Raw genomic sequence first — 89,171 nt, 5'->3', positions numbered from 1 at the left:
GCTGTGTAAAGTGGGATAACGTGGTCGCCAACTTCAACGCTTGTTACGCCTTCGCCAACCATTTCAACGATACCGCCACCTTCGTGACCAAGGATAGAAGGGAAAATACCTTCTGGATCGTCACCTGAAAGAGTGAATGCGTCAGTGTGACAAACGCCAGTAGCAACGATACGAACAAGTACTTCACCAGCCTTTGGCAGTTCAACGTCAACCGTTTCACGTTTTAGTGGCTCGCCCGCTTTCCAAGCAACCATTGCTTTGGATTGGATATGAGTTTGACCAGGTTTGATTTCGATAGTCATTGGATGCTTCCTTTATATGTCAGTACAGCGGATAACTTTGCAATTAAGTTCAACCCGTTAAGCGTAGTTGAGCTTATTTGTTTCCGCTCTCTCGTTTTGTTGGAGCTAGTATAGGTGTGGTTATAGATTTTGATAATCCCCTTAAATAGAAAATTATTATTACATATATGTAATAATTGGTGGAATCTGAAGGGGTAGCGAAAGGAAAGGTGTTGCTAAGAGAATCTATCGAGACTTTAAACAGTAACTAAGTAGAAGGGACATTTATTGGAAATAAATAGAGCATAAGCTTGCCGCCTCTTTTCTAGTTGTAGGCTTGAACATGCTTTTTTCTCTCCCACCTCCTGTGATGCTATCACTCGCCATTGTGCTCGAAGTTGTCGCCACTTCTCTATTGCCTAAAACGCAGCAGTTTACTTCTCTACCCGCCACTGCCGCAGTATTAATTGGTTACGGTTGTGCTTTCTATCTATTGTCTCTAACGGTGCAAACCATGTCTTTGGGCGTAGCGTATGCTATTTGGTGTGGGGCAGGGATCGTGCTAGTCGCAGCACTGTCTTGGCTGGTCTACGGACAAAAGCTCGACATCTACGCAGTCATCGGCATTGCTTTAATTCTGGCCGGTGTGGTGATCATCAACCTGTTTTCGAGTTCGGTGAGTCATTAGGGGCTAACTCGCTTTTGTCCAACTTCGTGCCAGCCTTTTCGTCTGGCACGCTTATACCCCGAAATCCGCCAGTTTAAAAACTCTACAGAATTCAGAGGCATGCGTTTGCTCTAATAAAAGTTATCCATTCTTAATAGCATTTCAATCTGTGCATCCCTGTCATGTGATACAAGGTGAAAGTATTAAGGTTTTATCTTGTGTGATATTGTCTATTATCTCTTTCAATCAACATGTTATGCATTGTATGTCTTTTGCTGTTTCTATCTCATCTGTTTGTTTAGTCTTGGTAGGTTTGCTCTTCGGTTTTAATATCCAAGTGAGTGACTCTTTAAACTTATTTTTGTCTAGTGCAGGTGGATTTTTGTCTGGATTAGGTGCAGCTATCGCTGCGTTTTTCTCATATAAAGCATCATGCCAATGGAAACATCAGTTTAATCATTCCGTTTTATATGAAAATTTAAATGAATTAGAATTACTGCTGCTTGAATTTACAACGTCTATAACAGCAGCCTCAAATGACGATAACTTAAAAGTACAAACCGCATATCAAGCACCAACCGTTTTAGCAGGTGCTGTGAGTCAAAAGTATCAAGTAGTTTACTCAAAAATTGAGGAGCTGATCCCTTCTGAAACCCAGAAAGCTTTTGCCGAACTAGATTTAAACCGTCTTAAAGAATCATTAACACAACCATTTATTGATTATGCTATTAAGAAGAACGCTCTTGAGCGATACATAGAAGAAAATGCAAATGATCTAGTCGTTTGTGCGGTTGATGCAATTCTTAATGAAGAAGTTGATAAAAAGATGAATGAAGCAAATCTGCATCACTCAAAAATTCAGACTATTTGTTCAAGTGCTATAAGTAATCTAAGAGAGGTTCGTCAGTCATTATGATCGGTTACACACTTTACTAAACAATTCGTGAATACATCTAGTTATTCACGAGTTGCTAAAATTAACTAACAAGATTTTGTCCACCGACGTTTTAGATCTTCCTAAACCTTATTAAATGTGACTGCCAAACTTCATGTTGACCAAAAACACTGAGAGGAGGTCATCATGAGAAAGTTATCTTCTGGAAAATGCAGTGGCATCAAAAGGCCATTTAAGCTTGAAGAGGTCTGGCGGATCAGAACTAGGCTGGAGATTGAAAACGATCTGATGCAGATCGCACTACTGAACCTAGCTATAGATAGCAAGTTAAGAGCGAGTGATTTGCTGAAGCTACACGTTTACGATGTTTCTTCGCAAGGCATTATTTATGGAAGGGTTCAGTGCATCCAGCAAAAAACGGGTACCGATGTCCACTATGAGATTACTCCGAGAACACAGCAAAGTATTAGCTGATGGATTTTTGCAGCATCCCTAGAGGCAAGCAGTTTTCTATTCCCGAGTAGCCGACGCTCTGGGAAACCTATCAGTTACTCATTCTATCGTTCAATCATAAGGAACTGGGCTGCAAAACTGGGATTGAATGCTGACTATTACGGAACTCATTCCATGCGCCGTACCAAAGCCACTTTAATCTATGCTAGAACGAAAAACATCAGGGCCATACAGCTCTTACTTGGACATTCGAAGCTAGATAACACAATTCGATACCTTGGTGTTGAGCTAGAAGACGCTCTGAGGCTATCTGAGAAAACAGATTGCTGACAGACAGGAGTTGCTACAGGCTTTTCTTCTGAAAAGCCTGTGCCCCAATATTAGTTTCAGCCAGAACATATACTTTCTTAGCCAGCCTAAATTCTGCTAATGTCAGATGAAATACGTGAAAAAGAACTAGACTTAAAGTCAATATCGACTTTACCGGACTAAAAGCGCTATGAGTATAGATTTTCTTACAAGAAAGAAGTATTTAACGAGTCATGACTTCTATCGAGATCTCATCGATTTTTTTGTACAAGAAGCTAAGAGCGATATCGGATATTTCCACTTCTATTCTCATACTAACGAAGAAGTCGCATTGAATGTTTGGTCAACCTCTGTCTTGGAACATTGCCATTGCAGCTACGTAAGCCACTATCCACTGTCATCTGCAGGAATATGGGCAGATAGTATAAGAACTAAAAAGCCCGTAATACACAACCACTATGATGCAAACTATTCCATAGGCGACTCTTTACCGAAAGACCACATAAAACTAACTCATCACTTCAGTCTTCCCGTAATACAAAATAATGACGTAGTTGCAGTCATCGGTATAGGCAACAACAACGCACCATACAGTCACGACTTCGTAAATTATTTTTACAGGATGATTAACAGCATCTGGCCTCAGGTACAAACAAAGGTAAGTAAGATCGAATCTGGATTAGCTAACAAAAAGCTAGAATTTGATTCTTCTGCCTCCATGGCGATTATGACCAATATGTTAGGCGCAATATCCCGTGCGCTTGAGATTCGTGATGAATACACTTCCTCTCACCAGCGCAATGTCGCTCATATATGCGACCTTATAGCTGATAAACTTTCATTAGAAGACTCGGTGAAAGAGGGGCTAGTCATTGGAGCTTTGGTTCACGACATCGGGAAAATTACGATCCCGTCTCAAATCTTAAGTAAGCCTGGGAAACTCTTGCCAGCAGAGTACAAGTTACTCCAAAGTCATTCAGAAGTAGGAGCAAAGATTTTTCATGAAGTGATTTTTCCTTGGCCAATCGTCGAAATGATCGAACAGCACCATGAGAGGTTGGACGGCTCAGGCTACCCAAATGGAATCAAAAGGAATGAAATTTTACTTGAGGCTCGGATTATAGCTGTTGCAGATACCTTCGATGCTATGGCAAATGATAGACCATATAGGAAGGCTGTCGGAGCGAAGAAAGCTATCAATACCTTAGAACAAGGCCGAAATAAACTATACGACCCCTGTGTAGTAGACGCTTTCCTTACTTGCTACAAACAAGATGAAACTTTAGGAGGGTTGTATACACCTGTGAATTTACAATAAAAGTGTGGCGCAGGTGTAGTAATAATCTTTAGCCAAGCTCCAAGTTAGCTTGTCTCTAATTGTATGGTTTGCCATAAAAAAGGTAATTCGAGCATACTCAATTTAAGTAATTGCCCTAAATTATTTTTGTCCAAAAATAAGTTGCGCTAACCCTTCTCACACCCCAACACAGCCACAAGCGCATCTAAATACTGCTCGATAGTCAGGTCCGCAGAAACCGGTGGTAGCTCTACCGTAATACACGGTAGGTTTCTTTCTTGGCACCACGTGCCGAATGAGCCTGGGGTTTCGTAGTCCACGTCTTCAACGAGCGGCAGGTTGAATTGCTTACCTAGCCAAGTGGCAAGTTCCGATTGGGTTGGATCATCGACCATGGCGAGTGGTTCGTGGAAAGAGATGACGAATTTGGGCTTGCGCTGCTCAATGAGCTTGATGAGCGACTGTACTTCCGGTTCAAGTTGGTCGACTTGCCCAGTTTTTACCTTTACATCTCTGACTGGTGTGTGGGAACTCCAGCGATAGACGGTGCCGTCTTCTGTCCAGTTTTGCGTCGGGAATGCGCGGTTCAAATCGACTTGGTTAGCGTTGGCGCGTGTGCCTAACTGATTACCATCTGGGTTCATCGACAAGATCACATCGTGTCGTAAGTTGGCGGCTGGCAGGCTTCTTAGCGCACAAGATAAACCTGCGATAGACGCGGTTTCATCACCGTGTGTGCCTGCTATGATTAGGCCTCGAGATTCGCTTTCTACTTGCGCGGGGAAATAGAGCAAGGGTGCGCCTAGTACCGACTTTCCATATGGCAGCGGCTTTATTGAAAATGCAGCTCTTTCCGTTCTTGGAATTAAACTCACCTTTATCTCCTGATTGATCAAGTACTATCAAGTATTAACGATTACAAAAACTACTTAGATAAACGAAAGCATTAAAACTCGTCAACAGTCGCATTGTTAATTTTATTACTTGCTTCAAAGATAGGCTAGGAGAGCAAAAACATATGGATTTTAAGAAACACTCAACGGCGTTACTCATTTCATCTCTATTGACCCCTTTTATCTCAGTGACTGCCGTTGCTGACACATTGCCAGCGGGAACTTCTCTGGCGAAAGAACAACACTTGGTGCGCGCGAATGATGCAGAAGCGGCGACTCTTGACCCTGCAAAGGCTGAAGGCCTTCCAGAAATGCACATTCTGCGTGACCTGTTTGAAGGCTTAGTGATTCAAGATCGCGATGGCAACATTACTCCAGGTGTGGCGGAATCTTGGGAAACCGAAGACAACCAGACCTTTGTCTTCCACCTGCGTAAAGACGCGCAATGGTCGAATGGCGATCTGGTGACGGCTGATGATTTCGTGTATGCGATAAGACGAGCGGTAGACCCTAAAACGGCATCGCCAAATGTGTGGTATCTAAAGCTCACCAAAATCAACAATATTGCTGATGTGGCAGAAGGTAAGAAGCCGATTGAAGAGCTAGGCGTGTCGGCTGTTGATAAACACACGGTGAAGTTCGAACTCGATAGTAAAGTGCCTTACTTTGTGGCGATGACGGGCCACACATCCATGATGCCAGTGCATAAGTCAGCCCTAGAAAGTAGCGACAAGCCGTGGAGCGATCCTAAGCAATTTGTCGGTAATGGTGCATTCGTACTAGACGAGTGGGTGGTGAATGAGCGCATTGAATTGAAGAAGAACCCGAAATACTGGGACAGTTCAAATACGTACCTAACCGAAGTGACATATATTCCGTTTGAGAACCAGAATGCCTCGATTAACCGCTATGCAGTGGGCGAGGTCGATATTACTTCGGACGTGCCGACACATATGGCGCAGCAACTTAAAACCAAATACCAAGATGCGTTTACCGCGGTGCCTTTGCTGTGTACTTACTACTACGCATTCAATACTACGCGACCACCTTTTGATGATGCGCGAGTACGTAAAGCTGTCTCTTATTCTATGATGCGTGACGTTATCACCAATGGTGTGACTCAGGTGGGTAACTTGCCTGCTTATACCTTTGCTCATGAGTACACGGCTGGCTTTGATGCGACACAACCTGAATACAGCACGTGGACTCAGAAAGAACGCGATCAAAAAGCAAAAGAGTTACTAAAAGAAGCGGGTTACGATGCATCTAACCCATTGGATTTCAAACTGCTTTACAACACCAGTGAGTCGAACAAGTCCATAGCAGTGGCGATTGCATCAATGCTGAAAGGCAACTTAGGCGCACAAGTTGAGCTTGAAAACCAAGAGTGGAAGTCTTACTTGGTGTCTCGTCGCCAAGGTGATTTTGATGTGATGCGCGCCTCTTGGTGTGGCGATTACAACGAAGCATCGACTTTCTTGAGCTTGTTGCGTTCAGGCTCTTCGGGTAACTTTGCTCGCTATAGCAATGACAAGTACGACGCAGCAATGGACAGCGCCTTAGCTGCAACCAGCGAACAAGACCGCCAAGGTTTCTATGACCAAGCAGAGCAGTTACTGGCAGAAGACATGCCGATCGCACCAATCTACTACTACATGCAGGCCCGTCTAGTGCGACCAAGTGTCGGTGGTTTTGCTAAGAACAATGTAGAAGGGCGTATCTACTCTAAAGATCTCTACATCAAAGAGTAATTGAGCTTCTGGCACATCATTAAAAGTTTGAAATAAAGAAAAGGGACGTTGATCATAAATCTCTGATCAACGTCCCTTCGTCATTAATCTGTAACCGTAAGCGCAAAAAACTGAAACCTGCCTGAAGTATTTTTCACTTTTATTTCAATCAGGTGAAGCCATGTTACCTCCTCTACGTGCCCTTGTTGCGTTCGAAGCTGTTGCCCGCCTCGGTTCTATTGGCGCTGCTGCGCGAGAGCTTTGTGTTACCCAAGCCGCGGTGAGTCAGCAGCTTAAAAGTTTAGAAACCTTTCTTGATACCACACTGTTTGAACGCAGCTCCAAAGGCGTACAGCTGACATCGGCTGCCCAGCATTATCAACCGATTGTTGCGGGTTCATTAGCACACCTGAAATTACAGACTCAAATCCTCTTCGGGGAAAAAGAAACCGACGTGTTGAGCCTGCGCGTTAATCACACCTTTTGCCATAACTGGCTGTTACCTCGCCTGCCATCTTTTTATCAAAAATACCCTTTTATTAGGCTCGATATTCAGCTGGTGGACTGGCCATCAACCAATCCTTGTCAGAATGTCGATATCGAGCTGACCAACGGCAAGGTAGAAAGCGAAGACACTCATAGTGAGCGACTGTTTCAAGAACATTGGCAGTTGGTGTGTAGCCCAGACTTTAAAAACCAATATCAAGATGCCTTGGCTAAGCATGATTTTTCTGCTCTGCCGACCGTGCAAGTAAAAGGCTACCGAGAGAACTGGCTGCAATGGTTGAGTCACAACCAATTCGAGATGACCTTACCGAAGGTGCTACTTGAAGTGAGTAACTCTCTGCATGCATTAGAGGCGGTCAAACATGGCATTGGCGTGTTGTTGGTGCGTTCGCTAGCGGTGTCTGAGCTGTTAGAGAAAAACGATCTGGTTCTGGCGACTGAATCCTCAATGCCTGCCGAATCTGCCCACTATTTGATTACCAAACACAGACGCAGTGCCAAGGTGAATTTCTTTTGTGATTGGCTTTATCACCAGATGGAAGACGGTGAACTGGAAGAAAGATTTTCTAATGGGTAGCCATAAAAAAAATGAAGGGCGCTCTTACTAACCTGTCACACAAACCCCTTAATTTAACCGCATACAAATAAGGACGAGGTCACCATGAGTGCTTTCTCAGAACCAATGAAAAACCGCTTAAAGGTACTGCTATTTACTGCACCGTTGTTGGTGCCACTGTTTACTTTTTGGCTCGTACCATTTGGTTATTCGATTTACATCAGCTTCACTGATTGGGATTACATCTCGCCAGATTATTCGTTCATCGGTTTAGAAAATTACGAGTACATGGTTGAGGACTACGAGTTCATCCAAGCGATGCTCAACACGTTTTGGTTCTCTGTGGGTGTGGTGATTCCCACCATTATTCTTGGTCTTGTGTTTGCCATGCTGCTGCACAAAAACTTCAAAGGTAGCCAGTTTTATCGTGCAGTGATCTTCTCGCCTTGGATTACACCAACAGTCGCGGTGTCGATTGTGTGGTCTTGGGTATTTGAGACCAAATCGGGCTTGGCAAACCACTTATTGGAGTCGGCAGGGTTTAGTGCGATTCCATGGTTAGAGAACGGAAACACAGCCTTGGTTGCGGTGATTATCGTAACAGTTTGGCAAGCGATTGGTTGGACGATGCTGTTCTACATCAGTGCACTCAACAAGATTCCAGAGTCACTTTATGAGGCGTCTTTGATTGATGGTTGCAGCAGCTTAACGCGCTTTTTGAAGATAACGCTGCCGCTGATTTCACCAACCACATTCTTCTTGGTAGTGGTCAACATTATCACGGCGATGCAGGCGTTCGATCAGTTCCAGATCTTAACGCAGGGCGGGCCGGGTGGTGAGACACGTACCTTGTTGTACTTGTTCTACCAACAAGCGTTCGAACGTTACGAAATGGGACCTGCGGCCGCGACATCGTTAGTGATATTCCTGATTACTGGATTGTTGGCACTTATTAATACCTACATCGGCAAGCGCTGGGTGTACTACTAGTCGATTTTTGAAAGGACAGAATTATGACCACGCAAGTATTGGATGCCAATCAAGTATTAAATCAGAGCGCAGCGAAAGCCAAAGTTAGTCCCCAAACTAAAGCGACTAAATCAGAGGTTGTGTCAAAGAAAACCTCAGTGGATCGCCGTTCGTTCCTCGCACTAGCTAAGCATCTGTTCTTAGCAACCTGCGGAACCATGATGGTGTTCCCGTTCTTATGGATGCTGTCTGGTTCGCTTAAAAGTAACGATGAGGTCTTTGCTAACCCGCTGGACTTGATTCCAGAGCAGTTTCGCTGGGAAACCTTTGTCGAAACCTTCCACAGCGCGCCGTTTGGCTTGTACATCTTCAACAGCTTTAGCGTGGCTTTGTTCACCACCTTGTTGGTGATTGTGAATTCAGCGATGTTTGCATACGCATTAACGCAGCTGAAGTTTCGTTCAAAGACAGTGCTCTATTTCATCGTGATGGGTTGTTACATGCTGCCAGGTGCAGTGACTTACATTCCGTCTTACATCACCTTGGCAAAACTGGGTTTGTTGGATTCACACATGGGCTTGGTAGCGTCGAACGCGGCGTCGGTTTTCGGTGTGTTCTATCTGCGCCAAGTATTTATCAAGGTGCATCCGTCGCTGATTGAAGCGGCACGAATTGATGGTGCAGGTGAGCTCAAAATCTTATGGGCAATCATCTTACCGCAATGCCGAGCAGCAGTCGCAACACTGTTCCTCATCACTTTTATTACCAATTACAACAGCTACATGTGGCCAAGTCTGGTGATTACGACTCAGGATTTAAACCTGATCGCTACTGGTATTCGTCACTACTTTATTGCCGAAGGTAACTATGGGTTGAACTGGTCGCAAATCATGGCGGCGAGCACCATTGCAGTATTGCCTTTGCTAATTCTATTCGTCATTTGTCAAAAGACGATTCTTTCAGGTATCGCCGATAACGGCGTAAAAGAGTAAACGGAAATGAAACTAAAAACTCTCGCACTAGTGTGTGCTGGCGCAGCAAGCGCGTCTATGTTTTCTAGCAGTGTTCTTGCCGCAACCGAAGTTAACTTTTGGTATTCCGGTGGTACTAAGCCACAGCAAATGATGACTAAGCTCATCGAAGAGTTCAATGCGAGCCAAGATGAGTATGTGGTGAAGCCTGCATTGCAAGGTAACTACACGGAAACCTACCAGAAGCTGCAAGCTGGTTTAGCGTCGAAAACGGCACCTGAACTTGTGCTGTTAGATTCAGGTCGTGCGGAAGCGATGAACGGACGTGGTTTGAGTCGTGACCTAACGCCGTTCATGGATGAAGAGTTCAATTTTTCTGACTTCATCGGTGCGTTCAAAGATCAAGTGACGGCAGACGATGGCACCATCATCGGTCTACCTGCTTACGGTACAACTCAGGTGTTTTACTACAACAAGCAGGTGTTGGCAGATAACGGCTTTACTGAGCAAGATCTAAAGACATGGCAAGGCGTGGCTAAGGTCGCTGAGAAAGTCACACAACGTGATGAGAAAGGTAATGTGACCTTCTACGGCTGGGAGCCGATGTGGGGTCAAGACAACATGATTGACGCGGCATTTTCTAACGGCGCTAAGATCATCAGTGATGACGGTAAGAAAGTGCTGATTGACTCTCCTGAGTGGGTTGAGGTTTGGGACAGCTTCCGTAAGTGGATCCACGATGATCAAATCATGCGTATTCACTACGGCGGTCAAGGCTGGGAATACTGGTACAAAACCATTGATGACGTGATGAAAGACAACGCACTAGGCTACACCGGTTCATCGGGTGACCAAGGTGACTTGGACTTCACTAAGCTTTCGGCAACCACGCAACCAGGTTGGGGCTCAAACCCTTCTGCACCACAAGCGGGTGCGCTGGTTTACGTAATGCCAAAAGGCACGGATGACGAAGCGGCTAAAGGTGCATTTGAGTTTGTTGAGTTCTACACCAATGCCAAGAACACGGCAGCTTGGTCAATGTTCACTGGCTACATCCCAGTGCGCAACAGTGTTTCTGAAGTACCAGAGTACCAAGCGTTCACCAAAGACAACCCACAAGCTCTGATTCCATTGAAGCAAGCGAACACGGCGACCAAAGACTTCCTAGACCCTACCAACGGTAAGATCATGGATGCGCTGAAGGTAGCTGCGGACCAGATTCAAATCCAAAACGTGCCTGCTGACAAAGCGCTAAAACAAGCGGCTAAGAAAGCGCAACGTGCACTAGACCGAGCGAATCGTTCTTAATCTGCAAAGTGGATTAACACTATCTTTGCATGCATAAAGGCCCATCTACTCGGGTGGGCCTCTTTTTGACCCAGTCCTTCAATTAGGACGAATTTGGTGATGACAATGACCCAATTTCAAGGTGAGCTGCCGTTTGGCAGAGTACGTATCCCCTTTGATGTGCCAACAGGTTCTCACAGCGTAATTATTACCGGCACAACGGTGAAAAAAGGATTCTTGTACGCAGCAGCCTACGATGCCAACCAAGCATTTCGTGGCAAGGTGTTGTTTGAAAAGGCACACAAGTCACTCACTATTCAACCGGAAAACTCAGGGCTAGGCGCAATTGATGGTGTGATTCCATCGGGTGAGTGGTTCTTAGAGCTTTATAACCTGGAAGGTGAGTTTCGCACCGAGCGTGCGATGCAGTATCAAGTTGATGTGCTTTGCTCTGATGAGCCAAAGATTGACGGAATTGAGAGTGAGTTAGAACTGAACCCAACGGTGACAAGTGATCACGATATCGAGTTTGATTACAGTCATATGCTGAGTTCTGATTCTCGCTGGTATCGTGGTGACTTACACGCTCACACTCAGCTTTCTGATGGTCACAATACCTTAGCTGCGGCTAAAGACATTGTGGAATCACAAGGACTCGATTTCTTTTTCTTCACTGAGCACAACATCTGCCAACCCAAGCTTCCAGTATCAAATCAGTGCCTATTCTTACCGGCGTTAGAAGTTACGACTGATCTCGGGCATTTCAATGTGCATGGTCCGGTTAAGTCTTTGGACCTTAGAGACGTTGAACACAGCAGCCAAGCGACCATGGAAGCAGGATTGAATTTGGCAAAAAGTGGACACAGTTCCCTTGGCATTAATCATCCGATGATGAAGCCGTGGCATTGGCATTACGATCAAGTGGATCTAGGCCAAGTGTCTACGTTTGAAGTGTGTTGTGACCCTACTTGGTCAACTTCACCAAAAGCGACCGAAGAGGCGTTATTGGTTCTTAATGAAATGTGGAATTGTGGTCAGCGCATTACCGCGATTGGCGGCAGCGATTCACACCTTGAGCCCCATGAACGCAATCCAAAATCGGATGAGCCTTCTATCTATGGCGACCCATCAACATTCGTTTACAGCCATGGCTTGAGTGGTGAAGGCATCTTGTCTGGACTGCGTAATGGGCAAGTGTACCTAGAGCGCCGCTGCGGCTTGAAGTTTGATATCAACTTAGGTGATTTGCTACCGGGTAATGACTCTCAAGGACAAGCGCTTACATACCGAATTGCCGTCTCTGACGCAGAAAACCCTTACTACGCTGAGTGTGTGGTGGATGGTGAGGTTGTTGAACGAATCGCTTTGAGTGATGAGCTGCAAAGTATTCATATTGATGAAGGCTACCGTTGGTGCCGAGTCGATATTCGTCGTGGAGACCTTCCATTCTCAACAGGATCGAACAGCACTCAATCTTCATCTAACGAGCATGAATTTGAAGGCTGCATCAATGCCGTATTCGACGGCAAGCAACCAGAATTTAATCAACCCCTAGTGCGTACTTGGGGAGAACTAATGGAGCGAATGAGCCGTGATGAAGTTTAAGGCGATGTTATTTGATAAAGACGGCACATTGTTAGAGTTCCACAAGATGTGGCTCAATGTTTCTCGTGGCGCTTGTGAACGTGTGAAATCTTACAGTGACCAGCATCAGGGTAATCAAACTGTCACACCTGCTGAGTTACTCTTGGCCATCGGCGTGGAAGGTGATGTGGTTGATAACTATGGATTATTAGCCTCAAACCCAGTGGAAGATACCGCAATAGCGTGGTTCAACATGCTACAACCCAATGCTTCGCTCGCTGAGTTCACTAAGGTGACCAAAGCCGCTTTCAATGACGAAGTGGAAGAGAACCCAAGCTGGATTGAAGCACTACCGGGTGTGGCTGAAAAGCTGGGTGTGTTTAAGCAGCAAGGCATGATTTTAGGTATTGCGACCGCAGACACCAAAGACTCAACCATCTACACACTAGAGCAATCGGGTTTGAGCGAGATGTTTGATTATGTCGGTTACTCAGATGGTGATATCGAACCTAAACCAGCGCCAGCACTGCTCAATGCCTTCTGTGAGCAATGTGGCATTGAGCCACATGAAGTGATCATGTTTGGTGACACGGTTTCGGATATGGAATTTGGCCGCAATGCAGGCGCAAGCAATGTCGGTGTTCTGACGGGGACTGCACAACACAGCGAGTTAGAGCCAGTGGCGGATCTGGTTATCGCATCAGTCGCCCATTTTGAGCTCAATCAACTGCAAGAACGTGGCTAAAGCGTGTCACGACAGATTGCAAAGATAGTATTTAACCAATTGATTTAAGGACAGGTTATGGCTGAAGTCACACTGAGAGGGGTAGAAAAAACCTACCCAAATGGTTTTAAGGCTGTGCACGGTGTCGATCTGAATATTCGCGAAGGTGAGTTTATGGTGTTTGTTGGGCCGTCTGGCTGCGCAAAATCCACCACACTTCGTATGATCGCAGGCCTTGAAGATATCTCAGAAGGCGATGTCTACATTGGCGATAAGCGTGTAAACGAATTGCCACCTAAAGATCGTGGTATCTCGATGGTGTTTCAAAACTACGCGCTTTATCCGCACATGTCGGTATACGACAATATGGCTTTTGGTCTGAAGCAACAGAAGCTGCCAAAGCATGAAATCAATGAGCGAATTGAAGATGCAGCCAAGACTCTGGATATCGAACACCTGCTAAATAATAAGCCGGGTGAAATGTCGGGCGGTCAAAGGCAGCGTGTCGCGCTTGGTCGTGCGATGGTACGTAAGCCAGATGTATTTTTGTTTGACGAGCCCTTGTCTAACTTGGATGCAAAGCTGCGTGTGTCGACTCGTGTCAGCATTGCGCAGCTGCATAACAATCTTAAGCAAGAAGGGCAAAACGCCACCATGATCTACGTGACACACGATCAGGTGGAAGCCATGACTCTTGGTGATCGTATCTGTGTGTTGAATCAAGGTGAGATCATGCAGGTCGATACGCCAATGAATCTTTACCAATACCCGGCAAACAAGTTTGTCGCGGGCTTTATTGGTTCGCCAGCGATGAATGTTCTCAAGGTGAGGTTGGATGAGATTGACGGTGTGATGAACGTGGTTTCTGAAAGTGGTACTCGTTGGACGTTACCACAGGACAAGCAGGCTATTGCTCGTGAAAAATTGGGCGAGTGGGTGTGGTTCGGTGTTCGCCCTGAGCACATTCAACTGGCTAATCATGATGCGCCGTTGTCTGAGGTGAATACTCAAACGCACAGGCTTGATGTGGTCGAGTCGATGGGTAATGAGCTGTATCTCTACTTCAAATTGGGTGCTGATAAGCTGGTGGCTCGCGTGCCTTTCGATGCCGATCGTACGGCAAACAGTGGCGAAGAGACAGTGCTTCACTTCAACACTTCACAGTGTCACCTGTTTGATTTAGAGACAGAAGAAGCACTGACTGAATAAGTCTATGTGTCGAAGAGTCAAAATAAAGAAATCCCCGCTCAGATGAGTGGGGATTTTTCTTAGGAGGAGTATCAACAGGAGCTCGGGACTGTACCCGAGGCTTTTTTGTTGGAGATAGCTAAACACTCTTGAGGGTTAGAACCATTTAATGGCTCGGAATCGCAATTCTTTTTTCTAGCCAACGAACCGCTTGTGATACGACCAAAATAAGAACAAGGTACTCCAAAACCAGAAACGTATAGATCTCTAAAGGTAAATATTCGTTCACCACCAGCTCATTTGCTCGTCTTGTTAAATCACTCAAACCAATCACACTCACTAGCGAACTCATCTTGAGGATATAAACAAACTGATTGCCCAAGGGCGGCAGTATCTGACGGAATGCCTGCGGTAGGATAACGAATCGCATTTTTTGCCAATAGGTTAATCCCAAGGATTCGGCCGCTTCATGTTGGCCACGATTAATCGCTTGAATCCCCCCACGGAACACTTCTGCCATAAAGGCGCTCTCGGCAATGGTCAATGCGATTACCCCTGCCCAGAAGTGGTTCAAAGAGACATCGAGTAATGTCGGCATTCCGTAATACACCCACAATAGCAATACCAATACAGGGATAGAACGCATCACCTCTACGTAAAGTCGATTAATCCCCCTGAGTATTGGAGAACTAGAAAGCGCTGGAAAGGCGACCAATAGACCGAGAGCCATGGCAAAAAACATACTCAACAACGAAACCTGAATAGTCTCGCTAAAACCAGCCATCAAAAACTGAATATTAGTTCGTCCCTGCTCAGTCGACGGGTCGAGTACATACCATCCCCATTGATAATCTGAACATCCTGTCAGAAACAGCAGAGAAACTAGCGATAAGTGACGATAGTTCACATTTACTCCCAAAAACTCCATTTGTTATTGCTATGTTAACAACCAAATCTGTTTAATGGTTAATAATTAAGAAGAATATCTACATTCATCACTTAGAAATCAGCATTCTTTAAAGGAATAAAAAATGAAAAAAAGCTTAATCGCATTAGGAATGTGCCTGCTTGCTTTTACACAGATCGCACATGCACAAAGTCGTTTACAAGAGATACTGGATGCGGGAGTTCTCCGCGTTGGTACTACGGGGGATTGGAACCCAATGACAATGAAGGATCCTGCAACCAACAGTTACCGCGGCTTTGATATCGATGTCACGACTGAGTTGGCTAAAGACCTAGGCGTAAAAGTGGAATACGTCGCAACAGACTGGAAAACCTTGGTGAATGGCATCACGGCTAATAAATACGACGTGACTGGTAGCGCATCGCTCAACATGTCTCGTGCAAAAGTCGCTGGATACAGCCAACCCTATTTCTATCTGGCTTTTGTCCCTGTTGTGCAAAAGAAAGACATAGAGAAGTTCTCAGATTGGAGTGATTTTGACAAGGCAGAAATCAAAGTTGCCGCCACACTCGGCACAGTACAAGAAAAAATGGTGAAGGACTTCTTCCCATCGGCACAACACATCGTGATTGAAGCGCCGGCGCGTGATTTCCAAGAGCTTTTAGCTCGCCGCGCTGATGTCTCCGTGACTTCAAACGTAGAGGCTGCAACCTTAGTAGAGAAGTTTAAGCAACTCGCGATTGTTCCGGTGAAAGAGCCACGTAAACCAACTCCAATTGCGATGCTACTACCACAAGATGATCAGGTTTGGATTAACTACATTAACCACTGGGTTGAATTGAAAAAGACGCAAGGTTTCTTCAAGCAAACCGCTGAGAAGTGGGGATTGAAGAGCATGTAACGAGCTTATAGAGAAGAGAAAAATAGAGCCCTTAGGGGGTAGGGCTCTAGAGTTAGGAGCTAACTTGACGTTGGGTTATGCGACGACCAGTGTTGCAGCTTTCTTCATCGCTTCCTTAGTAGAACACTCAATCACATTCGCGTTGGCAAAGCGGTGAGCGTCTTTCACTTGAATATCGTGAGCCAAGATAACCAGCTTCGCGTTGGCGACATCTAAGTCGGTGATGCGGTTCTGAATACCGTTTTGACCTTGTGTTTCTACTTTGATTTTCAGACCTGCTGCCGCACCTGCTTTCTCTAGTGCTTTGGCTGCCATGAAGGTGTGTGCAACACCAGAAGGGCAACAAGTTACTGCTACGATGTCGTACTCGCCTTCGCCTGCTACAGGTGCTGCTTGAGCTTGTGCTGGTGCAGCTTCAACTGTGTTTTCTTCGGTTTCAACAGCGACTGGTTTCCAGAAGCCAACGATAACCGCTGTGGTTAGAGAGCCTAGTGCGATACCGACCACGTACATAGGGATGTTGCTTGATACAGGTGCAGTGATTAGGCCACCCCACGGTGCGTGAAGTAGGATGTCAGTCATGAAGCCAAACACACAACCAACGATACCACCGGCTACGATTGAAGGAAGAACGCGCATTGGGTCATTCGCTGCGAATGGGATAGCACCTTCAGAGATACCGATAGAGCCCATGATTGCTGCTGCTTTACCTGCTTCTTGTTCTTGTTTAGAGAACTTGTTTTTGAATAGGAAAGTTGCCAGTGCCATACCTAGAGGTGGTGTACAAATCGCGATGCCTACGCCGCCCATTAACCATGGTTGTGTGTCTACTTGAGTTTGAGCAAATAGGGTCGCCACTTTGTTGATAGGGCCGCCCATATCGAACGCCGTCATACCACCAAGGATTGTGCCCAGAACCATCTTAGATGCACCCGCCATTGACGCTAGGAACTCGTTCATTGAAGCCATGAACAGTTTGATTGGCTCACCGATGCCCCACAGTACGATACCTGCCGAGATTAGCGTACCAACAAGCGGGTAGATGAAGTACGCACCTAGTGCTGTCATGTTAGTAGAAAGTGGGATCTTCTTAAGTTGAAGTACCACGCCACCTGCGATGAAGCCAGCCACGATACAGCCAAGGAAGCCGCCGCCCATGTCTGCCATAATGCCAGAAGAGATCATTGCAGGTGCTAGTGCTGGTTTGTCTGCAATTGAGTAACCAATAAAGCCGCCAAGAATGATTGGGAAAAGAATAAGGCCCTTGATACCGATGTTAGAGATGTCTGCCAGCAAGCCGTCTGCTGGAACCGCACCTTTACCCGATGCCATGACCGCTAAAGCCAACAGAACACCACCGGCTACGATGAAAGGCAGCATGTGTGATGTACCGAAAAGCAGGTGACCTTTCATGGTACTAAGGAGTTTTTTAAAGTCGCTACTACTATTTTTATTATTAGAATTGCTACTGGTATTCGTAGCTTGATTTGCTAGGGTACTCATAATTGTCTACGCCTTATGAATTAATTAAAATATTAAGGATTTGATGTTCATCTTTTGCGTTATGGATATCTTGAATAAATTCATCACTGAATTTTCCAAATAGTTCTTGTAGTACATAAATATGATGGTCAGCACCGTTGTCTGGTGAGGCAATCATAAAAAATACGGTTGGGCTAATACCGTCTTCATCGCCATACTCAATGCCTTCTCGCTTTACACCAACAGCAATTGCTGGCTCTGTTACTGCCTTGCTTTTCGAGTGTGGGTAAGCGATGCCGTCCATTGAGGTGATGCTTTGAGATTCACGAATTTCAATGTCTGCCAAAAAGGCTTCTTTACTGCTGATTCGGTTATTCTCAAATAACATGCCTGCCAATTCTTCAAACAGTTCTTTTTTATTATTTGCTTGAAGGTTGTTATTAATTAAGTTGACGTTAGTTAGCTGTGTGATCATTTATTAACTCATTCACTATTGAAGTTCTTGAATTAAAATTAATGGATTAACCTGATTCGCGAAATAGCAAATAAAAGCCCTTCACTGTACATTTGTATCCAGCAAAATTAAGTGTGATTTGCATCATTCATCCAGTGTGAGATGGGTCATATTTGATGGTGTATTTCGGTGTTGAAATAACTTTCTGTAGGAACAAAAATGCCCTGCAAAAGCAGGGCATAGATAGTGTGTGATTAGTGGTGATGGAGCTAGCTGTAAGCGCGCGCTACACGTCCAACGCAGTCGAGTTTGTAGCTCTCGGCATAAGCAGGAATAAACACCGACTGGCCTTTCTCTATCACGCAGGTTTCGCCACATTGGTGAGTGAGCACCATGTACTCGTCGAGTGGCAGTAGGATCTCTGCACCTTCGGTCGTGATCTGGCGTTGATGTGAGTTTTGCACGATAGAGAACTTAAAATCCTCAACTGGAATTTGATATTCCATCACATCACCTTGCTCAATCGGGCTGAGCAATAATCTATCCGCAGGCTTTTCATTAAATCGAGTACAAGAAACCAGTTCGTTCACGTCCATGTACTTAGGCGTTAACCCGGCACGCAGCACATTATCGGAGTTCGCCATGATCTCTAAGCCTGTGCCTTTGATGTAAGCGTGAGGGGTTTCAGCGTCCAGATACATGGCTTGCCCCGGCTTTAGCGTAATCACGTTCAATAGTAGCGGAGCAAACAGGCCGACATCACCTGGGTATTGGTTTTCCAGTTCTGAAATCAATTGGAATACACGTTTATCAGAAAGCTTGGCCTTCATGATCAACATGGTCAGCGCCATGCCTTTTTGTTCACCTTCCAAAGACAATAAGCTTGCAAAAAAACAGGCTAAGCCATTGGGTGTTTGATCGCCCGCGAGATCGTTTACCATCGAATGTAACTCAGGAATGTCGAGGTAATGAAAATGCTCAAGGATCTCGCTTATCGACCTAAAGCCATTCATCGCTGTGTAGTCGGTTAGGGCATACACCAGTTCTGGCTTGTGATTAGGATCCTTGTAGTTACGATTGCCTGCGGTCATCGGAATACCTTGTTGCTCTTCAAGAGCATAGCCAGATTCCGCTTGCTGCTTGTTTGGGTGGACTTGAACAGACAGTGCCTTCTCCGCAGCTAACACCTTGAATAGGTAAGGCAGCTCGCCAAAACGACTTGCAACTTTCTCGCTTAAAAACAGGTTTAGGTTCTTAGAGATCAAGCTCGATAATGTGGTCTGCTGCCCATTGTCGTTCACCATTGAGCAACCATTCGGGTGAGCACCCATCCAGATCTCGGCTTGCGGCTCACCAGACTGGTTATCTATGCCAAACAGTTGGCTAAACGAAGAAGGGCTACCCCATGCGTAGTTTTGAATCACATTAGTCATAGGGTAGAAAAAACGTTGTACGAACGAATCGTTCGCTAAAGAAAAATCAGACATCGAAATCACCATGAAGGGAAACATGGCTTGAGCTCTACTCGGCTTAATGAAATGCGAGAGTAGAGTGGGCTCAAGCCATTGGAGTTGAAATGGCTTAAGCCGCTGCTGTTGCTAGCTTGGCTTTGCGTAGGTTTTTAAGTGCGATACAAGTAACCGCAGTTACGCCCGCACCAGACGCCATGCATACCAGTGCTAGCAGTGGGTAGTTGATTGCGCCAAGTAGAGCGACCACTGGACCACCGTGAGCAACGCTGTTGGTGATGCCAAATGAGAACGCCATTACCGCAGCAGTCATTGAGCCAAGCACGTTGGCAGGGATAACTGACATTGGATCTTGAGCCGCGAAAGGAATTGCACCTTCAGAGATACCCACTAAGCCCATCGCGCCTGCTGCTTTGCCTGCTTCAATTTCAGAAGATTCAAATAAGTCGAACTTACGGCCGATTCTGGTTGCGATAGCCATACCCAGTGGAGCGACAGGAATTGCACATGCCATTGCGCCCATGAACTGAGTTTGACCGCTGGCAATCATGCCGACTGAGAATAGGAACGCCACCTTGTTGAACGGGCCACCCATATCAAAGCCCGCCATGCCGCCCAGTACGATGCCAAGTAGAACCACGTTGCCTGTGCTCATGCTAGTTAGTAGGGCAGTAAGCGCATCCATTAGCCCCGCGATAGGTGCACCAATGACGAAGATGAACAAACCTGCGATGAATAGAGAACCAGTGATCGGAGCGATCATGATAGGCACAAGCGGTTGAACGAACTTGTGGTAGCTAAACGAAGTAATCCATTTAACGAAGTAGCCCACTAACAGACCTGCGATGATTGCGCCAATGAAGCCAGTGCCTGCGTCAGCGCCATAGAAAGAGCCGTTGTTTGCGATCCAGCCGCCAATCAAGCCAGGGGTTAGAGCAGGGCGGTCAGCAATCGCGTAAGCAATGTAGCCGGCCAAGATTGGGATCATCAGGGTGAAGGCAACCACGCCCACTTCTAGGATTTGGTTCCACATGCTGCCAGCAGGAATCGCCATACCAGACTCACTTGGTTCGCCACCAATCGCTAGCGCTAGGGCAATCAAAAGGCCGCCTGTGACCACGAATGGGATCATGTGAGATACACCATTCATCAAGTAACGGTAAAGATCTGAGCGCGCTTGTGAGGCTTTTTCGGCAACAGATTGGTTGGTCGGTGCTTGTTCTGCTTGGTAGCTCGGCGCATTGAGTGCTTGTTTGATCAAACCTTGTGCGTCTTTGATTGGCGCTTTTACGTTGGTTTTGATAACGCGTTTGCCAGCAAAACGAGCCATGTCGACCTGTTTGTCACAAGCCACCACAATTGCGTCGGCACGTTCGATCTCTTCTTGAGTCGGGCTGTTTTTAACGCCGATAGAACCGTTGGTTTCGACCTTAACATCGTAGCCAAGAGCCGCCGCACCTTTCTCTAGTGCTTCAGCTGCCAAATAAGTGTGTGCAACGCCAGCTGGGCAGCCTGTCACGCCAATGATGAAGCCTTGTTTCTCAACGTTGGTTTCAGTTTCTGAAGGCTCAGGTTTGCTAAGCAGTAGTTCTAATGCTTGTTGTTCAGATTGAGCATTCATGAAGCTTTCGATAAAGCCTTCTTCAATCAGTTTTGAAGAAAGTTCTGCCAGTACTTCGATGTGGTGATTATCGCCGCCATCAGGAGAGGCAATCATGAAGAATAGTTTTGATGGCTGGCCGTCATCGGCGCCGTACTCGATACCCTGTTGATGGACACCGATAACAACCGCGGGTTTAATCACCGCAGCGCTTTTCGCGTGTGGCAGTGCAATACCTTCTTCAAATCCGGTATTGCCTTGTTCTTCACGAGCCTTAATGTCGGCAAGAAACTGTGCTTTGTCTGAGATTCTGCCTTGTGCGTAAAGCACGTCTATCAGCTCTTTAAATACGTCTTCTTTTGAATTAGCGCTAAGCGAAAGCTTAATCAAATCTTGATTGATCAATGTCGTGATCATAATGAACCCCTACTCTGTTCTTATTTTGTTAGGGGTATTCTGGAATCTACGGCTTACCTTCTGTAGTGAAGAAAAAATGCATTTACTGGATGATTGTTGCGTTATAAATGGAGTGTGATTTTGATCGGTCGAACGGGCGTTTTTAGCCCTGTGTTGACAAGGTTTGTCGTGCATTGAAGCTTTTATTTATAAGGGCTGCAGCGTGTTTTGTTATCTGGAAAATTACGTGCCTCATTGATTTGTGCACTGGAGATTTATTTCTACGACTGGATTTTTGTAACCTAGATCTCAAATTGTGATTTTGCTCAATAGCGCTATGTTTCACTAAGGAGTATATCTATTCCTGTAGCCTTATTGCTGCCTATATGAGTTCGAATAAATGATATTTCATGACCTAATCTCGTCGGTACTAAATGAGCGAGAACCATTTCATAACATCTGGTTTGCGGGAGATTTTCACACGCCTTCAGCATTCAGTTATCAGGTGAACTTTCCGCGTTTAGAACTGGTGCTTGACGGTGAGTATATTAATGAAATGGAGAGTCATGATCGTAAGATCACCAATGTTGTTGCGAAAGCTGGGGATGCGATTTTCATCCCGCCTAACTGCTGGAACAAGCCGAACTGGGATACTGATTGTTCGGTACTGAGTATGTTGTTTGGACGTCGTCAGCTTGGTTTAAGCTTGGTGAGCAAGCGCAAAGGGGAAGAGAGCTTTTACGATATCCAAAAGCACAGTATTCAGACTCGCTCGGGTTTTGCGATTGATAACATTTTGGAGGCGCTTAGTTCACTTGCGAGGGAAAGTAACAAGCAACCTATGGATGAGTTATTACTGCAAGCGCTGCTGCAATATAGTAAGACGATGTTAGATGCGCCCGTCGAGAAATCTCACAGCCGAGTACAGGATGTGTATCAGGGCATTTGTATCTACATTCAAGAGAACTTCCACCGCCACATCACCCGTGACAGCATCGCTTCGCGTTTTAGTATTTCATCCAACCACTTGTCACGAATGTTCCGTCAACAAGGCCATATGACGCTGGCCGAGTACATCACACGCGTGCGAGTCGATCGCGCTAAGTTCATGCTTAAGAAGTACAACTTCAAGCTCAATGAAGTGTCGGTGCGTTGCGGCTTTAAAGACGTGAACTATTTCTGCCGAGTTTTCAAAAACCGCACCGGAAGAACACCGACCGAGTATCGAGGATCAATCTAGCTCTAACGAGCTGGTAACTAAATAAGACGTGAAGAGATATACATCAACAAGGCTTGCAGGTCGACACTGCTTCGGGTCTTTTGCAGACGTTCATTGACCTGATCGTGAAGCAGGTTTCTGGTTAGGTTGGTAGCCGCCACAATATGCTCACGCTGTGGTTTGGTTGGCAGAACAAGAGCAATGGCTACATGCACTTCGCCGATACGTGATGCCCAGTCAATCGGGTCGTCACTGACGATAACCGCAATCGAGAGGTCTTGGGTAGATTCAAACATCACATGCGGCAGTGCGATACCTGGTGACACACATGTAGACGAGCGTTCTTCTCGCTTAATGAATGCCAGAATTAGTTCATCTGGGTTTTCTGGATAAACAAGGTGAGCGAGCCCTTTCAAGCACTCAAATTTTGTCAGTTGAGTTTGCGCCTTGGCGTGGTGCCATTTGATGTCACAAGGTGGGCATATCTGTGGCATTCGCTGGATTAGATCGTTTGAAAACTCATGGTTCACTTGCGAACCAACCATGGCGTAATGTTCGGCAATCACGTCTTTTATGACAAAACACGCGAGCTCTGCATCAATACCTACCGCGGTTATCTGGCATAAATCCCCTCGGAGTAAACCTACTTGCAGCATCGCGACAGATTTAGAGAGATCGGCGGTTCGGTTTTGAGTGATGTTGATAATGCGGATGGTACTTTTGAACTTTTTCGCTAAGCGAGCAAGCGGCTGCGCGACATGTGAGTTCGCCGTTGGATTGTCAACAAAGAAGGTGATCTGATATTCGTTCATGAAAGGCTTAAGCCCGACAATGCTTAATAAAGACTTTATCGACACTCAACAATACTTCTTCCATAGGGATGAATACGGTTTTTGCTGCGTCGAAGCGGCTTGGTTGTTCAATGTCGATGTCAGAGACGATCAATACCTTGTCTGCGAGAGTAATATCCTGTGCAGTCAGTAAGTTTTCAATACCCATAGCGCCTTGCGTCTCAACCTTGATTGAAACGTTGAATTTAGGGGCTGTTTTATTTAATGCATCAGCTGCCATATAGGTGTGCGCAATGCCTGTAGGGCACGCAGTTACCGCTACAATTCTCATTATTATTCTCGGCTTAATGTCGTCATTTTACTACCTGGTATGGGAAAACCCAGTATAGACCGGGAGCATACCGTAGGGGCGATACGTTTATGGGTTCTGTGGATTTTATGGATTGCCGTTTTTTATTCCAAGGTGAAAGTCACACTCTGAGCTCTTGGTTACAATAATCCAGTTAATGCACCTTTCGTCCTATATGATGATCAACGACACACCGCTAATCTTTTCATCCTATTAACATCGAATTTTAATTTAGGTCGGAAGAACCTAATTTCTTCAGTCTGAAATCAGGCGAGGCAGAGTAAACCATGGATATCACTAACATTATAGAGCCCGAGATTATCTGCTTGGAACTACAAGCAGACTCTAAACAGGCGGTATTTGAAGAGCTTGTCGAACTACTCGATCGTGCTGGTAAGCTCTCGAATAAAAGTGAATTCCTTGATGATATCTGGAAGCGTGAGGCTATTGGCAATACGGGATTTGATGATGGTATTGCGATTCCACATGCGAAAAGTACTGCCGTTGCTAAACCTGCTGTTGCTGTAGGTATCAGTCGAACGGGGATTGATTATGGTGCCGATGGCGGTGAGCTGTCTGATGTGTTTTTTATGCTCGCTTCGCCAGACAACAATGACGATCACCATATCGAGGTGCTGGCTCAGATCTCGACCAAACTGATTGAAGATGACTTTGTTACAAAATTAAAGGCTGTCGAGTCGGTCGAAGAGGCTCAAGAGCTGTTTCTTGAAGCCAATTCCGACTCTTTCGATAGCTATGCCTCTAGCCATCATGAAGTGTACGTTGAGCCGCTCAGTCCTTGGGCGCAGTCTCTTAATCGCTTGAAAGAGCATTTGCTGTATGGCACTTCGCACATGATTCCGTTCGTAGTCGCGGGCGGTGTGCTTTTGTCTTTGTCGGTTATGATATCTGGTCATGGTGCGGTTCCTGAAAGTGGTGTGTTGGCAGATATCGCGCAGATGGGTATCGCTGGCTTAACCTTGTTTACTGCGGTTCTAGGCGGCTACATTGCGTACTCAATGGCCGACAAACCGGGTTTAGCGCCCGGTATGATTGGTTCTTGGGTTGCGGTGAACCAATACAACACTGGTTTTCTTGGGGCGATAGTGGTCGGTTTCTTTGCTGGCTTTGTGGTGAATCTACTTAAAAGGATCAAGCTGCCAGACAGCATGATCTCGCTGAGCTCTATTTTCATTTATCCGTTAGTTGGCACCTTTGTAACCTGTGGTGCTGTGATGTGGGTGATTGGTTCCCCGATAGCCCAAGTGATGCTTGAGATGAATCAAATGCTGACGGGTATGGCTGGCTCAGGAAAAATGGTACTCGGTAGTATTTTAGGCGCGATGACGGCCTTTGATATGGGCGGCCCAATCAACAAGGTCGCTACACTGTTTGCTCAAACGCAGGTGAATACTCAGCCTTGGTTGATGGGTGGCGTTGGCATTGCGATTTGTACGCCGCCACTGGGTATGGCTTTGGCGACTTTCCTTTCACCGAAGAAGTTCAAGCGAGACGAACGTGAAGCAGGCAAAGCCGCAGGTATCATGGGTATGATCGGTATCAGTGAAGGTGCGATTCCTTTTGCTGCCGCCGACCCTGCGCGAGTGCTGCCTGCTGTGGTTGCTGGTGGCATTGTCGGTAATGTGGTTGGTTTTATGTTCCATGTGGTAAACCATGCACCATGGGGCGGTTGGATTGTTCTGCCTGTGGTTGATGGCAAACTTGGCTACATTATTGGCACACTTGCGGGGGCGCTAACCACGGCATTCATCGTGATACTGCTTAAAAAGAATGTGGTAGAAGGTGACGAACTTTCTTATCAGTCTGCCGGTGGTTCGGTAACAGAAGAAGGACAAGCGGATGTGTTGGCAATTACTTCATGCCCATCAGGTGTTGCTCATACTTTCTTGGCGGCTAAGTCTTTAGAAAAGGCGGCCCATCACCTTGGAGTTCGGATAAAGGTTGAGACCCAAGGTGCCAACGGAATAGGTAATCGCATTACACAGAAAGATATTGAAAGGGCGAGGTTGGTGATCTTCGCTCACGATGTGGCGATTAAGGAAGTTGAGCGCTTTGCGAATGTGAAAATCTTAGATGTCAGCACTAAAGAAGCGATGCTCAATGCGCAGGCGTTGATCATGCGAAAGGTGTAACCCTTAAACCTTAAAGTTAATCATCTATAAAGTTAACTAGACTCAAACTAAAAAGACTCCGCTCTAGCCTTTGGCTAACAGTGGAGTCTTTTTGTATGGCTTCTAAAACAAGTTGAGCTTTTAAAAAGGATGATACTTAAATACGTCTTCAACCATAGAGTTAAGCAAATCGATGTCGTCACAGGTTTTCGCGTAGGTACGCAAGCCTGCGATCTGAACTTGAACATGTCGAGCAAGTTGAGTCGGTTCACGCTCTTTACTGATCTCACCTAGCTCTTGAGCTTCGGTAATCAGCTTAGCGAACTCACCTTCCATGATCTTAAGAGATCTCTTCGCCTCTTCTAATAATTCGGCGTGTTCGTCAGTCAACTCAGCTACCGTCTTAGCCAACATACACATGCCATTTGGCGCACTTTTTTTAGATTCAACTACTGCACGTTTTACGAAGCTTTCAAGCGCTTTGATTGGTGAGTCTGTTTCGCTGCGAAAGCGGTTTAGATTAAGAATGCCAAGTTCGGTATAGCGAGCAAGCGTCTCTTTAAACAAACCTTCTTTGCTGCCAAATGTCGCGTAGATGCTACCCGGACGCATATCAATCACGTCTTGCAGGTTACGCATAGAAGTCGCGTGAAAGCCCTTTTCCCAATATAGGTTCGTTGCTTTATCTACTACGTCTTGTCTATCGAACTTCGCGGTCTTGGCCATAACATCTACTTCATTAATCTGAACATATGTTCAATATTTTATGCTGAACGTTCGTTCTAGTAAAGGTGTGTTTTGCTCGACTTAATTGTCGTTCTTGCACCTTACTGGTGCATAAGGCGCTCTATTGAATGCAATTTATGACAAGCTTTCGCTGCTTTTACTGTGGAATATTGCTCAATGTCTGCTAAACGCTAGTCGTCGACCACTTCGACGGTTTTATGCTGTGCGCCGTAATAGGTGCCTTCATCGATAGTGTACATCAGTGTTTCTTCACACTCTGGGCAATCGAATTCTTCATTGGGTTCGATTGCTGCTTCTTCTACCCATTCCCATCCAATATGTTCTTCGCAAGCGGGACAGTCCATAAAACCTCTAATTATGCTTCTACGTTAGTTGAATTCGTAACTTTTTGAGTCCGGCATTATACATAGTTGGCGCTGAACATGTAGCGACAACTGAGGTGATAAAGGGTGTGTTTGTACCTCTTTAGGGTTATGAAAAACTGTCATTTTTCAGTCACTTGCGTCGGAAAAACGTTGTTGCACGTTTTTTGTGTTTTCTAAAGCTGCATAGCTAACAAATTTATAAATAAACCAATGAATTTTGTAAGGTTAAATGCTAGCGTTATCGATTGTCGTCCGATATGGCACGGTAATTGATAAAACTAATCAGTACAGGCACACCATTTTTGAAGTGTGTCGAATAACATGACAGATAAAGATTCGTCAGCTGCTAGGAAATAAAAATGAAATTAACCGATATGTCTTTTAAGCAAAAAATCATCGCTTTGCTTATTTTACCGATCTTAGGGTTTCTCTGGCTCAGTGTTTCTGCGATATCCAAGGGTGTAGAAACTAAGAGTGAAATGTCCTCATTAAATCAACTGACACGCCTTTCGGTAGTGTACAGTGAGTTAGTGCATGAATTACAAAAAGAGCGAGGCATGACCGCTGGCTTTATTGGATCTCAAGGAACCAAGTTTGTCAGTGAATTAGCTGCGCAGAGAACCAATGCCGACAACCGACGTAATGAAAGAAACGATTACTGGCAGTCTACCAATATCAATCTGCCACAGATCAATCGCCTGAATACAGAGATAAGCCAGAGCCTTAATCAGATCACGACGATTCGAAATCGAGTGGACTCTCAATCTATCCCACTTTCAGAGGCATTGGGTTACTACACCCAACTGAATGCCAAGCTACTAAGCGTATCGGCGTTAATTGCTGAGCTAAGTTCTGATGCCATCATCACTACAGAGACCATCGCTTACTACAACTTCTTGCAAGGCAAAGAGCGAGCGGGTATTGAGCGTGCTGTTCTAAATAACACCTTTTCTAAAAATGAATTTGGTCCGGGTATGCTGGTGAAATTCATCTCTTTGGTGACAGAGCAAAATACCTACTTTTCGAATTTTGAAGTGTTGAGCAACCCAGCGAACGTTCGTTTCTTTGAGCAACAGTTAAACGATCGCTCTGTAGCAGAAGTAGAAAAACTTCGTAGTTTGGCTGAATCTAAGATGAGTGGCTTTGATGTCGACCCTGTGTACTGGTTCTCTCAATCTACCGCTCGTATTGTTCAGCTAAAGAAAACAGAAAACCACCTTGCTGAGTCACTGATTGCGTTGACTGAGAAAAAGATGTCACAGGCGCAATCTGCGATGATGATGAGTATCGGTCTATTTGCTTTGATTACGTTGTTTGCGACTTTCGTGAGCTTTAAAGCGATCAGCGACCTGACGATGAGAGTGAAAGACTTGACAGTGATGTTGTCTAAAGTTCGTAATGACAATGATCTAACGGTTCGTGCTAAGTACGTTGGTAGCAGCGAACTTGGACAGATCTCTTCGGCACTCAACGAAACTCTAGAGAAGTTTTCAAACGTTATCGACAACCTGTCTCAATCGAGCCTTACTTTGGCTTCAGCCGCTGAAGAAACCTCACAAACTTGCCATTACAACTCGAATACGCTGGTTCAACAACAAGATCAAATCGGTTTAGTTGCGACGGCGACAGAAGAGTTATCGGCTACGGTAAATGAAGTCGCGGCAAAAACTCAGCAGACAGCCAGCTCTGCTAAAATGGTCGATGAGCAGTCACAAGAAGGTTTGAGTACAGTTCAGGATTCTTATCACTCGATTGAAAAACTGGCATCTGAAATTAATGATCTAGCGGAAAAGATCACGCACTTACATGAGAGCAGTAATAACATTAACAGTGTGATTGATGTGATTAAGTCCGTCGCTGAACAGACTAACTTGTTAGCATTGAACGCGGCAATTGAAGCGGCACGAGCGGGTGAGCAAGGTCGTGGGTTTGCGGTCGTAGCCGATGAAGTTCGTACACTGGCGCAGCGCACCCAGCAATCGACAGCTGAAATTGAAGGCTTTATCAGCTCGCTACAGTCTGATGTGCAGACGGCGTTCAATGTTATTGATAACAGCCAGAAGATGTCGTCTAAAGCGGTTGAGGATTCAAAAGAGGTTGAGCACACTTTACAAGGTATCTCAGCATCGGTAAGCGAGATATTTAGCATGACCGAACAGATCGCCACAGCAACGGAAGAGCAAGCCGTTGTGACTCAAGATATCGCGCAAAACGTGATGGCAGTAGAGCAGAAATCGACGGAGTCGACCACAGGTGCAACTCAAATTGCAGCAACAGCCAAAGAACAAGCTGAACTGGCGGCTTCATTGAAAGAGATCGCTAGTACGTTTAAGAGCTAATCTTTCAGAGTTAGAAGTTTTCCATCTTATATAAAAATGTCCTGCCTAATGCGGGACATTTTTTTAGTGGGATATTTTTGGGTAAAGCGACTAAAGCGCTTGTCCGTTAACCGACAATTTCACATCAATGTTGCCGCGAACCGCATTTGAATATGGGCAAACTTGGTGAGCGGTTTTTACCAGCGTAACAGCCTCTTCTTGAGCCAAGTCGAGCTCAATCGCTAATGAAACGGTTAAAGCAAAACCACCATTTTCATTTGGACCGATACCAACCGTTGCAGTTGTTGGCGCCGATGCAATCTTGATTTTCATTTCTTTCGCTACGTGAAGTAGAGCATTTGAGAAACACGCAGAGTAGCCCGCAGCAAACAGTTGCTCAGGGTTCGTTGCTTCACCTGAACCGCCCATTTCCTTCGGGTAGCTTAATGCAACAGAAAGCAAATTATCGTCAGTAGAAACTTGGCCGTTACGACCAGCAATTGCAGTAGCAGAAGTAGTGTAGAGTGTTGTCATTGTCTTAATCCTTAAAATGGTTGTGTAAAATTAAATTGCGCGCAACTTTATTTTGAGGTGAGCTTAATTGATAAAACTTATGTGTGCAAGTATATTGTGTGCAATTTAATTTATTGATGAGGTGATCGTGAGCGACCAAGATGAATATCTAAAGTTAGATAATCAGGTGTGCTTTGCACTTTACAGTGCTTCAAATGCAATGAGTCGAGCTTATCAACCTCTGCTGAAAGCGCTTGATCTTACTTATTTACAGTACATTGTGATGATGGTGCTTTGGGAGCAACAAGAGATAAATGTCAAAGCGTTAGGCGCTAAAACACATTTAGATTCAGGAACCTTGACTCCATTACTTAAGCGTTTAGAAGCAAAAGGTTATGTGCTTCGTAAACGTAGTGCTGAAGATGAACGAGTGCGAGTAATTACGCTAACTCCTGTAGGGACTGAACTTAAAGAGCGCGCGCAAACTGTCCCAGAAGAGATATTTTGTTTGTCTAAGATGAATGAAAACGAACTTACATCGCTCAAAGCGCAATGTGAGCAGTTACTTGACAACTTAACTCAATAAGAACGTCTCTTTAATTCTCAGTAATAACGTTCAAATACTGAAAAAGCCAGTGAGTATCTACTGTTAATAGCAGAGACTCCTGGCTTTTTGTGTTTTGATGTGAGTGTGAGGTACTTGTTTAATCTTCACTCACAAACACATACATATCACCACGGCAGCGGTTGATACTGTGCCTCTATCTAACCCATAAACCAAGACACGAAAATCAACGCGCCAAAACCGAATGTCGCCATTAGTGCGGTGTCGCCACCCGCAGCTGTGTAGCTGCCCTCGGTTTGTAGGTGAGGGAAGTCAGGTCTACGAACTTTAACTACCATTGCGAGCGGTCCCCAGATAGCTAGGAACACCAGCACCATACCTGCATAGTCGAGCATGCTGACGAATTGGCTAGCAAACAACTCAGCCAATACCAAAGGCAACACAAAGGTCAGAGCGTAAGCCATTAGCTTGTTGTTGGTTACCGCGTCTTTGTTTTGGTCATACAGCGCCATGGACACGCCGAGGAAAGAAGTCACCAATGCCAGTGCAGAGAACAGAGCAATCACTACTTTTAACCAAGCAGATTGTCCGCTAAACGCAGAGATCAGTTCTGAAATGTTGTGGAACTGGCTGATCGCGTCTGTACCAAGGTTACCGATAATCGCGAACAACCAAGTGAGGTAGCACACGAGCGGAATCACTGAACCTAACAGAATCATATTGCGGATCTGCTTTTGAGTCGCTTCACGGTTGTAGATAACCAGTGACGGGATCACCACCATAGAGGCAAAGCTGGTAAAGATAACCGCGCTGTATTGCACCACATCATTGGCTGTGTATTGGCTAGTTTGAGTGAGGTAATCAAGACGGATATTGCTAAACAGAGAAGCGATAACAATAAATAGCATCACCACCATCATGATGAATAGGCCACGGTTCAACTTATCGATATAAGACTTACCCGCTACCACAATCACACCCATAAATAGGCTGAAAACGGTATAAGCAGCAGATGCAGAGATGTTTACGCCAACATCGAGCAGTAGCTTATGGATGATGTCACCCACGCCCAAGATATAAGCGATCAGCATGCACACTAGCAGTAGGTAAAAGAGTGCATTGATAAAGTGTTTTCCTTTGCTGCCCAGAGTGAGGTAAGCAACACTGCTCATGCCACTGTTATCTTTGGTTTTGGTACACGCTTCTGCCAATAGGAGAGCTGAGTATGTGGTGCCGATAAAGATAAGTAGCATCAGCACTGAGCTGATCATGAAGCCAAATTGAGCCAACACCATGGGAATAGCGAGCATGCCAGCCCCTAATGCAGTTCCTGAAAGAATCAAAGAACTGCCGAATAATTTCATATTCAAAAAAGCAACCTCTAAGTATCCAATTAGTTTTTAGTTGGATTGTAAATATTTGTTGCCAAGCCTAACAAATTACTCAGTAAAGTTAGGGGTTAAATTCTAATTATTTTTGAATTTTTCTAAAAAATTTAAGCAGGAATTTATGGTGGGTATGAGTGGTTGATTTAAGTATTCATTCGGTGATTTTATTTATCGTTCTGATAACTTTTGTAAATTGCTCGCCGATTAATAGGCCGCGGTTTATAGCTGAAAAATCGGTGTCTTATTTTCAGCAGAATTGAGTCAAAACCTTGCTTATTGCGTGAATTCTTGGCTGTAGCCTTTTCCATATACTGACGGTTTGTCGTAAATGGAAAGATCCGTTGTCGTAGATGCCACTCGGTAGTTTGGCGTTTCGCTCTTATTATCCTCACACCAATTATGTGGGGGTGTTATGTATCGTTTTCTGTTTTGTAGTTTCGCACTTGTTCTCTTGTATCCAACGGCGATTGATTTGTATTTGGTTGGCTTGCCTCAAATCGCGGCTGATCTAAATGCCTCGGAGGCGCATCTCCATGTGGCGTTTTCTATCTATCTTGCGGGCATGGCAACTACTATGCTGTTCGCAGGTAAATTTGCCGACAAGGTAGGAAGAAAGCCTGTCGCGATTTTCGGTGCGATTGTCTTTGCTATCTCTTCAATGTTCGGTGGCATTGTGACTAGTGCGGAACCGTTTCTAGCGGTGCGCTTTTTCCAAGGTGTTGGCGCGGGTTCATGTTATGTAGTGGCATTCGCCATACTTCGAGATGTGTTAGACGATCAAAAACGCGCTAAGGTGTTGTCGATGATGAATGGCATTACCTGCATCGTGCCAGTGCTTGCACCGGTGATCGGTCACTTAATCATGACGGTATACCCTTGGCCGAGTCTGTTCACGACCATGGCAAGTATGGGGGTAGTCGTGTGTTTGTTGTCGGTGTTAGTGCTAAGAGAAACCAAGCCGAATAGCGTAGGCTCGAAAGTCACAAAAGCTTCTGTGTCTCAATCAACTTCAACCGAAACTTTTAAGGAGCACTTGTTTATCAGCCGAGTGATCATGACCAGCTTGGGCGTGACGGCGATTCTGACTTACGTGAATGTGTCTCCAATGCTGATAATGACTGAGCTTGGTTTCGACCGTGGTCAATACTCATATACCATGGCTCTCACTGCATTAGTCAGTATGCTGGTGTCTTTCTCCGCGCCGTTTGCCTTGAATGTGTTTAAACAAAAAAGCCTCATGCTGACATCTCAAACGTGCTTTGTGATTGCAGCTATCTTGTTGCTCGCATCGATTGATGGTGGGCTAGGGCATTATGTAACCCTGCTAGGCTTTGCTTTTGTGTGTGGTGGCTTCTCGTTAGGTTTTGGTGTCGCGATGAGCCAAGCATTGAGCTGTTATTCACAACGAGCAGGCGTTGCGAGCTCAATATTGGGCGTTTCTCAGGTGTGCACGTCGGCACTGTTTATCTGGTTGATGGGCGTGATTGGGCTAAGTGCATTGAATATGTTGGTATTTATACTGGCTGCTGGTGGAGTTATCAGTATTGCTCTAATACTATGGGTAGGTCCTTCCCAAGTGAAAAGTGATTATGAAGAAGCCACTAGCCCGTCTTGATCTCAACCTGTTGTTCACTCTGCAATTGCTGCTGCAAGAGCAGAGTGTCTCAAAAGCTGCCAAAAAGCTTAACGTTACGCCCTCAACGGTGAGTAAATCACTGACTAAGCTTAGAGACTGGTTTGATGATCCTCTGTTTGTAAAAACGCCAAGAGGTTTAACGCCGACACCACTTGCGCTCAGCATGGTGAAAGATCTTCAAGAGTGGCTGCAGATTGGTAGCCAAATTCTCACGACTCGTGGTGATGATGCGCCCAAAGATGTGCGATTGAATCTAGAGGCGGAATCCCCGCTGTCACTGATTATGCTCAATGAGCTGACGCAAAGCGTGTATCAACGCTATCCGAATGCGAAGATCAAAATGCGTAACTGGGATTATGACTCGATAGACTCTATTGTTCGTGGCGAATCTGATATTGGTTTTTCAGGGCGAGAAAGCCATCCGCGCTCGAAAGAGTCTCTAGACGCGCTGCCGTACTTCATCGATTTCGAGGTTTTGTTTCACGACATGCCAGTGGTGTATCTCAGAAAAGATCATCCTGCCTTACAGGAAGAGTGGAACCTTGAGGCTTTTCTCAAATACCCTCATATCAATATCGTGTGGGAAAAAAGCGAAACGTGGGCGCTGGATGAAGTGTTAACCGATCTACAACTAGACCGAAACATTGCTCTAACTCTTGCAGGCTTTGAGCAGTCTCTGTTTATGGCGGCTCAATCAAATCACTCTATGACGACGGTTGCGCCCAACTACTGCCGACGTTACGCAGAGCAACTTCACCCCAACCTAACCTGCTTACCTATTCCGTTAGACGAAGAACATGCCAATAAATTGCTAATTCCTTTCACTATGATTTGGCATAAACGCAATGCCTATAATCCGCTCGTTTTATGGCTAAAAGACACACTCAGATCGCTTTACCAGTTTGAAGGAAAACAGGTAAAAGACGTGAAAAGTGTCTAAAATTCTGTTGACCTGACTACAACTTCATAGTTTATCTTTGCTACCGAAATGAGAGGGGGAGTGCATGTATCGTATCTCTGAACTGGCCGAATTAGTTGGGCTGAGTCGTTCTACATTGTTGTATTACGGCAAGCTAGGTTTGATTGAAGCTCAGCGTCAGAGCAATGGCTATCGTCTTTATTCTGAAAAGGATCTACAACGTGTTCGCTTGTTACAGCAATTGCAAGCGGGTGGGTTGACGCTCAAAGAGTGCCAAGCCTGCTTAGATGCAAAGATCGAACGTAGTTTGTTGGAAAATAGACTCAAGCAGTTGGACGAAGAGCTACTGCAAAAACAGCGTTCACGAGATCTATTAGCAGCAATGTTAGGCGAAAGCGGATTAGAAGAGTGGCATGAGTCGATGGATAAGCTTGCGCCAGATGCACACCTCGATTGGTTAATTAAGCAGGGCTTTGATGAGAAACAGGCTCTGCGATTGAAGTGGTTATCGAAAGACATGAATGAACATGAACAATATATGGCGGATTTCGGCGTCATTTTTGAGGGACTAGAACGTTTAGGTCCCGGAACGAATGAGGACACGCTTACCGCGCTTTCCTACGTTTCGGAAGCACCGAAGCGCGTCCTTGAAATTGGTTGTGGTAAAGGCATTGCAACCGCCGTATTAACGAACGCCATGAAAAAACATCAGGCTGAAGTGCAGGTCACTGCGGTAGATAATGATCAACCGTGTTTGGATATTCTAAATCAGCAAGCACTAGAACTTGGTCTGGAAAGTAATATCAAAACGGTATGTGCAAGCATGATGGATTTACCGTTTGAAGCTAAGTCATTCGACTTAATCTGGTCAGAGGGTAGCGCTTACATCATGGGTGTCCAGAAGGCACTTAAGCAGTGGCGAAAGTTACTTGCCGATGATGGCATATTAGTCGTGAATGATTTGGTCTGGAACACCGAGAATCCTAGCGAATCAGCCGAAGTGTTCTGGCAGAAAGAGTACCCAGATATGACGACGGTTTCTGAGCGCATTAAACAGGCAAAAGCAGCGGGTTATCAAGTCCTGAATGACTTTGCGATGAGTTATGCCGGTTGGCTTGCCTACTATCAGCCCTTGCAAAAGCAAGTTGAAGCTCTGAAAGCGACGATGCCAAACTCAAAAGCGCTAGCAGATTGCGACAATGAAATTAAACAATTCTTCAATAACAGCAAACTTGTGGAAGGCTCTCAAGGCTCTGTGAAGCGTGATTTTGATTATCACTTTTTTGTGTTGAAGAAAGTACAGTAAGTGAAGAACACCATGAAATATAGACAATACGATTCAAGCGAGATCGAAACGATCACTCAGCTTTTTACTCGAACCTTTACTGATTCAGAAGGTGAAAATGAAGGTAAAACCGTGGGTAAGCTTGCCAATGACCTTTTGACGACTACAGATCCAACAGAACTACTTTGCTTTGTTGCTGAAGATGATTCTATTGAGTCTGACAGCAAGGTTGTGGGTGCGATTATCTTTACTCCGCTTTCATTTGACGATGAAACCAAGGCGTATTTACTTTCACCAGTAGCGGTGAGCACACAGGTTCAAAAGCGTGGTATCGGCCAACAACTGATTAACTTCGGCTTAGAGACTCTAAAAGAGCAGGGTGTTGACCTTGCAGTGACGTATGGTGATCCTAGTTATTATTCAAGGGTGGGCTTTGAGCAAATCACTGTTGAACAAATCCCTGCGCCATTTGAGTTGAGCTACTCTCACGGTTGGATCGCTCAATCGCTGACTGGCGGGGAAATCAAAGTGGCGAGCGAACAGTCTAGCTGTGTTGAAGCTTTGGCTCACGCTGAGTACTGGTAGTAATTCAAAAATAAAATCTTAAATGAATGAAAGCCCATCAGGTCCACTTGATGGGCTTTTTTTATTTTTAATCAAAAGGATAAGTTAACAATGACTCGACTTTGAATAGTCTATTCTTCCTTTTAATTTCCTATTCGATAGTTATATCTTGAACAACTGTTCAAAATATAACTTGAACGATCGTTCTAGTTTGGTTTATATTGTTTTCACACCAACGGAGAGCAGTCACTAAATCTCCGTAAATGACCAAATTTAGAATCAGATTTGATAGGAATAGAACGATGAGCAAATTCAAAATTCACTCAGTAGAATCAGCACCAGAACAAAGCCAACCTATTCTTGAAGGTGCGAAAAAACAGATGGGTCGAGTTCCAGGTTTATTTGGTGTGTTAGCGGAATCACCGAATACACTCAAGGCTTATACTCAGCTTCATCAAGCGTTTGGCGATTCATCTTTCGATGCAGAAGAGCTGACAGTGGTTTGGCAAACCATTAACGTTGAGCACGAATGTCACTACTGCGTCCCAGCTCATACTGGCATTGCACACTCAATGAAGGTTGACCCGGCAATTACTGAAGCACTGCGTAATCGCACCGCAATGCCAACAGAAAAGCTGCAAGCTCTACACGACTTCACACTAAGCATGGTTCGTAATCGCGGCAATGTGCCAGCAAACGAAATGGAAGCATTCTTCGCTGCGGGTTACGGCCAACAGCAAGTTTTAGAAGTGATTCTTGGCCTGTCACAGAAAGTGATCAGTAACTACGTAAACCACGTTGCTGAAACGCCAGTAGACAAAGTATTTGAGCAGTTCGCTTGGCAAGGTTAATCGCTTTTAATTAAGCCGGGAATGATAATGATGAAGGCCCCGCTCAGTTGAGCGGGGCTTTGTTATGTTCAGGGTCTAGCCTGATTGGTGGAGCAGTTAACGTGTATGTTTGGCGATCAACTTCGCCAGCGTCGCGACTCCTTCTTTCCAGTCCTTGTTCTCTTCAATGTTCGCGACAGTAAAGCGCAGGCAATGTTTGTATTGGTCGTGGGTGCCAAACACAGTGCCGGGTAAGATACCTAACTTATGCTTCAAACAATCTTGGTAGACGGCATAGCTGTCGAGTGATTCGGGGAGCGTTATCCAGTTTATAAATGCTCCCTCAGGTTTGGAAAGATGGTAGCGTCCTACAAGATGAGGGTAGCTATCTAAGGCTTGAATCAAAAGGCTTTGAAATTGCTTTTGGTTGGTTTGATAGAGTCGCTTCATCTTAGATAAATGACTGCGATATTTGCCAGTGGTGAGAAACTGGCCGACCGCTGATTGCATCAGGTTGGAGCTACCCATGTTGTCACACAGTAGGTACTTTTCGATTAAAGGTTGATAGCGACCGGAAAGCAGCCAGCCAACACGCAAGCGAGAGTCCAAAGTCTTGGATAGAGAGTTCACGTAGATCACTCGTTCTTGGTCATCCAGTTCTTTCAAGCTCGCAATCGGAGCATCAAACGCCAAACTCCCGAACACATCATCTTCAATAATCGGCAAAGATCCGGTTATCTCTAATAATGCTTTTCGGTTGGCAAGTGGCATTCTAGATCCTGTCGGGTTGGTAAAGTTTGGTGTCAGCAGCAGCGTTTTCACTTCCCATTTATCTAAGGCATTTTGTAGTGCTTGAATATCGATTCCAAGGCTCACACTGCTTGGTATTTCAAGTGCTTGTAAGCCTAGTGATTCCAATAGGAGTAAGTTACCAAAGTAGCATGGAGACTCAACTACAACGATATCGCCCGGTTTGGTTAACGCGCGAAGTGCTAAACTGATCGCTTGCTGCGCGCCGTGAGTGATCGCAATCTCTTTCGATCCTGCAGGTACGCCCAGATCGTGGGTGATCTTTAACAATTGTTTTACTAATTGTTCGTCGCCGGGCGGCAGTTGGTAATAGCCAGGAAGTTGAGTCTGCAAGCGGCTGTGGCGACCAATTTCAGCGTACAGACTACGAATGGCGGGGTTGTTAATGTTTGGGTGAGCAGAGCCTGCTTGTAACTTTAAACGCCCACTGGGGCGGGAGAGTACAGATTTAGTGACAGATAAAAGGTCAACTTTTTGCGGCTGGCTCGGTGCATCCCAACTTGTGGTGTTGGGGGCTTTAACGCGATAACCCGACTTGGGAACGGAATATACCCAGCCCGTCGCTTCCAACTCTTGATAGGCACGAATCACGGTGTTTTTGCTTACACCCAGTTGCTCGCTTAGTTGTCGGATTGAGGGTAGGCGATCGTCAGGGTGAAAGAGCCCTTTATCGATTTGAGCCTTAATATGTTGCTCGGTGGCGAGATATTTATTACCGCTGACTTCTACTTCCACACTGTTCTCCCATCTACTGACTCTCAATCTGTAACCATTTAAAGTGTTATATCTGTATCTTTATTAGTTATCTGTACCCAACTAAGGTAACAGCATTGATGAAGAGTTGACCAGAGGTTTGTAATGCTGATTAAAATGATTCCGTTTGTGTTTGTAATATTGTGGTCGTCAGGCTTTGTTGGCGCTCGGCTTGGTGTTGAATACGCTGAACCCGCGACGTTACTTTCACTTAGGATGGTAGCCAACGTAGCGCTGTTCTTGGTTTTGATTGCAATCCTTAAACGTCGTATCCCTCGTGGTCGAGCATTCTTCCATGCGTGTGTTGTTGGGATATTGATTCATGGTTTTTACCTCGGTGGTACCTATCTGGCGATTGATATGGGGATGCCTGCAGGTTTGAGCTCTTTATTGGTGGGTCTGCAACCTATTCTTACCGCGCTGATCATGGTCAGCTTCACCTCACAGCGTTTTAACTTTGCGCAATGGCTTGGTTTAGCGCTTGGCTTTGCGGGTATTAGCTTGGTGTTAATGGGTAATATTGAATGGCAATCGGATGACCAAAAAGGCTTGGCGACACTGTTATGCTTAGTGTCACTGGTAGGTATTACTTGCGGCACTTTATATCAAAAGCGTTTCTGTAAGGGCACAGACATGGTGGGCGGTGCAATGGTGCAATACTTGGCTTCTGCAGCGTTGTTCCTGCCTTTTGCGATGCGCTACGAAACCATGCAAGTGAACTGGACGGTAGAATTTACGTTAACGCTGATTTGGCTGGTGGTCGTTCTATCTTGTGTCGCAATATTGTTGTTACTTTACATGGTGGAGAATGGGGCGTCTTCAAGTGTCGCATCGGTGTTTTATCTCGTACCGCCGACAACCGCAATTCAAGCGTGGCTTATCTTCGGCGAGTCGTTCGACATCTATGGCGCAATGGGTTTTGCGTTGTCAGCCACTGCGGTTTATCTGGTGGTGAAGAAGCCCGAATTGATTAGGTTCCGAAGACAAGCAGCTTTAAACCGTTAAAAATAAAAAGAGCCTGAATATTCAGGCTCTTTCTCTGTCAATAACTTTCTAGCGACTATCGATTAGCGCTTCATCAAGCATGCGTAAGCCGTTGTAAACGGTGCTTCTTGGTATTGTTTTAGACCAGTCTCTTTGAACTTCATCATTAGAGGGTTACGCTTCAGGCTTTCTTTGATGTCTGCTGGAGAAACTACTTCAACGTTTAGTCCGTCGATCAATTGGATCGCTGCTTCTAGTTTGAAGCCGAAGCCACCGCCAGCAAATTTGCCTTTAGTTTGGCGTTGGCGAATCACTACTTTTTCTACTTGGTAATCTTCCATTAACTTTGCAAAAGAGAATTGAAAGTCTTTCATATTCTGTGTGTCGTTAGCGTCGCTGATAGAAACCTTAGAAACTCGGCAATCAGGAATGTTAAATACACCATCTGACAGAGAAAGAAGACAGATGACTGCATCGTTACCTTTGATTTCAACACCACAAATTTTCATGTTCTTACCTACTTATTTTAGAGCCCTATATTATGGTGTTATTTCTAACACTTCTCCAGTATTTGCGTGTATCCGTCGAAAATAAGTCTAAATCAGAGAATATCTTAGCGGCGAAAAGTTAACCTTTGGCTAATTTATCATCATGTAGATAGGCGGTAACGTTTGCTATGGGATGAGGCTCACAAAAGCTTAGCGGGATTTCATATGTGTGCTGTATATTGCGCGCGCATCCCTATTTGAAGTGTGGTTATTAATCCCAATGAATATCAATAATCTTTCGATTAAGAGTAAAATCGCGATCCCGCTGTTGGTGATTGTGATTGTTTTTTCTACCGTTACCGTGCTCAACGTTATCAGATCAAATGCTCAAGCTGCGATTAATAACGAGCTCAACAATGTCGTTCAACCTGTTCTAGATAACCTAGAAGATGGCTACCGCGATATCTACCAAATCATCGCTTCAGCGCAAGGCTTGTTACTTGCGAAAGATCAGGCGGCGATTGACTATCAAAAGTTCGAATTCAAAGACAACGCTTATAAAGCGGTTCCACGCTTTGAAAGTGTTGAGACTTTGTATCGAGCTGGTGTGTTAGATCCTTCTTCACGTGGTGAACTGTCTAAACTGGTTAATGCGATGAGTAAGTGGGTCGCGCTACACGAACCTATGTTTGCTGACCCTGCGAATGCACATCAATACAACATTGATTACTCGCCAGCGTTAGATGCTGAGTTTGCGATTATCCGTAAACAACTGCGTGATATCCGTACCCTGATTGAGTTGAAGCAGAAAGAGCTGCGTCAGCAAGCGGGCGACTCAATTGAATCAAGCAAGTTGATCATTGAGGTTGGAATGGCAGTCGCTGTTTTTGCCGCATTGTTTGCGATGTGGTTATCGAACCGTTTCATTGTTCAACCAATCCAGAACGTTGAGAAAGCAATGAATGAGATCGCATCAGGTGATGGTGACTTATCTCAGCGCATGAAGGTGGAAGGGAACGACGAGATTGCTCGTTTAAGCTCTGCTTTCAATAAGTTTGTTGGCAAAATCCACGTTACGGTTGAGCAAGTAATTTTCACGTCAAACGCTGTTCGATCTGAGATGGAAAATATTAAGTCGCTCACTCAAAGCGTTGCTGAATTCTCTTCAAACCAACAGCGAGAGAGTGAAGTTGTTGCGGCTGCTGTTCATGAAATGCAGGCGACTAGCGAAGTGGTGAGTGGTAATGCCCTAGATGCGGCTACCGCAAGTAACGTTGCGAATCACGAAGTGGAGTCGGCAGACACTACGCTTGGTCTAACCGTGACATCAATTGAACGTCTAGCTCAAGATATTGAGAACGCGGGTGGTGTGGTTCAGGAACTGGATACTGATGTGAAAAACATCGCCTCTATTCTTGGCGTTATCAAAGGTATTGCTGAACAAACTAATTTGTTGGCCTTAAATGCAGCGATCGAAGCGGCACGTGCTGGCGAACAAGGTCGTGGTTTTGCTGTAGTCGCGGACGAAGTACGTGCATTGGCAAGTAAAACTCAAGACAGCACTGGTGAAATCGAGGCTATGATTGAGCGTTTAGAGGTCGGGGCTAAGCATGCTGTTGGCGTGATGAGCGAGAGCAAAATCAGCGGCGAGAAAACCATTATTCAAGCAGGGACTGCAGCGTCTTCTTTGAGTGAGATTCGTAATTCAATAGGTAAGATGAATGACATGAACACGCAGATTGCGACGGCAGCTTCTCAGCAGTCTCAAGTGTCTGAAGAAGTGAACAAAAATGTTCAACGTATCGCAGAAAGTACGATGCAAATGGTTGAGATGGCGAGCAGCGCTGAAAATGCGTGTATGGCTTTGGCCGAGCAATGTGAGGCGCTTGATAGCCTAGTTTCGCAGTTCGAGGTGTAACATTTAGAGCTGAGATGAACGTGGTTTGTTCTCGTTAGCCGCAAAGAAATAGCAGAAAGCCCGAACTCCATGAGTTCGGGCTTTCTTTTTAGATACATGATCCGTTGTTGACCGTGAGCTGCTAGTGATTAGCTGTTACGACCGTCTTGGTATGTGTAACGGTAATCAACTTTTACGTTTGCTTGGTAGTGAACATCGCCGTTCATGTTGGTGATTTTCTTCACCTCCATATTCGCGTCATCAATTTTGAACGAATCGTATTTTGTTGTTTGCTGGAACTGTGGCAGTTCTCTTGAAAGCTCAAACGGTGTCTTTGTGCTTAGCTCATCCATAAGGTTCGTGCCTGCATCGTATGCTTCCGCTTCAGTAACAAAGGTATCAGACTTTAGCGTTGTTTCTTGGATCGTCGTTTTAGTGGCTGCGAACGCTGTGGTGCTGAGTACAAGAGTTGATGCAAGTATGATTAATTTTTTCATAAGAGTACCTGACTTTGTTGTGTAACCAATGATTCGAGTTTTCAACCTACCAACAGTAGATAAGAATAATGTTAGGACAAAAACGAACTTATGTAAGAAGTTAGTCCCACAGTGATTGTTAGTTGAGAGTTATACGCAAAGCATATCAAGCAAGGTGACAGAATTCGGTAACTTCAATACACTGCATGGGTATCCACAGTTCAGCACAAGGTAAAGGCATGGCCAATTGGGAAGGGGTAAGTGAGTTTGTTGCAGTCGCAGAGCGTGAGAGTTTTACTGGTGCCGCACAGAAGCTTGCTACATCGGTCGCTCAAATAAGTCGCCGAGTTGCAAATCTCGAAGAACGTCTCGCGGTGAAACTGCTCAACCGAACGACTCGCAAGGTTTCTCTTACAGAAGCCGGGCAACTCTATTATCAACAGTGTAAATTGTTGGTCGAGGGCTTAGAGATTGCGGAATTGGCGGTAACACAAATGCAATCGACACCGAAGGGGCTTCTGAAAGTAACGGCTCCTGTCACCTATGGTGAGCGCCAACTAGCACCAATACTGCACCAATTTTTAAAGCTTCACCCGCAAGTCGAGCTAGAGTTAATGCTGACCAACCAAAAGCTCGATTTGATCGACTCGGGTGTCGATGTCGCAATCCGTCTTGGTCGATTAGAAGATTCAAGTCTCGTCGCAAAAAAGCTTTCTCAACGCCAGCTCTACGTATGCGCAAGCCCTGAATATATTGAGAATTATGGTGAGCCTCATACGCTCTCCGAATTGACCAACCACCAATGTTTAGTCGGTGGCTTTGAGCACTGGCGCTTTAAAGAAAACGGTCGCCCTCGCTCCGTCCGTGTTAATGGACGTATCAAGTGCAATAGTGGTTTAGCCTTGTTAGATGCAGCGAAGCAGAGTATAGGCTTGGTGCAGTTACCTGAATACTACGTGAGTGAAGATCTTGATTCTGGTGAGTTGGTCGAAGTGCTTTCCGATTACCGAGACGATAAAGAGGGGATCTGGGCGCTCTACCCGCAGAACCGTAATCTGTCTTCAAAGGTTCGTTTGCTTGTAGACTTCCTTTCTGAGCAATTGGATTGATCCTATGATCGACATTGAGCGTCATTCTGCAAGTCAAAGTGAGTTGATACTCAGTGTGTTCGATACACTCGAACAGCATTATGGCTATTTTGATTGGTGGCAAAGGAATGATCCTTACGAGATTGTTTTAGGCGCTATTTTGGTTCAAAACACCAACTGGAAGAACGCAGAGAAAGCACTCATTAACTTAGGTGAGAAATGCAATCCAAGGTCGGTTGCTGACATCGAACTTGATGAACTTGCCCAAAAGATTCGTTCCAGTGGCTACTACAATCAGAAAGCCATCAAGTTAAAGGCTGTGACTGAATGGTTTTCGAAGTACCACTACGACATGTCTGTGGTTCGTGAGCAAGACAAGGAGCAACTGCGTAAAGAGTTACTGGAAGTGAAAGGGATTGGCGGCGAAACGGCTGATGCGATTTTGGTCTATGCGATAGGTAAGCCGTCTTTCGTTATTGATGCGTACGCGCGAAGAATCTTCACTCGCAACGGACTCGATGTGCCTAAATCGTATGAGAAGTTTCGAGCCTTGATGGAGAGCGCGATCCCCCTGGATACAAAAAGGTACGGCTACTACCATGGGTTGTTGGTTGAGCATGGGCAGCAGTTTTGTAACCCCAAGCCAAAGTGTCAACATTGCCCGCTAAACAGCATGTGTATCGAAGCTAGAACTCAGACTAAAATTTAACTCGCTTAAGGCTCAATATCTCCGATGGAATACAAAACTAACTCTTCGGGGTTGTTGCCTTCTCCAAGTGTGTGAATGTCTTCACCTTCCTCTTTGAGCTGAAGAATGCACTTCATTGCTTTGCTCTGTTCAACACCAATTATGGTTTTCATCTCTGAAGCGGATACGCCAAAGCGCGTGGCGATCAATAAACCACGAACCTTCTTCTTATCTGAATTAAACATCTTATCTGCCTACCTACGAGTCAATGACCTTACAACTCACTAAGTTTAACTGACTTTTGTAAATTGGCACTTAAAGCTGATGAAAAAGGAAGAACAAAGAACGGGGGGAAGGTTTGAGTTGAGACTGAGAAATTCGGGCTTCAGATTGGGGAACCTAAAGCCCGAATTTATTTTAGAGGATAAAGGTTAGACCGTGAAACGATCCACTAGGTGGTAGAGCTCATTCGCGCGGTTATTGAGGTTTTGGCTACCAGCACGGTTTTGATTGGCTAGTGATGCCGATTGAGAGCTTTGGTCTGATATTACGACAATACGTTGAGATATCTCTTGGCCAACAATGTTCTGTTCTTCAGTTGCTGTAGCAATCAGTGAGTTCATGTCCATGATGGTATCGATCGACTCTTGGATCTTAGCCAATGCAGCCGCTGCAGCATTAGCTTCTTCTACCGTTTGAGCACTGCGGTTTTGGCTTGAATCCATCGCTTTGACTGCAGCGTCTGAAGCGGCTTTTAGCTGTTCAATCATTTTGTGAATGTCGCCCGTACTTTCTTGAGTTCGGCTTGCCAGCTTACGAACCTCATCGGCGACTACTGCAAAACCACGACCTTGTTCACCTGCACGAGCTGCTTCAATTGCAGCATTCAGTGCCAATAAGTTAGTTTGCTCGGCAATGTCTTGAATGACTGCCAACGAAGAGGAAATGTTTTGTACATCGCCTTCTAAGCGAGATACCACGGTGTTGGCTTCAGATACTTCACTCGCTAGGCCGGCTACTGAATCAGCTGCTGCGTTTACGATCTGTTGAGCTTCTTTGGCATTGCTTTCTGCAAGCTTGGCTGAATCTGCGGCTTGGCTAGCGTTGCTTGAGATTTCTTGCGCCGTTGTTGTCATCTCAGTCATAGCGGTAGCGACTTGCTCTGTTTCTTCGCGCTGACCTGTGGCAATTTCGTCGACCTGCGCTGCACGAGAAGACATGCTGCTTGTTTCAGCCACCACTTGCTGGCCTACATCGCTTACGCTGCGAATGATGGTTTGAAGGCTAGCAACAAAAGCATTGAAGTTCTCGCTGAGCTTTGAGAATTCCGGTGCTTTGAAGGTTTCCATTCGTGCCGTTAAGTCGGCTTCACCACTTGCGAATGCACTAATTGAATGATCAAACTGTTCTAGCGGCTTCATGATGGTACGGTTCACAGCAACAGCGAACACGGCAACCACTAGGGCGATCAAGCCACAGAAAAGGGCGATCGCAGTCAATGAACTTTGAAGGGCTGCATTTGAACTCTCTTTCATCTCGGCAATGACTGCATCAATATCGTCAGTATAAAAACCAGTGCCGAGCATCAAGTCCCATTGTGGAATGAATATCGAGTAGCTGAGTTTTGGTAGTGCTTCAGATTGACCAAGTTTCGGAAAATAGTAAGTCGTGAATTCGCCAAGCTTTGAGTTCTTGATGAGGTCACGAATCAGGTAATTGCCTTTTTTGTCTTGTAGGTCGTAGTAGTTTTTGCCAATGCCATCCGTATTCTGTCCGACGACCACTCTCACACCTTTAGAGTCGTAACCAAAGATATAGCCCGATTCGCCATACTCGAGTGTTCTTAAGGTTGGCAAGGCCTCTTCTAATGTTGCACCTCTTTCTAAGAACGGGCTGATAGAAGACTGGGCCATTTGCAGATACGCTTTGAGTTCCTTTTCTTTCATCGCCATCATATTGCTACGCGTCGATTCTACTTGTTGTGCGGTTAGCTCGGTGCTCTTCATATACGTCACACTCATCATCCCGATTGCCATCAGCAGCAGTGGAATGAAAGAGAGAATATAAAGGCGGTTTTTGATGGTTAGGGTCATGTCACGCTTCCTGTGTGATTGTCTCATGCAATTTTCAACACATTATTAATGTGGTTTCAAAATGTAAATGGGCTTGTTGTTTAATTGTTACCCTAGAGTGTTTTTGTTTTATAAATATGATGGCGGTTAAATTTTTGATGTGACACCCCTTGCAACTAGGGGCTTAAAGGAGATGCGACTCATCTGTTTCGATGCTTTTGAATTCGACGTTGCTTTGTTAGAATGCGACGCTTTGTAGCACCCTGCTATGTCTATTCGTTAAGTGAGAAAGATTCATGAACAAAAGCCATGTGACTATTGGTTTAACTAACCCGAAGAGCCCGACAAACGTTGGTGCTGTTATGCGTGCGGCTGGTTGTTATCAGGTCGATGAAGTTAAATACACAGGGCAACGCTACGAAAAAGCCGCTAAATTCCACACCGATACCAAGAGTGCAACGCGCACAATCCCACTGACCGGTGTCGAGTCGTTTTTAGATAACCTTGATCCTGAAACCAAGATTGTTTGTGTGGAACTTGCGGAAGGTGCTACACCACTACCACGTTTTAAACACCCAGAAAATGCGATTTACATTTTCGGCCCAGAAGATGGTTCTATTACTCAAGACGTTGCCGATAGAGCAGATCACGTTGTGTACGTTCCAACGGTGGGTTGCATGAACTTGGCTGCAACCGTGAATGTGCTGCTTTATGATCGCCTTGCGAAGTCAGATGAAATGGACGAGAGCAACGAGCTGATTAAGAAAAGCCGTGATAATCGCAACCATTTAGTTATCAAAGAGAAGTGCTAACCTGACGCTCGTGGTTAGATATTTTTAAAACTCAATATCGCTAAAGTCGAAGATAAACAGGTTTAAAATATATTTAGCGATGGCAAATATGAAGAAGATGGCCGCAATAGATAACGCGATATAAAGTAATGTTGTCATTTGAGTTGCCTTTATATTAGTTAATGTATGTCAGTAATAAAAAACCACCTAAAAAGGTGGTTTTTTTGTTTTAAGAGGTAAGGCTATTGACGCGTCATCTGATGCAGTGTGTGCATGATAACCAATACAATGGCGACAATTGCGCAAGCCAAAAGCGTCAATGCTAGGTCGGCGAAATCGGCTGCTCTGTGTAAGCCAAAGCCAATAATCAAGTAATAAAACAGGCCTAATAGAGCTCCGGCACTGCCTAAATGGTCGTGATATTTAGTCAAAGCGCCACTGAGCAAATTAGGTAACGCAAGCCCGAATGATAACGATACAAATACCATTGGGATGAAGAACCAAACGGATTCCTGCATGATAAATACACCAATGCCCGCAACCAGTAATAGGCAAGACGCAAACGCTACAATTTTGTCATGGCTTAAATGCATGCGAATTAGCTTCATATTAATAACAGAGCCTAATACTGACCCCATCGCAAGAATAAAACCGGTATTACCAAAAAAGTTCACACTTGCCCCTAATTGCTCAAACATAAAGGGGGCAATACTGTAGTACGAGAATAGCGCTATATTAAATAGCCCAACCATTAACGTTACGTACCAGATGTGTGCATCGGTAAGCATTTTTATAGCAACAGAGATTAGGCTGTCTCTTTTTGTATTTGCAGGCTTTGTTTCTGGCAGTTTACCTAATGACCAAATCAGTAAGATAGCCACAAGTACCACCATCGCCATGAATACCCATTTATAGCCACCTACAGACGTCAACCAACTACCAGCCAACATCCCAACAACAGGGCTGATCCCAATAGAGGTACCCACAATTGAGAAGACGTGGCTGAGTTCTTTACCTTGATAACCATCACGGATAATAGTCTGTGTGCAAACAGAACCAACAGCAGCACCAAAAGCACAGCAGCCAAAGCCCGTGAGCATTAAAGTGAATGTCGGCGCTAACATGGTAAACAGAGCTGAAATGATAAAGACGACTAACCCCACTAAGGTAGAGACTCGTCTTCCTAATACATCACACATGCGCCCCCAGAATACGACTCCGAATGCAAAAGCAATGAAGAATATAGACATCGCTTGTGCCGCTTCACTACTGCTAACCCCAAAATGGTTTTTTACAGAAGTCAGAGCCGGGCTATACATGGTTTCTACTATTTGTGGAAACATCAGCAACACAACCGCTAATGGGATAGAAATTTTTCCAATAATCTTGTTCATTTTTTGTTTTCAAATACCTCTAATTAACATCGTAATGATTTAGTTATTTCCTGAACCTCTTAATCAGAGGGATAACAGAACAGGTACTATTCTAGGCATGATGTGCTAATGTCTTATAATGAGATTTGGACATAAAACATCGAAATAAGGACAAGCTGCTAAATGGCATTGATTTCAGAACAAGATGACTTTTGTGCAGACGACCATAACGGGTTAGTGGTTGGTGTTGCTGCTGAGGTTTCTAATCACGCTTCCGGCATACATTTTCATGAAAAAGACCAGTTACTGTTTTCGAAGCACGGGTGTATGACAATCACATTGGAAGATGTGAAGTATGTCTTACCCCCAATGAGGGCGGCATGGATCCCGAAAGGCGTTCAACACGATGCTCAGATGACCAACATTACTCAGTATCGCTCGCTGTACTTTGATCAATCCTTGTCAGAGCGCTTACCAAGAGGTGTGATGATTTTCGATATCACGGCGTTAATGAGAGTCTTGATAGAGCGAATGGCATTTTGGGCATTCGATAAGCCTAATAGTGAGCAAATCAATACGTTGAATTTGTTTATCGAAGAGCTGAACGACTCGCAAGAGGTGTATCTGTCTTTGCCGTTACCTCAAGATCATCGCCTCAAATCTTGGTTATCTGATATTGATAACCAAGATTTTATGGCACCGTCGTTGGCACAGTTGAGTGAGGTTGTTGGAGCGAGCGAAAAGACGATCACTCGGATCTTTAATAGAGAAACCGGAATGCCATATCAAAGTTGGCGGCAGCAGTGGCGCTTATTGGGTGCGATTGAATTGCTGTCGAGTGGCATGCGCATATCGGATGTCGCCGATAGGTTGGAGTTCTCCAGTGACAGTGCATTTATTCATTTCTTTCGTCAGAAAACAGGTATGACACCAATGAATTACATGACCAACACATCCAACGCGGAGGCTATGTAACCTTCGTTTATGTCAGCCTCTAATAGCAATGTATATGTTAGTCTAATGGCTTAATTGCGCTCGCCAATCACAAGGACATCGACTTGAACTTAAGACAACTGGAAGTCTTTTACGCCATTATGCAGACCGGAACCGTATCTGGAGCCGCACGCAGCTTACATGTGTCCCAGCCTAATGTGACACGTATTTTGGCGCACACCGAGCAGCAGTTGGGGTTTGGCTTGTTCGAGCGTGTCAAAGGGCGATTGGTGCCAACGATTGAAGCAAAAACCTTGTTACCAGAAGCGGAGAAGGTCTACCAACAATTAGGCCAATTTCGGTCTTTGACCAACAAAGTGAAGCAAGGCCATCAGCACTTACGTATTGGTGCGCCGCCGATTCTAGCGACCAAATTGCTGACTCCGGTAGTCGCCCAAATGTCTCGCGAGCAAGAGCTCTCTTTTGAGTTGTTAACTGCCAATCGCGACGAACTGTGTTCAGGGTTATTGAAGCATGAGCTTGATATTGCTATCGCATTTGGAGACGAAGCACCGCCAGCGATATTGTCAGAAACGCTATTAACCAAATCCCTTCAGGTTCTAGTTCCATCTAACACCGTAGAGCATCTACCGACAGAGTTAACCCTTGATGACTTAATCAATTATCCGTTACCAATCATCGGGCTTGATAGTCGTGACCCTTTGGGTTTGCTGCTCCATCAAAGCTTGATTGCGCTAGATGAGCATTATCATCATCCAATATCGGTACGTGGATACAGCGCTGCGGCGGAGCTGGTTAAGCACCAAGCAGGGTTTGCGATTGTTGATCCGTGGACGGCAGAACAGTATCAAAATGACGATGCAGTCTGTGTGTTGCCGCTTCAACCAGACATCCCATTTTCGGTATCGATGCTTTGCGCAGATCACACCCCTCAGTCGATTTCCGTTAAACAATTTATTGCTTCATTAAAGAGCCATGCTTAACCTATAACTTAAGGTTATAGGCTTGCCATGAATAGGCATTCGGCAGGGCTCAACTTCTTAATTAAGGTAAATCCATACAAGGACTTCTTAATTAGGAATACACATGTCTATCGCTCAACCTTACCTTCTTTTTCTTGGGGATGTTACTGACCCTCTGGCTGCAAAAACTGCTCGTGGTATTCATCAGTGGCGACCAGAAATCTGCCTTGGCCAATTACGTTTAACAGAAGAGACCGTTTCTCTCGGTTTGACGGATATGACCTTGCAACAGGCACAAGAGCAGGGAGCGAAAACGCTAGTTATTGGTACTGCCAATCCGGGGGGCGTGATCCCTGAGTCATGGCAACCAACCATACTGGCAGCTGCAGAAATGGGATTTGAGATTGCATCGGGCATGCACCAGCGCTTGAGTGAATTCTCACCGCTTGCTGACATGCAGCTGCGAGGATTGACTAAGCTTCATGATGTACGTCATTTTGATGGTGTCCTCAACGTGGGTAATGGTAAACCTCGTAAAGGTAAACGCCTACTCACTGTCGGGACTGATTGTTCGGTAGGCAAGATGTTTTCTGCACTGGCGATAGAAAAATCGCTTAAAGAAGCGGGAACATCAGCTCAGTTTAAAGCGACAGGACAGACTGGCATCTTGATTGAAGGCTGCGGGATTTCGATTGATGCTGTGGTTGCGGATTTCATTTCTGGCGCGGTTGAAGCGATTAGCCCTGAATTTACCGACCACGAGTGGGACATCATTGAAGGACAAGGTTCGTTGTTCAATCCATCTTTTGCTGGCGTGAGTTTGGGTTTGTTGCATGGCGCTCAAGCTGATGCGTTGGTTTTATGTCATGAAGTCGGGCGACCACATATTCGCAACCTTCCGCATGCCAAATTGCCAACGATAGAACAGACGATTGACGCTAATTTACAAGCTGCGCGACTGACAAGTCCAGATGTGAAGCTGGTGGGTATCTGCCTGAACACATCGGCGATTAGCATTGAAGAGGCTGAGACATTGTGCCAAGAATGGACCACACTTTATCAAGTGCCCGTGACGGATCCGGTGCGATTTGGTGTACAACACATTACTGATCATTTGCGACATTCACTTTAACGATTTCATCATTTCTACGTTTCCATTTGTTAAAGCGAACATCAACCGAGTGAAATTATGAAGATTACTGCAGAACCTATTACTATCGCGATGCAAACGCCTTTTCGCATCTCTCGAGGCAGCCGAACAGAGTGTCATGTTGTTCGCGTTTACATCGAGCATAATGGTAAACAAGCGCAAGGTGAGTGTACACCTTACCCACGTTATGGTGAGTCACCCGAGTCTGTGTTGGCGCAAATTCAACAAGCTTCTAGCTCTCTTGAAACGGCTTTTGAGCGTGGTATGACCGATCGTGAAGAATTACGAGATTATCTTCAGTCTTTATTGACTGGAGGGGCTGCGCGTAATGCTATCGATTGTGCGCTTTGGGATTATCAATCGCAGCAGAACGACCAGATCTTTCCGAATAGCTTGTTCGAGTTACCTAAGCAGATTGTTACCGCAATGACAGTTTCGATTGGCACACCAGAAGCGATGGCAACACAAGCTCGAGATTATGTGGCGAACGGTGCGAAACTTCTAAAAGTGAAGCTTGATGGTGAGCAAGTGGTAGAGCGTGTACGCGCTGTCCGAGAAGCGGCTCCAGGAGTTAAAATTGTACTGGATGCTAATGAAGCTTGGACTGGATTGAATCTCGAAGAGCTGTTCAATCAGCTGGCTGAGTTTGATATCGCGATGATAGAGCAGCCTCTGCCGCAACAGCATGATGCCTCGTTGGCACACATCAAGCATCCTATCCCACTGTGTGCTGATGAAAGCTGCCACACCACGTCGCAGCTTTCGTCGCTATTGGGCAAGTATGAAATGGTTAACATCAAGCTTGATAAAACCGGTGGTTTGACAGAAGCATTAGCCCTTGCCGAAGAAGCGCAAAGACTTGGGTTTACTCTTATGTCTGGCTGTATGCTTGGCACTTCATTGGCAATGCGTGCAGCGCTGCCAATCGCTGTGCAATCTGAAATTGTCGACCTCGACGGCCCTGTATTACTTGGTCAAGACGTGTCGCCAGCACTGACTTATCGAGATGGGATGATCATTCTTTAACTCGTTGAGTCTCGGCTATTAAATTGACGTGATATTGATGAAATCGCATAGGTGAAAGCTTATGCGATTTTTTTATATTGATAGAGTAATCACGTTTCTGTCGGTGAAGTCACCTTCTTCTCTCTCAAAACAGACAGTCTGGGGTTTATAAAATAATTGTTATGGTGTTTTATGTGAAATGTTAATGATTACTCTTGTTTTCATAGTTTCACTAAAACTATTTGAAGTGGCTTTAAGTCGGGCTAACCACCTAACTGATTGAATCATTGACCTTTACTACTGGTTTTTGATGAGAAGAAGGTGGGGCGAGTGAGTAGTCGTGTCTCAGAGGTGATAGACAACAAGGACCGTTTTGAACGTCCATTTCCGATCAAGATTCCGCGTCGTAAGTGGTTTGGCTGGAAAGGCATAGAGCTGCGTTTGGTGCTGGCGTTAGCCATGTTATCGATGACTACAATCTTCCTCTCGGTAGTCTCCAGTTTCACCTTTGATAACCTAAATCAACGCCTTGTTGAGCTAAAAGAGAGTGAAATCCCCGCTTTAGATAACGCAGCTCGCTTAAATGACATGGTGCGTGTCATTATCACAACCTCATCTCAACTCAGTGATGCGGAATCCAATTTAGAGCGTAAACAAGCGATGCTTAAAATTGAAGATGCTATTTCAGTTATGAATAGCGTTATGGTGCAATTTCCGGATTATCACTCCTATTTTAAAGATCTTATTGCTCAAGTTAACAATAGCCTCAGTCTGTTGTACCAAAGTGAGATTGAATCTGAACAGCTCAACCAAGAACTTCGAAATCTACTCGAAGGCTTTTACCCGCTATTGCAGCAAGCCAGTGATTCACTCGATAGCTTGCCTGATTCAGCCAAAGAGCAGGTTCAATTCACGCAATTAAAATCCCTGCTGTACTACCAATTAGGCTTGGTAGAAAAACTGTATAACGACTCCAGTTTTAATGAGCTGGATTACACCAGTTTACGACTTGAGCAGGTTGGAGAAGAATGGTGGCAGCTATGGGTAAGTGGCGATCTAAGAAGTGATTTTCCAACATTGGACAATCAACTTACCGTGATTTACAACCTAGCCTCAAGTGATAGCAGCTTGTATGGGCTGAAAAACAAAGCGCTCGATCATCTCTATCAAGAGCAATATTTCTTACAAAACAGCCGTGAGCATTTGAATCAGTTAACGGTACAAATCGAACGTAACACTAGCCAAGTGAACCGCAATATTGATCAGTCGATTCAGCAGGCGCAACACTCTTTGCAATCGAACCAACGTTTGTCACTTTTTCTCTCTCTTTTTAGTGTGTTAGCTGCCGCGGCTATCTCATGGTTCTATGTGCGCAAGAATATTTTGGAAAGGCTATTACAGCTTAAAGACAACATGTTCGCGATTTCTACGGGCCATTTAGATACCGAAGTCGCGATTCGTGGCAAAGACGAAGTGACGCAAATGGCTAAGTACTTAAAGGTATTTCAAACCACCGCCAAAGTCGTCAAGCAAACCAACCGTAAATTGGAGGCAGAGGTGGAAGAACGTACCTTAGCCGAGGCCAAGCTGCGTGTTACTCAGGATGAGCTCATTCAAGCTGGAAAACTGGCCGCGTTGGGGCAGTTAAGTGTCGGCATTACTCACGAGATCAATCAACCTCTGACCGCAGTAAACAGTCACGTTCGAAGTGCTCAATTATGGTTAGGTAAGCAAAGGCCAGACAGAGCAGAAGAGAACCTGAAAAAGATCGAGATCTTATTAGACAAAGTGGCTGCGATTACACGTCACTTGAAAGCCTTCTCACGCAAGAGTGACGGCAAAATTGATAACGTCGAGGTGGATAAGGTGATTGGTGATGCGATCGATCTCTTTGAAACTAGACAGAGTAGGGTGTTGATTCATTATTCCCCACAAAGCGATCAAATGGTTCGAGCCAATAGCATTCGCTTGGAGCAAGTGTTGGTGAATTTGATCAGCAATGCCTTGGATGCCGTTGAACATAAAGAGCAGCCTCAGCTCGACATCTCCACTCAAGAGCACCTGAACACCATTCAGATATCAGTTAAAGACAATGGATTAGGAATACCCGAAGAGGACATTCCTTATCTGTTCGACCCATTTTATACCCGTAAGACAACCGGTAAGGGGCTCGGGCTCGGTTTGTCTATCGCATACAACATAATTAAAGACTTTGGCGGCTCGATTCACGTCGAATCGATTGAACACCAAGGCACCACCTTTATCGTCACTCTACCAAAAGGCACAAACTCATGACTTCAGAAAAACACATAGTTCTTATCGACGATGAAACCGACGTTGTTGAAGCCGTGAGTGAAATGTTGGAACTCGAGGGTTTCCGTGTCACGAGCTTTACCGACCCAAACCTTGGCCTAAAATCCCTCAAAGCAAATAGTCAGTCGGTGGTGTTGTGTGATGTGCGAATGCCACAAGTCGACGGGCTTACGTTGTTGAGCTCAATCCAACATCGCGCAGCCAATGTTCCGGTAGTACTGATGAGCGGGCATGGTGATATTCCGATGGCGATAGAGGCGATGAAGTTGGGTGCGTTCGACTTTCTGGAGAAACCTCTCGATGCCAGTGAGTTGGTAGAAAAGCTCGACTTGGCGTTGGCACAGTGTCAGCACAACAGCCCTGCAACGTTAGATGACGAACAGGATACAGAACTACCGATTGAATCTGTGGTTATCGGGCAATCCAAAGCGATGGACACCATACGTAAGCAAGTGCTTGCTCTATCTCATACTGGCGTCGACACCATCATTAATGGTGAGACAGGCACAGGCAAAGAGGTAATTGCTCGCGCCTTGCATCAGTTTAGTCGTCGTAAGGCAAAGCCGTTTGTCGCAATAAACTGTGGTGGCATGACAGAGAGCATTATTGAGAGTGAGCTGTTTGGTCATGAAGCGGGCTCGTTTACCAGCGCCAATAAGAAACGCATCGGCAAAATAGAACAAGCCAATGGTGGCACTCTTTTCCTTGATGAAATTGAAAGCATGCCGATTGCAGTGCAGATTAAGTTGCTACGTGTGATTCAAGAACGAGTGATAGAGCGTGTTGGTGGCAATGAATTGATACCTGTCGATATTGTAGTCGTCGCTGCCAGTAAAGCTGACCTCGCAAGCCTCAGTGAATCCGGTGAATTTAGAGCCGATCTGTTCTATCGCTTAAATATTGCCAGCTTAAATCTTCCGGCACTGCGCCAACGCAAAGAGGACATTCAGGTGTTGTTCCGTCACTTTGTGATTCAAGCAAGCCACAAATACAAGACGCGTCCTTCGACGATTTATCCAGAACAGATACAACAGTTGTGCCGACATGAATGGCCCGGAAACGTGCGTGAGTTACGTAATGTTGCCGACCGATTTGTACTCGGTATTGTCGGCGATGGCTTTGATCTGCAATCGCCAATTTGTGAATCGACTGGGGAAGATTTCGCCTTTGAAAAGCAGATGGAGCAGTACGAGAGAAATGTATTAACCGAAGCCTTGATAGAGAGCGCAGGCAATATCAATGAGGTATCAAGCAAGCTGAATCTGCCCCGAAAAACGCTTTATCGAAAAATGAAGAAACACCAGTTGGATAAAGAGAGCTTTAAAGCCTAACTCATTAACTTGGTTCTTGAGGAGCAAAGAGCAAACATAAACCAAAAGACAAAGCGGAAGAAAAAGCACAAGACAACAATGACCCATTTATCATTTAGTCGAATGACTAACCTTTTCAAGTGATTGTAATAAAAGAGTTTTAACATTTGGCACAAAGCGTGCAACCCCAACATTGTGGCATCAGCCCAAATGAGGTCATCTCACAGAAAGTAGAAATGGCCGGATTAAGGAAATTAGAAAAATAATTGCTTGTTGCAAGGAGATACAAACATGAAGCAAATACTGAAAGGTTCGATTGCTCTGATACTCGGCGTTAGCTCAATGACAGCATGGGCGGCGACAGAGTCAGCAAACCTAGGACCTCGTCCCCTCTTTTTAGTCAACAATATGGACGAGAGCCCTTTGAAAACCAAGCTGCTCAGCTGTAGCGAAGGGCCTTTTCATCGTAGTGATTTTTCTATTGGGCATCGTGGAGCTGCAATGCAGTTTCCCGAGCACACTAAAGAATCTTACTTAGCGGCGATTCAGATGGGAGCCGGTGTCGTAGAGTGTGATGTTACTTTCACTAAAGATAAGGAATTGGTGTGTCGACATTCTCAAAGTGACCTGCACACCACAACCGATGTATTGGCTCACCCAGAGCTTGCTAAGAAGTGTTCAGTTCCATTTAAACCGGCGAACCCTGCGACAGGCGAAGATGCTCAGGTTGAGTGTCGTACTTCCGATTTCACGCTGGCGGAGTTTAAGACGTTAAAAGGAAAAATGGATGGGGCGAACCCGAAAGCAACCACAGTCGAAGAGTACATGAACGGCACTCCGGGTTGGCGAACGGATCTATACAGCCAGAGCGGGACGTTGATGACACACGCAGAAAGTGCGGCGCTGTTTAAAGAACACGGTGTGAAGGTGACACCTGAATTGAAATCGGCAGCGGTTGAGATGCCTTTCAATGGCTTCAGCCAAGAGATGTACGCGCAAAAGCTGGTGGATGAACTAAAAGATGCGGGCTTTGCACCTTCAGAGACTTACTTGCAATCGTTCAACCTAGATGATGTGAAGTACTGGATCAAAGCAGCGCCAAAATTCGGTAAACAAGCCGTTTATCTTGATGACCGTGTTTACGAGCAAGCGGACTTTGTCGCTTCTGTTGAGAACATGAAAGAGCTGCACGATGCGGGTGTAAACATCATTGCGCCACCCCTGTTTGCTCTGGTTGATTTAGATGAGAACAATGAACTGGTTGCGTCTAACTACGCCAAACTCGCTAAAGATGCAGACCTCGAGATTATTGCATGGACTCTGGAGCGTTCAGGCCCACTAGCGCAAGGCGGCGGTTGGTACTACAAGAGCGTGAAAGATGGCATCAACAATGATGGCGACATGATGAAAATGCTCGATGTGTTGGCACAAGATGTAGGTGTGATGGGCGTGTTCAGTGACTGGCCTGCAACGGTAACTTACTACGCAAACTGCATGGACAGCGACGCCTAAGTTATCTGGATTATTGAAGAATAATAAAAGAAAAAGCAGTGAACCAAAGAGCCTTCGGGCTCTTTTTTTACCGTTAAAATTGATGGGACATAAATGACCCAAATGTAAGCTTTTGGGGTGGACATGAATGACTCAAAATAGATTGTTGAATTTGAGTTTTCCATTAAGTTGTTGAATTTAAATAAATAAAAACATGGCATAAAGGCTGCAATAGTGAAGGCGACTTTCAACAATAAGTAAAAGTAAGGTTTGAATATGAAAATCAGTGTTAAAGGACTGTTAATCGCTAGCTCATTACTACTTCCTTCAATGGCTATGGCAAGCGACTGCTCTAGCCGTGGTGTGTTAGACGATCGATACTGTGATGAAAACCAAGATTTGGTGGCAGATTCACCAAAGAATCCAGACGAGTGGAATGACCCAAGTACGCTTGTGTTTACCTACACACCAGTAGAAGACCCAGCGCTATACAAAGATGCGTTTGCCGACTTCCAAGCTCACCTAAGTAAAATCACAGGTAAGCGAGTGATCTACTACACGGTGCACTCGAACTCTGCACAAGTAGAAGCGATGCGTTCTGGTCGTTTGCACGTTGCTGGTTTCTCTACGGGGCCAACTGGTTACGCGGTTAACCTAGCGGGTTACGTTCCAATTGCAGTGAAAGGCGATGAGTCTGGTTTCCAAGGTTACAATCTGATCACCATTGTGCGCAAAGACAGTGGCATCAACACCATGGCTGATCTTAAAGGTAAAAAGGTTGCACACACTTCTGCATCATCAAACTCTGGCAACCTAGCTCCTCGTGCGTTATTCCCAGCTAAAGGGTTAGTGCCAGATGAAGACTACAAAGTGCTGTACTCAGGTAAACACGACCAATCTATCCTAGGTGTCTTCAATGGAGACTATGATGCAGCACCTGTGGCATCTGACGTGTACGATCGTATGGTAGCAGCAGGTCGTGTTGATGATTCTGAGCTTAAGATCATCTACCGCAGCCCACGATTCCCAACGTCTGCTTTCGGTTACGCTTACAACCTAAAACCAGAGCTAGTTGAGAAGATCAACGAAGCCTTCTTCAGCTACCGCTTCACACCAGAGATGAGTGCATCATTCAAAGGTGCAGACCGTTTCTCGCCAATCAGCTATAAGGAAGAGTGGGGCGTAATTCGTGATATCGCTCATGCGACAGGCACGGCTTACACCAAAGCAGGTTTGAAAAAGCTGGCTGAAAAAGACGCTGCTAAACGCGCAAAGAAAAAAGCCGCTGAGTTAGCGAAACAAGCAAACAACGGCTAACCCTTAGTTCTCAGAACACTTACCTCAACCAATACCAGTTACTTACTACGATTGGTACCAGTATCTATGCCCTCGCGGGTAGGGCATAGATCATTCTAAAATTCGCACAAGGAAATGCAGTATGGCCGTAGCAAGCTATGACGGAATAAAGATCAACAACCTATTTCATGAATATGTGGCAGGCAAGCCAATCCTTAAAGGCATTAATATTGATATCGACGAGCCTGGTATCATCGCGATTATCGGACCGTCAGGTACCGGTAAAAGCACGCTTCTACGTTGTATTAACCGTCTTAATGACCCTAGCCAAGGGGAGATCATTTTTGATGGTGCCGACCTGACTCAACTAAAAGGCCAAGCACTTCGTAAACAGCGCCGCCATATCGGCATGGTCTTTCAAGAGTACAACTTGGTAGAGCGTTTAACGGTTATCGAAAACGTGTTGAGTGGGCGTTTAGGTTACATGAGCGCTTGGAATGCGTGGCGCCGTAACTACTCAGCACAAGACTTAGCAAAAGCGTTTGAGTTACTGGAATTTGTTGGTCTGCAAGATTTTGCAAACCAACGTGCCGACAGCTTATCTGGCGGTCAAAGGCAGCGTGTTGGTATTGCTCGTGCAGTAATGCAAGACCCTTATATCCTTCTTGCTGATGAACCAACCTCATCACTTGACCCGAAAACCGCGGTTGAGATCATGGAGTTGATGGAAACCTTTGCCGAACAGAAAAACATCCCGGTGTTGGTGAATATCCACGATGTGAACTTAGCCAAGCGTTATGCCAAACGTATCATTGGTATGTGTAATGGCAAGGTGCATTACGATGGCAGCCCAGAAGGCATCTCAGAGGAAGATCTGAAAATCATCTACGGAGGTGAGTCATGGCTGGATTAAACCCAAGTTCGTCGCCAAGTCTTTCGCAAGCTAACCGTGAAAACCCGTTTAAAGCGTCGTGGACGAACCGTGCGATCATCGCTGGTGTTATCGCTTATTTGTTCTATAGCTTTTCGACATTGGGGCTGACGTTTGAGCGTTTGATCATCGGCTTTGGTGAAAGTGAACGATTACTATCTCGAATGTTCCCGCCTGACTTTTCACGTACCAGTTTGCTATTGAGTGGTCTCGCAGAGAGCTTGCAGATTGCGATTATTTCGAGCTTCTTTGGCATTGTGATTTCATTATTCCTTGGTCTACTTGCTGCAAGAAATATGATGCCAGCGATCGTCTCAACGCCGGTCCGTGCTTTTATCGCCTTATGTCGCTCTTTTCATCCAGTGATCATCGCCATCTTATTTGTAAAAGCGGTGGGCTTTGGGGCGCTAGCTGGCATCTTGACCTTAGTGTTTGCGTCGATAGGCTTCATCGCTAAGCTTTTCGCTGAAGCGATTGAAGAGATCTCTTTTAAACCGGTTGAAGCAATTAAAGCGACAGGCGCTAGCTTTGTTAGTGTCATTCTGTATGCCGTGATGCCGCAGGTTTTCACGCGATTTATTGGCTTTGCAAGCTATCAGTTGGATTCTAATCTGCGTAATTCGACTATGGTGGGCATTGTGGGGGCGGGCGGCCTTGGCGGCACACTCTTCTCTGCATTCCAACGTTTCGACTATGATTTCGTTGCCGCTATCTTGCTCACCATTATCGCACTGATTCTTGTCGGTGAATTCCTTTCCAACATTGTTAGGAGAATCTTCTAATGACAACTGCATCTATCGATAGAGAGTGGCAGCGTTTTACACCTAATGAACGTGTGGCTCGATTCGCCGTTTACCTTAGCCTAGTGTGTGCCATTGTTTGGTCTTGGCAGACGGTGGAAGTGATTCCTGAATTTCTTTATGACGCGCCTGCTCAGTTCGCTGATATGTTTCAGCGTATGGTGCCAATGGATTACGCTTTTTACCCACAAACGATCCATGCCGCGATGATTGAAACGTTGCACATCGCGACCTTGGGTACGCTGTTTACTTTGGTGTTCGCGATTCCTTTGGCGTTGTTGAATGCACCAAACATTACTCCCAATAAAGCGTTGAACTGGTTTGCTCAATTTTTCCTTGTGTCTTCACGTTCGGTGAACTCACTGGTATGGGCATTACTGTTTATCGCACTGTTTGGCCCCGGTGTTCTCGCCGGCATCATGGCAATTGCAATTCGCAGTATCGGCTTTGTAGGGAAGCTGTTAGCGGAAGCCATTGCCGAAGTGAACATGGGGCCTATTGAAGCCTTACGCGCAACGGGTGCTTCGTGGATGAGTATCTTGTTGAAAGGGTATTGGCCACAAGTGATGCCAGCGTTCTACTCAATCGTGTTATTCCGTTGGGACATCAACGTTCGTGAATCTGCGGTATTGGGTTTGGTGGGCGCTGGTGGTATTGGCGTGGTGCTTAACGATGCGCAAAACCTTTTTGAATGGCAAAAAGTTTCGATGGTATTAGTGAGTATTTTTGCGGTGGTTATCGTTGCAGAAGCGGTGGTTATCCACATCCGTAACAAACTGATTTAATCGGTGTGTTGTGTTCACTTTGTTTTTTATGACATGTGTTTCGTTTGAAAGTTGAGAGCTTGCCTATCTAGCATTTTAAAGCTCAAACGACCCTAGGTAATTCGGTCTACCTAGCGGTCGTTATTTTATGCGGTGTGTTCTGTATTAAACTGTATTTAACGGAGAGCGAGCGCTTAGAAAATACAGTGTTTAGCAAAATCACCCGCTTCATTCGCCGTCCAGTCACCTTTTGGTTTCTCTTTCATATCTTCACACCAAGCTTCACTGCCAACTTCTGTACAAGCCATTAATTGAGTGGCTAGGAAAAGGATCAACGTGACTTTCTTCATAACAAATATTCCGTTTGGGCTAGATTTCGGATAACTCTATCAAATACTACTGATGATTGTCATAGCTATCAGGGGCCGGCGATATAGATTTGAGCTGAAGTCGCGATTTGGTAACGAGAAGGGATGACGGAGTCTCAAGATCGAAAAAGCCAGCAACATGTGCTGGCTTTGAAATTCTTAATAAGCTTCTTTTATCGGTAAGCTTTGACTACTTGAGGAGTTATACCAGTTTCATCTCTTGGATGATGTCCGAAGCAATCTCTGGCTTGGTACTTGTTGGTTTCTCGTGTAGGTCTGCTTTTAATTGTCCCTTACGGTTACTTAGGCCTGCTTCTAGCTTCTTGATTGCTGAAGAAATAGCTGGGTACATTACGTCATCTGTCGCTTTTGCGTTTACACGCACACCTTCGTAGTTGGTGAACACTTCAACCTGATGTTGACCATGTTCTTTGGTAATGATGATGTCGCAGCTGATCAGTGATGGAAAATGGTTAGATATCTTTTCGAACTTACCTTCGATGTCTTTACGTGAGTCGTCGTTAATTGATACGTGATGTGTTTGAACGTTTATTTTCATAAATCATACCTTTCCAATGACTGTGTCATTTAAACGTAGCAAACATCGGATAGATTAACCAATAGAGAAAGTACACATGTGTGATTGACTTCAGTGTTATCAAATAATCTCTACTTACTCCCTTGAAAGTCCGAATAACTGATCGCATATTATGTTTCGTGTTTTCGAGACATGTTCAAAAATACTCCATCCTTGATGATTTGCTCTAATTGTGAGCGTCACTCTAGTGAATATCTCTTCATCGGCTTTATAATTCCGAACTTGTCACTTGGCTAACTTCTTTCGTTTTTGATAAATAAGTTACCACTAGACTCTAATTTATAGACACTCAACAGCCCACTCCATATTGAAACTTGCTTCAAAGCTCCGACAGATCTGAGTAACGCACTAACTATTTATGCATTCGTCACTCAATATCACAATTACCATCAAGGACTGCGGTAGTTTATTGAGATACCTGTTAGTACGGGATACCATAACACCGTCGTTAAATTTGGATCCGTTACCATGAAAATGCCTGTTAAATTGGCTGCTGTTGCAGCTTCACTTTCTTTCGCTTTTAATGCTTTTTCTGCGCCTGTTGAGTTTCAGAAAATTCCAGAGATCATGCAGCAATTTGAAACTGCAGAGCTGTACGTTAAAAAGTCTGTGACGCTAGGCCGTTTGCCTGCTGAATCTGAAATAGGCACTGAATTCCCGACCTACGTTTCTGACGGAAAGGGTGGTTACAGCTTAGAAACCAACAACGTGATGACGGATGATGTAGTTATTGCAAGCATGCCTAAGGCGATTGTTGATGATGTTTTCAACCAATGGTTGGTACCAAAAGAGACGTGGATCAGTAGCTATGGTTCACTGCCAACGTCGACCACTGAGTTCAAGCCGTTTAAGCGAATTAAAACCATCAAAGCGATTAAGATTGATGCTGAAATGCTTGAACTAATGGGCAGCGAAGATGGCAAAACAGCCGTGATTAAAGTGAGTTGGGATGAAAAAGGGATGAAGGTTTATAAGGACGGTTACTTAGCGGATTATGAGTACGGTATTGCCCCTCATGAGATGCAAGAGAACTACGAGCTAGCACCTAAGTAGTTTTATTCCATTTCCGAAAAGCGCTCTGGTTTGCAGGGCGCTTTTTATACCCCCCCTCCCCCACCAAAATGTGACTTAACTCACACTTTTCTGACATTTTACTGCTCGTTATGCTAGTATGCGCCGCTTGTCTTTGTAATTGATAAAAAACGCATTACCCAAACAGTCTTGTTCTGTTTATCTGCTTGTAATGACCTCATTCAGTTTGGCCTGACTTGGCCGAACATCTGCATTTTGCTCGGACGCAAAGAGAGTAGTTCTCACTACTTCACTATGTACATTTGAGAGCACCATCTATCAAAGGCCTTTTAGAAACAGCCTAGTTAGCGCGAACTATGTTCTGCGTGAAGGGTTTCGTTTTTCCAAAAATCCCCCTGGCGCCAAGTATTGCTTGGTTGCTGACAAGTAAGGAGTCTATATGACGTCTACGGTATCTACATCCGTACCTACATCTCCAGCTGGTAATACAGCTTCGACAGAGAAAGAAGTAAACCATCCATTTCTTTCTTTGGTCATCATGGTAATCGTTGCAGCAATCGCAACCTACTTTATCCCTGCAGGCGAGTTTGAACGAGTGGTTATGAATGGCCGCACGGTGATCGACCCAGACAGCTATACACTACTGGCAAGCAACCCAACAACATTAGCCTCTTTTTTCGAATCATTTTTTAAAGGCTTCAAATCCGCTTCTGGCGTGATGGGTGTTGTGGTGTTTGTTGGTGGTGCTTTCGGTATCATCAAACACATGGGTCTGCTAGACGCTTCGGTCGTCGCGCTTACCACTAAGCTTAAAAAGCAAGGCTTGTATGTGATCGCACCAGTGATCATGACGGCGATCTTCTTCAACGTAACCTTCACTGGTATGCGTGAATTGGATGTTATTTTCATCTCGTTGATGATTCCGATCTGTATCAAGCTTGGATACGATGCGATCACAGCGTTAGGTGTTGTGCTACTGGCAAGTTGTGCGGGTTTTGCTGCGGCGTTGGCGAACCCATTTTTCACGGGGATTGCACATACTATCGCTGAGCTGCCTTTGTATTCAGGCATGTGGTATCGCTTTATTGTCGGCATGTTTATGCTGCTGACCGGTGCTTGGTATGTGTTGAATTACGCAAGAAAAGTAAAACAAGATCCAACTAACGGCTTGTTACACGGCACGGGTTACCACTACGAATCAAACGTTGAAGCTAAGTCTCTGACGGTTCGTGAGAAGCTAGCAGGTATCGCATTCTTAGGCGTGTTCGCATACATGATCTTCGGTACTCTGACGATGGGCTTTGGCTTTACTGAGATCGCAGGTGCGTTTGTGGCAATGGCGATCATTCCTGGCTTGGTGGCAGGATTGTCTCCTAACAAGATTTGTGAATATTGGACTAAAGGTGTCAGCGATGTATTGGTTGCTGTGTTGATCATCTTCTTTGCGCGTTCGGTGTTGACCATCATGGAAGACGCGAAGATTGTCGACTCGATTATCTACTATCTTGCGCAGATCATTTCAGGCAGCTCTAAGCTTGTTGCGGCGGCAGGTATCTACTTCTCACAAGCCGCGATTAACCTGTTTATCCCGTCGGGCAGTGGTCAAGCGGTGATTACTATGCCAATTATCATTCCACTGGCAGATATTGGTGAAGTGACTCGTCAAGTTGCGGCGTTGGCATCGCAATTGGGTGACGGTATCTCGAATTACATTTATCCAACCAACGGTGGCTTGCTGGCGGTACTGGCGATTGCGAAAGTCCCTTATGGTAAGTGGGTGCGTTTCTTCTTGCCGCTATTCTTGTTCTGGTCGGTGGGCGCTCTGATTTCAGTCGTGATTGCTCAAATGATTGAGTTAGGTCCATTCTAAGGTTTGGGCTTTTAATCGGATAGCTTTGCTTGAAAACATCCAACCAAATACAAAGGCAGCGAATTCGCTGCCTTTTTCGTTCGAGGTGAAGTTAACCGAGATAGAGCATCACTCTTCAAACTGATAAGAGGAGGGGACGACGATGACACCCTGTTTCGAAATGTGGAAACGCTTGGCGTCAGCAAGGCTATCAAGACCAATTTGGGTTCCATCTGGTACTTTCACATTCTTATCTATAATGCAGTTTTGAATGTGGCAATTTTTTCCAATCTCAACATCTTCAAACAGAATACTATCAATCACAATCGCGGCATTGCTGACTTTTACCTTGGGGAAAAAGATAGAGTTTTGCGCTGAACCACCTTCAATCACTACGCCATTCGCGATCATCGAGTTGATGAAAATCCCTTGATTCCCCTCTACCGATGCGATGGTGCGTGCGGGCGGCAGTTGCGGCTCATAGGTGCGAATTGCCCAATCTGGCTGATACAAATCGATTGGCGAAGTTGGCTTTAACAAATCCATGTTCGATTGATAATAAGAGTCGATCGTACCCACATCTCTCCAGTAAGCATCTTGGGTTACGCGCCCTTCTTCGTCACCAAACTTATACGCGTAAACACTGTTGTTGCCGACTAACTTGGGAATGATGTCTTTACCGAAATCGTGGCTTGAGTCTGGATCTTCTGCGTCTGCCAATAATGCCTGTGTCAGTACTTCTTTATCAAAGATGTAAATTCCCATTGAAGCCATGCTTCGAGTTGGCCTTCCAGGTACACATGCAGGGTAACGTGGCTTTTCGGTAAAGTTATTGATTTGTAGGGACTCATCTATCTCCATCACACCAAACTCTTTGGCTTCGTCAATCGAAACCTCCATGCACGCCACAGTTAGGTCGGCCTCGTTCTTTTTGTGCTGATTGAGCATTGGAGCGTAGTCCATGCGATAGATATGGTCACCGGATAACACCACCACATGCTTGGCTTCACTGCGAGAAAGCAAATACAAGTTTTGATAAATCGCATCGGCAGTGCCGCTGTACCAGCTATCACCTGTGCGCATTTGTGGGGGAACATTGGTGATGTATTCGCCGAGCTCGGGGTTAAGCACAGACCAACCATCTCTCAAATGTTTTTGCAAAGAATGAGACTTGTACTGAGTCAGCACCAAAATTTGGCGAAGCCCGGAGTGTAGGCAGTTCGCGAGCGTGAAATCGATGATTCGATATTTGCCACCAAAAGGCACCGCAGGCTTTGCGCGGTTATCGGTTAGGGGAGAAAGCCGAGAGCCAACACCGCCGGCCAGAACGATTGTTAGAGTGTCTTGCATAGTCAGAACCTCAATGTATTTATGATTATGCATATGGTCCTGCAAGCACTGAGCCAAATGTAACTCATTGAATATTAAACAAGGTGGCAATGAATTTTTCGGGACTGCACCAAATTGATGCGTACGAGATATTGGCTTGCTCTATTTTGATCCAAAGAGATCCGAGCAAAGTGAAAAGGTAGAGTTAACAAAATGATGCACGGAAAAGTCGCATTACAAAACTGTCAATAAAATGAAGGAATAAAGTGATCGGGTCGATATAAATTTACACAAATAATCATAACCTTTCACAAATTGATTTCCATCAATAAAGTAGGGGTATTCTGTGATAACTTGCACGCAAAATAAGAAATGATTACTCATTCACCAATAAAATGAAGCCCTCAAGGAAATAATAATGAAAAAAACAGTATGTGGTATTGCGGTTATTGCGGCTCTTATGTCGACGAATGTTCTTGCTCATAAAGAAGGTGATTTCATCATCCGTGCAGGTGCAGCAACAGTATCTCCAAATGACAGCAGCGGCGCTGTGTTGAATGATCCAAATACAGAATTTTCTGTAGACTCAAACACTCAACTTGGTTTGACTTTTGGCTACATGTTTACAGATAACATCAGCTTTGAAGTACTAGCGGCAAGCCCATTTTCTCACAACATTTCTGCAACTGGTCTAGGTGAAATTGCTGATACTAAACACCTACCACCAACGTTTATGGTTCAGTATTACTTTGGCCAAGCAAACAGTGACTTCCGCCCTTACGTAGGTGCTGGTATCAACTACACTGTATTCTTCGATGAGTCACTAAATCAAGGAGCGAAAGATCTAGGTTTAAGCGACTTATCTCTTGATGACTCTTGGGGCTTAGCAGCAAACATTGGTATGGACTACATGATCAATGAAGACTGGTTCCTGAACGCATCGGTTTGGTATGCAGATATCGGCACTACAGCAAAATATAAGTTTAATGGTCAACAGTTCTCAACAGACGTTGATATCGACCCATGGGTATTCATGATCGGTGGTGGTTACAACTTCTAACCTACGATTCAGTTTACTAAGGCGCTCAAGCATCAGCCAGCTTGTGCGCCTTTTTTTGTGTGCTTGTTAATTAAATGCTCATTCTAACCTTCTGTTGTTATGGGTAAAAGAAACCGATTGTCGTCACCTATTGTTAACAAAAGGGAAAGATAAGTGTCATAAGCGGCCTCTATGATCGCGATTCAAATTATGGAGGATATATGAATCGTAAATTTAATAAGCTGACTTTATTACTACCTATCGCAGTAAGTTCCGCTCTGGCTGGATGTTCTCAGTCAACATCATCTACGGCGAATACGCTATCTCAAACCCCACTTGATGCTTTGAGCCTCCAGTGCCAATCCAGCCAACAGCCAATCGCAAGCGATGCTGAGGTCACCGGGCTTACTCTGGTTGGCAGTTCCATTGCTGACGCTCCGTTTGATACTTCTGCAGCCGAAATCGTCAGCTACGATTCATGTACCGATAAATTGTATGTCGTAAATGCTCAAGCAAAGAAAGTTGACGTGCTATCGATGAATACCGATAGCTCGCCAAGCTTTGAAGGCTCTATAGATCTTCAATCAGCGGCTGTAGCTTCGGGGATTGATATTGGTGCAGCGAACAGCGTGTCGACTCATCAAGGATTAGTTGCGGTCGCGATTGAAAATGCGGACAAGCAACAAAATGGCATTATTGCTCTGTATCGCTCAGACACACTAGAGCTGATCACCACTTACACAGCTGGCGCACTGCCAGACATGGTGAGCTTCTCGAAAGACGGTCGCTACATTGCTTCTGCAAATGAAGGTGAGCCGAATGCGGATTACAGCATTGATCCTGAAGGTTCGGTGACATTGGTGGATTTAGCGAATGGGCCGATGCAAGCGAAGGTCACTCAGATTAATTTCAAGGCATTTAACCAAGGTCAGCCTCGTCACCAGGAATTAACCGATAAGGCTCGAATTTCAGCTCCCGATGCGACCGTCGCTCAAGACCTAGAGCCTGAATACCTAACGTTTGCTGACAACGGCAAACTCTACGTTGCCCTGCAAGAGAACAACGCACTAGCAGCGATTGATGTCGCAACGGCAGAGGTGGATGCGATTCTTGGTTTAGGCGGCAAACCTTGGGATAGCGCGCAATTGGATGCGTCGAATAAAGACAAAAATATCGGCAACCTACAAAACTACGCGATGTTAGAAGGACTTTACATGCCAGACAGCATCACTAACTACAGTGTTGATGGCAATACCTACACCGTGACGGCGAACGAAGGTGACGGCCGCGAGTATGGCATCAAGACAACGCAACAAGTGTGTGACGATAAAGGCTTTGAGTGGGATGGCGATGACTATAAAGGCACCGAAAACTACACCACAGAGAAAGACTTTTGTATCGCTTATGTTGATGAAGTACGTGGCAAGAAACTAGATGTTGACGCTAACCACCCATTGGCTGGATCGTTGAAAGATAACAAGCAACTGGCTCGCCTAAAGGTGATTAAGCCACAAGGAACACTTGCTGCTGACCAAAAGGTTCAAGCATTCGGTAGCCGCTCTTTCTCTATTTGGGATGAGTCTGGCGAGTTAGTGTTTGATAGCGGGGATGATTTCGCTCGAATCGTTCTTGAACAAGATCCTGCAAACTTCAACAGCACCAATGATAACAACCAAAGTGGTGACGATCGCAGCGATGATAAAGGGGTAGAACCTGAAGCTATCGAAGTGGCTGAGATCAACGGTAAGCACTATGCCTTTGTCGGCCTTGAGCGCCAAGGTGGCATCATGGTTTACGACGTAACACAGCCTAAGAACGCAAGTTTCATCAGCTACTTGAACAACCGAGACTTCACACAACCAGTGTGCACTAAGGTTGATGAAGACGGTGATTGCGACAACGATACTTACAACTCGAAAGCGGGTGATTTAGGCCCAGAATCAATCAAGTATTTCACTCGTTTTGGTAACCACTTTATTGCGGTTGGCAATGAAGTGAGTGGTAGCACATCAGTTTACCGCGTTGAGTTCTAACCTGGCTTATTACTTGGTATTTGATTGAATCCAAACAAAAGCGCCACGATTTGTTAATTCGTGGCGCTTTTTAGTTCATAGCTTATTAAATCGCTGATTTAGTCGCGATAACAAAAGCCTATGGCTGTTGCTTAGTCGGAGCTAGAGCGATTTCACGGATACATACGTTTTGTGGTTGTTGGTAAGCGAATGATACTGCGCGAGCAATGTCGTCAGCTGCCAATACACCGCCCATGTCTTCTTTCCAAGAATCGTAACCGTCTTTGATCTCTTGAGATGTAGTGTGAGACAGAAGCTCAGTCTCAACAGCACCCGGTGCGATAGTAGTAACACGAACATTTGAAGCGGCCACTTCTTCACGAACGTTCTCAGAAATAGCATGTACCGCGAACTTAGTGCCACAGTAAGCTGCGTGGCTTGGGAATGTTTTCTTACCCGCGATTGAGCTGATGTTGATGATAGTACCTGTGTTGCGTTCCATCATTGGAGCAAGTACAGATTGCATGCCGTTTAGAAGACCAATTACGTTCACATCGAACATTGTCTTCCACTCTTGAGCGTCTTGAGTATCGATTTGACCAAGAAGCATTGCACCTGCGTTGTTGATAAGCGCATCTACAGGGCCAAACTTCGCTTCACCTTGTGCGATTGCCGCATCAAAAGACGCTTTGTCTGTTACGTCTACTTTTACAGATAGAGAGTTTGGTAGGTTAAGCGCTTCAAGGCGGTCAATGCGACGAGCTAGAAGTAGCAGAGGGTGACCTTCATCGCTTAGACGACGAGCGATTGCTTCACCAATACCAGAGCTTGCACCTGTAATTACGATTAGTTTTTTCATTTTATTTCCTCTGTACTTTTATTGCGTCGGTTGGCTACGACGTATTGTTTAAGTGCATTCGAATCAAGTGTTTGTTGTCTTGCTTCGTTGCGATGGAGGTATATTAAGGAAAATAGCATTGTTGATATATAGCGCTTTACTTGAAACACTGTTGCTGTGGTGCAACAATAAAGCGTCTATCTCATAACTCCATTAGTAAGCTGGCGACTATGCTTAATCAAATTAACCTGTCTGATATTCGTTCTTTTGTGCTGATCGCTCGTTTAGGTAATTTCACCAAAGCGGCGGAGGAGTTGGATGTGTCGCGTTCCCACGTATCACGCCAAGTAAGTAGCCTAGAAAAGCAGATGGGTGTAACGCTGTTTATCCGCACTACTCGAACCTTGAGGCTGACTCACGCAGGGCAAGATTTGTACACGAGATGTGAACAAGCCTTAGATAATATAGACCAAGCGCTGATTGCTGCGGTTGATGATGTCGAAGAGGTACGCGGTGACATCAAAGTCAACTGTGTTGGCGGTTATTTAGGCGAAGTGATCATCGCGGATCTGGTCAATGAGTTTATGCAGCTCTACCCAGATATCAGCATCAGCCTTGATTTCAGTAGTAACCGAGTCGACTTGATTGAAGACGCGTTCGATATCGCTTTTCGTATGGGAAGCCTTGAAGATGCGGGCTTCATTGCGAGGAAGCTATTGGACATAGAGATGGGAACACTGGCGAGCCCTGAGTATTTTGCTCGCAAAGGAAAGCCTAACCACCCTAAAGAGTTGATCCATCACGACTGCTTAACCGGCTCGGTGCGTAAATGGAGTTTTCAGGCGCTTGATGACACCAAGAAAACACTCGATGTGCATGTGACGGGTAGGTTGCAATGTAAAAATGGTCGAGTGTTGGTACAAGGTGCGAAGTCCGGGAACGGGATTATTCGTGTACCTACTATCTATTGCTTACAAGAACTTAATGATGGGCAATTAGTTCAGGTGTTTGACGACTGGGTGGTACCTAAAGTGGACTTTTCAGCGATCTACCACCGAGACCGCTATCAACCAAGCCGGATTAGAACCTTTATTGATTTTGTGAAAAGTCGCTTTGAACAAATGCCAGTGAGCTAATCGTGCTTTCTGTATTTTGCTAATAGTGTGACCGGCTTGAGCTTACATCTCGTCGATTTCGTTTTGTAGGCTTTCTAGTTGATCCAGAATCAGTAAGAACTTCTCACCAAATGGAGTGACTTGGTATTCCACTCTTGGTGGCAGTTCGTTGAACATTTGCTTATCTAGAATCCCAAATTCTACATTTCGCTTTAAACATTCATTCAAGACCTTGGTCGATAACCCTTCGACCGAGCGTACCATTTCACCGGGACGATTGATGCCATTTGCCAGTAATTGGTAAACCGTGAGCGACCATTTACAACCGTAGATGGTCTCTACCATGCGAGCGGAACGCTCTGGCGCTGATTTTCTTGAAAAAAAGTTTTCCTGATTTTTCATAAAGATGTACCAATAAGTACCTACCTAACCGATTTGTACTTACTATTCATAGTGTTAGTTCAAAGCCTAAGATTACCACGTTCACATGACTTAGGAGATAACAAAATGAACTTCACTAAAAATGGTATTGCAGTAGTAATCGGTGGCACAAGTGGTATGGGCTTTGAAACAGCGAAGCAGTTGGTCGCTCAAAACATCCATGTGCTGGTTGTCGGCAATAACCCAACTAAGTTAGATAAAGCTGTGTCAGAACTTCAGTCGCTGGGCCACGCTACTGGCTGGCAAGCTAATCTTTATGATGATGCAAGTGTGTCGAATCTTATTGCGCATCTAGAGTCACTTGAAGAGGGTATTGGTTACCTTGTTAATGCGGCTGGCTACTTTAACCCTAAAGCGTTTATCGAACATCAGGAGTCGGATTACGAGCAATACATGCAGCTTAATAAAGCGACTTTCTTCATCACTCAAGCTGTCAGTAAGTTGATGATCAAAAACGGTGGTGGAAACGTGGTAAATGTAGGCTCTATGTGGGCGAAACAAGCTATTAAAGCGACGCCATCTTCTGCGTATTCAATGGCAAAGGCAGGACTACACGCTTTAACACAGCACATGGCGATGGAGCTTGCAGATCACAACATTCGCGTGAATGCGGTGTCTCCAGCCGTCGTTAAAACGCCGATCTACGAATCATTCATTAAGCCAGAAGAAGTGGACCAAGCGCTAGAAGGCTTCAACGCATTCCACCCTATTGGTCGAGTGGGTCAACCGAAAGACATCGCAAACAGCATCTCTTTCCTACTGTCTGACAGTGCCGATTGGGTAACGGGTGCAATCTGGGATGTTGATGGTGGTGTGATCGCAGGCCGCAATTAATCGAGCCGAGTTTTTAATATGGGGGATGCTTTGTTAGCAATTAGCAATTAGCAATTAGCAATTAGCAATTAGCAACTAGCAGCGAAGTCTCCCCCTCGCTCGTTATTCGCGTAGAATAGACATTAGCAAGACAATAATAATTAAAACAATATTTAGAGTAAGGTCGTCATTATGCTCAACATGGACTTTTCAAAGAGATTGGTTATCGAAACCGATAAACTAGATTGGGTTGCAAGCCCTGCCAAAGGAGTGTGGCGTAAGCCCCTAGAAAGAGAAGAGAAAGAATCAGGTCACACGACTAGCGTGGTGAAATACGACCCTCAATCTTCATTCTCTGAACACCCACATCCGCAAGGAGAAGAGATCTTCGTATTAGACGGTGTGTTCTCAGATGAAACTGGCGATTTCCCCGCTGGCACTTATATCCGTAATCCGCCAGGCAGCGCGCATTCCCCATCGAGTAAAGAGGGCTGCACGATCTTAGTTAAGCTTAATCAGTTTGATGCGAGAGACTTAACGCAAGTTCGAGTCAATACGCTCGAAACGGAATGGCTACCTGGTATTGGCGGGTTACAAGTCATGCCATTACATGAGTTTGAGCACGAGCATGTCGCTTTAGTTAAGTGGCCTGTTGGCGAACGTTTTCAGCCGCACCGTCACTTTGGTGGAGAAGAGATCTTTGTGTTGTCGGGCACCTTTAAAGATGAACATGGCGTGTACCCGAAACATACTTGGATGCGTAGCCCTCACATGAGCGAGCATTTCCCTTATGTGGAAGAAGAGACGATCATCCTAGTGAAAACAGGTCATTTGCCCCTGATATGATGATTATCTCGACAAGTAAAATAGAAAGCCGCTTACTAAAAGTCAGCGGCTTTCTGCTTTCTAGTGCCTATTGAGCTTACCTAATACACATTTGAGCATTAGTAAGCAACACCAATACGTTGGCGCGGGAACTTGCCAGCTTCGAGCTCATCAATCATCGCAATAGCGTAATCGCTGACTGAAATTTTGCTGTTACCATCTTCGTCGGTGAGCAGTTGATCGCCACCAGTGCGGTAGGTCGATAGTTTCTCGCCCGGGAATATTTCTGCGGCAGGGCTAACGAACGTCCAGTTAACTTCGCTATTAGATTGCTTGAACACTTCAAGAGCTTCGCCCTGTGCTAGCGCTTCGTTTTTGTAATCCGCAGGGAAGTCAGGAACAGTCACTAGCGGTACGTTTGGCGCTACTTCTAATGAGCCAGCTCCGCCAACCCAAAGTAGGCGATCGATACCGATGCTCGGTAATGTTGCCAGCAATTTAGTCGCAGTGTTTTTTACGATGTCGTGATTACCCAGAGCACGTCCGCCAATCGAAGTAATGACTGCATCAACGCCGGATAGTGCGTTTGCTAGACTTGCGGCTTCATCTTGTAAATCAAATGAACGAACTTCAATGCCTTTGGTTTCCACGCGGCTTGCATCTCTTACAACAGCAACGACCTCGTGACCACGAGATTGAGCTTCTTGAGCGATGTGACTACCAATCCAACCTGATGCACCTAATACTGCAATTTTCATAATGTCTCTCCAATTATCTAATTTATTGAGTCGTTTTCTCGACAGCCATTGCAGTCTAATAGCTCACTAGGTTGCGATAAATATCGCAAAATGATGTAGATTGTATCTATATAGTGATCTAATAAGATTCGATTAGCTGCGAAATAGTTCAAGGAGAGTGTGATGGATAGGTTGACGGCAATGCGTAGCTTTGTCGAAGTTGCGAATTGTGCCAGCTTCACCCAAGCAGCTGAGCATTTGGACATGAGTCGGTTGCAGGTTTCACGTCATGTTCAAGAGATAGAAGGGTGGCTGAAGCAGAGGCTATTACATAGGACGACTCGAAAGGTGAGCTTGACGGCGGCAGGGGAAATCGCTCTGCAGCGCTGTGAGAAAATCCTCCATGAGACCGCTGAGTTAGAAACTACGTCACTCAATCAAACCGATGATCTTTCTGGAACCATTCGAATTGCAGCCCCCATCGGGTTAACTCAGCATATGTTGTTGGATGTGGTCGAGCAGTTCACCGAGCGCCACCCTAACATCACGGTCGAACTGTTTGCCTCAGACCGCTTTACTCAGCTGGTGGATGAGAGGATCGATATTGCACTTCGTTATACCGATCAACCTGATGATAGTTTGATTGCACGAAAGCTAATGGTCATTGATTCAGTGGTGTGTGCCTCGCAAGCCTACTTAGACAAACATGGTGAACCTGAAACGGTCGAGGCGCTTCGACAACACAATTGTTTTCGTCACTTGAATGTTTCTAAGTGGGATTTTGTTAAGGACAATCAACACTATTCGGTTGAGGTGTCTGGCACTATCAAGGCTAATGATGTTGGAGTGCTAACTCGCGCTGCACAGCACGGGAAAGGGGTAGTTCGTTTACCTTGTGACATAGCCAACCCACTGATTGCGAATGGCAAATTGATACGAATGTTGGATGAGTTTGTTTCGCCAAGCAGCGTGCTTTGGGCGGTGTATCTGTCTCGCAGCTATCAGCTTCCGGTTGTTCGTCAGTTCATTGATTTTGCGGCAGAAGCTTGGGCTAGCGATATCAAGTCCGGTGATGTTTGAAACTTCATAGGCAATGATACATAGCGATAGAAATTTAAAAGCCCATAAATACAAAAATCCGATATCAATGGTGATATCGGATTTGAACTCAATAATTCAGAGTTCCAGCACGCTCTCCTCTCACGAAGTCTTTACATGTAATGGTGTACAGATAATCGGGTATTTATCACCTTTTCGTTGATGTCTGGTAAAGGCTGATACAGGCTTCTCGTAATGTCGGATAATACTTGGTCGTAAACTTGCGACACGACACTAGAGATGTCACTGGTTAATTCGTACATGCTATCTGCCGGTTGGGTCGCTTCGTTACTTGATGCGATCTCTGAGAGTGCATGCATCGCTCGCGTACAAACCGGTGACCCACTACTAAGAGGGCAGATAATCGATAACTGGTTGAGTTTTCTGTGTGTCTGAGAGGCGTAGAATTTGAATCTCAAATACTCCTCAGGCTTCTCCATATCCGCCTTCTCTATTCCAGGGATACACATTCGTAATTTGGTCAGGACCTCCATGCAATCTAAGATCTGTTGCCAATTCATGTGGTACTCACGGCTCATGTCTTCACGCTCAGACTGAATTAGCCAGATGATCATTACTTCATCCATCAAGAACATGCTATGGCGAATTGTTTTGCCATGAATCGATTGGTTACGCACCAAGCTACGGTTTTGCCAGTCGCTGTGCATAGCGATGAGCTTGAGGTGATAGATGCGATACATAGGGCGGCTGTCAAACGACACATGCGATTGAAGCAACTCAGATACCTCAAGTATGTTGTCGTAAATCTCGTTCACTTTACGAATCGAGTCGCTAGACAATTTATACGCCAGAGCGTAATGCGTCGCCGCGCGGTGTTTGCGTGATAACAACAATAACTCTCTAAGCAGAACTAAGGTTTCAAACCTGTGTGATAGCGCTGTTTGTCTCTTCCTTGAGAAATGAAACAGGGCTGCAAGTACTAATAGGGATAAACCCACTGAAATAACTACAAACATATTCAACTCCTAACATTTGTATACCTACTTAGTGGTAGTGCAGACACCATGCCAAAATAAATAAGCGTTATATTTCATTGAGTTATGATTTCCCTCAAATTATGGATGATCAATCATGGTGCATGACTTCACCATTCGAGTGAATGTTTCTCATATTTTGCAGGATTTTTTGAGAGGTTACGCTTTTCTAACGATAGGTTGGGGAGGTTTCGGTAAGTAGAGACACTTTGGCGATCCATTTCAGGCTCGTTTCAAGCTACGCAAATTAAAAAGGCCTCACCCTTATATGCTTTTACTCTAAAAGCAGTAAGAGTGAGGCCTTTCAATGTTCACGTCGCAGTGTAGTTGACTTAACGACTAAGTGTTTAGCATTGAGGGCTAAACGTTATGCAAGCTTAAGGTCGAACTCGTTGCGGTACATCACCATATCTTCAATGGTCAGTACTGGCATGTTGTGCAGTTTACCGAAAGCAACGATCTCTGGCGCTTTTGCCATTGTGCCGTCTGGTTTGGTTACTTCACACAGTACACCTGCCGATTGAAGACCTGCCATTTGCATCAGATCCACAGTACCTTCTGTGTGGCCGCGGCGAGCAAGTACACCACCTTTGCGAGCTCGCAGTGGGAATACGTGACCAGGGCGAGCTAGATCTGAAGGCTTAGCCGTTGGGTTTGCCGCTGTCTTGATCGTTGTTACACGGTCAGCAGCAGAAACACCGGTCGTTACACCGACTTTCGCTTCGATAGTTACGGTAAACGCAGTTTGGTTTGCGCTGTTGTTATCAACAACCATAGGCGGAAGTTCAAGTTGGTTTGCTTGTTCGTCAGTTAGACACAAGCACACGATGCCGCTGCATTCACGGATCATTAACGCCATTTGAGCATTGGTTAGGTGTTCTACTGAGTAGATGATGTCGCCTTCGTTCTCACGATCTTCATCGTCAAGTAAAAGTACGCCACGACCTTCGCGTAGAGCTTGCAGTGCGTTTTCAACACGAGTGATTGGTTCGCCAAATTCGGCAAGTAGTGAAGACTGATTCATGGTTAAACTCCTAAAATATCACCAGAATCAGGGCTGTATGAGGGATCTCAACGAGCACAACAAAGCCAACTCATTACAAGTCGGTTCATCATGGTTTTATCCAAAACGAAATGCACACGTCTGAGTTGGAGGCATGAACCCAATAAACAGGTACGCCTTTCCAACTTAAACGAGTGTCTTTCCATTCTCTCTCATCCGGACTATAACCGTCGGCTCTGGCATCTCACCAGATCTGCTGACCTCGACGAATCGAGCGCTCGCGGGCTTATCTTTAGGTTTTGCTAAGGACATACCGCCGGTGGGGAATTTCGCCCCGCCCTGAGAATAAAAATTAATAATCTGTTTTGCTTTGAAAGCAGACCAGATGTTAATCCTTTCAATAGTGGATTTAAAGGACTGACAGCAAAGTTTTTTAGATTCTGGCCTGAGTGTTCACTTTATCAGCAGAACACAATGCCGTTGTGTTTAGTCAGGTCCTGCTGGTCTTTAGTTGATTTTCCTGTCGGTATGCGTATAAGTGGACGGTAAAGATTATTGATGATGAGGTGAGGGTTCACCGAATCAATACTCAGGCTCCCCACTAATCGAATATTGTTACATCATGACGGCGAACCGCTCGTTTTTACATAAAATTGATATTGGCGATGCTAAGCTACGATAGCATCCGACCACTTTATCCAAAAGATCTTAGCCATGACTTCTCTGTTCTCTAACAAATCCAAAGGCTTATTACTGCTCGTTTTAAGCTTGTATTCTCTCGTTCCCTTTTTGATCTTTGGATCTCACTTCGACCTTGGAAGCGCTGTATTGCCTTTCTATGGTGCTGTGATGACATTCGTGACTTATTCAGCGGGTAATCAAGGGTTCTTAATCACACTCGCGATTCTCTCTTTGTTGGTGCTGACATTAAAGTTCTCAAAAGCAAAGCTAGTGAGCCTTTGTTTGCAGCTTGGTATTTTATTGGTGTTAAGCTTTGCAGCAAAGACATTCCTTAAATCATCAACGGAGAGTCCGCGCCCATATACTGAGTACTTAGTTACCCAAGAAGTGGTTGATATGCCGGAGCTGTTTTATGAACTGCCACTAGAAGAAAAGAACGTGGCCATTGAGTCAGTAGAAGATAAGGTCAGTGACTGGCGAACACGTCATTGGCTTGGCGAAACAGACTATTCATTCCCGTCTGGACACATGATTTTCGTGGGTGTTTGCTTAGCATTCTTTGGTGGGTTGTTCTTAGAAGCGAAGCGTTTTTACCTTGTAGGTGGCATGTTAGCTTGGGCTGGTGGTGTAGCGTATAGCCGCGTTTGGCTTGGTATGCATCGCCCTGAAGACTTAGCGGCATCTATCGCTTTTGCAGGCTTAATCTACCTATTAGTGCCACTGGTGCCAACGCAAAAAATAGAACCTTTGTTGCCTAAGTTTCTCAGAACGGATTAAACATTTAAGAAGAGCTTCGTTCTTAAAAGCAAGTTAGTTCCCCCAAAGCAATTTGGCTTTCGTTTAGCAAGCGGAATCTCTGGCTATTGATTGAGCCCGAGTTCTGCTTGTTTCTTTTTGGTTAGTCCCAAAGAGACGATTCGGTGAGACTCCGTGAGGTAGTATCTCAACTCGTCATCCCTTTCTGGTGTGCTCTCAAACAGCTGAATCCACTTCATTCCGCGTGAAGCAAAGTAGGGGGCAGGTTTATACCCTGGCTCTTCTTTGAGAAAATCGAAATTCCGATCAGATGCCTTGAAGATAAATGCAGGCTCGTCGTTTGGTCCCCAACCTCCAATCGCAAACACCTTGCCTCCCACTTTCCAAACGTGAGAGTTATTCCACTGCATCACGTAGCTAGTAGCAACTTGTGACTCGCAAAATGCATTGAATTCATCGTATGTCATAGAGCGCCCTTTCAATAGTTTGGTGTTGGATGGGGTGTTTATTGCCGATACCGCTAGAAGTTAACCAGCTAAGCCTTGCCAAATAGCCGTCAAGCCACTGATAGAACATAGCAGTAAAGAAGCGATACGTATCTTCTCTTTTGAAATCGTTTGAGTGGTTATCATAGCCACTTTGTAGCCTAACCAAGCAGCGGGTAACAAAGGTATTGTGATGATCAAATGGTGGAGCGTGAAGAAGCCAATTGGGATCTGCACGACTAATGAAATGATTGAGCTAAACACAAAGAAAGCAGAAAGGTTACCACGAAGCTGGTTAGCATCTTGGTGTTGAAGCAGTAACGCCATCGGCGGTCCCCCAATACCCGAACTTGTCCCAAAGAACCCTGAGAAAAATCCTGCAATCCCCATCTTCGCGGGTGTTGGCTCCAATCTAAATGGTAGTAGGCTTACAATCACAGCAAACACTACCAGTAAACCTAGCCACAGTGACAATACGCTCGTTGACACCATCACCAACAAAGCACCTCCTGCCAATGAGCCAGGGATTCGGCCTAGCAGTGCGACTTTGAGTCCGCCAATAGAGATGTTTGCGCGGTGTTTTAACGCATTAAATATTGAGATAAATAGGCCAATGAGGCAGATAGGCGCAGGGACATAGTCTGGCGAGACCAAAAACAGCAATGGTGCGGCGACAACAGCCAAGCCAAAGCCGATGGCGGTTTGTACAAACGAACCAACAAAAATGAGTGCCACTGCGATAAGGGCAGTCTGATTTAGGTATTCCATAGGCCTGCGAGTAAGTTCTAAAGGAGCGAATGGATACTATAAATTAAAACGGTAGAAATAGTCTTAATATTCAGTGAGCTTTATGCAAGTTTCGTTAGTTGCGTAGTCAGTTTTTGCGGCCAATAAAAAAGAGAGCGGATATCTCAGGAACTAGTCCATTCAATATCCACTCTCTCATTGGATTGCTTATCGCTATAACTGATTGGGGGAGTCAGTATTAAACGTTAAGCCATTGCCAATTTCAGACGCTCAATTGGCTTGTCATTGATCGGTAAATGGATAAGCGCAGCTGCAAATGCTAATACCACCGTTGACCACCAGATTGGTTCGTAAGATCCGTAGTAATCGTAAATACGACCACCAACCCAAGCACCTAAGAAACTACCTACTTGGTGAGTGAAGAACACCAAGCCATACAAAGTTGATAGGTAACGAGCACCAAATATCTGGCGAACTAAGCCTGACGTTAGTGGAACCGTACCTAGCCAACAGAAACCAATGGCTGCGCCAAAGATAGCTGCGGTTGATTCCGTAACTGGCAGAGTCACAAACGCACCAATAACCACAGTACGCACTAAGTACAATGCCGACATTACATGACGCTTGCTGAACTTATCGCCCATTACACCCCAGAAGTAAGAACCGAAGATGTTGAAGATACCAACGTAAGCCAATGCCATTGCTGCGCTGCTTGCTGGTAAGTTTTTGTCAGCTAGGTAGCTTGGTAAATGTGTAGCAATAAACATCACGTGGAAGCCACACACGAAGAAGCCTGCGTGAATCAACCAGTAACCTCTGTGAGAGAAGGCTTCTGATAGTGCTTCTTTCAATGTTTGATTGTCTTCAACTTGCGTCTGTTTATTCGTTGCGACTTTTGGCGCTCGCATGAAAAGTGCAAATGAGATCATCACGCAGCACAGCACGCCAAACACCTGCATCGCACTCTGCCAATCAAATTCGTTCAACATGTATTGCGCGCCCGGAATCACCGCGAACATACCAAATGAACCGGCAGCCGTGGTTAAACCGAATGCTTTAGCGGCGTGTTCTGCAGGTACCACTTTCGCTACTGCACCTAATACGATCACATAGCTTGTTGCACTCAGTCCAAGGCCAACCAATGCGCCCAATGAAATGTAAAGCATGCTTGATTCGGTAGAAATTGAGGTAAGAAGTAAACCCAAACCGTAAGCACATGCGCCTGCAATAATGATGCGTCTTGCTCCCCATTTGTCAGCGGCCATACCAACAAAAGGTTGGAACACACCGAACAATAGGTTTTGTAGAGCAATAGCGAAGCTGAAAAACTCTCGACCCGTGCCGAAATGCTCTGAAATTGGCATCATGAAAATGCCGAATGATTGTCTGATCCCTAGACTGATAATAAGTGTGCCGATCCCAAGCCATACCAGTAAAGGAAAACGGAAAATGCTCATTCTAATACTCTTAAATTAATGGTGGTGATGTGAGTGGTCTTGCGCAGACATGTTTTGTTCAGTCATATGATGGTGATGCTCGTGTCCTGATTGCTGGTGGCAGCCACTACTCACGGCGTGCTGAGCCAAAAGATCAATCAGTGGCTGACTGTGATGCACAATAACCAAACTAATGACGAGGAATAACGTCATTCTGGCTAGTTGAGCAAAAAGAGATTGTGAAAACATAAGGTGTTTACATGCGCTCTATGTTGTAAGAAGTCGCGCATCATAATGATGGGTGGGATATGTATCAAATGACTATTTGTGATTTAGTCTATGCGTTTTATGCATAGACATATACGTTGCCGGGCTGAGGGTAAAACGTGACAAAAATATGAGAAAACTCGGCACTCATTAGTTCCGACGTAAAAGCCTGCAATTCAATATGGATACTTAGTATCGTGTCTGTAACTGTCTGCTTTATTGAGCTTTTTCATAAAACTGTAAAAACTAATATACAAACTAGTCACCTAAGAAGATCGGCTGTTCGCTCGACTTATCTGTTAAATATCGTAAATTTGGGCCTAAATCGTTTCAACATGACTGAAACGCGATATAAAAAGATTCAGGGAGAGTCATTCACATGGATAAAGATCATAACTTTCGCGAAAACTTGCTCGCATTGGTCTTAGGAAGCGCACTGGTTTCGCTTGGCGTTATCTTTTTCAATCAAGTCGGTTTGCTCACCGGAGGAACCGCTGGTCTAGCGATCTTCATCACCAAAGTGACAGATCTAAGCTTTGGCCAAGTGTTCTTTGCACTTAACTTACCTTTCTATATTTTATCGGTCGCTCGTATGGGCTGGCGTTTCACTATTAACACCTTTATTGCCGTTTCGATAGTTTCGTTCGCAGTGGACCACTTATATCACGTGATTCAAATTGCGGAGATTCATGCACTGTATGCAGCATTACTGGGCGGCGGATTAATTGGTACCGGTATGTTGGTGATTTTCCGTCACAAGATGAGCTTGGGCGGCTTTAATATTCTGGCGCTGTCTTTACAGGAGCGTTTTGGGATTCGAGCAGGCAAGGTTCAGATGGCACTGGACTGTACTATTGTGGTGCTTTCACTGTTTATCGTTGATGCGCCACTGATACTATTGTCTGTATTGGGGGCAGTAGTCACCAACTTGATTCTCGCGATGAACCACAAACCTGGGCGCTACCAACCCGTTGTAAAAGCGGAAGCGGCTTAGTCAGTTTGAGTTTAAGCTTATATTGCAAGCCGTAGAAAACAACAAAGCCAGCATCAATTGCTGGCTTTGTTTTCTGAAAATAGTCATTCAACGCTTAGCAGTTGCCGCAACCGGATTCCGGTTTGAGATCGCAATCAATCACATTACCTTGTTTGTCTAGTGACAAGTTGCAGCACTGTTCAAATAGATTCTTAAGATCGCCACGACTTTTCTGAACGCGAGATTTCACCGTTGAATAGCTGATGTTTTGTGCCTCTGCGATCTCTTTCTGGCTCTTACCCTTGATATCAACGGCAAGCAATAGTGCAGCACATTGCTCGGGTAACGCTTGAATGAAGGGTTCAATGCATAAAGACAAGTTCTGTTTGAACTCTTCATTGTGGTCTAAATCTGCAAACCACAAATCGTCTGCATCAATTTTACTATCACGTTGTTGGCGAGCGTGTTTACGATAGAAGTCGATAATTGTGTTATTGGCTAATTGAAATAACCACGATTTAACACTGCTCGCATCTTGCACCTTGTGTAGGTTCTGAAAAGTCTTAATTAAGATCTCTTGCAGCAAATCATCTACATCGGCGGAATTACTTACTTTAGAGTGAAGGAATGCTTTTAATGTCTGCTGATATTCAGCCCAAACCTGCTCTAAGTCTAAAGATGTGCTATTTGCACTGTTCATTTACGCAACACTCGTCTTGTAAGAAACCAATAACCCCTTCTAGGCATTCATATTCTGCGACACAAAAGAGAGTTCTGCCTTCACGTCGTTGGCTTATAAGGCCTGCTGATGCAAGGCTTGATATGTGGTGAGATAAAGTAGAACCGGGGATACCGAGTTCTTCTTGTAGGCCGCCAACCGCAATGCCTTGGTAGCCAGCTTTAACGACACTTTTATAGATACTAAGGCGAATAGGGTGGCCCAGCTCTTTCAGTGCTTTTGCTACGACTTCTAAGTTCATATTAACTCCTCAAGATTTAATTTCGATAATAGTCGAAATGATTGTCGAATTCAAATATAAAAACAGTGAATACGTAAGTCATTGAAAGTTTGTTGATTTGAAAATTAATTCGATTTTTATCGAAATAAATCTTGATCTGTAACTATTTATTTCTATAATTCGAGAATATTCGAAATTAAGGGTCGGGTACTTTCCTCATAGAGTTCGACCTTCAATCCTGTTTGGAGTTAATTATGAGCAATGAAATGTTAACAATGCTAAAAGACGCGCTTGATATGTTTGCTTTCTTAGCAGTAGAGCTAATCATCCTTTTCTTGGCAATTAGCTACATTGTTGGGATTCTGCAAGAGTTCCTTACGCCTGAGAAGATTCAATCTATCTTGAGCTCACGCAACGGTAAGGGCTATGTGATTGCCGCACTACTGGGGGCGATTACACCTTTCTGTTCATGTTCGACGATTCCTTTCCTAAAAGGTTTGCTGCGTGCACGAGCGGGTTTTGGTCCAATGATGGTGTTCCTATTTGGTAGTCCACTATTGAACCCAGTGATCATTGGTTTGTTTGTGATTACCTTCGGCTGGCAAGTTGCAGCGTTCTACTTCTTAGTGGCAATGACGGTATCAGTAGTCGCAGGTTACACACTGGAAAAACTAGGTTTTGAGCGTTACGTGAAAGCAGAAGCGTATGAATCAACGGGGTCATCTTCAAGTTGCGGTACTAGCTGTGGCGACTCTGCACCTAAAAAAGCAGCACCAGCAAAAGCGGAACCTTCTTGTGGTACAAGCGCATGTGGTGAACCTGCACCAGTAATGGCAAAAGAAAGTGCATGCTGTGGTACTAAGAAAGAAGAGCCGAAAGTAGAAGTATCATGCTGCTCAGCTGATGGCACAGTGACAGCAACAGTCGTTGAGAAGAAAGAGCCTAGCCGCTGGATGAGAATCTGGTTCTCGACTTGGAAAGACTTCAAACAAGTTTTCCCTTACTTGATGATGGGTATTGCAATTGGTTCATTCATCTATGGCTTCATTCCAACTGACTTGATTGCTGAATATGCAGGTGAAGGCAAGTGGTACGCGATTCCAATCGCAGCAGTAATTGGTATTCCACTGTACATCCGTGCTGAAGCTGTGATTCCACTGAGTGCAGCCCTAGTGCAAAAAGGTATGGCCTTGGGGTCAGTAATGGCATTGATCATTGGTAGTGCGGGCGCAAGTTTGACAGAAGTTATTCTGCTTAAGTCTATCTTCAAAAATCAGATGATTGCGGCTTTCCTATTCGTAATATTAAGTATGGCGATTGGTGCAGGTTACCTATACACCTTCATCTTTGGTTAATCTTAGATAACACCATCGATACGAAAATATAGCTAATAAAAAAGAGCTCACCTTGTTGAGCTCTTTTTGTTTTTAAAGGAAAGTAGCAGCGAAATATCACACAGGGTTTGGCAGTGCAGAAGAGGTGCCTTGAGTCGCGAAAGCGTTGGTTGCCAACACATCGCAGTGGTGACGATTAATTGCATCGCCATAGTTGTTGGTGATACCGGGAAATTGAAAACGATACATTGGAATACCAAAGCGACGCTCTCTCTGCTGCCCGATTCGGTCTTTGCTTGTCCAAAGCAGTCGATTCTTCGCGGTGTAAGTCATGCCGTGCATTTTATTGAAATATTCTTCGTGGCTACGCATCTGTTCGTACAACTCAATAATACGCTGTCTAGAAAAGTTCAGTGTTGAGCTGCTTTTAAGCTTGGTTCCCCATCCTGTTAATACCTTTTCCATAAAGTCTCGTGTGACGAGGCCAGGGCCTGTGAGCAACCCTGCACCTTTGCTTCCGCCAGAAGTATTGGCATTACCAACTAAGGTACCGTGTCGACCTGGCATATAGGTAGTGTAATATTGGGTTGAGCGAGATAGGCGGGGCATTCTTGCTTTGAATGCTAGAGAACGTTCGTCTTCCGCAAATACGCAAACGATCTGTTTTACGTTTTTACCAAGTGACTTGTAATCCTTGAAAGCGTTCATTCCACCTGGCACAGGATCGCAAGCAAAAATGTTAACTGGGATATGGCTAAGTTCCGGGTCTTTGAGCATACGGTTTGCCAATTCAAAGCAACTGACACCACCCCGACTCCATCCAACAATGTTCACTTGGCTGATCGGTTTACTCTGGCGCTCGATCGCTATGTTTTGTTGACGAGCGGCAATACCGTGTTTTAGATCTGCGGCTAACTCTTTTGAATCTTTGAGCCAATCTTGATATTTGCGGTTGGTTGCAAAAGGCCAAGCAGATTTCTCTGGGCGGGATTCACTGAGCAATCCCTTAGCTCGTTTGAGGTAATCATTCTTGTCTTGTTGGTTACCGCGTATGATGTTCAATACATGGCGCATATTGCTATCGATACCTTTGCCTTGCAGAGTCCCTCTAATCGCAGAGTATGTGTCGTCCTTGCCTTGCTTTAACCATTCGTTTTGGTTTCCGCTGCCAACGCCGTCTACCTGGATATAGTCAATCATGTCTCGCCCAGTAGTATTCTTCGCCAATGTTGATATCAGCTCGCCAGACACATAGTTTTTATGGTTATTATCTTCTGAGTTGGATCCTGTTCCACAGAAGAATACGGTAAAAATCGACATGTATTCCCTTAAATAAATTCACCGAAATTATTTAAAGTATAACTATCGAATCAAAAGCTTGGAGCTCAACGACTTAATATTCTCAAAGGTCAGACCAACAGATGAAATAAATGGAACGAAGCGCAAGTTTTATAAATTCGTTGTTTGGTCAGTTCTATTGAGCTCCGGCTCTCGGTTATACCCGTCAAGAAAGATCAATCGAAGTGTCATAATACTCAACCCTATTTTGTCTAGTATCAAACAGCAGGCTGATTTTGCTCTAGTACCGAAATCTGAGGCCTACACTTTGTATAGATACTTGCTGTTTAGGAGCCACCTATGAATAGCGGGTAATTTATAGCGATCGCTTACGAGCTTAGATTGAGGTTTATAGGAGGGAGTATGTTTGCAATACATAGGGAATATGAGTTACAGAATCAGCAACATTTTCATGCCCACATTCAAGTAAAGCCAACCGGAAATTTAGAGTTTGAGATTTTAGAGTCTCATGAGCATCATGATACCGACTTTAATCACTTGTCTTTTGAAACTGAACAAGGGAAGACTAAAGTGCTTGGGCGGGATGAAAGTGGTCAACAGACAGATTGGCAACTCTTATTGGCAGAGGAAGATGCAAAAGAGCTAAATCATCTGGTGGTATTGGCATCGGAGCAATACGAGACATTAATGCGAGATCTCATGTGACGGGGCAAGCTAACGATAAACCGTAGTTGTTAACTCACACCAAAAATAAAAAGCCCGGCGAATAGCCGGGCTTTGTTCACAGTGATTGTGTATTTCGTCTTAGAAACCGCGAATATCAAGCTCATTGTTGATCAACACGACGCACTGAGAAGCGAACAGCATGTTTGGACCTAAACTGATTTTCTCTGTACCTAGACGCTTTAAGCTGTTGTAGCTTTTCTTCGGCATAGGGATGTGGTCAGTGAGAAGGAAACATGGGTTTTCAGCAATCTCTGCATCACGGATAAAGTCACCTTTCTTATCCATCATGTACAGCTGGTGGTCTTCAGCTAGCTCTTTAACCAGCTTTTCAAAACTCATAGTACGAACAGTGATGCCCGGCTCAACCTGACGCGTCTGTTCTTTAGTCATACCTTGAGAAGCGTCAACCGCTCTTACTACCGCTGATAACAATGCAAACTCGTGGAAGCCACCAATGTTGGTGATCTCGTTTGAATCGAATGTAATCGTACGTGAAAAGTCTTTAGTACTTTCTAATACAAGGTGCACGGTGACATTCTCACGGTGAGATTGAGCAACGAAGATCGTGTTCATCAGAGTATGAGCCAGAATCTCAGTATGAGCATCTTGCCCAACACCTTCTAAGATAAGTTTGCTCTCTGTAGGGGCTGCGCGAGCGCGTAATACGAATGAACGCATGGAATGTACCTTGTCAGTATGTGATAAAGCGAAACGGCCTTATCAACATGAATTGATGAATAACCAAAATTGTGGCGGTATGTAACTCTTTTCTATTAATGAAGTCAAATAGAGTTGCGTATAGTGACAACCAGAAGAACTCTGCTTATTAAATAGATGATGACCACATTACAAGATGGTTAAGGTTGAAGCGACCCAATGTTAACGTAGATAGTATGTGCAAATTATTAGGTAGCTTGCAAAAGGAAGTAGTCAATGAAGTTACAGAAGATCAATAAAGAAGAATATAGAAAGAAGATGAACCTGTTATTGGTTTCATTGGTTGGTTCACTCGCCGTGTTCGCCATTGTATTCGGAACCATACTGATTGAACTATTCGGTTCAGGACAATCAATCGCGGGTGAATCGACAGGTAATTTCCACTTGAACGTACTAGGTGTGATCTTATCTGTTGCATTGAATGCATTTATCGCGAATCGTGTGAAAGGGCATGATTACTTCAAAGAAGCGCTTTATGTATGGAACCTTAAACAAATCCATAATCAAATCTATCGTAAGCTCAAGCGTATTCAACCCAAAGCTGAACAAGGCGACCGAGACGCGCTGACCATCCTTTACTTCTATTACACCACGCAAAAACAGGTATACGACCTAGACAACAACACATTGACGATAAAAACAGTTCAGCAATCGCTAGATAAGATCTTAGAATTGAGCGAGAAATGGAGCATTGAGCTAGATATAGAGGCTTTTTCGAAAGATCTAGTCGCAAAGTTTTAAGCAATATGCCCATTATTGTATGAGCTTTGAGCGACGAAAGAACCTTTTGACGTAAAAGTATCCACTTAAGCAAGTTTTTTGAATTTTTATCAAAAAAGGGGTTGCCATGTTTTCGATGATCTCTATAATGCCGCCTCACTGACACGGCAGACGCCACAAGGCTTCAGCGAAGAATGTTAGTAAGGCAACTAGCTTTAAGCGATGATTCGCTTCTACTTTTAGAAAGTAGGGATTAATTCCAAATAAGTGTTTGACACTGAGAATTAAGTCGCTAGAATGGCCGCCTCTTACGAAGTGACGCAAGTCACAATGAAGAGAAGCTCTTTAACAATTTAAACCTATCAATCTGTGTGGGCACTCGTTGATGAATATCAAAACGTTTTATCGTTAGATAAAACAGATTCTTCGGAATCAAAATGAT

Annotated in this window: 85 protein-coding genes, 1 pseudogene and 1 riboswitch; of the genes and pseudogenes, 51 read left to right on the top strand and 35 right to left on the bottom strand. The window is 44.9% G+C overall.

Going from position 1 to position 89,171, the window contains the following annotated elements; translation table 11 throughout:
* On the bottom strand, positions 1–302 hold a 302-nt coding region (locus tag F0228_RS17215), incomplete at its 3' end, for an alcohol dehydrogenase catalytic domain-containing protein (protein WP_171761921.1).
* A gap of 322 nt (positions 303–624) precedes the next feature.
* Here F0228_RS17215 and F0228_RS17210 point away from each other — a divergent pair.
* From F0228_RS17210 to F0228_RS17195, 4 genes and pseudogenes are all read left to right on the top strand, one after another.
* Complete coding sequence (locus F0228_RS17210) at positions 625–969, top strand: SMR family transporter (RefSeq protein WP_171762526.1); 345 nt, start codon at positions 625–627, stop codon at positions 967–969.
* Between the two features lie 244 nt (positions 970–1,213).
* The gene (locus F0228_RS17205; RefSeq protein ID WP_171762525.1) at positions 1,214–1,864 is read left to right on the top strand and encodes a hypothetical protein; all 651 of its coding nucleotides are present in this window, start codon (positions 1,214–1,216) and stop codon (positions 1,862–1,864) included.
* A 165-nt stretch (positions 1,865–2,029) separates the two neighbouring features.
* A pseudogene (locus F0228_RS17200) lies at positions 2,030–2,626 on the top strand (tyrosine-type recombinase/integrase).
* Between the two features lie 169 nt (positions 2,627–2,795).
* Positions 2,796–3,923, top strand: coding sequence for an HD domain-containing phosphohydrolase (locus F0228_RS17195; RefSeq protein ID WP_061031587.1), 1,128 nt, complete (start codon positions 2,796–2,798; stop codon positions 3,921–3,923).
* A gap of 146 nt (positions 3,924–4,069) precedes the next feature.
* Here F0228_RS17195 and mpaA read toward each other — a convergent pair whose 3' ends face one another.
* The gene (gene mpaA / locus F0228_RS17190; protein ID WP_171762524.1) at positions 4,070–4,777 is read right to left on the bottom strand and encodes a murein tripeptide amidase MpaA; all 708 of its coding nucleotides are present in this window, start codon (positions 4,775–4,777) and stop codon (positions 4,070–4,072) included.
* 143 nt (positions 4,778–4,920) lie between these two features.
* Between mpaA and F0228_RS17185 the strand changes: the two genes are divergently transcribed.
* The 8 genes from F0228_RS17185 to ugpC all read left to right on the top strand — a co-directional run bounded on the left by F0228_RS17185 (position 4,921) and on the right by ugpC (position 14,332).
* A complete protein-coding gene (locus F0228_RS17185; RefSeq protein ID WP_171762523.1) occupies positions 4,921–6,546 on the top strand; it encodes an ABC transporter substrate-binding protein in 1,626 nt (541 codons plus the stop codon).
* Between the two features lie 160 nt (positions 6,547–6,706).
* Positions 6,707–7,609: a LysR substrate-binding domain-containing protein gene (locus tag F0228_RS17180; RefSeq protein WP_171762522.1), complete on the top strand. Its 903-nt coding sequence runs from the start codon at positions 6,707–6,709 to the stop codon at positions 7,607–7,609.
* Positions 7,610–7,693: 84 nt separating this feature from the next.
* Complete coding sequence (locus F0228_RS17175; RefSeq protein WP_123305860.1) at positions 7,694–8,578, top strand: sugar ABC transporter permease; 885 nt, start codon at positions 7,694–7,696, stop codon at positions 8,576–8,578.
* A gap of 23 nt (positions 8,579–8,601) precedes the next feature.
* Positions 8,602–9,549, top strand: a complete 948-nt coding sequence (locus F0228_RS17170; protein ID WP_061033882.1) for a carbohydrate ABC transporter permease — start codon at positions 8,602–8,604, stop codon at positions 9,547–9,549.
* Positions 9,550–9,555: 6 nt separating this feature from the next.
* Positions 9,556–10,836, top strand: coding sequence for an extracellular solute-binding protein (locus tag F0228_RS17165; protein WP_061033881.1), 1,281 nt, complete (start codon positions 9,556–9,558; stop codon positions 10,834–10,836).
* 105 nt (positions 10,837–10,941) lie between these two features.
* On the top strand, positions 10,942–12,420 hold the full coding sequence (locus F0228_RS17160; RefSeq protein ID WP_061033880.1) for a CehA/McbA family metallohydrolase: 1,479 nt from the start codon (positions 10,942–10,944) through the stop codon (positions 12,418–12,420).
* Entirely contained in the window at positions 12,410–13,144 is a 735-nt protein-coding gene (locus tag F0228_RS17155) for an HAD family hydrolase (RefSeq protein ID WP_116870982.1), read from the top strand. Before F0228_RS17160 ends, F0228_RS17155 begins: the two co-directional genes overlap by 11 nt.
* 57 nt (positions 13,145–13,201) lie before the next feature.
* Positions 13,202–14,332: a sn-glycerol-3-phosphate ABC transporter ATP-binding protein UgpC gene (gene ugpC, locus F0228_RS17150; protein ID WP_061033878.1), complete on the top strand. Its 1,131-nt coding sequence runs from the start codon at positions 13,202–13,204 to the stop codon at positions 14,330–14,332.
* A gap of 145 nt (positions 14,333–14,477) precedes the next feature.
* Here the strand turns inward: ugpC and F0228_RS17145 are convergent, their stop codons facing one another.
* Positions 14,478–15,218 carry an amino acid ABC transporter permease gene (locus tag F0228_RS17145; RefSeq protein WP_061033888.1) on the bottom strand — a complete coding sequence of 247 codons (741 nt, stop codon included), beginning with the start codon at positions 15,216–15,218 and terminating at the stop codon, positions 14,478–14,480.
* Between the two features lie 124 nt (positions 15,219–15,342).
* Here F0228_RS17145 and F0228_RS17140 point away from each other — a divergent pair, with 124 nt between their 5' ends.
* Positions 15,343–16,119: a transporter substrate-binding domain-containing protein gene (locus F0228_RS17140; protein WP_050651339.1), complete on the top strand. Its 777-nt coding sequence runs from the start codon at positions 15,343–15,345 to the stop codon at positions 16,117–16,119.
* A gap of 75 nt (positions 16,120–16,194) precedes the next feature.
* Here F0228_RS17140 and F0228_RS17135 read toward each other — a convergent pair whose 3' ends face one another.
* The 4 genes from F0228_RS17135 to F0228_RS17120 all read right to left on the bottom strand — a co-directional run bounded on the left by F0228_RS17135 (position 16,195) and on the right by F0228_RS17120 (position 21,541).
* Positions 16,195–17,622: a fructose-specific PTS transporter subunit EIIC gene (locus F0228_RS17135; RefSeq protein WP_171762521.1), complete on the bottom strand. Its 1,428-nt coding sequence runs from the start codon at positions 17,620–17,622 to the stop codon at positions 16,195–16,197.
* A gap of 13 nt (positions 17,623–17,635) precedes the next feature.
* A complete protein-coding gene (locus F0228_RS17130; RefSeq protein WP_061033876.1) occupies positions 17,636–18,076 on the bottom strand; it encodes a PTS sugar transporter subunit IIA in 441 nt (146 codons plus the stop codon).
* Between the two features lie 248 nt (positions 18,077–18,324).
* On the bottom strand, positions 18,325–19,542 hold the full coding sequence (gene manA / locus F0228_RS17125) for a mannose-6-phosphate isomerase, class I (protein WP_171762520.1): 1,218 nt from the start codon (positions 19,540–19,542) through the stop codon (positions 18,325–18,327).
* A gap of 94 nt (positions 19,543–19,636) precedes the next feature.
* A complete protein-coding gene (locus tag F0228_RS17120; protein WP_061033874.1) occupies positions 19,637–21,541 on the bottom strand; it encodes a fructose-specific PTS transporter subunit EIIC in 1,905 nt (634 codons plus the stop codon).
* A 379-nt stretch (positions 21,542–21,920) separates the two neighbouring features.
* On the opposite strand from F0228_RS17120, the gene F0228_RS17115 reads away from it, so the two are divergent.
* Entirely contained in the window at positions 21,921–22,760 is an 840-nt protein-coding gene (locus tag F0228_RS17115) for an AraC family transcriptional regulator (RefSeq protein ID WP_061033873.1), read from the top strand.
* Positions 22,761–22,777: 17 nt separating this feature from the next.
* Here the strand turns inward: F0228_RS17115 and F0228_RS17110 are convergent, their stop codons facing one another.
* Entirely contained in the window at positions 22,778–23,551 is a 774-nt protein-coding gene (locus F0228_RS17110; RefSeq protein ID WP_061033872.1) for a PTS sugar transporter subunit IIA, read from the bottom strand.
* A 7-nt stretch (positions 23,552–23,558) separates the two neighbouring features.
* Positions 23,559–23,861, bottom strand: a complete 303-nt coding sequence (locus F0228_RS17105; protein WP_061033871.1) for a fructose PTS transporter subunit IIB — start codon at positions 23,859–23,861, stop codon at positions 23,559–23,561.
* Positions 23,862–24,166: 305 nt separating this feature from the next.
* Between F0228_RS17105 and F0228_RS17100 the strand changes: the two genes are divergently transcribed.
* Positions 24,167–26,032 (top strand): fructose-specific PTS transporter subunit EIIC, encoded by a 1,866-nt coding sequence (locus tag F0228_RS17100; protein WP_061033870.1) that lies wholly within the window; start codon positions 24,167–24,169, stop codon positions 26,030–26,032.
* A 120-nt stretch (positions 26,033–26,152) separates the two neighbouring features.
* Here F0228_RS17100 and F0228_RS17095 read toward each other — a convergent pair whose 3' ends face one another.
* Both F0228_RS17095 and F0228_RS17090 read right to left on the bottom strand, forming a co-directional pair.
* On the bottom strand, positions 26,153–26,737 hold the full coding sequence (locus F0228_RS17095; RefSeq protein WP_061033869.1) for a TetR/AcrR family transcriptional regulator: 585 nt from the start codon (positions 26,735–26,737) through the stop codon (positions 26,153–26,155).
* Between the two features lie 191 nt (positions 26,738–26,928).
* Positions 26,929–27,102 carry a hypothetical protein gene (locus F0228_RS17090; protein WP_008216632.1) on the bottom strand — a complete coding sequence of 58 codons (174 nt, stop codon included), beginning with the start codon at positions 27,100–27,102 and terminating at the stop codon, positions 26,929–26,931.
* A gap of 380 nt (positions 27,103–27,482) precedes the next feature.
* Here F0228_RS17090 and F0228_RS17085 point away from each other — a divergent pair, with 380 nt between their 5' ends.
* Entirely contained in the window at positions 27,483–29,462 is a 1,980-nt protein-coding gene (locus F0228_RS17085) for a methyl-accepting chemotaxis protein (RefSeq protein ID WP_171762519.1), read from the top strand.
* A 90-nt stretch (positions 29,463–29,552) separates the two neighbouring features.
* On the opposite strand, the gene F0228_RS17080 is transcribed toward F0228_RS17085, so the two are convergent.
* Positions 29,553–29,975, bottom strand: a complete 423-nt coding sequence (locus tag F0228_RS17080) for an organic hydroperoxide resistance protein (protein WP_008216630.1) — start codon at positions 29,973–29,975, stop codon at positions 29,553–29,555.
* Positions 29,976–30,102: 127 nt separating this feature from the next.
* Between F0228_RS17080 and F0228_RS17075 the strand changes: the two genes are divergently transcribed.
* Positions 30,103–30,540, top strand: coding sequence for a MarR family transcriptional regulator (locus F0228_RS17075; RefSeq protein ID WP_171762518.1), 438 nt, complete (start codon positions 30,103–30,105; stop codon positions 30,538–30,540).
* A 179-nt stretch (positions 30,541–30,719) separates the two neighbouring features.
* On the opposite strand, the gene F0228_RS17070 is transcribed toward F0228_RS17075, so the two are convergent.
* A complete protein-coding gene (locus tag F0228_RS17070) occupies positions 30,720–31,883 on the bottom strand; it encodes an aromatic amino acid transport family protein (RefSeq protein ID WP_061033866.1) in 1,164 nt (387 codons plus the stop codon).
* 436 nt (positions 31,884–32,319) lie between these two features.
* Here F0228_RS17070 and F0228_RS17065 point away from each other — a divergent pair, with 436 nt between their 5' ends.
* From F0228_RS17065 to F0228_RS17045, 5 genes are all read left to right on the top strand, one after another.
* A complete protein-coding gene (locus F0228_RS17065; RefSeq protein ID WP_061033865.1) occupies positions 32,320–33,522 on the top strand; it encodes an MFS transporter in 1,203 nt (400 codons plus the stop codon).
* Entirely contained in the window at positions 33,497–34,483 is a 987-nt protein-coding gene (yidZ, locus tag F0228_RS17060; RefSeq protein WP_050651352.1) for an HTH-type transcriptional regulator YidZ, read from the top strand. The genes F0228_RS17065 and yidZ overlap by 26 nt, the downstream gene beginning before the upstream one ends.
* Before the next feature lie 64 nt (positions 34,484–34,547).
* Positions 34,548–35,768: a MerR family transcriptional regulator gene (locus F0228_RS17055; RefSeq protein WP_061033864.1), complete on the top strand. Its 1,221-nt coding sequence runs from the start codon at positions 34,548–34,550 to the stop codon at positions 35,766–35,768.
* Positions 35,769–36,332 carry an N-acetyltransferase gene (locus F0228_RS17050; protein WP_081090370.1) on the top strand — a complete coding sequence of 188 codons (564 nt, stop codon included), beginning with the start codon at positions 35,769–35,771 and terminating at the stop codon, positions 36,330–36,332.
* A gap of 281 nt (positions 36,333–36,613) precedes the next feature.
* Positions 36,614–37,162, top strand: coding sequence for a carboxymuconolactone decarboxylase family protein (locus F0228_RS17045; protein WP_061033863.1), 549 nt, complete (start codon positions 36,614–36,616; stop codon positions 37,160–37,162).
* Between the two features lie 96 nt (positions 37,163–37,258).
* Here the strand turns inward: F0228_RS17045 and F0228_RS17040 are convergent, their stop codons facing one another.
* Positions 37,259–38,686 carry a PLP-dependent aminotransferase family protein gene (locus F0228_RS17040; protein ID WP_171762517.1) on the bottom strand — a complete coding sequence of 476 codons (1,428 nt, stop codon included), beginning with the start codon at positions 38,684–38,686 and terminating at the stop codon, positions 37,259–37,261.
* 123 nt (positions 38,687–38,809) lie between these two features.
* Between F0228_RS17040 and F0228_RS17035 the strand changes: the two genes are divergently transcribed.
* Positions 38,810–39,709 carry a DMT family transporter gene (locus F0228_RS17035; protein ID WP_061033858.1) on the top strand — a complete coding sequence of 300 codons (900 nt, stop codon included), beginning with the start codon at positions 38,810–38,812 and terminating at the stop codon, positions 39,707–39,709.
* Between the two features lie 62 nt (positions 39,710–39,771).
* Here F0228_RS17035 and F0228_RS17030 read toward each other — a convergent pair whose 3' ends face one another.
* Positions 39,772–40,197 carry a DUF3010 family protein gene (locus tag F0228_RS17030; protein WP_004741147.1) on the bottom strand — a complete coding sequence of 142 codons (426 nt, stop codon included), beginning with the start codon at positions 40,195–40,197 and terminating at the stop codon, positions 39,772–39,774.
* A 259-nt stretch (positions 40,198–40,456) separates the two neighbouring features.
* Here F0228_RS17030 and F0228_RS17025 point away from each other — a divergent pair, with 259 nt between their 5' ends.
* Positions 40,457–42,094, top strand: coding sequence for a methyl-accepting chemotaxis protein (locus tag F0228_RS17025; protein WP_171762516.1), 1,638 nt, complete (start codon positions 40,457–40,459; stop codon positions 42,092–42,094).
* A 128-nt stretch (positions 42,095–42,222) separates the two neighbouring features.
* Here the strand turns inward: F0228_RS17025 and F0228_RS17020 are convergent, their stop codons facing one another.
* Positions 42,223–42,570, bottom strand: coding sequence for a DUF3316 domain-containing protein (locus tag F0228_RS17020; RefSeq protein WP_116870966.1), 348 nt, complete (start codon positions 42,568–42,570; stop codon positions 42,223–42,225).
* 218 nt (positions 42,571–42,788) lie between these two features.
* On the opposite strand from F0228_RS17020, the gene F0228_RS17015 reads away from it, so the two are divergent.
* Both F0228_RS17015 and F0228_RS17010 read left to right on the top strand, forming a co-directional pair.
* Positions 42,789–43,658 carry a LysR family transcriptional regulator gene (locus F0228_RS17015; RefSeq protein WP_008216609.1) on the top strand — a complete coding sequence of 290 codons (870 nt, stop codon included), beginning with the start codon at positions 42,789–42,791 and terminating at the stop codon, positions 43,656–43,658.
* 4 nt (positions 43,659–43,662) lie between these two features.
* A complete protein-coding gene (locus tag F0228_RS17010; protein ID WP_171762515.1) occupies positions 43,663–44,346 on the top strand; it encodes an endonuclease in 684 nt (227 codons plus the stop codon).
* Between the two features lie 5 nt (positions 44,347–44,351).
* Here F0228_RS17010 and F0228_RS17005 read toward each other — a convergent pair whose 3' ends face one another.
* Together F0228_RS17005 and F0228_RS17000 are read right to left on the bottom strand one after the other, a co-directional pair.
* Positions 44,352–44,570, bottom strand: a complete 219-nt coding sequence (locus tag F0228_RS17005; RefSeq protein ID WP_171762514.1) for a hypothetical protein — start codon at positions 44,568–44,570, stop codon at positions 44,352–44,354.
* Positions 44,571–44,756: 186 nt separating this feature from the next.
* Positions 44,757–46,418: a methyl-accepting chemotaxis protein gene (locus F0228_RS17000; RefSeq protein ID WP_171762513.1), complete on the bottom strand. Its 1,662-nt coding sequence runs from the start codon at positions 46,416–46,418 to the stop codon at positions 44,757–44,759.
* Positions 46,419–46,693: 275 nt separating this feature from the next.
* Here F0228_RS17000 and F0228_RS16995 point away from each other — a divergent pair, with 275 nt between their 5' ends.
* Positions 46,694–47,209 (top strand): RNA methyltransferase, encoded by a 516-nt coding sequence (locus tag F0228_RS16995; RefSeq protein ID WP_008216600.1) that lies wholly within the window; start codon positions 46,694–46,696, stop codon positions 47,207–47,209.
* A 221-nt stretch (positions 47,210–47,430) separates the two neighbouring features.
* Here the strand turns inward: F0228_RS16995 and F0228_RS16990 are convergent, their stop codons facing one another.
* A complete protein-coding gene (locus F0228_RS16990; protein WP_116870963.1) occupies positions 47,431–48,582 on the bottom strand; it encodes an MFS transporter in 1,152 nt (383 codons plus the stop codon).
* Between the two features lie 162 nt (positions 48,583–48,744).
* On the opposite strand from F0228_RS16990, the gene F0228_RS16985 reads away from it, so the two are divergent.
* The 11 genes from F0228_RS16985 to phnE (F0228_RS16935) all read left to right on the top strand — a co-directional run bounded on the left by F0228_RS16985 (position 48,745) and on the right by phnE (F0228_RS16935) (position 61,558).
* Complete coding sequence (locus F0228_RS16985) at positions 48,745–49,536, top strand: helix-turn-helix transcriptional regulator (RefSeq protein WP_061033851.1); 792 nt, start codon at positions 48,745–48,747, stop codon at positions 49,534–49,536.
* A gap of 83 nt (positions 49,537–49,619) precedes the next feature.
* Positions 49,620–50,498: a LysR substrate-binding domain-containing protein gene (locus F0228_RS16980; protein WP_061033850.1), complete on the top strand. Its 879-nt coding sequence runs from the start codon at positions 49,620–49,622 to the stop codon at positions 50,496–50,498.
* 103 nt (positions 50,499–50,601) lie between these two features.
* On the top strand, positions 50,602–51,609 hold the full coding sequence (dgcN, locus tag F0228_RS16975) for an N-acetyltransferase DgcN (RefSeq protein ID WP_116870962.1): 1,008 nt from the start codon (positions 50,602–50,604) through the stop codon (positions 51,607–51,609).
* Positions 51,610–51,666: 57 nt separating this feature from the next.
* Complete coding sequence (dgcA, locus tag F0228_RS16970; protein WP_171762512.1) at positions 51,667–52,653, top strand: N-acetyl-D-Glu racemase DgcA; 987 nt, start codon at positions 51,667–51,669, stop codon at positions 52,651–52,653.
* A 300-nt stretch (positions 52,654–52,953) separates the two neighbouring features.
* The gene (locus tag F0228_RS16965; protein WP_171762511.1) at positions 52,954–54,927 is read left to right on the top strand and encodes an ATP-binding protein; all 1,974 of its coding nucleotides are present in this window, start codon (positions 52,954–52,956) and stop codon (positions 54,925–54,927) included.
* Positions 54,924–56,276, top strand: coding sequence for a sigma-54 dependent transcriptional regulator (locus F0228_RS16960; protein WP_171762510.1), 1,353 nt, complete (start codon positions 54,924–54,926; stop codon positions 56,274–56,276). Before F0228_RS16965 ends, F0228_RS16960 begins: the two co-directional genes overlap by 4 nt.
* Before the next feature lie 270 nt (positions 56,277–56,546).
* The gene (locus F0228_RS16955) at positions 56,547–57,767 is read left to right on the top strand and encodes a glycerophosphodiester phosphodiesterase family protein (protein WP_171762509.1); all 1,221 of its coding nucleotides are present in this window, start codon (positions 56,547–56,549) and stop codon (positions 57,765–57,767) included.
* 255 nt (positions 57,768–58,022) lie between these two features.
* Positions 58,023–59,063 carry a phosphate/phosphite/phosphonate ABC transporter substrate-binding protein gene (phnD, locus tag F0228_RS16950; protein WP_102425933.1) on the top strand — a complete coding sequence of 347 codons (1,041 nt, stop codon included), beginning with the start codon at positions 58,023–58,025 and terminating at the stop codon, positions 59,061–59,063.
* 121 nt (positions 59,064–59,184) lie between these two features.
* Positions 59,185–59,955 (top strand): phosphonate ABC transporter ATP-binding protein, encoded by a 771-nt coding sequence (gene phnC, locus F0228_RS16945; RefSeq protein WP_171762508.1) that lies wholly within the window; start codon positions 59,185–59,187, stop codon positions 59,953–59,955.
* Positions 59,943–60,755, top strand: a complete 813-nt coding sequence (phnE, locus tag F0228_RS16940) for a phosphonate ABC transporter, permease protein PhnE (protein WP_061033843.1) — start codon at positions 59,943–59,945, stop codon at positions 60,753–60,755. Before phnC ends, phnE (F0228_RS16940) begins: the two co-directional genes overlap by 13 nt.
* Positions 60,755–61,558, top strand: a complete 804-nt coding sequence (gene phnE / locus F0228_RS16935) for a phosphonate ABC transporter, permease protein PhnE (RefSeq protein ID WP_008216584.1) — start codon at positions 60,755–60,757, stop codon at positions 61,556–61,558. The genes phnE (F0228_RS16940) and phnE (F0228_RS16935) overlap by 1 nt, the downstream gene beginning before the upstream one ends.
* A 173-nt stretch (positions 61,559–61,731) precedes the next feature.
* Here the strand turns inward: phnE (F0228_RS16935) and F0228_RS16930 are convergent, their stop codons facing one another.
* On the bottom strand, positions 61,732–61,887 hold the full coding sequence (locus F0228_RS16930) for a DUF3012 domain-containing protein (RefSeq protein WP_081090369.1): 156 nt from the start codon (positions 61,885–61,887) through the stop codon (positions 61,732–61,734).
* A gap of 220 nt (positions 61,888–62,107) precedes the next feature.
* A complete protein-coding gene (gene raiA / locus F0228_RS16925; RefSeq protein WP_008216582.1) occupies positions 62,108–62,464 on the bottom strand; it encodes a ribosome-associated translation inhibitor RaiA in 357 nt (118 codons plus the stop codon).
* 507 nt (positions 62,465–62,971) lie between these two features.
* On the opposite strand from raiA, the gene F0228_RS16920 reads away from it, so the two are divergent.
* Positions 62,972–63,556 (top strand): hypothetical protein, encoded by a 585-nt coding sequence (locus F0228_RS16920; RefSeq protein ID WP_171762507.1) that lies wholly within the window; start codon positions 62,972–62,974, stop codon positions 63,554–63,556.
* 418 nt (positions 63,557–63,974) lie between these two features.
* Positions 63,975–65,405 carry a Na+/H+ antiporter NhaC family protein gene (locus F0228_RS16915; RefSeq protein WP_061033841.1) on the top strand — a complete coding sequence of 477 codons (1,431 nt, stop codon included), beginning with the start codon at positions 63,975–63,977 and terminating at the stop codon, positions 65,403–65,405.
* Between the two features lie 108 nt (positions 65,406–65,513).
* On the opposite strand, the gene glgC is transcribed toward F0228_RS16915, so the two are convergent.
* Positions 65,514–66,734, bottom strand: coding sequence for a glucose-1-phosphate adenylyltransferase (glgC, locus tag F0228_RS16910; protein ID WP_171762527.1), 1,221 nt, complete (start codon positions 66,732–66,734; stop codon positions 65,514–65,516).
* Between the two features lie 397 nt (positions 66,735–67,131).
* Between glgC and ompW the strand changes: the two genes are divergently transcribed.
* A complete protein-coding gene (gene ompW, locus F0228_RS16905; protein ID WP_008216576.1) occupies positions 67,132–67,773 on the top strand; it encodes an outer membrane protein OmpW in 642 nt (213 codons plus the stop codon).
* Positions 67,774–67,973: 200 nt separating this feature from the next.
* Entirely contained in the window at positions 67,974–69,785 is a 1,812-nt protein-coding gene (locus F0228_RS16900) for a choice-of-anchor I family protein (RefSeq protein ID WP_171762506.1), read from the top strand.
* A 118-nt stretch (positions 69,786–69,903) separates the two neighbouring features.
* On the opposite strand, the gene F0228_RS16895 is transcribed toward F0228_RS16900, so the two are convergent.
* A complete protein-coding gene (locus F0228_RS16895) occupies positions 69,904–70,623 on the bottom strand; it encodes an SDR family oxidoreductase (protein WP_050643750.1) in 720 nt (239 codons plus the stop codon).
* A 209-nt stretch (positions 70,624–70,832) separates the two neighbouring features.
* On the opposite strand from F0228_RS16895, the gene F0228_RS16890 reads away from it, so the two are divergent.
* Positions 70,833–71,738 carry a LysR family transcriptional regulator gene (locus F0228_RS16890; RefSeq protein ID WP_105057928.1) on the top strand — a complete coding sequence of 302 codons (906 nt, stop codon included), beginning with the start codon at positions 70,833–70,835 and terminating at the stop codon, positions 71,736–71,738.
* A gap of 42 nt (positions 71,739–71,780) precedes the next feature.
* Here the strand turns inward: F0228_RS16890 and F0228_RS16885 are convergent, their stop codons facing one another.
* Positions 71,781–72,119, bottom strand: coding sequence for a helix-turn-helix domain-containing protein (locus F0228_RS16885; protein WP_004741127.1), 339 nt, complete (start codon positions 72,117–72,119; stop codon positions 71,781–71,783).
* A gap of 105 nt (positions 72,120–72,224) precedes the next feature.
* Here F0228_RS16885 and F0228_RS16880 point away from each other — a divergent pair, with 105 nt between their 5' ends.
* Together F0228_RS16880 and F0228_RS16875 are read left to right on the top strand one after the other, a co-directional pair.
* A complete protein-coding gene (locus tag F0228_RS16880; protein WP_048659026.1) occupies positions 72,225–72,992 on the top strand; it encodes an SDR family oxidoreductase in 768 nt (255 codons plus the stop codon).
* A gap of 171 nt (positions 72,993–73,163) precedes the next feature.
* The gene (locus tag F0228_RS16875; protein WP_171731400.1) at positions 73,164–73,817 is read left to right on the top strand and encodes a cupin domain-containing protein; all 654 of its coding nucleotides are present in this window, start codon (positions 73,164–73,166) and stop codon (positions 73,815–73,817) included.
* A 98-nt stretch (positions 73,818–73,915) separates the two neighbouring features.
* On the opposite strand, the gene F0228_RS16870 is transcribed toward F0228_RS16875, so the two are convergent.
* Positions 73,916–74,554, bottom strand: coding sequence for an NAD(P)-dependent oxidoreductase (locus tag F0228_RS16870; RefSeq protein WP_136974127.1), 639 nt, complete (start codon positions 74,552–74,554; stop codon positions 73,916–73,918).
* A gap of 162 nt (positions 74,555–74,716) precedes the next feature.
* On the opposite strand from F0228_RS16870, the gene F0228_RS16865 reads away from it, so the two are divergent.
* Positions 74,717–75,613 (top strand): LysR family transcriptional regulator, encoded by an 897-nt coding sequence (locus F0228_RS16865; RefSeq protein ID WP_171762505.1) that lies wholly within the window; start codon positions 74,717–74,719, stop codon positions 75,611–75,613.
* A gap of 131 nt (positions 75,614–75,744) precedes the next feature.
* Here the strand turns inward: F0228_RS16865 and F0228_RS16860 are convergent, their stop codons facing one another.
* Both F0228_RS16860 and ribB read right to left on the bottom strand, forming a co-directional pair.
* Positions 75,745–76,608 (bottom strand): hypothetical protein, encoded by an 864-nt coding sequence (locus F0228_RS16860; protein WP_171762504.1) that lies wholly within the window; start codon positions 76,606–76,608, stop codon positions 75,745–75,747.
* 385 nt (positions 76,609–76,993) lie between these two features.
* A complete protein-coding gene (gene ribB, locus F0228_RS16855) occupies positions 76,994–77,650 on the bottom strand; it encodes a 3,4-dihydroxy-2-butanone-4-phosphate synthase (RefSeq protein WP_171762503.1) in 657 nt (218 codons plus the stop codon).
* A 179-nt stretch (positions 77,651–77,829) separates the two neighbouring features.
* Positions 77,830–77,980: riboswitch (FMN riboswitch) on the bottom strand.
* Positions 77,981–78,343: 363 nt separating this feature from the next.
* Here ribB and F0228_RS16850 point away from each other — a divergent pair.
* Complete coding sequence (locus F0228_RS16850) at positions 78,344–79,087, top strand: phosphatase PAP2 family protein (protein ID WP_171762502.1); 744 nt, start codon at positions 78,344–78,346, stop codon at positions 79,085–79,087.
* 83 nt (positions 79,088–79,170) lie between these two features.
* Here the strand turns inward: F0228_RS16850 and F0228_RS16845 are convergent, their stop codons facing one another.
* The 4 genes from F0228_RS16845 to F0228_RS25835 form a co-directional block, all read right to left on the bottom strand.
* Entirely contained in the window at positions 79,171–79,533 is a 363-nt protein-coding gene (locus F0228_RS16845; protein ID WP_171762501.1) for an MmcQ/YjbR family DNA-binding protein, read from the bottom strand.
* 60 nt (positions 79,534–79,593) lie between these two features.
* Positions 79,594–80,319, bottom strand: coding sequence for a sulfite exporter TauE/SafE family protein (locus tag F0228_RS16840; RefSeq protein WP_171762500.1), 726 nt, complete (start codon positions 80,317–80,319; stop codon positions 79,594–79,596).
* A gap of 224 nt (positions 80,320–80,543) precedes the next feature.
* Entirely contained in the window at positions 80,544–81,755 is a 1,212-nt protein-coding gene (locus tag F0228_RS16835) for an MFS transporter (RefSeq protein WP_116870952.1), read from the bottom strand.
* 15 nt (positions 81,756–81,770) lie between these two features.
* Complete coding sequence (locus tag F0228_RS25835) at positions 81,771–81,983, bottom strand: hypothetical protein (RefSeq protein ID WP_081090368.1); 213 nt, start codon at positions 81,981–81,983, stop codon at positions 81,771–81,773.
* Positions 81,984–82,380: 397 nt separating this feature from the next.
* Here F0228_RS25835 and F0228_RS16830 point away from each other — a divergent pair, with 397 nt between their 5' ends.
* Positions 82,381–82,995 (top strand): YitT family protein, encoded by a 615-nt coding sequence (locus F0228_RS16830; protein WP_171762499.1) that lies wholly within the window; start codon positions 82,381–82,383, stop codon positions 82,993–82,995.
* A gap of 94 nt (positions 82,996–83,089) precedes the next feature.
* On the opposite strand, the gene sigZ is transcribed toward F0228_RS16830, so the two are convergent.
* The gene (gene sigZ, locus F0228_RS16825) at positions 83,090–83,674 is read right to left on the bottom strand and encodes an RNA polymerase sigma factor SigZ (RefSeq protein WP_171762498.1); all 585 of its coding nucleotides are present in this window, start codon (positions 83,672–83,674) and stop codon (positions 83,090–83,092) included.
* A complete protein-coding gene (locus F0228_RS16820) occupies positions 83,658–83,954 on the bottom strand; it encodes a metalloregulator ArsR/SmtB family transcription factor (protein WP_004741113.1) in 297 nt (98 codons plus the stop codon). The genes sigZ and F0228_RS16820 overlap by 17 nt, the downstream gene beginning before the upstream one ends.
* Before the next feature lie 233 nt (positions 83,955–84,187).
* Here F0228_RS16820 and F0228_RS16815 point away from each other — a divergent pair, with 233 nt between their 5' ends.
* Positions 84,188–85,288, top strand: coding sequence for a permease (locus F0228_RS16815; RefSeq protein WP_061033824.1), 1,101 nt, complete (start codon positions 84,188–84,190; stop codon positions 85,286–85,288).
* Between the two features lie 96 nt (positions 85,289–85,384).
* Here the strand turns inward: F0228_RS16815 and F0228_RS16810 are convergent, their stop codons facing one another.
* Complete coding sequence (locus tag F0228_RS16810; RefSeq protein WP_171762497.1) at positions 85,385–86,587, bottom strand: hypothetical protein; 1,203 nt, start codon at positions 86,585–86,587, stop codon at positions 85,385–85,387.
* Between the two features lie 381 nt (positions 86,588–86,968).
* Between F0228_RS16810 and F0228_RS16805 the strand changes: the two genes are divergently transcribed.
* Positions 86,969–87,271, top strand: coding sequence for a hypothetical protein (locus tag F0228_RS16805; protein WP_171731408.1), 303 nt, complete (start codon positions 86,969–86,971; stop codon positions 87,269–87,271).
* Positions 87,272–87,370: 99 nt separating this feature from the next.
* Here the strand turns inward: F0228_RS16805 and trmY are convergent, their stop codons facing one another.
* A complete protein-coding gene (gene trmY / locus F0228_RS16800; RefSeq protein WP_171731409.1) occupies positions 87,371–87,970 on the bottom strand; it encodes a tRNA (pseudouridine(54)-N(1))-methyltransferase TrmY in 600 nt (199 codons plus the stop codon).
* 255 nt (positions 87,971–88,225) lie between these two features.
* Between trmY and F0228_RS16795 the strand changes: the two genes are divergently transcribed.
* Positions 88,226–88,750, top strand: a complete 525-nt coding sequence (locus tag F0228_RS16795; protein WP_171731410.1) for a DUF3087 family protein — start codon at positions 88,226–88,228, stop codon at positions 88,748–88,750.
* Positions 88,751–89,171 lie beyond the last annotated feature (421 nt).

Origin of the sequence: Vibrio sp. 99K-1 (assembly GCF_013114585.1) — a bacterium.
Taxonomy (GTDB): domain Bacteria; phylum Pseudomonadota; class Gammaproteobacteria; order Enterobacterales; family Vibrionaceae; genus Vibrio; species Vibrio chagasii_B.
The sequence above is the reverse complement of the archived record's forward strand: the minus strand, read 5'-3'. Positions and strand labels throughout refer to the sequence as shown.

Bases quoted from the DNA above. Each gene is read 5' to 3' on its own strand.
- F0228_RS17090 (WP_008216632.1), bottom strand. From the start codon at position 27,102: ATGGACTGTCCCGCTTGCGAAGAACATATTGGATGGGAATGGGTAGAA.
- F0228_RS17035 (WP_061033858.1), top strand. From the start codon at position 38,810: ATGCTGATTAAAATGATTCCGTTTGTGTTTGTAATATTGTGGTCGTCA.
- F0228_RS16995 (WP_008216600.1), top strand. From the start codon at position 46,694: ATGAACAAAAGCCATGTGACTATTGGTTTAACTAACCCGAAGAGCCCG.
- ompW (WP_008216576.1), top strand. From the start codon at position 67,132: ATGAAAAAAACAGTATGTGGTATTGCGGTTATTGCGGCTCTTATGTCG.
- manA (WP_171762520.1), bottom strand. From the start codon at position 19,542: ATGTCTGATTTTTCTTTAGCGAACGATTCGTTCGTACAACGTTTTTTC.
- F0228_RS17025 (WP_171762516.1), top strand. From the start codon at position 40,457: ATGAATATCAATAATCTTTCGATTAAGAGTAAAATCGCGATCCCGCTG.
- trmY (WP_171731409.1), bottom strand. From the start codon at position 87,970: ATGCGTTCATTCGTATTACGCGCTCGCGCAGCCCCTACAGAGAGCAAA.
- F0228_RS25835 (WP_081090368.1), bottom strand. From the start codon at position 81,983: ATGTTTTCACAATCTCTTTTTGCTCAACTAGCCAGAATGACGTTATTC.
- F0228_RS16815 (WP_061033824.1), top strand. From the start codon at position 84,188: ATGAGCAATGAAATGTTAACAATGCTAAAAGACGCGCTTGATATGTTT.
- F0228_RS16900 (WP_171762506.1), top strand. From the start codon at position 67,974: ATGAATCGTAAATTTAATAAGCTGACTTTATTACTACCTATCGCAGTA.
- raiA (WP_008216582.1), bottom strand. From the start codon at position 62,464: ATGAAAATAAACGTTCAAACACATCACGTATCAATTAACGACGACTCA.
- F0228_RS16810 (WP_171762497.1), bottom strand. From the start codon at position 86,587: ATGTCGATTTTTACCGTATTCTTCTGTGGAACAGGATCCAACTCAGAA.
- ribB (WP_171762503.1), bottom strand. From the start codon at position 77,650: ATGAATCAGTCTTCACTACTTGCCGAATTTGGCGAACCAATCACTCGT.
- F0228_RS16805 (WP_171731408.1), top strand. From the start codon at position 86,969: ATGTTTGCAATACATAGGGAATATGAGTTACAGAATCAGCAACATTTT.
- F0228_RS17105 (WP_061033871.1), bottom strand. From the start codon at position 23,861: ATGAGAATTGTAGCGGTAACTGCGTGCCCTACAGGCATTGCGCACACC.
- phnE (WP_008216584.1), top strand. From the start codon at position 60,755: ATGACAACTGCATCTATCGATAGAGAGTGGCAGCGTTTTACACCTAAT.
- F0228_RS16890 (WP_105057928.1), top strand. From the start codon at position 70,833: ATGCTTAATCAAATTAACCTGTCTGATATTCGTTCTTTTGTGCTGATC.
- F0228_RS17210 (WP_171762526.1), top strand. From the start codon at position 625: ATGCTTTTTTCTCTCCCACCTCCTGTGATGCTATCACTCGCCATTGTG.
- F0228_RS16955 (WP_171762509.1), top strand. From the start codon at position 56,547: ATGAAGCAAATACTGAAAGGTTCGATTGCTCTGATACTCGGCGTTAGC.
- F0228_RS16845 (WP_171762501.1), bottom strand. From the start codon at position 79,533: ATGACATACGATGAATTCAATGCATTTTGCGAGTCACAAGTTGCTACT.
- F0228_RS17155 (WP_116870982.1), top strand. From the start codon at position 12,410: ATGAAGTTTAAGGCGATGTTATTTGATAAAGACGGCACATTGTTAGAG.
- F0228_RS17045 (WP_061033863.1), top strand. From the start codon at position 36,614: ATGAGCAAATTCAAAATTCACTCAGTAGAATCAGCACCAGAACAAAGC.
- F0228_RS17205 (WP_171762525.1), top strand. From the start codon at position 1,214: ATGTCTTTTGCTGTTTCTATCTCATCTGTTTGTTTAGTCTTGGTAGGT.
- sigZ (WP_171762498.1), bottom strand. From the start codon at position 83,674: ATGAACAGTGCAAATAGCACATCTTTAGACTTAGAGCAGGTTTGGGCT.
- F0228_RS16915 (WP_061033841.1), top strand. From the start codon at position 63,975: ATGACGTCTACGGTATCTACATCCGTACCTACATCTCCAGCTGGTAAT.
- yidZ (WP_050651352.1), top strand. From the start codon at position 33,497: ATGAAGAAGCCACTAGCCCGTCTTGATCTCAACCTGTTGTTCACTCTG.
- F0228_RS17020 (WP_116870966.1), bottom strand. From the start codon at position 42,570: ATGAAAAAATTAATCATACTTGCATCAACTCTTGTACTCAGCACCACA.
- phnE (WP_061033843.1), top strand. From the start codon at position 59,943: ATGGCTGGATTAAACCCAAGTTCGTCGCCAAGTCTTTCGCAAGCTAAC.
- F0228_RS17130 (WP_061033876.1), bottom strand. From the start codon at position 18,076: ATGATCACACAGCTAACTAACGTCAACTTAATTAATAACAACCTTCAA.
- F0228_RS17160 (WP_061033880.1), top strand. From the start codon at position 10,942: ATGACCCAATTTCAAGGTGAGCTGCCGTTTGGCAGAGTACGTATCCCC.
- F0228_RS17120 (WP_061033874.1), bottom strand. From the start codon at position 21,541: ATGATCACGACATTGATCAATCAAGATTTGATTAAGCTTTCGCTTAGC.
- F0228_RS16795 (WP_171731410.1), top strand. From the start codon at position 88,226: ATGAAGTTACAGAAGATCAATAAAGAAGAATATAGAAAGAAGATGAAC.
- F0228_RS17010 (WP_171762515.1), top strand. From the start codon at position 43,663: ATGATCGACATTGAGCGTCATTCTGCAAGTCAAAGTGAGTTGATACTC.
- F0228_RS16920 (WP_171762507.1), top strand. From the start codon at position 62,972: ATGAAAATGCCTGTTAAATTGGCTGCTGTTGCAGCTTCACTTTCTTTC.
- F0228_RS17135 (WP_171762521.1), bottom strand. From the start codon at position 17,622: ATGAGTACCCTAGCAAATCAAGCTACGAATACCAGTAGCAATTCTAAT.
- F0228_RS16865 (WP_171762505.1), top strand. From the start codon at position 74,717: ATGGATAGGTTGACGGCAATGCGTAGCTTTGTCGAAGTTGCGAATTGT.
- F0228_RS17095 (WP_061033869.1), bottom strand. From the start codon at position 26,737: ATGGCCAAGACCGCGAAGTTCGATAGACAAGACGTAGTAGATAAAGCA.
- F0228_RS17055 (WP_061033864.1), top strand. From the start codon at position 34,548: ATGTATCGTATCTCTGAACTGGCCGAATTAGTTGGGCTGAGTCGTTCT.
- ugpC (WP_061033878.1), top strand. From the start codon at position 13,202: ATGGCTGAAGTCACACTGAGAGGGGTAGAAAAAACCTACCCAAATGGT.
- F0228_RS17000 (WP_171762513.1), bottom strand. From the start codon at position 46,418: ATGACCCTAACCATCAAAAACCGCCTTTATATTCTCTCTTTCATTCCA.
- F0228_RS16930 (WP_081090369.1), bottom strand. From the start codon at position 61,887: ATGAAGAAAGTCACGTTGATCCTTTTCCTAGCCACTCAATTAATGGCT.
- dgcN (WP_116870962.1), top strand. From the start codon at position 50,602: ATGTCTATCGCTCAACCTTACCTTCTTTTTCTTGGGGATGTTACTGAC.
- phnD (WP_102425933.1), top strand. From the start codon at position 58,023: ATGAAAATCAGTGTTAAAGGACTGTTAATCGCTAGCTCATTACTACTT.
- F0228_RS16895 (WP_050643750.1), bottom strand. From the start codon at position 70,623: ATGAAAAAACTAATCGTAATTACAGGTGCAAGCTCTGGTATTGGTGAA.
- F0228_RS17100 (WP_061033870.1), top strand. From the start codon at position 24,167: ATGGATATCACTAACATTATAGAGCCCGAGATTATCTGCTTGGAACTA.
- F0228_RS17080 (WP_008216630.1), bottom strand. From the start codon at position 29,975: ATGACAACACTCTACACTACTTCTGCTACTGCAATTGCTGGTCGTAAC.
- F0228_RS16880 (WP_048659026.1), top strand. From the start codon at position 72,225: ATGAACTTCACTAAAAATGGTATTGCAGTAGTAATCGGTGGCACAAGT.
- dgcA (WP_171762512.1), top strand. From the start codon at position 51,667: ATGAAGATTACTGCAGAACCTATTACTATCGCGATGCAAACGCCTTTT.
- F0228_RS17015 (WP_008216609.1), top strand. From the start codon at position 42,789: ATGGCCAATTGGGAAGGGGTAAGTGAGTTTGTTGCAGTCGCAGAGCGT.
- F0228_RS17115 (WP_061033873.1), top strand. From the start codon at position 21,921: ATGATATTTCATGACCTAATCTCGTCGGTACTAAATGAGCGAGAACCA.
- F0228_RS16885 (WP_004741127.1), bottom strand. From the start codon at position 72,119: ATGAAAAATCAGGAAAACTTTTTTTCAAGAAAATCAGCGCCAGAGCGT.
- F0228_RS17165 (WP_061033881.1), top strand. From the start codon at position 9,556: ATGAAACTAAAAACTCTCGCACTAGTGTGTGCTGGCGCAGCAAGCGCG.
- F0228_RS17140 (WP_050651339.1), top strand. From the start codon at position 15,343: ATGAAAAAAAGCTTAATCGCATTAGGAATGTGCCTGCTTGCTTTTACA.
- F0228_RS17085 (WP_171762519.1), top strand. From the start codon at position 27,483: ATGAAATTAACCGATATGTCTTTTAAGCAAAAAATCATCGCTTTGCTT.
- F0228_RS16960 (WP_171762510.1), top strand. From the start codon at position 54,924: ATGACTTCAGAAAAACACATAGTTCTTATCGACGATGAAACCGACGTT.
- F0228_RS16990 (WP_116870963.1), bottom strand. From the start codon at position 48,582: ATGAACAAGATTATTGGAAAAATTTCTATCCCATTAGCGGTTGTGTTG.
- F0228_RS17195 (WP_061031587.1), top strand. From the start codon at position 2,796: ATGAGTATAGATTTTCTTACAAGAAAGAAGTATTTAACGAGTCATGAC.
- F0228_RS16840 (WP_171762500.1), bottom strand. From the start codon at position 80,319: ATGGAATACCTAAATCAGACTGCCCTTATCGCAGTGGCACTCATTTTT.
- F0228_RS17065 (WP_061033865.1), top strand. From the start codon at position 32,320: ATGTATCGTTTTCTGTTTTGTAGTTTCGCACTTGTTCTCTTGTATCCA.
- F0228_RS16875 (WP_171731400.1), top strand. From the start codon at position 73,164: ATGCTCAACATGGACTTTTCAAAGAGATTGGTTATCGAAACCGATAAA.
- F0228_RS16820 (WP_004741113.1), bottom strand. From the start codon at position 83,954: ATGAACTTAGAAGTCGTAGCAAAAGCACTGAAAGAGCTGGGCCACCCT.
- F0228_RS16985 (WP_061033851.1), top strand. From the start codon at position 48,745: ATGGCATTGATTTCAGAACAAGATGACTTTTGTGCAGACGACCATAAC.
- F0228_RS17185 (WP_171762523.1), top strand. From the start codon at position 4,921: ATGGATTTTAAGAAACACTCAACGGCGTTACTCATTTCATCTCTATTG.
- F0228_RS17110 (WP_061033872.1), bottom strand. From the start codon at position 23,551: ATGAACGAATATCAGATCACCTTCTTTGTTGACAATCCAACGGCGAAC.
- F0228_RS16860 (WP_171762504.1), bottom strand. From the start codon at position 76,608: ATGTTTGTAGTTATTTCAGTGGGTTTATCCCTATTAGTACTTGCAGCC.
- F0228_RS17180 (WP_171762522.1), top strand. From the start codon at position 6,707: ATGTTACCTCCTCTACGTGCCCTTGTTGCGTTCGAAGCTGTTGCCCGC.
- F0228_RS16835 (WP_116870952.1), bottom strand. From the start codon at position 81,755: ATGAGCATTTTCCGTTTTCCTTTACTGGTATGGCTTGGGATCGGCACA.
- F0228_RS17170 (WP_061033882.1), top strand. From the start codon at position 8,602: ATGACCACGCAAGTATTGGATGCCAATCAAGTATTAAATCAGAGCGCA.
- F0228_RS17175 (WP_123305860.1), top strand. From the start codon at position 7,694: ATGAGTGCTTTCTCAGAACCAATGAAAAACCGCTTAAAGGTACTGCTA.
- F0228_RS17070 (WP_061033866.1), bottom strand. From the start codon at position 31,883: ATGAAATTATTCGGCAGTTCTTTGATTCTTTCAGGAACTGCATTAGGG.
- F0228_RS16850 (WP_171762502.1), top strand. From the start codon at position 78,344: ATGACTTCTCTGTTCTCTAACAAATCCAAAGGCTTATTACTGCTCGTT.
- F0228_RS16870 (WP_136974127.1), bottom strand. From the start codon at position 74,554: ATGAAAATTGCAGTATTAGGTGCATCAGGTTGGATTGGTAGTCACATC.
- F0228_RS16830 (WP_171762499.1), top strand. From the start codon at position 82,381: ATGGATAAAGATCATAACTTTCGCGAAAACTTGCTCGCATTGGTCTTA.
- phnC (WP_171762508.1), top strand. From the start codon at position 59,185: ATGGCCGTAGCAAGCTATGACGGAATAAAGATCAACAACCTATTTCAT.
- glgC (WP_171762527.1), bottom strand. From the start codon at position 66,734: ATGCAAGACACTCTAACAATCGTTCTGGCCGGCGGTGTTGGCTCTCGG.
- F0228_RS17005 (WP_171762514.1), bottom strand. From the start codon at position 44,570: ATGTTTAATTCAGATAAGAAGAAGGTTCGTGGTTTATTGATCGCCACG.
- F0228_RS17030 (WP_004741147.1), bottom strand. From the start codon at position 40,197: ATGAAAATTTGTGGTGTTGAAATCAAAGGTAACGATGCAGTCATCTGT.